At 71.0% G+C, this 105,134-nt stretch carries 87 protein-coding genes and 1 pseudogene; 55 read left to right on the top strand and 33 right to left on the bottom strand.

What is annotated here, in order from left to right; all coding sequences use genetic code 11:
- From ACH34T_RS39465 to ACH34T_RS39440, 6 genes are all read left to right on the top strand, one after another.
- Window positions 1–685 (top strand): molybdopterin cofactor-binding domain-containing protein (locus tag ACH34T_RS39465; protein ID WP_396026114.1); only part of this gene is annotated, 685 nt, incomplete at its 5' end.
- A 102-nt stretch (window positions 686–787) separates the two neighbouring features.
- Window positions 788–2,107: a Rieske 2Fe-2S domain-containing protein gene (locus ACH34T_RS39460; RefSeq protein ID WP_396026113.1), complete on the top strand. Its 1,320-nt coding sequence runs from the start codon at window positions 788–790 to the stop codon at window positions 2,105–2,107.
- Between the two features lie 31 nt (window positions 2,108–2,138).
- Complete coding sequence (locus tag ACH34T_RS39455; protein ID WP_396026112.1) at window positions 2,139–2,387, top strand: type II toxin-antitoxin system HicB family antitoxin; 249 nt, start codon at window positions 2,139–2,141, stop codon at window positions 2,385–2,387.
- Entirely contained in the window at window positions 2,384–4,141 is a 1,758-nt protein-coding gene (locus tag ACH34T_RS39450; RefSeq protein WP_396026111.1) for an ABC transporter permease, read from the top strand. The genes ACH34T_RS39455 and ACH34T_RS39450 overlap by 4 nt, the downstream gene beginning before the upstream one ends.
- Window positions 4,142–4,172: 31 nt before the next feature.
- Window positions 4,173–5,348, top strand: a complete 1,176-nt coding sequence (locus ACH34T_RS39445; protein ID WP_396026110.1) for an ABC transporter ATP-binding protein — start codon at window positions 4,173–4,175, stop codon at window positions 5,346–5,348.
- Window positions 5,345–6,442: an ABC transporter substrate-binding protein gene (locus ACH34T_RS39440; protein ID WP_396026109.1), complete on the top strand. Its 1,098-nt coding sequence runs from the start codon at window positions 5,345–5,347 to the stop codon at window positions 6,440–6,442. The genes ACH34T_RS39445 and ACH34T_RS39440 overlap by 4 nt, the downstream gene beginning before the upstream one ends.
- Before the next feature lie 75 nt (window positions 6,443–6,517).
- Here the strand turns inward: ACH34T_RS39440 and ACH34T_RS39435 are convergent, their stop codons facing one another.
- Complete coding sequence (locus ACH34T_RS39435) at window positions 6,518–7,195, bottom strand: GntR family transcriptional regulator (protein ID WP_396026108.1); 678 nt, start codon at window positions 7,193–7,195, stop codon at window positions 6,518–6,520.
- Window positions 7,196–7,396: 201 nt separating this feature from the next.
- Here ACH34T_RS39435 and ACH34T_RS39430 point away from each other — a divergent pair, with 201 nt between their 5' ends.
- The 9 genes from ACH34T_RS39430 to ACH34T_RS39390 all read left to right on the top strand — a co-directional run bounded on the left by ACH34T_RS39430 (window position 7,397) and on the right by ACH34T_RS39390 (window position 21,961).
- On the top strand, window positions 7,397–9,469 hold the full coding sequence (locus ACH34T_RS39430; RefSeq protein WP_396026107.1) for an acetate--CoA ligase family protein: 2,073 nt from the start codon (window positions 7,397–7,399) through the stop codon (window positions 9,467–9,469).
- Window positions 9,454–10,611, top strand: a complete 1,158-nt coding sequence (locus ACH34T_RS39425; protein ID WP_396026106.1) for an acyl-CoA dehydrogenase family protein — start codon at window positions 9,454–9,456, stop codon at window positions 10,609–10,611. The genes ACH34T_RS39430 and ACH34T_RS39425 overlap by 16 nt, the downstream gene beginning before the upstream one ends.
- Window positions 10,608–11,990: an MmgE/PrpD family protein gene (locus ACH34T_RS39420; RefSeq protein WP_396026105.1), complete on the top strand. Its 1,383-nt coding sequence runs from the start codon at window positions 10,608–10,610 to the stop codon at window positions 11,988–11,990. Before ACH34T_RS39425 ends, ACH34T_RS39420 begins: the two co-directional genes overlap by 4 nt.
- Complete coding sequence (locus ACH34T_RS39415) at window positions 11,987–14,095, top strand: hydantoinase/oxoprolinase family protein (RefSeq protein ID WP_396026104.1); 2,109 nt, start codon at window positions 11,987–11,989, stop codon at window positions 14,093–14,095. The genes ACH34T_RS39420 and ACH34T_RS39415 overlap by 4 nt, the downstream gene beginning before the upstream one ends.
- A 1-nt stretch (window position 14,096) precedes the next feature.
- The gene (locus ACH34T_RS39410) at window positions 14,097–15,806 is read left to right on the top strand and encodes a hydantoinase B/oxoprolinase family protein (protein WP_396026103.1); all 1,710 of its coding nucleotides are present in this window, start codon (window positions 14,097–14,099) and stop codon (window positions 15,804–15,806) included.
- A gap of 2 nt (window positions 15,807–15,808) precedes the next feature.
- Window positions 15,809–17,248, top strand: a complete 1,440-nt coding sequence (locus tag ACH34T_RS39405) for an MmgE/PrpD family protein (RefSeq protein ID WP_396026102.1) — start codon at window positions 15,809–15,811, stop codon at window positions 17,246–17,248.
- A 65-nt stretch (window positions 17,249–17,313) separates the two neighbouring features.
- Entirely contained in the window at window positions 17,314–19,071 is a 1,758-nt protein-coding gene (locus ACH34T_RS39400) for a thiamine pyrophosphate-binding protein (RefSeq protein WP_396026115.1), read from the top strand.
- Window positions 19,071–20,498, top strand: a complete 1,428-nt coding sequence (locus tag ACH34T_RS39395) for an MmgE/PrpD family protein (protein WP_396026101.1) — start codon at window positions 19,071–19,073, stop codon at window positions 20,496–20,498. Before ACH34T_RS39400 ends, ACH34T_RS39395 begins: the two co-directional genes overlap by 1 nt.
- Window positions 20,495–21,961, top strand: coding sequence for an aldehyde dehydrogenase family protein (locus tag ACH34T_RS39390; RefSeq protein ID WP_396026100.1), 1,467 nt, complete (start codon window positions 20,495–20,497; stop codon window positions 21,959–21,961). Before ACH34T_RS39395 ends, ACH34T_RS39390 begins: the two co-directional genes overlap by 4 nt.
- On the opposite strand, the gene ACH34T_RS39385 is transcribed toward ACH34T_RS39390, so the two are convergent.
- The 3 genes from ACH34T_RS39385 to ACH34T_RS39375 are packed head-to-tail and all read right to left on the bottom strand — an operon-like array spanning window position 21,956 to window position 23,063.
- Window positions 21,956–22,375 (bottom strand): hypothetical protein, encoded by a 420-nt coding sequence (locus ACH34T_RS39385; RefSeq protein WP_396026099.1) that lies wholly within the window; start codon window positions 22,373–22,375, stop codon window positions 21,956–21,958. The genes ACH34T_RS39390 and ACH34T_RS39385 overlap by 6 nt on opposite strands.
- The gene (locus ACH34T_RS39380; protein WP_396026098.1) at window positions 22,372–22,770 is read right to left on the bottom strand and encodes an ATP-binding protein; all 399 of its coding nucleotides are present in this window, start codon (window positions 22,768–22,770) and stop codon (window positions 22,372–22,374) included. The genes ACH34T_RS39385 and ACH34T_RS39380 overlap by 4 nt, the downstream gene beginning before the upstream one ends.
- Window positions 22,767–23,063, bottom strand: a complete 297-nt coding sequence (locus tag ACH34T_RS39375; RefSeq protein WP_396026097.1) for a hypothetical protein — start codon at window positions 23,061–23,063, stop codon at window positions 22,767–22,769. Before ACH34T_RS39375 ends, ACH34T_RS39380 begins: the two co-directional genes overlap by 4 nt.
- Before the next feature lie 187 nt (window positions 23,064–23,250).
- On the opposite strand from ACH34T_RS39375, the gene ACH34T_RS39370 reads away from it, so the two are divergent.
- The 4 genes from ACH34T_RS39370 to ACH34T_RS39355 are packed head-to-tail and all read left to right on the top strand — an operon-like array spanning window position 23,251 to window position 24,747.
- Window positions 23,251–24,081 carry a helix-turn-helix domain-containing protein gene (locus tag ACH34T_RS39370; RefSeq protein WP_396026096.1) on the top strand — a complete coding sequence of 277 codons (831 nt, stop codon included), beginning with the start codon at window positions 23,251–23,253 and terminating at the stop codon, window positions 24,079–24,081.
- Window positions 24,082–24,083: 2 nt separating this feature from the next.
- The gene (locus tag ACH34T_RS39365) at window positions 24,084–24,332 is read left to right on the top strand and encodes a DUF397 domain-containing protein (protein WP_396026095.1); all 249 of its coding nucleotides are present in this window, start codon (window positions 24,084–24,086) and stop codon (window positions 24,330–24,332) included.
- Complete coding sequence (locus ACH34T_RS39360) at window positions 24,329–24,538, top strand: DUF397 domain-containing protein (RefSeq protein WP_396026094.1); 210 nt, start codon at window positions 24,329–24,331, stop codon at window positions 24,536–24,538. Before ACH34T_RS39365 ends, ACH34T_RS39360 begins: the two co-directional genes overlap by 4 nt.
- Entirely contained in the window at window positions 24,535–24,747 is a 213-nt protein-coding gene (locus ACH34T_RS39355; protein ID WP_396026093.1) for a DUF397 domain-containing protein, read from the top strand. The genes ACH34T_RS39360 and ACH34T_RS39355 overlap by 4 nt, the downstream gene beginning before the upstream one ends.
- Before the next feature lie 59 nt (window positions 24,748–24,806).
- Here the strand turns inward: ACH34T_RS39355 and ACH34T_RS39350 are convergent, their stop codons facing one another.
- Window positions 24,807–25,523, bottom strand: a complete 717-nt coding sequence (locus ACH34T_RS39350) for a RibD family protein (protein ID WP_396026092.1) — start codon at window positions 25,521–25,523, stop codon at window positions 24,807–24,809.
- Window positions 25,516–26,400: a hypothetical protein gene (locus tag ACH34T_RS39345; RefSeq protein WP_396026091.1), complete on the bottom strand. Its 885-nt coding sequence runs from the start codon at window positions 26,398–26,400 to the stop codon at window positions 25,516–25,518. Before ACH34T_RS39345 ends, ACH34T_RS39350 begins: the two co-directional genes overlap by 8 nt.
- Before the next feature lie 206 nt (window positions 26,401–26,606).
- Here ACH34T_RS39345 and ACH34T_RS39340 point away from each other — a divergent pair, with 206 nt between their 5' ends.
- From ACH34T_RS39340 to ACH34T_RS39330, 3 genes are all read left to right on the top strand, one after another.
- Window positions 26,607–27,140: a hypothetical protein gene (locus ACH34T_RS39340; protein WP_396026090.1), complete on the top strand. Its 534-nt coding sequence runs from the start codon at window positions 26,607–26,609 to the stop codon at window positions 27,138–27,140.
- Window positions 27,141–27,185: 45 nt separating this feature from the next.
- Window positions 27,186–27,974, top strand: coding sequence for a phosphotransferase (locus tag ACH34T_RS39335; RefSeq protein WP_396026089.1), 789 nt, complete (start codon window positions 27,186–27,188; stop codon window positions 27,972–27,974).
- Between the two features lie 76 nt (window positions 27,975–28,050).
- Complete coding sequence (locus tag ACH34T_RS39330; RefSeq protein WP_396026088.1) at window positions 28,051–28,581, top strand: DUF6879 family protein; 531 nt, start codon at window positions 28,051–28,053, stop codon at window positions 28,579–28,581.
- Window positions 28,582–28,639: 58 nt separating this feature from the next.
- Here ACH34T_RS39330 and ACH34T_RS39325 read toward each other — a convergent pair whose 3' ends face one another.
- Both ACH34T_RS39325 and ACH34T_RS39320 read right to left on the bottom strand, forming a co-directional pair.
- The gene (locus tag ACH34T_RS39325; RefSeq protein ID WP_396026087.1) at window positions 28,640–29,125 is read right to left on the bottom strand and encodes a flavin reductase family protein; all 486 of its coding nucleotides are present in this window, start codon (window positions 29,123–29,125) and stop codon (window positions 28,640–28,642) included.
- A complete protein-coding gene (locus tag ACH34T_RS39320; RefSeq protein ID WP_396026086.1) occupies window positions 29,119–30,051 on the bottom strand; it encodes an LLM class oxidoreductase in 933 nt (310 codons plus the stop codon). The genes ACH34T_RS39325 and ACH34T_RS39320 overlap by 7 nt, the downstream gene beginning before the upstream one ends.
- A 128-nt stretch (window positions 30,052–30,179) precedes the next feature.
- Between ACH34T_RS39320 and ACH34T_RS39315 the strand changes: the two genes are divergently transcribed.
- Window positions 30,180–30,773 carry a TetR/AcrR family transcriptional regulator gene (locus tag ACH34T_RS39315; RefSeq protein WP_396026085.1) on the top strand — a complete coding sequence of 198 codons (594 nt, stop codon included), beginning with the start codon at window positions 30,180–30,182 and terminating at the stop codon, window positions 30,771–30,773.
- Window positions 30,774–30,964: 191 nt separating this feature from the next.
- Window positions 30,965–31,144: a hypothetical protein gene (locus ACH34T_RS39310; protein WP_396026084.1), complete on the top strand. Its 180-nt coding sequence runs from the start codon at window positions 30,965–30,967 to the stop codon at window positions 31,142–31,144.
- 63 nt (window positions 31,145–31,207) lie between these two features.
- Here the strand turns inward: ACH34T_RS39310 and ACH34T_RS39305 are convergent, their stop codons facing one another.
- On the bottom strand, window positions 31,208–32,206 hold the full coding sequence (locus ACH34T_RS39305; protein ID WP_396026083.1) for a zinc-binding dehydrogenase: 999 nt from the start codon (window positions 32,204–32,206) through the stop codon (window positions 31,208–31,210).
- A 111-nt stretch (window positions 32,207–32,317) separates the two neighbouring features.
- On the opposite strand from ACH34T_RS39305, the gene ACH34T_RS39300 reads away from it, so the two are divergent.
- Window positions 32,318–32,938, top strand: a complete 621-nt coding sequence (locus ACH34T_RS39300) for a TetR/AcrR family transcriptional regulator (protein WP_396026082.1) — start codon at window positions 32,318–32,320, stop codon at window positions 32,936–32,938.
- Between the two features lie 186 nt (window positions 32,939–33,124).
- On the opposite strand, the gene ACH34T_RS39295 is transcribed toward ACH34T_RS39300, so the two are convergent.
- Window positions 33,125–34,135, bottom strand: a complete 1,011-nt coding sequence (locus tag ACH34T_RS39295; RefSeq protein WP_396026081.1) for an ABC transporter substrate-binding protein — start codon at window positions 34,133–34,135, stop codon at window positions 33,125–33,127.
- Window positions 34,136–34,366: 231 nt separating this feature from the next.
- Between ACH34T_RS39295 and ACH34T_RS39290 the strand changes: the two genes are divergently transcribed.
- Together ACH34T_RS39290 and ACH34T_RS39285 are read left to right on the top strand one after the other, a co-directional pair.
- Window positions 34,367–34,939, top strand: coding sequence for a sigma-70 family RNA polymerase sigma factor (locus tag ACH34T_RS39290; protein WP_396026080.1), 573 nt, complete (start codon window positions 34,367–34,369; stop codon window positions 34,937–34,939).
- Window positions 34,936–35,697, top strand: coding sequence for an anti-sigma factor family protein (locus ACH34T_RS39285; protein ID WP_396026079.1), 762 nt, complete (start codon window positions 34,936–34,938; stop codon window positions 35,695–35,697). Before ACH34T_RS39290 ends, ACH34T_RS39285 begins: the two co-directional genes overlap by 4 nt.
- 80 nt (window positions 35,698–35,777) lie before the next feature.
- Here the strand turns inward: ACH34T_RS39285 and ACH34T_RS39280 are convergent, their stop codons facing one another.
- On the bottom strand, window positions 35,778–36,854 hold the full coding sequence (locus ACH34T_RS39280; protein WP_396026078.1) for a CHRD domain-containing protein: 1,077 nt from the start codon (window positions 36,852–36,854) through the stop codon (window positions 35,778–35,780).
- A gap of 180 nt (window positions 36,855–37,034) precedes the next feature.
- Here ACH34T_RS39280 and ACH34T_RS39275 point away from each other — a divergent pair, with 180 nt between their 5' ends.
- Window positions 37,035–37,511, top strand: coding sequence for a hypothetical protein (locus ACH34T_RS39275; RefSeq protein WP_396026077.1), 477 nt, complete (start codon window positions 37,035–37,037; stop codon window positions 37,509–37,511).
- A 163-nt stretch (window positions 37,512–37,674) separates the two neighbouring features.
- On the opposite strand, the gene ACH34T_RS39270 is transcribed toward ACH34T_RS39275, so the two are convergent.
- The 9 genes from ACH34T_RS39270 to ACH34T_RS39230 all read right to left on the bottom strand — a co-directional run bounded on the left by ACH34T_RS39270 (window position 37,675) and on the right by ACH34T_RS39230 (window position 46,884).
- The gene (locus ACH34T_RS39270) at window positions 37,675–38,412 is read right to left on the bottom strand and encodes an anti-sigma factor family protein (protein ID WP_396026076.1); all 738 of its coding nucleotides are present in this window, start codon (window positions 38,410–38,412) and stop codon (window positions 37,675–37,677) included.
- Window positions 38,409–38,606, bottom strand: a complete 198-nt coding sequence (locus ACH34T_RS39265; protein ID WP_396026075.1) for a sigma factor-like helix-turn-helix DNA-binding protein — start codon at window positions 38,604–38,606, stop codon at window positions 38,409–38,411. Before ACH34T_RS39265 ends, ACH34T_RS39270 begins: the two co-directional genes overlap by 4 nt.
- A gap of 250 nt (window positions 38,607–38,856) precedes the next feature.
- Entirely contained in the window at window positions 38,857–40,068 is a 1,212-nt protein-coding gene (locus tag ACH34T_RS39260) for an alpha-hydroxy acid oxidase (RefSeq protein WP_396026074.1), read from the bottom strand.
- Between the two features lie 7 nt (window positions 40,069–40,075).
- Window positions 40,076–41,785 (bottom strand): thiamine pyrophosphate-requiring protein, encoded by a 1,710-nt coding sequence (locus ACH34T_RS39255; protein ID WP_396026073.1) that lies wholly within the window; start codon window positions 41,783–41,785, stop codon window positions 40,076–40,078.
- A 51-nt stretch (window positions 41,786–41,836) separates the two neighbouring features.
- A complete protein-coding gene (locus tag ACH34T_RS39250; RefSeq protein WP_396026072.1) occupies window positions 41,837–43,060 on the bottom strand; it encodes an amidohydrolase family protein in 1,224 nt (407 codons plus the stop codon).
- A complete protein-coding gene (locus tag ACH34T_RS39245; RefSeq protein ID WP_396026071.1) occupies window positions 43,057–43,407 on the bottom strand; it encodes a hypothetical protein in 351 nt (116 codons plus the stop codon). The genes ACH34T_RS39250 and ACH34T_RS39245 overlap by 4 nt, the downstream gene beginning before the upstream one ends.
- The gene (locus ACH34T_RS39240; RefSeq protein ID WP_396026070.1) at window positions 43,394–43,762 is read right to left on the bottom strand and encodes a Rieske (2Fe-2S) protein; all 369 of its coding nucleotides are present in this window, start codon (window positions 43,760–43,762) and stop codon (window positions 43,394–43,396) included. Before ACH34T_RS39240 ends, ACH34T_RS39245 begins: the two co-directional genes overlap by 14 nt.
- Before the next feature lie 154 nt (window positions 43,763–43,916).
- Window positions 43,917–45,638, bottom strand: coding sequence for a glycoside hydrolase family 9 protein (locus ACH34T_RS39235; protein WP_396026069.1), 1,722 nt, complete (start codon window positions 45,636–45,638; stop codon window positions 43,917–43,919).
- Window positions 45,639–45,849: 211 nt separating this feature from the next.
- A complete protein-coding gene (locus ACH34T_RS39230; RefSeq protein WP_396026068.1) occupies window positions 45,850–46,884 on the bottom strand; it encodes a M64 family metallopeptidase in 1,035 nt (344 codons plus the stop codon).
- Window positions 46,885–47,061: 177 nt separating this feature from the next.
- Between ACH34T_RS39230 and ACH34T_RS39225 the strand changes: the two genes are divergently transcribed.
- On the top strand, window positions 47,062–48,012 hold the full coding sequence (locus tag ACH34T_RS39225) for a LysR family transcriptional regulator (RefSeq protein WP_396026067.1): 951 nt from the start codon (window positions 47,062–47,064) through the stop codon (window positions 48,010–48,012).
- A gap of 7 nt (window positions 48,013–48,019) precedes the next feature.
- Here the strand turns inward: ACH34T_RS39225 and ACH34T_RS39220 are convergent, their stop codons facing one another.
- Window positions 48,020–52,195 (bottom strand): Pls/PosA family non-ribosomal peptide synthetase, encoded by a 4,176-nt coding sequence (locus ACH34T_RS39220; protein ID WP_396026066.1) that lies wholly within the window; start codon window positions 52,193–52,195, stop codon window positions 48,020–48,022.
- 844 nt (window positions 52,196–53,039) lie between these two features.
- On the opposite strand from ACH34T_RS39220, the gene ACH34T_RS39215 reads away from it, so the two are divergent.
- The 3 genes from ACH34T_RS39215 to ACH34T_RS39205 all read left to right on the top strand — a co-directional run bounded on the left by ACH34T_RS39215 (window position 53,040) and on the right by ACH34T_RS39205 (window position 56,368).
- A complete protein-coding gene (locus tag ACH34T_RS39215; protein WP_396026065.1) occupies window positions 53,040–53,990 on the top strand; it encodes a M20/M25/M40 family metallo-hydrolase in 951 nt (316 codons plus the stop codon).
- 13 nt (window positions 53,991–54,003) lie between these two features.
- Window positions 54,004–55,299, top strand: coding sequence for a M14 family metallopeptidase (locus tag ACH34T_RS39210; RefSeq protein ID WP_396026064.1), 1,296 nt, complete (start codon window positions 54,004–54,006; stop codon window positions 55,297–55,299).
- A 220-nt stretch (window positions 55,300–55,519) separates the two neighbouring features.
- Window positions 55,520–56,368: a hypothetical protein gene (locus tag ACH34T_RS39205; protein ID WP_396026063.1), complete on the top strand. Its 849-nt coding sequence runs from the start codon at window positions 55,520–55,522 to the stop codon at window positions 56,366–56,368.
- Between the two features lie 64 nt (window positions 56,369–56,432).
- Here ACH34T_RS39205 and ACH34T_RS39200 read toward each other — a convergent pair whose 3' ends face one another.
- The 3 genes from ACH34T_RS39200 to ACH34T_RS39190 all read right to left on the bottom strand — a co-directional run bounded on the left by ACH34T_RS39200 (window position 56,433) and on the right by ACH34T_RS39190 (window position 58,669).
- On the bottom strand, window positions 56,433–57,794 hold the full coding sequence (locus ACH34T_RS39200; protein WP_396026062.1) for a hypothetical protein: 1,362 nt from the start codon (window positions 57,792–57,794) through the stop codon (window positions 56,433–56,435).
- 44 nt (window positions 57,795–57,838) lie between these two features.
- Window positions 57,839–58,150: a hypothetical protein gene (locus tag ACH34T_RS39195; protein ID WP_396026061.1), complete on the bottom strand. Its 312-nt coding sequence runs from the start codon at window positions 58,148–58,150 to the stop codon at window positions 57,839–57,841.
- Between the two features lie 249 nt (window positions 58,151–58,399).
- Window positions 58,400–58,669: a helix-turn-helix domain-containing protein gene (locus ACH34T_RS39190; protein ID WP_396026060.1), complete on the bottom strand. Its 270-nt coding sequence runs from the start codon at window positions 58,667–58,669 to the stop codon at window positions 58,400–58,402.
- 86 nt (window positions 58,670–58,755) lie between these two features.
- Between ACH34T_RS39190 and map the strand changes: the two genes are divergently transcribed.
- Complete coding sequence (map, locus tag ACH34T_RS39185; protein ID WP_396026059.1) at window positions 58,756–59,580, top strand: type I methionyl aminopeptidase; 825 nt, start codon at window positions 58,756–58,758, stop codon at window positions 59,578–59,580.
- Between the two features lie 113 nt (window positions 59,581–59,693).
- Here the strand turns inward: map and ACH34T_RS39180 are convergent, their stop codons facing one another.
- The 3 genes from ACH34T_RS39180 to ACH34T_RS39170 form a co-directional block, all read right to left on the bottom strand.
- The gene (locus ACH34T_RS39180) at window positions 59,694–60,974 is read right to left on the bottom strand and encodes a sigma factor-like helix-turn-helix DNA-binding protein (RefSeq protein ID WP_396026058.1); all 1,281 of its coding nucleotides are present in this window, start codon (window positions 60,972–60,974) and stop codon (window positions 59,694–59,696) included.
- Between the two features lie 231 nt (window positions 60,975–61,205).
- Window positions 61,206–66,731, bottom strand: coding sequence for a carboxyl transferase domain-containing protein (locus ACH34T_RS39175; RefSeq protein ID WP_396026057.1), 5,526 nt, complete (start codon window positions 66,729–66,731; stop codon window positions 61,206–61,208).
- A gap of 169 nt (window positions 66,732–66,900) precedes the next feature.
- The gene (locus ACH34T_RS39170) at window positions 66,901–68,157 is read right to left on the bottom strand and encodes a cysteine desulfurase-like protein (RefSeq protein ID WP_396026056.1); all 1,257 of its coding nucleotides are present in this window, start codon (window positions 68,155–68,157) and stop codon (window positions 66,901–66,903) included.
- Between the two features lie 84 nt (window positions 68,158–68,241).
- Here ACH34T_RS39170 and ACH34T_RS39165 point away from each other — a divergent pair, with 84 nt between their 5' ends.
- The 11 genes and pseudogenes from ACH34T_RS39165 to ACH34T_RS39115 all read left to right on the top strand — a co-directional run.
- Window positions 68,242–68,562 carry a hypothetical protein gene (locus ACH34T_RS39165; RefSeq protein ID WP_396026055.1) on the top strand — a complete coding sequence of 107 codons (321 nt, stop codon included), beginning with the start codon at window positions 68,242–68,244 and terminating at the stop codon, window positions 68,560–68,562.
- A 187-nt stretch (window positions 68,563–68,749) separates the two neighbouring features.
- Window positions 68,750–70,060, top strand: coding sequence for a CaiB/BaiF CoA transferase family protein (locus ACH34T_RS39160; RefSeq protein ID WP_396026054.1), 1,311 nt, complete (start codon window positions 68,750–68,752; stop codon window positions 70,058–70,060).
- Window positions 70,044–71,066: an alpha/beta hydrolase gene (locus ACH34T_RS39155; protein ID WP_396026053.1), complete on the top strand. Its 1,023-nt coding sequence runs from the start codon at window positions 70,044–70,046 to the stop codon at window positions 71,064–71,066. The genes ACH34T_RS39160 and ACH34T_RS39155 overlap by 17 nt, the downstream gene beginning before the upstream one ends.
- 36 nt (window positions 71,067–71,102) lie before the next feature.
- Complete coding sequence (locus ACH34T_RS39150; protein WP_396026052.1) at window positions 71,103–72,320, top strand: ABC transporter ATP-binding protein; 1,218 nt, start codon at window positions 71,103–71,105, stop codon at window positions 72,318–72,320.
- Complete coding sequence (locus tag ACH34T_RS39145) at window positions 72,317–74,059, top strand: ABC transporter permease (protein WP_396026051.1); 1,743 nt, start codon at window positions 72,317–72,319, stop codon at window positions 74,057–74,059. The genes ACH34T_RS39150 and ACH34T_RS39145 overlap by 4 nt, the downstream gene beginning before the upstream one ends.
- Window positions 74,060–74,064: 5 nt before the next feature.
- Window positions 74,065–75,279, top strand: coding sequence for an ABC transporter substrate-binding protein (locus tag ACH34T_RS39140; RefSeq protein ID WP_396026050.1), 1,215 nt, complete (start codon window positions 74,065–74,067; stop codon window positions 75,277–75,279).
- 76 nt (window positions 75,280–75,355) lie between these two features.
- A complete protein-coding gene (locus ACH34T_RS39135; protein ID WP_396026049.1) occupies window positions 75,356–76,333 on the top strand; it encodes a cyclase family protein in 978 nt (325 codons plus the stop codon).
- A gap of 17 nt (window positions 76,334–76,350) precedes the next feature.
- Window positions 76,351–78,039, top strand: coding sequence for a flavin-containing monooxygenase (locus ACH34T_RS39130; RefSeq protein ID WP_396026048.1), 1,689 nt, complete (start codon window positions 76,351–76,353; stop codon window positions 78,037–78,039).
- A gap of 29 nt (window positions 78,040–78,068) precedes the next feature.
- Entirely contained in the window at window positions 78,069–79,253 is a 1,185-nt protein-coding gene (locus ACH34T_RS39125; protein ID WP_396026047.1) for an acyl-CoA dehydrogenase family protein, read from the top strand.
- A gap of 19 nt (window positions 79,254–79,272) precedes the next feature.
- Complete coding sequence (locus tag ACH34T_RS39120; RefSeq protein WP_396026046.1) at window positions 79,273–79,971, top strand: GntR family transcriptional regulator; 699 nt, start codon at window positions 79,273–79,275, stop codon at window positions 79,969–79,971.
- A 643-nt stretch (window positions 79,972–80,614) separates the two neighbouring features.
- A pseudogene (locus ACH34T_RS39115) lies at window positions 80,615–81,139 on the top strand (response regulator); the annotation flags it as partial.
- Here the strand turns inward: ACH34T_RS39115 and ACH34T_RS39110 are convergent.
- The 4 genes from ACH34T_RS39110 to lanKC all read right to left on the bottom strand — a co-directional run bounded on the left by ACH34T_RS39110 (window position 81,065) and on the right by lanKC (window position 87,712).
- Window positions 81,065–83,032 carry an ATP-binding cassette domain-containing protein gene (locus ACH34T_RS39110; protein WP_396026045.1) on the bottom strand — a complete coding sequence of 656 codons (1,968 nt, stop codon included), beginning with the start codon at window positions 83,030–83,032 and terminating at the stop codon, window positions 81,065–81,067. The pseudogene ACH34T_RS39115 and the gene ACH34T_RS39110 overlap by 75 nt on opposite strands.
- Window positions 83,029–84,876 (bottom strand): ATP-binding cassette domain-containing protein, encoded by a 1,848-nt coding sequence (locus ACH34T_RS39105; RefSeq protein ID WP_396026044.1) that lies wholly within the window; start codon window positions 84,874–84,876, stop codon window positions 83,029–83,031. Before ACH34T_RS39105 ends, ACH34T_RS39110 begins: the two co-directional genes overlap by 4 nt.
- A 105-nt stretch (window positions 84,877–84,981) precedes the next feature.
- Window positions 84,982–85,086, bottom strand: a complete 105-nt coding sequence (locus tag ACH34T_RS39100; protein WP_370671569.1) for a SapB/AmfS family lanthipeptide — start codon at window positions 85,084–85,086, stop codon at window positions 84,982–84,984.
- 25 nt (window positions 85,087–85,111) lie between these two features.
- Window positions 85,112–87,712 carry a class III lanthionine synthetase LanKC gene (gene lanKC, locus ACH34T_RS39095; RefSeq protein WP_396026043.1) on the bottom strand — a complete coding sequence of 867 codons (2,601 nt, stop codon included), beginning with the start codon at window positions 87,710–87,712 and terminating at the stop codon, window positions 85,112–85,114.
- 310 nt (window positions 87,713–88,022) lie between these two features.
- Here lanKC and ACH34T_RS39090 point away from each other — a divergent pair, with 310 nt between their 5' ends.
- A complete protein-coding gene (locus tag ACH34T_RS39090; protein ID WP_396026042.1) occupies window positions 88,023–88,691 on the top strand; it encodes a phosphotransferase in 669 nt (222 codons plus the stop codon).
- 190 nt (window positions 88,692–88,881) lie between these two features.
- On the opposite strand, the gene ACH34T_RS39085 is transcribed toward ACH34T_RS39090, so the two are convergent.
- Window positions 88,882–91,524 (bottom strand): M14 family zinc carboxypeptidase, encoded by a 2,643-nt coding sequence (locus ACH34T_RS39085; RefSeq protein ID WP_396026041.1) that lies wholly within the window; start codon window positions 91,522–91,524, stop codon window positions 88,882–88,884.
- A gap of 634 nt (window positions 91,525–92,158) precedes the next feature.
- Between ACH34T_RS39085 and ACH34T_RS39080 the strand changes: the two genes are divergently transcribed.
- The 10 genes from ACH34T_RS39080 (at window position 92,159) to ispG (ending at window position 104,424) form a co-directional block, all read left to right on the top strand.
- A complete protein-coding gene (locus ACH34T_RS39080) occupies window positions 92,159–92,719 on the top strand; it encodes a cupin domain-containing protein (RefSeq protein WP_396026040.1) in 561 nt (186 codons plus the stop codon).
- Between the two features lie 15 nt (window positions 92,720–92,734).
- Complete coding sequence (locus ACH34T_RS39075) at window positions 92,735–93,877, top strand: DegT/DnrJ/EryC1/StrS family aminotransferase (protein WP_396026039.1); 1,143 nt, start codon at window positions 92,735–92,737, stop codon at window positions 93,875–93,877.
- Window positions 93,878–93,986: 109 nt separating this feature from the next.
- Window positions 93,987–94,559: an isopentenyl-diphosphate Delta-isomerase gene (gene idi / locus ACH34T_RS39070; protein ID WP_396026038.1), complete on the top strand. Its 573-nt coding sequence runs from the start codon at window positions 93,987–93,989 to the stop codon at window positions 94,557–94,559.
- A 75-nt stretch (window positions 94,560–94,634) separates the two neighbouring features.
- The gene (wrbA, locus tag ACH34T_RS39065) at window positions 94,635–95,246 is read left to right on the top strand and encodes an NAD(P)H:quinone oxidoreductase (RefSeq protein WP_396026037.1); all 612 of its coding nucleotides are present in this window, start codon (window positions 94,635–94,637) and stop codon (window positions 95,244–95,246) included.
- A gap of 226 nt (window positions 95,247–95,472) precedes the next feature.
- A complete protein-coding gene (locus ACH34T_RS39060) occupies window positions 95,473–97,059 on the top strand; it encodes a class I adenylate-forming enzyme family protein (protein WP_396026036.1) in 1,587 nt (528 codons plus the stop codon).
- A 47-nt stretch (window positions 97,060–97,106) separates the two neighbouring features.
- Window positions 97,107–98,183, top strand: a complete 1,077-nt coding sequence (locus tag ACH34T_RS39055; protein ID WP_396026035.1) for a methyltransferase — start codon at window positions 97,107–97,109, stop codon at window positions 98,181–98,183.
- Window positions 98,184–98,959: 776 nt separating this feature from the next.
- Window positions 98,960–100,075 carry a type III polyketide synthase gene (locus tag ACH34T_RS39050; protein ID WP_396026034.1) on the top strand — a complete coding sequence of 372 codons (1,116 nt, stop codon included), beginning with the start codon at window positions 98,960–98,962 and terminating at the stop codon, window positions 100,073–100,075.
- A 51-nt stretch (window positions 100,076–100,126) separates the two neighbouring features.
- Complete coding sequence (locus ACH34T_RS39045) at window positions 100,127–101,110, top strand: 4-hydroxy-3-methylbut-2-enyl diphosphate reductase (RefSeq protein WP_396026033.1); 984 nt, start codon at window positions 100,127–100,129, stop codon at window positions 101,108–101,110.
- 210 nt (window positions 101,111–101,320) lie between these two features.
- Complete coding sequence (locus ACH34T_RS39040) at window positions 101,321–103,159, top strand: 1-deoxy-D-xylulose-5-phosphate synthase (RefSeq protein WP_396026032.1); 1,839 nt, start codon at window positions 101,321–101,323, stop codon at window positions 103,157–103,159.
- A gap of 92 nt (window positions 103,160–103,251) precedes the next feature.
- Entirely contained in the window at window positions 103,252–104,424 is a 1,173-nt protein-coding gene (gene ispG / locus ACH34T_RS39035; protein WP_396026031.1) for a flavodoxin-dependent (E)-4-hydroxy-3-methylbut-2-enyl-diphosphate synthase, read from the top strand.
- 222 nt (window positions 104,425–104,646) lie between these two features.
- On the opposite strand, the gene ACH34T_RS39030 is transcribed toward ispG, so the two are convergent.
- The gene (locus ACH34T_RS39030; RefSeq protein ID WP_396026030.1) at window positions 104,647–104,835 is read right to left on the bottom strand and encodes a helix-turn-helix domain-containing protein; all 189 of its coding nucleotides are present in this window, start codon (window positions 104,833–104,835) and stop codon (window positions 104,647–104,649) included.
- Window positions 104,836–105,134: the final 299 nt, after the last annotated feature.

Here is a 105,134-nt window from a genome sequence, read left to right as displayed (position 1 = left end):
CTCCAGGACCGCGCTCGCGCAGATCGCCGCCGGCGCCCTGGACGTCCCGCTGGACGTCGTCGACCTGCGCATCGGCGAAAGCACGCTGCCCGCCGCCGCCCCCGCCGCCGGGTCGATGGGCCTGGGCGGCTGGGGCTCGGCGATCATCGCCGCCGCCCGCGCGTTCCGCGACAAGTACGGCACGGCGCCAGCCGAAGGCGCCGAAGCCGGAGGAAAGGGCGAGGGCGTCCCGGGCGCCGGGAAGGTCGCGCTGCACGCGTTCGGCGCCCAGTTCGCCGAGGTTCGCGTGCACGCGGACACGGGGGAGATCCGCGTGCCCCGGCTGCTCGGCGTCTTCGCGGTCGGCCGGGTCGTCAACCCCCGCACCGCCCGCTCCCAGCTGGTCGGCGGGATGGTGATGGGCCTGTCGGCGGCGCTGCACGAGCACGGCGTCATGGACCCGGGCCCCGGCCAGGTCGTCACCCGCGACCTGGCCGACTACCACATCGCCGCGCACGCGGACGTCCAGGACGTCGACGCGGTCTGGATCGACGAGTCCGACCCGCACTACAACGAACTCGGCGCGAAGGGCGTCGGCGAGATCGGCGTCGTCGGCGTCGCCGCGGCCGTCGCCAACGCGGCGTACCACGCCACCGGCGTCCGCGTTCGCGACCTCCCCCTCACGCCCGACGCGTTCCTGCGCTGACGTGCGGCGGCGCACGGAAGAACCCTTGTTTCGCAAACTCTATATACTGTAGCCTATGGTGCATTGAGTTTCGCGGGGGAGGATTCTGGGAGGGATTCGGCGGTGCTGAGTCACGAGAACAACGACCTGGTCACGCGCGTGGGCCCGGGCACGCCCATGGGCGGCCTGATGCGGGAGTACTGGGTGCCGGCCCTGCTCTCGCGCGAGCTGCCCGAGCCGGACGGCGATCCCGTGCGCGTCCTGCTGCTCGGCGAGAAGCTCATCGCCTTCCGCGACACCTCGGGACGGATCGGCCTGCTGCCCAACAACTGCCCGCACCGCGGCGCCTCGCTGTTCTTCGGACGCAACGAGGCCGACGGCCTGCGCTGCGTCTACCACGGCTGGAAGTTCGACGTCACCGGCGCGTGCATAGACATGCCGAGCGAGCCCCCGGAAAGCGACTTCAAGCGGAAGATCAAGCCCCGCGGCTACCCGTGCGTCGAGCGCGGCGGCATCGTCTGGACGTACATGGGCCCGCGCGAGGAGCCCCCGCCGCTGCCCGATTTCGAGCAGCTCGACGACGACGTGGAGAACCGCGAGTCGTTCGCCAGCTACCGCGACTGCAACTGGCTCCAGGTCCTCGAAGGCGACCTGGACACCTCGCACGTCGGCTTCCTGCACACCGGCCACGGCTCACCCGACGAGGTCGGCGAGGGAACGTTCCTGCAATTCGCCCTGCAGGACCAGGCGCCCCGCTACAAGGTGCTCGACACCGACTTCGGCACGACGTACGGCGCGTACCGTCCGGCCGGGAACGACGACGACTACTACTGGCGCATCGGCCACTTCCTCTTCCCCTTCTACACGATGACCCCGACCGGGGTGCTCGGCCTGCGCGTCGGCGTCCGCGCGTGGGTCCCGATGGACGACCACCACACGCTCCAGTTCAGCGTCGGGATCAAGCGCACCTACCTCGCGCCCCCCGGCCAGCGTGTCGGGATCACCGGGAAGCTGCCGCCGCAGAAGCCCAACACGTCCGGCTGGCTCGGCCGCTTCCGGCTTGAGCAGGACGCCGACAACGACTACCTCATCGACCGCGACGCCCAGCGCCGCGGCGACAGCTACACCGGGATCGAGTACATCTCCACCCAGGACGTCGCCGTCACGGAGAGCATGGGCGCGATCTACGACCGGACGCAGGAGAGGCTCGGCAGCTCCGACATGATGATCATCCGGGTCAGGCGGCGGCTGATCGCGGCCGCGAAGGCGCTGGCGGAGCAGGGCGTCACGCCGCCCGGCGTGGACGACCCCGAGGTGTACCAGCAGCGCTCCGGCGGCATCGTCCTGCCGAAGGACGCCGACTGGGTCGAGCGCACCAGCAACCTGCGCCGCGCCAGGGTCGAGCACCCCGAGCTCGACCCGTCCGTCGCGGGCGGCATCTGAGCGGCGCGCGGCGAGAGAAGGCGGTCCCGTGATGAACGTGGACGATTATCTGGCCATCCCCTACATCCTGGACGTCGTCGCCGTGGAGGGCCCGGACGGCGAATGGGTCTGCCGCCTGGAGTACGAGGAGCTTCCCGGCTGCGTGGCCGAGGCGAGGTCGCCGTTCGACGCCCTGGACAGGCTCGAAGAACTCCGCGAGGAGTACATCCGGAAGCTGGTCAGGGAGGGCCGCCCCGTCCCCACCCCGCGCGCGGCCCTCCGTCCGGGGGCCCGCCCGTGACGGCCCGGACGCTGCCCGGCGGCTCCATGCCCGCCCGCGCCGGACGGATCGTCCGGCTGCGGCGCCGGTTCCTGCCCGCGGACACGCTGGTCGTGCTCGTCCTGGTCCTGGTGGTGGGGTTCCTGTTCATCTACCCCTTCCTGATGCTCGTCTTCGGGGCGTTCCGCACCGCCGCGCCGGGCCTGCCGGGCGACTTCTCCGCCGACGGCGTCACCGGCGCCTACAAGGACTCGAAGGTCTGGACGACGCTGAAGAACTCGGCGCTGTACTCCGGCGCCGTCCAGGCGCTGTGCCTGACGATGGGGGCGTTCTTCGCCTGGGTGGTGACCCGCACGACGACGCCGCTGCGGCGGCTCGTCACGCCGATCATGGTGCTGGTCTTCGCCACCCCGACGATCTTCTTCACGATCGGCTGGGGGATGCTGGGCCGCGACCCCGCCGGGCTGATCAACGCGGGCTACCGGCAGCTGCCGCTGCCCGGCGACGCCATCGTCAACGTCGAGTCCTGGTACGGGATCATCGGCGTCACCTCGCTGAAGCTGACCGCGATCGTCTACTTCCTCTTCCTCGGCTCGTTCATGGGCCTCAACCGGAGCCTGGAGGAGGCGTCCAGGGTGGCGGGCGCGGGACGGCTCTCGACCGTCCTGCGCGTCGAGCTGCCCGTGCTGGCCCCGGCGATCACCGGGATCGCGATCCTCGGCTTCACGGCCGGGCTCAGCCTGCTCGACATCCCGCTGCTGCTCGGCCTCCCGGCGGGCATCCACGTCTTCCCGACGGAGATCCTGTCCCACGTCACGGCGGAGACGCCGTCCGACTACGCGGGCGCGAGCGCGCTGTCGATGCTGCTGGTGGCGATCGTCATCGGGCTCGTCCTGGTGCAGCGGAAGCTCCTCGGCCAGCGGTCGTTCGTCACGGTCACCGGCAAGTCGGACGACCGCGCCCGCTGGGACATCGGACGGTGGAAGTACGCGTGCACGGCGGTGATCGTCCTCTACGGCCTGCTCGCGGTGGTGCTGCCGGTCGGCCAGCTCGTCCTCGGCTCGCTCCAGCCGTTCTTCGGCGTCTACAGCAACCTCACCACGGCCAACTACACGGCCGTGCTGGACGACCCGGAGACCACGTCCGCGCTGGTCACGACCCTGATCGTCAGCGGTGTCGCCGGGCTGGCCGGGACGGCGATCGCGGTGGTCGTCACCTATGTCGGCAAGAACAGCAGGTCGCGGTTCCGGAGCGTCCCGGTGATGGGCGTCTGGATCCTGATGGCGCTGCCCGGCATCACCGTCGGCCTCGCCATCCTCTGGGCGTACCTGGCCGTGCCGGGCCTGCGCGAGCTGTACTCCACGATCTGGATCCTGGTGATCGCGCTCGCCGTGCACGCGGTGCCGATCACCAGCCGCGCGACGGAGGGCTCGATCGCGCAGATCGGCACCGAGCTGGAGGAGGCCGCCCGGATCTGCGGGACGTCCGCCACCAGGACCCTCGTCGTGATCACCGGACGGCTGATCCTGCCGAGCTTCCTCGTCGGCTGGTTCGTCGCGGCGGTGCTGTCCGCCGGAAACCTCGACGTCCCGATCCTGCTCGCCTCGCCCGACAACCAGACCCTGCCGGTCAAGGCGTACTCGCTGTACCAGAGCGGCGACGCGGGCCAGGCGGGCGCCGCGTTCTGCGTGATGATGGCGAGCTTCGTCGTCGTCCTCGCCGTCGGCTGGACCGCGAGCCTGCTCCTGCGCCGTCTCGGACGGGGGCCCACATGAACCAGAACCACGCGACGACAGGGGAGGCGACATGGCCGGCATAGGAATCGACGGGCTCGGCAAGCGGTACGGCGCGCTCGCGGCCGTGGACGGCGTCAGCCTGTCGGTGCGGGAGGGCGAGTTCCTCACCCTGCTCGGCCCGAGCGGCTGCGGGAAGACGACCACGCTGCGCTGCCTCGCCGGGCTGGAGAAGCCGGACGCGGGCGAGATCACCATCGGCGGGGACGTGGTGACGTCCGTCCCGGAGCAGATCTTCGTCCCGCCGGAGCGGCGCGACATCGGCATGGTGTTCCAGAGCTACGCGCTGTGGCCGCAGATGAACGTCTTCCAGAACGTCGCCTATCCGCTGCGGCGGCGCCGGGTGAAGCGCCCCGAGGTGCAGCGCCGCGTCGACCAGACCCTCGAACTGGTCGGGCTGGCGGCGCTGGCGGACCGTCCGGTCACCAAGCTCTCCGGCGGCCAGCAGCAGCGGGTCGCGCTGGCCCGCGCGCTGGTCAGCAGGCCGCGGGTGGTGCTGTACGACGAGCCGCTGTCCAACCTGGACGCCAAGCTGCGCGCCACGATGCGGATCGGCATCCGCGACTTCCAGCGCGAGCTCGGCACCACGGCCGTGTACGTGACGCACGACCAGGTCGAGGCGATGTCGCTGTCGGACCGGATCGTGCTGATGAAGGACGGGCACGTCCAGCAGGTGGGCACGCCGCGGGAGATCTACGAGCGTCCGCGCAACTGGTTCGTCGCCGACTTCGTCGGCTACGAGAACTTCTTCGACGCCGACATCGTCGAGCGCGCGGGGGACCGCGCGGTCGCCCGCCTCGACGGAGGCGAGATCGCCCTCCAGTGCTTCGGCGGCCCGGCGGGCCGCGGCCGGGTCCGGCTCTGCGTGCGCAGCACCGCGCTGAGCGTCGCCCCCGCGGACGGCGGTGCCGACGCCGGATCCGCCGACCGGACGAACACGATCAGCGGACGGGTCAAGGACTCGATGTACCTCGGCGGGCAGGTCGAACACCACGTCGAGGTCGCCGGAACGGTGCTGCGGGTGCGCGGCGCCGATCCCGACCCGGCCGGACGGAAGGTGACCCCGGGGGACGCGGTGGAGCTGCGGATCCCGCCGGAGAGCATCGTCGTGCTGGACGCCGACGACGAGGCGCCCGAGCCGACCACCAGGGGGAAACAGGACAATCTCGACAGGGTAGGTTCTCCATGAGAAGCAAACGGCTGCTCAGCGGGCTGGTCGCGGCGGCGCTGCTCGCCACCACCGCCTCCGCCTGCGGCGGAGGCGACGACACCGCCGAGCTGACCCCCGAGGGGCTCGGCGGGACGGCGAACCAGCAGCAGCTGGACGCCCTCTACGAGGCGGCGAAGAAGGCGGGCCACAAGAAGCTCGTCATCTACAGCGAGACGCTGGGCGGCGGCAGCGCCCGCCCCGTCCTCGATCTGTTCGAGAAGCGCTACCCGGACGTCGAGGTGCAGGCGCAGGCCGGCTTCGGCGCCCAGCTCGCGAGCAGGCTCGACCACGAGTTCGCCGCGAACCAGCACGTCGGCGACCTGCTGGAGGTCGCCATCACCGACCTGGAGCGGCACTCGGCCCAGGGCAGGCTGCAGCCGTACGCGCCGCCGACGGCGAAGGGCATGCCGCAGGAGTTCACCTGCGAGCAGGGCCAGGCGCTCGGCAGCGAGCTGTCGGTGCTCGGCATCGGCTACAACACGCAGAAGGTGAAGAAGGACGAGGCCCCGAAGAGCTGGAACGACCTCCTCGACCCGAAGTGGAAGGGAAAGATCGCGCTGAACTCGCCGCTGCAGCCGGGGCACGGGGCGCAGATCGTCCAGTACATGCTGGCGAACGGCTTCACGATGGACTTCGTGAACAAGCTCGCCGCGCAGGACCCGACGCTGGTGCCCGGCACCCGGGCGCTGGTCGACCGGCTGGCGCAGGGGCAGGCGTGGATCGGCGTCCCGTCCGCGACGGACCAGTTCCTCGCGGCCGAGGCGAAGGGCGCGCCGATCGGGATGGTGCTGCCGACGGGCGGCGGCAACCTCAAGCACCTGAACTGCATGGGGATCATCAAGGGCGCGCCGCACGCGGAGGCGGCGAAGCTGTTCTACTCCTGGTGGTACACGCCCGAGGTGCAGAAGGCGATCGCCAAGCACATGTTCAAGGCGTCGGTGGTGCCGGGAGCGGCGCCGCCCAAGGGGATGCCGCCGATGGACCAGTTCAAGTTCTGGCCGGAGATCCCGCCGGCCCAGTACACCAAGGCGCAGCCGGGGCTGATCAAGCAGCTCAACCCGATCTTCCGATAGCGGCCGGCCGAGTCTCCGGGTCGCCGGTCCGGGCCTTCGGGCCGGCGACTCGGGTGCGCGGCCGCGGGAGCGGGATCACTCCGGCGAGCCGGTGTTCTGCCGGAGCCGGGCCGCGTGCAGGATGTGCTCGGCCATGAAGCGGCGCGCGTCGTAGGGGTCGCCGCGGTCGAGCGCGTCGATGATCCGGTCGTGGTCGTCGGACAGGGACTGGGCGTTCTTGGCGTCCTTCCAGATGGTCATCCGGGGCGGGATGAACGCCCACAGAGAGGCGGCCTGAAGTGCCACCAGCGACGAGCCCGCCTCGTAGATGGCGAAATGCAGTGTGCGGTTCAGCACGGAGAGGCGCGACTCGTCGCCGGCCTCGATCGCGGCCAGCAATTCCGCGTGGGCGTCGCGAATGCGGTTCATCGCGGTCTCGTCCATCCGCTCGACGGCGAGGGCGGTGGCGAGGCCCTCGACCTCGGAGCGCAGGAGGTAGAGGTCCTCCACCTCCTGGGGCGACATGTCCTTGACGGTGGCGCCGCGGTGGGACTCGTACTCCAGCGCGCCCTCCGCCTCCAGCAGGCGGAACGCCTCGCGCACGGGCGTCGGGCTGACCCCGTATCGTTTGGCGACGTCGGTCTGCCGCAGGCTCGTGCCGGGCTTGATGACCCCGTCGGCGATCTCGCGGCGCAGCCGTTCGAGGACGTACGCGGTCTTGCTCAGCGGCGGGCCGCTTTCGGCGGCCGACGCCGGTTCGGTCGATCTTGACATGTTGTTTCCTCCGAGGGTCAACCTGGCTATCTAGATAATAGTCTATTGACTGTCCAGGCGAGCCCATTCCCTGGACTCCCCGGAGCGCTCTTCCGATTCCTTTGTGATGAACCCCGCAGAGCTCGGCTCGTTGACGCGGGGCCGGCTCGATCACATAGAATATAGTCTAGATACGACATCGCTCACAGAAGAGGTCCGCGCATGGTCGACTTCTCCGAGCCGGAGATCTTCACGCTGCTGGCTCAGGCCGAGATTCCGGTGGCGGTGTCGCGACTGGCCGCCGACGCCGACGGGGCCGCCCGCGCGGCCGCCGGGCTCGGCGCACCGCTCGTCGTCAAGGCGGGCGGGCTGGAGCACAAGACCGACGACGGCGGGGTCGTCCTCGGTCTTGACGGCCCGGCCGAGGTGCGCGCCGCCGCCGCCGACCTGCTCTCCCGGCTGGGGGACCGGGCCGGGCCGCTGATCGTCCAGCGGCAGCACGCGGGCCACGAGATGCTCGCCGGGCTGCGCCGCGAACCCGGCGTCGGCGCGGTGGTCGTCGTCGGGACGGGCGGCATCCACACCGAGGTCATCGCCGACGCGGTGGACGCGCTCGTGCCCCTCGACCGCGCCGCCGCCGAGGACCTGGTGCGCCGCCATCCGCAGCACCGCGTCCTGGCCGGGCACCGCGGCTCCCCGGCGCTGGACGTCCCCGCCCTGGTCGACCTCCTCGTCGCGCTGTCCGGGCTGGCCGAACGGCGTCCCGACATCGGCGAGCTCGACCTCAACCCGGTGCTGATGGGCCGGCTCGGCGAGGGCGTGATCGCCGTCGACGCCCGGATGGCGACGATCGACGTGCCGCCCGCCCGCCAGGCCCGCGCCGGGCCTCCGGCGAGCCTCGACCCGCTCCTCTGCCCCCGCCACATCGCGGTCGTCGGCGTCTCCGACGACCCCGCCAAGACCGGCGCGCGGATCTACCGCTACCTGACCGAGAAGGGGTTCGCCGGACGCGTCGACGCCGTCCACCCGGCGGGCGGCGAGATCGGCGGGCGGCCCCGCTACCGGAGCCTTTCCGAGGTGCCGGGCGTCCCCGACCTGGTCAGCATCGCCGTCCCGGCCAAGGCCGTGCCCGGCGTCGCCCGCGAGGCCGCGGGCCTGGGCGTCGGCGCCGCGATCGTGCACAGCTCCGGCTTCGCCGAGACGGGCCCGGACGGCGAGCACCTCCAGCGCGAGGTCGCCGCGATCTTCCACGGCGCGGGCATCCCGCTGGCCGGGCCGAACTCCATGGGCGTCGTCGTCCCGGCGACGGGGATGACGGCGTCGCTGTCCGGCGCGCTGGAGGCCGACGCGCTGGCGTCCGGCGGCGTCGCGCTGCTCAGCAGCTCGGGCGCGCTCGGCAGCTGCGTCGCGTCCCGGCTGATGGAGGAGGGCGTCGGGCTGTCGCGCTGGGTGCACCTCGGCAACGAGGCCGACCTGGACGTCGCCGACTACCTGGAATGGCTCGCCCACGACCCGAGGACCGAGGTCGTGGGCATCCTCCTGGAGAACATCACCGACGGCGACCGGCTGATCCGCGCCGGCCGCGAGCTCGCCGCCCGCGGCAAGCCGCTGTTCGCGTTCAACATGGTCCGCAGCCAGGGCGCGCGGGCGGCGACCCGGAGCCACACCGGCGCGCTGGTCGGCTCGCACCGGCTGCGCGCCGCCGTCCTGGACGCCGCGTCCGCCACCCGCGTCCCGACCCTGCGGGTGCTGGAGGACGCGCTGATCCTCGCGGCGTCCGGCGGGCTGCCGCGCGGGAACCGGCTGCTGGCCGTCGCGGCGTCCGGCGGCGCCTGCACGATCATCGCCGACGGGGCCGAGGCCGCCGGGATCGCGCTGCCGCCGTTCCCGGACGGCGTCCGGGAGCGCGTCGCGGGCGTGCTGCCCGACTTCGTCGCGCCCGTCAACCCGCTCGACATGAGCGCGCAGATCATCGGGCGGCCCGAGGTGCTCGGCGAGGTGCTGGAGCACGCCCTGGACGACTCCCGCTACGACGCCGCGCTGGTCCAGCTCACCACCAACGCCGACCCTGGCGCCGAGCTCACCGCGAAGGTGATCGTGGCGGTCCGGCAGCGGATCTCGATCCCGCTGTACGTGGCCCGCTTCGGCGCCGGGTCGCTGGCGCCCGCCGGGATGGCGACGTACGCCGCCGCCGGGATCCCGGTGCTGGACGCCCCGGACCGCACGATGGACGCCCTGGCCGCCGTGGTGCGCGCGGCCGGCAAGCTCACGGAGGGCTCATGGAGTTCACACTGACGCCGGAGCAGCAGGCCCTGCGCGACTCGGCCCGGCGGCTCGCCGAGGACCGCTTCGCCGCGCGGGCGTTCCAGCGCAGCGGATTCGCCTGGGACAGCGCGCGCGAGCTCGCCGCCGCCGGGTTCACCGGGATCATGATCGACGAGGCGGACGGCGGCCAGGGCGGCAGCCTGCTCGACGCCGTCCTCGTCATGGAGGCGGTCAGCAAGGTCTGCCCGCACAGCGGGGACGCGGTGCAGGCCACGAACTTCGGCGCCATCCGGCAGGTCGCCATGCTGGGCTCGGCGAAGCTGAAGGCCGAGTTGCTGCCGCGCCTGCTGGCCGGTGACGCCCTGATCTCGGCCGGGATGAGCGAGCCGGGCGCGGGCTCCGCGCTCACCGAGATGCGCACGACCGCGCGCTACGACGGCGACGACGTGGTGCTCGACGGGCAGAAATGCTGGACGTCGCACGGCCCCGAGGCGACCCATCTCGTGCTGTGGTGCCGGTTCGGGCCGTCCAGCCGGGACATCGGCGCGGTCGTCGTCCCGGCCGACGCGCCGGGCTTCACGCGGGGGGCGACCGAGCACTACATGTCCGGCGAGCCGCACTGCGTCTCGTACCTGGACGGCTGCCGGGTGCCGCGGCACAACGTCCTCGCCGACCACGACGCGCTGCGCCGCCTGATGACGGTCTTCGGGATCGAGCGGGTGGGGAACGCCGTCCGGGCGCTGGCGCTGGCGCAGTCGGCGTTCGAGCGGGCGGTGGAGCACGCCAAGACCCGCGAGCAGTTCGGACGTCCGCTCTGCGAGTTCCAGGGCCTGCAATGGAAGTTCGCGGACATGTACGTCCAGCTCGAAGCCGCCCGCCTGCTGGTCTACCGCGCGGCCGCCGGGGCGGCGGCCGGGCCGCCGGACCCGATGGAGGCGACGACCGCGAAGCTCTACGCCAACGAGGCGGCGTTCCGGGTCGCGAATGACGCGTTGCAGATGCTCGGCGCGTCCGGCTACTCGACGGAGATGCCGCTGGAGTACATGGTCCGCCGGATCCGCGGCTGGATGATCGCCGGCGGAACGGTGGAGATGCTGCGGAACCGGCTCGCCGAAGGCATCTTCGACCGCCGCTTCAGCCAGCGCCCGCCCTCGAAGCAGGTGTCGCCGTGACAGGCCCTCGCGGCGGCACCGAAGGCGCGACCTGGGAGATCGCCCGGTGGGTGGCGGGCGTGGCGGACGCGCCGCTGCCCGCCGAGGTCGCGCATTCGGCGCGGCGGCTCGTGGTGGACTACCTCGCGGCGACCGTCGTCGGCTCCGGCGATCCGGTCGCCCAGACGGTCCGCCGCCATGTGGTGGACGGCTACCCGGGCTCGCAGGCGACGATCGTCGGCGACGGCCCCGCCTCCGCCGCCGGTGCGGCGATGGCCAACGGCACGGCCGCGCACGCACTCGAACTGGACGACGGTTACACGCCGGGCGCGTCCCATCCCAGCTCGTCCACGCTCCCGGCCGTGCTGGCGCTGGCCGAGCAGGAGCGGTCCGAGCCCGCCAGGACGCTCGCGGCGGTCGCCGTCGCCGTCGAGGTGGCGTGCCGGGTGGCCGCCGCCGCGCACCCGGCGACCTGGCGGCGCGGGTTCCACAACACGCCGCTGGCCGGGGTCTTCGGCGCGGCGGCTGGCTGCTCGGTGTTGCTGCGGTTGCCCGCGTCCGACGTCGCCAGCGCCTTCGGCCTGGCCGGTTCGCACGCCGGTGGCCTGTCGGAGTTCCTGCTGCACGGCTCGCCGGTCAAGCGGCTGCACGCGGGGATGGCGGCCCGCGACGGCCTGCTGTCCGCGCTCCTCGCGGCCGAGGGGCTGGCGGGCCCGCCGACGGTCCTCGAAGGCCCGCAGGGCTACTTCGCCGCGTTCGCCCAGCACGAATGGGACCCGGACGTGCTGCTCGGCGGGCTCGGCGAGCGGTGGGCGATGCGTCGGACGTCCGTCAAGCCGTATCCGTGCTGCCGCCACGTCCACGGCGCCGTGGACGCCGTGCTGAAGCTGCGCGCCGACCATGATCTGCGGCCGGAGACCGTCACGGCCGTCGAGGTGGAGACGTACGCGGTCGCCGCGACCTACGACGGCGCCGACGCCGGGACGCTGCTCGGCGCGCAGATGAGCATGCCGTACACGGTCGCCGCCGCGCTGTGCGACGGCGAGATGGGCCTCGCGCAGTTCACGGCCGAGCGGCGCGCCGCGCCCGACGTGACCCGGCTGATGGCGGCCGTCAGCGTCCGGGCGGACAAGGATCTCGACCGGCTGTACCCCGGGCAGCGTCCGGCCGTGGTGCGCATCGTCCGGAATGGAGGTCCGGAGCTGTGCCTCCGCGTCGACCAGCCGTACGGTGAGCCGTCCAACCCCCTGGACGACGACGCCCTGGCGGCGAAGTTCCACGCCCTCTGCGGGCCCGTGCTGGGACCGGCCAGGGCCGAGGAGGTGCTGCGCGCAGCGTGGGCGTTCACCGACCTCGGCCCCCTGACCCACGGCCTCGGCTCCTTCGGAGGACCTGAATGACCGGCACCCCGCCCCGCGGCGATCTCCGCATCGGCACCGACATCGGCGGCACCTTCACCGACTTCGTCGTCCTGGACGCCGCAACCGGCCGGATCACGCTGGAGAAGCGCCTCACCACGCCGGACGACCCGTCCCGCGCCGTGGTCGACGGCCTCGACGTCCTCCGCGCCGCGCGTCCCGGCCTGCTGGAGCGGACGGAGATCCTCACCCACGGCACCACCCTCGTGATCAACGCGCTGATCGAGCGCACCGGCGGCACGACCGCGCTCCTCACCACCGAGGGCTTCGAGGACGTGCTGGAGATCCGCCGGGAGGTCCGCTACGACGCCTACGACCTGGAGCTGGCGTTCCCGCGTCCGCTGGTGCCGCGGCGGCTGCGGCACGGCGTCCGGGAGCGGCTGCACGCGAGCGGCCGGGAACTGGTCCCGGTCGACGCCGACCAGGTCCGCGCGATCGTGGACGGCCTCGCCGCCGACGACGTCGAGTCGGTCGCGATCTGCCTGCTGCACTCCTACGCGGACGGCGACCATGAGCGGGAGGTGGCGCGGATCGTCCGGGAGCGGCGTCCTGACCTGTGGGTCTCGCTGTCGTCCGAGGTGCTCCCCGAGGTGCGCGAGTACGAGCGGACGAGCACGACGGTCGCGAACGCCTACGTCCAGCCGCTGCTGGCGGGCTACCTGCGGCGGCTCCGGTCGGCGCTGGACGAGCGCGGCTTCGCCGGGAACTTCTACGTCATGCAGTCCACCGGCGGGGTCATCCCGCTGGAGGTCGCGAGGACGTTCCCGGTGCGCGTCGTCGAGTCGGGCCCGGCGGGCGGCGTGATGGCGGCGGCGAGGATCGGCGCGCGGGCCGGGATCAGCGATCTGCTCGCCTTCGACATGGGCGGCACCACGGCGAAGGTCGCGGCGGTCGTCGACGGCCAGGCCGCGCTGACCCACGACTACGAGGTGGCGCGAACGGCGCATTTCCGTCCGGGTTCCGGCATCCCGGTCTGCACCCCGGTCCTCGACCTCCTGGAGATCGGCACCGGCGGCGGCAGCATCGCCCACATCGACAGCCTCGGCCTCATCAAGGTCGGCCCGCGTTCGGCGGGCTCCGTTCCCGGACCGGCCGCGTACGGGCGCGGCGGCGACCAGCCGACCGTGACGGACGCCGACCTCGTCCTCGGCCACCTCGACCCCGATCATTTCCTCGGCGGCGAGATGCCGCTGCGCGCCGACCTGGCCACGGCGGCGATCGCCGCGCTCGGCGAGCCGCTCGGGCTGGACGCCGTCGCGACCGCGCACGCGATCCGCGAGGCCGCGGAGGAGTCGATGGTGGCCGCGGCCCGCGTCCACCTGGCGGAGATGGGCGTGGAGCCGTCGCGGCTGCCGGTCGTCGCCTACGGCGGGGCCGGGCCCGTGCACGCGGTCGGGCTGGCGCGGAAGCTGGGCAGCCCCCGCGTGCTGATCCCACCGGCTGCCGGCGTGATGTCGGCGCTCGGCCTCATCCTCGCGCCCGCCACCTTCGAGACGTCGCAGACCTACAAGGTGAAGACGGACCGGCTCGACCTGGACCTCATGGACGACCTGTACCGCCAGATGGAGAAGTCCGCCGCCCAGCTCCTGCCCGACCGGGACGGCGGCGGACGCGTCACCTACACCCGCTGGGCCGACATGCGCTACGTGGGCCAGGGGTTCGAGGTCAGCGTCGGGCTGCCGGGCGGCGACGACTGGCGCGCCCTGTCAGCGGACGAGGTCACCGCCCAGTTCAAGGCCGCGTACGAGAGCCGCTACCGCCGCTCGTACGACGACGTGGCCGTCGAGACGATGAACCTGCGCCTGCGCGCCACCCTCTCCGGCGACGAGGACGGCGCCCTCCGCCTCCCGACGCCGCCGTCCACCGGACGTCCCGTCGAGGAAGCGCTGAAAGGCCATCGCGACGTGCACCTCCCGGACGGAACGGCCCGCTGCCCCGTCTACGACCGGTCGCTGCTGGAGCCCGGAATGACGGTGGCCGGGCCCGCTCTCGTCGAGGAGCGCGAGACGACCACCGTGCTCGACGCGGGCGCCGTCGCCACGATCGGCGACCTAGGGATCATCAGCATCGACGTGAGGGCGGAATGACATGAGCGTTCCCGATCCGGTCCGCGTGGAGACGTCGTGGCGGCGGCTGCAGAGCATCACCGACGAGGCCGCGACGGCGCTGGTGCGCGCGTCGTTCTCCAGCGTCATCCGCGATTTCCTCGACTACGCCTGCGTCGTGTTCGACAGCGAGGGGACGATGCTCGTCCATTCGTCGCGGTCGACGCCCGGCCTGCTGGGCGTGCTGCCGTTCGTGGTGCCGAACGCGATGGCCGAGTACCCGATGGAGACGCTGCGTCCCGGCGACGTCCTGATCCTGAACGACCCGTGGACGGGCAGCGGCCACCTCATCGACATCACCGTCCTCGCGCCGATCTTCCACCGGGACCGGCTGGCCGGGTACGTCGCGTGCTCGGCGCACCACCTCAACGTCGGCGGGCGGCACGCCACGATCGAGAGCCGCGACCTGTACGAGGAGGGCCTGAAGATCCCGCTGACCCTCCTCTACGAGCGGGGCGAGCCGACGATGGTGTTCGACTTCCTCCGCGTCAACGTCCGCGAGCCGGACAAGGTCATCGGCGACCTGCGCGCCCAGGTCTCCGCGAACGCGCTGATGGTGGAGCGGGTCGCCGCGTTCATGGCGGAGCACGACCTGGCGGCGCTGGAGCCGCTCAGCGCGGAGATCACGGGCCGCTCCGAGGCCAGCATGCGCGCCGCGATCAGCGCCCTCCCGGACGGCGAGGCGACGTCCGAGATCTCGCTGGACATCCCCGGCCTGACCGACCCGGTGCGCGTCGCGCTACGGCTCACCATCTCGGGCGACGAGCTGATCCTCGACTACTCCGGCACGACCGGCCAGGTGCCGAGGGCGGTCAACGTCACGCTCAACATGACCCGCTCGTACTCCTTCTACATCCTCAAATGCCTGCTGGACCCGCTCGTGCCCAACAATGGCGGCTCGCTGCGCCCGGTCAGGATCGTGGCGCCCGAGGGCAGCGTCCTGAACCCGTACCGCCCCGCCGCGACCTGGGGCCGGACGATGATCGCGCACATGCTGCCCGAGCTGATCATGGAGGCGCTCAGCGGGATCGTCCCGGACCCGTTTCCTGGTGGGGGGACGACCCCCCACACCCCCCGGGAACCACTTCCGATCCTCGCCCCGTCCGGCGCCACCCCGCTCGCCTACTGCAACCTGGTGGGGGAGCGCGCCGACGGCGGCACGTTCTTCACCATCGTCACCATGCACGGCGGCATGGGCGCGCTCGCCACTCAGGACGGCCTGAGCTGCATCTCGTTCCCCGCCAACTGCGCGAACATCCCGGTCGAGATCATCGAGAGCGACGCGCCGCTGCTGATCCGCCGCAAGTCCCTGCTGCCCGGCTCCGGCGGACGCGGCAAGTACCGCGGGGGGCTTGGCCAGCGCGTCGAGATCGAGGTCCTCGGCGGCGACCTCGGCCCGCGCGGGACGGTCCTGGCCGGGCTGCGCGGCGGACGGCTCGGCGTCCCGGTGCGCGGCGCGCTCGGCGGCGAGGGCAGCTTCGCGGCGCGGGTCGAGCTGAACGGGACGCAGATCGGCATCGGCCGCCAGGTCACCCTGAGCCCCGGCGACGTCCTGGCGTTCGAGCTCCCCGGAGGCGGCGGCTACGGCGACCCGGACGAGCGAGACCCGCGCCTCATCGCCGAAGACCTGGCCGACGGCCTCGTCGCCCCAGACGATCTCGGCGCGACCGACGGTCTCGTCCCGACGGAGTGACCATGGCTTCGACGACATCGGCATCGACCGGCGCGCTGGTCGCCTGGGCGCGCGACCCGGCGACGGCGCCCCCGCCGCAGGTCATGGACCGGATGCGGCTCGCCCTCCTCGACACCCTCGCCGCGCAGACCGCCGGGCTGACCGCCGACGGCGCGCGGCAGGTCGCCGACCTGGTGACCCACTGGGGCGGACGTCCGGAGGCGACCGTCCACGCCACCGGGGCGCGCGTCCCGCTCCACCACGCCGCGCTCGCCAACGCCACCTGCGCCCGCGCGTGGGACCTCGACGACGTCCTCGAACACGCCTTCTGCCACGTCAGCGGGAGCGTCGTGCCCGCCGCGCTGGCCGTCACGGAGGCGGTGGAGGCGACCGGCCGCCGGACGGTCAGCGGCCGCGAGTTCCTGACCGCCGTCGCCGTGGGCGCGGAGGCGGTGTGCCGGATGGCCCTCGCGCCGCGCGAGTCGTTCAGCGTCACCGGCGCGTCCAGGACGTACGAATGCGGCACGTTCGGCGCCGCCCTCACGGCGTCAAGGCTGATGGGGCTCTCCGAGGAGCGGACGCGCCACGCGATGGGCATCGCGCTGTCGATGCTCTGCGGGAAACAGCAGGCGTTCCTCTCCGGCGCGCACACGGTGAGCCTGGGCCAGGGCCTGTCCGCGCAGGCCGGTGTGCTGGCGGCGGTCATGGCCGAGCGCGGCGTCACCGGAGCCGCGCCCGGCATCGACGTCCTGGAGGGCAGGTTCGGCTACTACTTCACCAACCACCGGGGCCAGTACGACCCGGACGAGCTCACCACGGCCCTGGGGGTCGACTGGCGCGTCCTGGAGTCGAGCATCAAGCCGCTGTACCCGTGCTGCAAGTTCACGCACACGTCCATCGCGGCCACGCTCGACGCCGTCCGTGACCTCGACGGCAAGCCCGACCGGATCGCGGCGATCGAGGTGGCGGTCACCGACCGGGAGGCGTACGACCTCGCGTGCGCGCCCGCCGACGCCAAGCGCCGCCCGGCCACGCAGGCCGCGGCCCAGTTCAGCATGCCGTACGCGGTGGCGGTGGCCGCCGTGCACGGCCGCGTCGGCCCCGAGCACTTCGTCCCCGCGTCGCTCGACGACCCGCGCGTCCTGGCCGTCGCCGACCGCGTGACCATTAAGCCCGACCTGGACGGAGATCGGGCGAAGGACCGGGGCGCACTGCCGATGCCCGCCCACGTAATGCTCAAGCTTCACGACGGCACCACGATCACCAAGCAGACGACCGTCGTGAAAGGACACCCGCAGGCACCCATGGACTTCGCCGACGTGACGGCGAAGTTCCGCGACTGCGCGGCGTTCGCGCTGCCCGCCTGGGACGGCGCGGACGCGGTGGTGGAGATGGTCCGCGCGACGCTGTGGCTGCCGTCGATGAGCGCGCTCACCGGAGTCCTGCCGCGCGGCCCTGTCTAGATCGTTCGATTTTCTATACTATATTCTCTGTTGGCTTCGGGAAACGGAGGTGCGTCGCGGTGCGGATGCAACTGGCCACGGCGATCGCGAAGGCGCTGGAGTCGGCGGGCACGGAGTTCTGCTTCGGCTACAACGGCCACGGCAACTGGAAACTGCTCGACTCGCTCGTCCACGAGACCGAGATCCGCACCATCGCCGCCCGCAGCGAGGACCACGCCGTCCACATGGCGGACTGCTACTGGCGCACCCGACGAGAACCGCCCATGGCGGTCGTCACCACATCGGTCGGTCCGGGCAGCGCCAACATCACGCCCGCCGTCGCCTCCGCGTTCTTCGACTCATCGGCCCTCCTCGTGCTGGCGGGCGGCGGAGCCACGCAGTGGTACGGACGCGGCGGCATCGAGGAGGTCTACCGGTACGGCCCCGAGGAATGGCCGCTCACGCTGAAGCCGCTGACGAAGGCGTCGTTCAGCGTTACGCGTCCGGACAACGCGCTGGAGATGGTGCTCCGCGCCTACAAGACCGCGATCAGCGGACGGCCGGGCCCGGTCGTCGTGCAGCTCCCGTTCGACATCCAGCACACCGAGATCGAGGTGCGCGGCGTCCCCGACCTGTCCCGCTGGACGCGGATCGCCCGTCCGGGCCCCGACCCGCAGGCCCTCGACGAGGCAGCCGCCCTGATCGCGTCCGCCGAGCGGCCGCTCCTCTCGGTCAGCAGCGGCATCCACAACGCGCGCGCCTGGAAGGAACTGGCCGACCTGGCCGAACGCTTCTCCATCCCGGTCGAGACGGCGACACCGGGCAAGGGCGCCATTCCGGAAGACCACCCGCTGTCGCTCGGCTGCGTCGGACGCGCCGGAACCCTCCAGGCCAACCAGGCGGCCCGCGAATGCGACGTCCTCATCGGCGTCGGCACGAGGTTCGGCGACATCGACACCGGCGGCTGGACGCTCCACGACATCCCGGGCTCGACCAAGCTCGTCCATATCGACATCGACGACGGCGAACTGGCCCGCGTGTACCCGACCGACGTGGCCATCGTGTCCGACGCCCGAACCGCCCTGCTCGGCCTGGCCACCGCGCTAGAGCAGTACCCCCAAGCCGACCGCACCGCCTGGCTGGAACACCTCGGCCAGCTGCGCGCCAAATGGGAGGCGGAGGTCGCGCCGCTGCGCACCTCCGACGCCGCCCCGATGGGCTACGCCCGCGTGTTCTCCGACCTGTCGGACGTCGTCGCCGAGCGGGCCCCGGACGCCACCGTCCTGTTCGACACCGGCCACTCGCTCTCCTTCGGCCCGCCGTTCCTCCGCGCGCTGAGCCGCCACTACATCCATTCCGGCTTCTTCCACCGCATGGGCTGGACCCTGCCGGGCGCGGTGGGCGCCGCCCTCGCCCGCCCCGACCAGCCCACCATCGCCATCATCGGCGACGGCTCGTTCACGATGACCGGCTCCGCCCTGCTCACGGCCGTCGAACAGGGCGTCCCCATCGTCGTGGTGGTCCTCAGCAACGGCACGCTCCAGATCGAACGCGAGCAGATGCTGCGTATCTACGGCCGCCATTCGCTGACCGACTACGTCGACACCGGCAGCGGAAAACGCCACGAGATCGACTTCGCGGACTGGGCCCGCGTGATGGGCGCGCAAGGCATCCGCGTCACCGCCCCCGGAGAAATCAAGAACGCCATCCGGACGGCTCTCGACAGCGGCGCCCCCACGGTCATCGACGTGGACATCGACCCGGAGGGCGAGGGCTACCGAGCCGTCCACTACAAATACCCGTCCGACTTCGGTGAGCGCGGCCTCGCGCACCCTCCCGTCTGATGGGCGCCCCCAGGGAACCGACCCTGACCGAGCGGATGCTCGACTTCGCACTCCGCCACCCGTCCGCCGACGTCCCCGACGACCTGCTCGAATGGACGTCGCTCCGCTTCACCGACACCGTCGGAGTGGCCCTGGGCTGCGCCGGACGCGGCCTGGGCGCCGCAGCCGCCCGCCTGACCCTTTCCGAACCCGCACCCGGCCCGGCCTCGATCTGGGGCTCGGGCGGACGACGATCCAGAACCGACGACGCCTGCTTCGCCAACGGCATGCTCGCCCACGGCATGGACTACGACGACACGCACACCGCCTCGATGATCCATCCCAGCGTGGTGATCGTCCCCACCGCCCTGGCGGTCGGCGAGGAGACCGGCGCGTCCGGCCGCGACGTCCTGGCGGCGGCCGCCATCGGCTACGAACTGGACGCCCGACTCGGCACCCTCGCCCCCGGCAAACCGCTCCAGCAGCGCGGCTTCCACCCGACCTCCGTCCTCGGCATCATCCCGGCCACCGCGGTCGCGTCCCGCCTGCTCGGCCTGTCGATGACGGAGGCCGTCAGCGCCGCCGGACTCGCCGGAAGCATGGCCTCGGGCCTGATGGAGTTCTTCTCGGACGGCTCCGACGCCAAGCAGATGCACCCCGGCTGGGCCGCCAAGGGCGCGGTGACGGCCGCGAAACTCGCACGTCACGGCGCCACCGGCCCGGCGTCCGTCCTGGAGGGCCCGTCCGGCCTCCTCAGGTCGTTCGCCGCCGTAGAGATCAAGGACGACGCCGCGTCCGAAACCCTCGCCGACCTGGGCGACCATTGGACGGGAACCGGCGTCTCCACCAAGCCCTATCCAGCAGGACACTGCATCCACGCCACCATCGACGCTTGGCTCGCCCTACGCGACCGCCTAGCCCTCAGCCCCGACGACATCTCCCGCATACACCGCTACACAGCCCTGGTCCCCTCGGCCTACCTGCACCTGGTCTGCGAGCCCCTGGCGGACAAGCACACACCCCGCACCGTCTACGACGCCCGCTTCAGCCTCCCCTTCGCCCTGGCGCTGACGGTCGTCGACGGCTCCCTACGCGTGGACGGCTTCCACCCCGACCGCCTATCCGACCCCGCCGTCCTCGATATCGCCCGCCGCGTCGACTACGAGGTCACGGAGTATGCCGAGTACCCGGCCGCGTTCCCAGGCGGCGTCCGCATCGAACTGGACGACGGAACCCGCCACGAGCAGCACCTCCACCACAACGTGGGCAGCCCCGGCAACCCGATGTCTGCGGACGACATAGCCGCCAAATTCCGCGCCTGCGTCGGCACGGAGGCGGCCGAACCCCTCTTGGACGCCCTCCGCGGCCTGGCAGCGGCCCCGTCCCTCACGCAATTCACTTCGGCCATGTCCGGAGTCGACGCCCTCGCCCCAGGGAGCCCGAGATGAGCGCACCGTCGCAGGCCGTCGTCCACGACCGGCACAGCATGATCATCGCAGGCCGGGCCGTCCCCGCCTGGTCGGGCGAGTGGCTGACCACCTACGACCCGTCCACCGGCGAACCCCTCGCCGAGGTGCCGCGCGGCACCGCGCCCGACGTCGACGCGGCGGTCACCTCCGCGCACCAGGTGTACCGCTCACCGGAATGGTCGCGCCGCAAACCCCACGAGCGCGGCCGCGCCCTCGCCCGCCTGGGGCGCCTCCTGCTGGACGACATCGACCAGCTCGCGATGATGGAGACGCTCGACTCCGGCAAGCCCATCAGCCAGGGCAAACGGGACGTCGAGCTCGCCGCCCGCTACTTCGAGTACTACGCCGGGATCTGCGACAAGATCGAGGGAAGCCACCTCCCGCTCGACGCCGACCACATGGTCGTCACCACCAAGGAGCCGTACGGCGTCGTCGGCGTCATCGTCCCGTGGAACGCGCCACTCAACCAGGCCGCCCGCGCCGCCGCCCCCGCCCTGACGGTCGGAAACGCAGTAGTACTAAAACCCGCCGAAGAGACCCCGCTAACCGCCATCCGCCTGGGCAAACTGGCCCTAGAAGCGGGCCTCCCACCCGGCATCCTGAACGTCGTCACAGGACTCGGCGAAGAAGCGGGCCAAGCCCTGGTCGAGCACCCCCTCATCCGTCGCATCTCGTTCACCGGCTCCGTCGAAACAGGACGCCTCGTCGCCAAGACCGCCGCCGACCGCATCATCCCCGTCGGCCTGGAACTGGGCGGCAAGTCGGCGAACATCGTCTTCCCCGACGCCGACCTGGACGCCGTCACCGCCGCCGTCCTGCGGACCATGACCCACAACGCGGGCCAGATCTGCTCCGCCGCGACCCGCCTGCTCGTCCACTCCGCCGCCCTCGACGACGTCCTGGACCGCGTCGCCACCGCCCTCGCCGACATGACCGTCGGCCCCGGCATGCGCGACCCGATGCTGGGCCCCCTGATCTCCCAGCCCCAGCTGGACCGCGTCCTCGGCTACATCGCCATCGGCGGCCGCGAAGGCGCGTCCAGAGTGACGGGCGGCGCCCGATACACCGACGGCGACCTCGCCCGTGGCTACTTCGTCCAGCCGACGGTCTTCTCGAACGTCCGACCGGACATGCGAATCGCCAACGAGGAGATATTCGGCCCGGTCGTCTGCGTCCTCCCGTTCACCACTGAGGACGAGGCCGTCGACATCGCCAACGGCACCGCCTACGGCCTGGCCGCAGGCGTCTACACCAGCGACATATCCCGGGCCCTAACCCTCGCCCGACGCCTTGAAGCGGGCCAGGTCTTCATCAACGAGTACCAGGCCGGAGGCGTCGAAACCCCGTTCGGCGGCTACAAACAAAGCGGCTGGGGCCGAGAGAAGGGCCTAGCGGCCATAGACCACTACTCCCAGCTAAAAACAACAATCATCCGCCTATAGCCATTCATCCCCAACCTGCCGCTCATACTCCTCCCACAGCTTGAAGGACTCGATCAGCACATCTTCGACCCGTTCGGCCGCCTCCCGGAACGCCTGTGCCCGTCCGGCGCACTTGCCCGCGTCCCACACGCGCCCCTGCCTGGACCACACCCGCGACCGCGCCGCCTCCATCTCCGCGAGCGCCCGCCATACCCGCGTCTCGTCCGGAAACAGCTCGAACGCCCTACGCGCCCCCGGCCCCAGCCCGGCGAACAGGAAGACGGTCTCCGGATACGGCTCGACCAGCAGTTCCTGGACGGCCCGCGCCTCGTCCCGCCGCGTCAGGCCCCGCCAGTCCGCCTCCGTCCCGACCGGCCGCCGCAGCACCGCCAGCGCTCCCCGCAGCACCCGCGACGCCGCCCTCCGCGCCTTCATCGGACGACCTCGAACCACACCGTGTGCCGTCCGTCCCGACCCGCCAGCGTCTCCCACCGATCGGCCAGCCCGTCCACCACCATTAACCCCCGTCCGGACTCCTCCCACCCCGCCCCCTGCTCGGGGATCACCGGACACCCTTCGGCCTCACCGTCGTCCCGAACCTCCACCCGCAGCCGCTCCTCCGCCACCAGCACCCGCACCCACACCCCGCCCTCACTCTTCCCGCTGGCACTGTGCCGGACGGCATTGGTGGCGATCTCACACACCATGAGCTCGACATCGTCCAGATCGAACCCGTCACCGCACCCCACCAACGCCTTCCGAACCCGAGCCCGCACCTCCCGCACATCGGCGCCCATCCGCTCGGCATGCACCTCATCCCAGACGATCACCTCGTCACCCCGGCAATCCGCCGCGCCGCCACCCGAACCGCCCCGACCGGCGTCCGCTGAACGGCGTCCCACAGATAAGCCCACCCACCCCGCTCCTGCACGACGACCACCGCCACCGACCGCCGCCGCGAAACAACCGGCACCGCCAACACCGGCTCCGCCCGCCCGTCCAGATACAACACCGACCCCCGCTCCAGCTCCCGCAAGGCCCACATCAGCCGCACTAGCAGGTCGAACCGTTCGCAGGTCATCTGCGTCCTGTGCTCTGGCCCCGCGTTCTCCAGTGTGATCACTGGCCTCTCCCTTCGCGATCAACGGGCCGGAGTCGGCATACCGATCACCCGGCGTGGGACGTTCGGCTGCGCACGCTCCGCTACCGGTGGCATGCTTTGGGTTGCATCGAACTCTGCATCAGTAAATTACAGATGCAAACTACTGATCACAAGAGGTGAGTGAATGATTGCAAGGAGTACTCCCACGGTGAAGCGCCGCCGCCTCGCAGGCGAGCTGCGCCGACTTCGGGACGCGTCCGGGCTCACCCTCGATCACGTAGCCGAACAGTTGGAGTGGTCGAACGCCAAGGTCAGCCGCATCGAGAACGCCCGTGTCAGCGTCCTCCCGCGCGACGTCAAATACCTGCTGAACGTGTACGGGATCGAGGGCGAAGCACGAGAGGTCCTGCTCGCGCTGGCCCGCGAAGCCAGACAGAAAGGCTGGTGGCACAGCTACGGCGAAGCGATCCCAGCGTGGTTCGAGGTCTACGTCGGCCTTGAATCCGATGCTGTGACCATGGACAAGTACGAGTCCGAGCACGTCCCCGGTCTGCTCCAGACGGCCGACTACGCCCGCGCCGTCTTCCAGTCGTTTCCTCTCGACGACGAAGCCGAGATCGACAAGCGCGTCGAGCTCCGCATGGCCCGCACCGAGCGCCTCACCACGCCAGGCGCCCCAAAGTTCTGGGCCGTCCTCAACGAGGCGGTGATCCATCGCCGTGTGGGCGGCGCCCCCACAATGCAGGCGCAGCTCGCGCACCTGAGCAACATGGCCAAACTGCCCAACATCACCCTCCAAGTGCTGCCGTTTGATGCGGGTGCCCACCCCGCGATGAGCGGTGCCTTCACCATTCTCGGCTTCCCTGAGCCCTCGGACCCGAAGGTGGTCTTCATGGAGGAGCAGACAGGTGGGCTCTACCTGGAGAAGCCCCACGAGATCGAGCGCTATAGCATGGCATTTGACCACTTGCGTGCGGCAGCCCTCCGGCCAAGTGACTCGCAGGCGCTCATCGCCCGCATAGCCGACAACATGACGTGAACATGCGACAACCGAAGCAAGGGAGGTGCGGGATCATGCGAACCTCAGACGTAACCCGCGCCGTATGGCGCAAGAGCACGCGAAGCAATGGTGCTGGCGGTGACTGCGTTGAAGTCGCCGCCCTAGGAGTAGACGTCGGTGTGCGCGACAGCAAGGCCCCGCACGAAGGCCACCTCACCCTCCCTCCGCAGGCGTGGACTGCCTTCATCGCTCAAGCGCGAGCCGGACGCTACGACCAGACTCGCAGATGACAACGCCAGCCCAGCCCCGCGCCGCATGGCGTACGAGCAGCTGGAGTGGCGAAACCAATTGCGTCGAAGTCGCACCCCTTGAGTCGAGCATCGCCATCCGCGACAGCAAGCTGCCAGACGCCGGGCACCTCACTTTCGCGCCAAAGGCATGGGGTGTTTTCGTCACCGAAGCGAAGGCCGGACGCTACGACCAAGGCGCGACATGACAGCGCCGGACCCGGCACACGCGATGTGGCGCAAGAGCAGTCAGAGCAGCGGCAACGGCGAATGCGTCGAAGTCGCCGAGCTGAACTTGAGCGTCGGTGTGCGTGACAGCAAGGCCCCGGATGCCGGGCACCTCGCCTTCACCGCCAGGGCATGGGGCGTTTTCGTCGCCGAGGTGAAGGCCGGACGCCACGACGAGGGCACGCGGTAACGACGCCCGTTCTATCGGCGCACGTGATTGAACGCTGTGCGGGCGGGGCCCGCAGGGCGTCATGTCGCTTGGTCGGGTTGGGCAGAAGGCGTGCCGTCGAAGTTGGTGAGGCGGTAACGGGCGAAGATGACGTCGCCGATCGGGTGGACTTCCTGGAGGGCCATGCGGTTTCCGGGGTGGTGCGGGAACTGGCCTGGGCCGACGAAACGGGGGGCGTGGGCGTCACCGACGAAGAAGGGGGCGACGACGAGTTGGAGTTCGTCGGCGAGTCCGGTGGTGAGGAACTGGGTGTGGACGGCGCCGCCCCCCTCGACCATCAGCCGCTGAACGCCCCGTCCGGCCAGGTCGGCGAGCATGGTGGTCAAGTCGACCGGGTCTCCGGCACTCACGACGGTCGCGGCGCCGCCGAGGCGGTCGCGGCAGCTGTCGACCGCGCCGCTGGAACAATAGACGATCTTCTGAACGTCGCCGGCGGTGAAGAACTTGGCGTCCGGGACCAGGTCACCCGAGCTGGTGAAGGTGACCTTGATGGGGCTTTCGGGCAGGCCACGGGCCACACGGTCTTTGCGGCGTTGCTCGGCACGGACGAGCAAGCGAGGGTTGTCGCGGCGGATGGTGTTGGCGCCGACGAGGATTGCGTCACAACCGGTACGGACTTCGTCGACGCGGTCGAAATCCTCGTCGTTGGACAGCAACAGCCGCTGGTCAGTGGTGTCGTCGATGTAGCCGTCGATGGAGGCCGCGCACGACAGCAGGACATAGGGGCGTTCAGGCACTTGAGGCTCCAAGGTCGTTGTTGATCAGGCCCTCGACGATACGGACGAAGTCCTCACTAGGGTCGGCGCAGGCGCTGAGAGCGGCGAACTGCTCGTCATTGATCGACCCGCGGAGACGTTGGTCGCGGGTCGCCTGCTGATAAAAGCGGCATGCAGTTCCGCCGCTGGCCGGTAGGGCGACGATCGGTGTGCCCATCGAGGCGGCGAGGTCGATCTCGGCTTGCGTGCCGACGCCGCCGCCGATGACGAGGACCAGTTGCGCGTGGGCGATGACATTGCGGTGCCCGAACAGGCCGATCGCTAATGCGAAGTCGGGGGGACGGTACCGGTCGGCGATATGGGTCATGACCTCGATGCCTACGCCGACCGGGCCGTGGCTGACCTTGTATCCCCTACTCATGACTAGGCGTGCCAGGCATGGGACGACGGCGTCGATCACGTCGGCGTCGGTGTCAGGTGCCCGGCTGCCGCAGATAGCCAGGCGCACCGGTACAGGGACGGTCATCGCTTGGTCATCCTGGACGGCCGTGCGTGGCCGGGGAACGACAGGATCAGGATGGAGAGGAAACGAACCGGCTGGGGCGAGGCCGACTAAGAGCCGTGCAGAGTCGGGGATTTGGAGGCCGTCCGCGATCCGGGTGAGGACCTCGATGTCGGACACCCGGCCCTGGCGGGTTCCACGGACCCAGTTGGAGATATCGGAGCGGTCGTGTTGGGTCAGCAGTGCCAGCTGCGTCTGCGTGCATCCGTTGAACTCGGCTAGAAACAACCGGAACAACTGCCCTACGTCGCGTCGAGTGAGTGATCGTTCGATTTCATCGCGTCGCCAGAAAGCGACCGGCACTGTCCCGGGATCGAAGACCCTGCGCCTGGTCACGGCACCACTCGCCCTTGTTCACCGAACCCCCGTCTCAGAGCGTAGCCGGGCGTGGCTCTGCCGCAACGGTGAACGGCGAGACGACTCCGTGGACTCGTCCCACACCCCCAGGCCACGGCCTCGTTCACTGTTCAGCCAGCGTCGTCGGCCGCACGGTGGTGCCCGGACGCACCGCCGACCTAACGGCGGGCAGAAGGGAGAATCCAGTGAACTTCCACAACGACAGCGGCGGGCTGATGGTGGCCGTGGAGGATATCGTGGCGGCGCGCGGACGCGCCTTCCAGCCGTCCGACAGCGTCAAGGACCCGCGCGCACTCGTCCCGGAGGAGGTTTTCAACCTTCTGGTGGACGACATCATCCGGTACAACCATGTCACCCGCGCTTACGCCGAGCGGCTGATGGGGCAGGCACTGGTGTTCCTCAAGGCGCACGCCGACCTCATCAAGGACGCCGCCGAGAATCCCGACGCCTGGGTCAGGATCGTCCCATCGGTCCCTGTCGACGAGGGGTGGCACGCCTTCCTCAAGCGGACCAAGCCGTACCACGAGTTCGGGATGACGCACGCGGGCGCCTATCTCCACCATGTGCCGGTGGTGGATGCCGACATCCTGTCCGGTGCCGCACTCGAGAGGACTGTCCCGATTCTGCGGGCCACGGGCTACCACGTGGACATGGAATTCTGGGAGGCGGGTGTCGGAGCGGGCTGTTGTCCACCGGAATGCAGCACCATCGGCGACTGACGAGGGACGGGCATGCGGGGTGAGTGGTCAGGGCTGCCTACGCGGGTGCGGGAGGCGATCGCTGAACGGACCGGCGTGATCCGCAACGTTCAGGAGGCCCTCGGTGGGAGCAACTCGGATCTGGCCGTCGTGGTCACCGGGGCGTCGGGGCGGACGTTCGTCAAGGCCGCTCCGAAGGTCTCACCGGACGAGGACGGTCGGCAGGTCCGCGCGTTGCGCAGGGAAGTCGCGATCAACCCGTGTGTGCCCGAGTTCGCCCCCCGGTTGCTGTGGACGGTGGAAACCGGGGGGTGGCTTGCCGTGGGTTCTGAATACGTCGAGGGTCGAGAGGCCGACTACTCGCCGGGCAGCCCGGACTTGGCCGCGCTGACGGAGGCGATCCACCACCTCCAGGCGATTCCTTGCCCGGACCCCGTGGTCATGCGGGTTGAGCGACGTTGGGAAGCCCTCGCAGACGATGTGTCGCCCATGGCTGGGAACGCTCTCCTGCACACCGACCTCAACCCGAACAACCTGCTCATTACTGCAGATCAGTGCGTCTATGTAGTGGACTGGGCTTTCGCGTCCCGAGGTGCTCCTTGGGTAGAGGTCGGCCAAGTGATCCCGTGGTTGATCCACGCGGGCCATGCCCCCGCCGAAGCCGAACAGTGGGCCATGCAATTTCCGTCATGGATGGACGCCGACCCTGTGATCATCGACCGGTACGTGTATCTGACGGCCGAACGGTGGGCCCAGATCAGCGCCGCTCGTGCCGCTCCCAACGTTCCGGTCAATCTCTCACTCGCCCGGCGATGGGCCTCTCACCGGCAGGGCCCTCATCAGCCCAACCGCTAACCTCCACAATGGTGGCCGTGCTGGCCGTCCGGCTTCCGCGTGAAGCCGGTGATCCTGAGAGAAATGGAGGCACTCGATGGGTTCGCCGCTGACCAACGAGATGTTCGAAGAGCTTCTCGCCGCTGCCAATCATTCGGCAGTCCACCTGGAGTCGCGTGACGCCTACATGGCGGACACTTCGTTCACGAAGTGGCTTGGAACCGGCATCGTGTCCACCGATGCCGATGATGAGTGGTGGATATCCACAATCGACAAGGCGGTCGCGAGAGGGGTTGAGATCCGCAGAGCACGGATCGTCTCCGAACCGCTCTCCCGCTACAGTCGCTGGCTGTGGGAATGTACAGGTCCGGTCAACCTGGCGGCGGGGGAGCAGGTCCGGTGGTTGCCTCGTCACCTGACCGCCGGGCTTGCGACACCACCCGCGGACTTCTGGGTTTTTGATTCCGCCGTACTTGTCTGGAATCACTTCACCGGTGAGGGCGAATGGGCCGACAACGAGGTGACCGGCGACCGTGCACTCGTCTCGCTGTGCTCCGACGCATTCGCGGCCGTGTGGGAACGGGCGGTCGATCACGAAGACTACCGGCCTTCCTCAAGGATGCGGTAGGTCGTCGCTGGGCAAGTGCTCAAGTGACTCGTTTCGGGTGACGCTTAGCGGGCGGTTATTAGTGGGGGAGGGTGTGGTAGTGGCGGTTTGTGTAGATTAGGGGACCTGTTTTGGTTGGGGGTAGGTGGGTGTGGGTCACGGTGGCGATTATCAGGGAGTGGTCGGCGATTAGTGTCTGTTCGGTTATCAGGCAGTCCAGGGTTGCTAGGGCGCCTTCCAGTACTGGTGCGCCGTTGGGGGAGGGGTGCCAGGCGAGGTCGTTGAATTCCTCGTCGCCTGGTTGGCGGCGTTTGGTGAAGTGGTCGGCGAGGGGGCGTTGGGCGGCGGAGAGGATGTTCACGGTGAAACGGCCCGTCCGCTCCAGGATGCCGTGGGTGCGGCCGTTGCGGGCCAGGACGATCAGGAGGGTGGGCGGGTCGAGTGATACCGAGAGCAGGGCGTTGATCGTCATCCCGTGGGGGCCGTCGGGGCCTTGCATGGTGATCACGGCTACGCCGGATGCCCAGCGGCGCATGACGTCCCGGAATCCGTCGGCGGTTACCATGCGGGCTCCAGCGGCTGGGCGGCCGAGAGTGCGGGGAAGTGGGGCACTACTTCCTCGCCGAGTTGCGCCACCACCTCGGCCGCTGGGCGTCGTCCGTGTTGGACGCCGAGGGCGGCGTGGTTGACGCCCTCGTCCTGCCAGCGGTTCAGGAGTTCGAGGAGCCCCTGCGTGCCGGTGCGCAGCACGAAGCCCCCGCGCAGCGGCGTGGGCGGGTGTGCCGGGTCTTCGGTGAGGTCGATCCATTCGTTGGTGGCGACGGGGCGGAACTGCTGGCCGGGCACCAGGGCGCGCCATTTGGCGATCTTTTGGCCGAGGGCGCGGGGGCCGTCCGGGGTCGCGGTGGGACCCGGGTAGACGAGCCAGCCGTCGGCGTTCTCGGCGATCCACTCGGGCGACTGCTGTGACGAACCGGTGACCAGCAGCGGGACGCGTCCATGCGTCGGCTTGGGGAGGAGGTCCACGCCGCCGCCGGGCTTTGGCTCCAGCAGTTCGCGGAAGGCGTCGACCGTCTCGCGGTACCGCGCGCCGCGCGTCTCGTAGTCGACGCCGTAGGCGGGGAACTCCACCGGGCGGTCGCCCGAGGCGATGCCGAGCACCAGCCGTCCGCCGCTGAGATGGTCCACGGAGGCCGCCTGTTTGGCCAGGTCGATGGGGTGGCGGAGCGTGAAGATGACGCTGCCCGCCGCGAGCGAGATCCGCGAGGTGCGGGCGGCGAGCCAGGTCAGCGCCGACCAGGGGTCGTACACCTGGCCGACGTCGCCGAAGCCGGGATCGGCGAGGGGGACGTCCCGCACCCACGCCCCCGCGAAGCCGGACCGCTCGGCCTCCTCCACCACGGCGCTCTGACCGTGCAGCGCGGCCATGTCCCCCGTGTACGGCCACAGCGGCAGGAACAGCCCCACCGTCAGCTTTCCGGGGGCGAACATGCGCCCGTATCCAGGGTGCCCCGCCCATGAAGCCGTTGTGTTCGTCATCTGCGCACCCCTTTGGTTGGAACGTTCGATCCAGAGCGTAGCAACATTGAAACGAACGTTCCAACCAGTAGGGTGGGGGCATGAGAGCCGGACGCTCGCCCGCCGAGAGCGACACCCGTGACCGCATCGTCCGGGCCGCCGCGGCACTGCTGCAGCGCCAGGGGTACGAGGGCGCCTCGGTCAAGCCCATCGCCCAGGCGGCCGGAGCGTCGGTGAGCTCGGTCTACCACTTCTTCCCCGACGGCAAGCAGCAGCTCGCCATCGAGGCGATGCGGTACGGCGCGGAGGAGTTCAGCCGGGTGCTCGAACGCGGCCTGTCGTCCAGCCCGGACCCTGCCGAGGCCGTCGCCGCCTGCGCCCGTCTTCAGGGCGGCACGCTCAGGGAATCCGGCTGGACGGACGGCTGCCCCGTCGCCGTCACCGCGCTGGAGACCGTCGGCCGCGTCCCCGGAATCCAGCAGGCCGCCATCGAGGCCCTGGCCCATTGGCAGGGCCTGGTCGCGGCCAAGCTGGAGAGCTGCGGCATGGACCCGTCCACGGCCCGGTCCCTGGCGGGGACGGTCATCGCGATCCTGGAGGGCGCCGAGCTGCTGAGCCGCGTCACCGGTGACGACACCCCCCTCAACGACGCCGCCGTCCACCTCGCGCAGCTCGTCCAGGCCGCGCTCAACTGAAAGGCCCGCTCCGCCTCACGGCCGGTCCCGGGCAGGGCGTCATCGGCGGCGCCCGGCGGCCATGCCGCGGTGGGCCAGATGACCCGCGGCGGCCAGCCTCCAGGGCACGGACGCCAGCGGCTGCCGTGCGGACGGCCGGCGGAGCCGTCGAAGCGCTGCCGCCACCGCGGTGCGACGCACCGGGGTGATCAATGGGCCGTGAGGGTCAGGAAGCGGTCGACGGCGGTTTGCGCCTGGCGAACGTCGCCCGCACCGCCGCGTCCACCACCGCACTGGCCTGCCTGCTGCGGGCCCTGATCCTGCACGGCAGAGCAACCCGTCCCAGCCCACGACGCCACGACCCGTCCGGCCGCTCGCCGGTCGCGCCCTGAATCACCTGCCTCAACCCGGCTCCGACGCCTTCCAAGCGGTCTGCCGATTCTGCGGCAGGGCACCTAGGGGAGCAGGGCGAGTTTGCCTGTGGTGGCTCTTGCCTCCAGTTGGGCGAGGGCTTTGGGGCCGTCGGCCAGTTCGTGGGTGGTGGGGCGCGCGGGGGCCAGGACTCCGGCCGCGATGAGCGCGAACACCTGGGACATGACGTCGCCGAAGATGTGCGGCGCGGTCCGGATCAGGGTGCCGATGTTCAGGCCGACGATGTGGAGCTGGTGCCGGTAGACCAGGTCCCAGTTGGTGATCGCGGCTTCGCCGCCGGGCAGGCCGTAGACGATGACGCGGCCGGTGACCCGTTTCGCGGCGGCCAGGCTGGCTTCCAGAGTGGCGCCGCCGGCCGACTCCAGGACCAGGTCGGCGCCTGCGTTGTCGGTCAGGGCCAGGACGTCGGCGGCGATGTCGTCGCCGCGGGAGTCGATGATGTGGTCGGCGCCCAGGGTGCGTACCACGTCGTGCTTTTCGGGGGAAGCGGTGGCGATCACCGTCGCGCCGTAGTGTTTGGCCATTCTCACCGCGGCCTGGCCGGTTCCGCCGGCGGCGGCGTGGATCAGCACGGTCTGGCCGGTGGTGAGGCCGCCCAGGGGTTTGAGCGCCGCCAAGGCGGTCGGCCAGTTCACGAGCAGGCCGAGGGCCTGCTCGCCGGTCCAGCCCGCCGGCACCGGGACGGCGGCGGGTGCGGGCAGGACCATGTACTCGGCGAAGGCACCGCCTCTGACGTCCACGCCGACGACGCGGGCGCCGGGTTCCGGGCAGGTCACGTCCTCGCCCGCGGCGGTGACCTCGCCGGCGGCCTCGATGCCCGCCAGATACGGCGGCCGCGGGCCGTCCGCGAACGTGCCGCGGGCCTGCGAGATGTCGACGTAGTTGACGCCGGCGGCCGTGACACGGATCAGGACCTCGCCAGGGCCCGGGGACGGGACCGGCGCGTCGGTGGTCAGGTGCAGGTCCTGTGGGCCGTTCAGCGACGTCTGCCGCAGGGCGCGCATGGTGGACGGGACGCTCATGGAGGCTCGCCTTCTATTTGTTTATCGAACGGCCAACAAAGCGTGGCATGCAGCCTCCGCTGGGTCAAGGTAAAGTTGATCGAACGACAAAGAAGTTCGGAGGGACGCTCGATGGCCGCTCGCGGCAGGCCGCGCACATTCGACCCGGACACCGCCCTGCGCCAGGCGCTGGACGTGTTCTGGGAACGGGGCTACGAGGGCACCTCGATCAACGACCTGGCCCAGGCCATGGGGATCGCCTCGGCCAGCATCTACGCCTGCTTCGGCAGCAAGCAGGACCTGTTCCGCAAGGTCATGGCGCTCTACGGCAGCACGTCGGGCGAGCCGCCGCGGCGCGCGCTGCGCGAGGAGCCGACCGCGCGCGCCGCGATCCACGCCATGCTGCGCGCCACCGCCGACCAGATCACCCGCTCGGACGCCCCGCACTACTGCATGCTCATCCTGGCCGCGCCCACCGGCGCCGTGGAGAACCACGCGATCCGGGAGTTCCTGGCCGACCGGCGGCGCGGCATGCTCGACACCGTCCGGGAGCGGCTCGCCCGTGGCGTCGCCGACGGCGACCTCACCGTGGCGCCCGACGGACTCGACGCCATGGCCCGCTACTACACCACCGTGGTGCAAGGCCTTTCGCTGCAAGCCCGCGACGGTGCCGACCGCGCCGAGCTGGAGGCGGTCGTCACCTGCGCGATGGCCGCCTGGGACACGCTCACGTCCACGCCGTCACCCCGGTGACCTGGACGGCCATCGACAGCGGCCGGAGGCCGACGCGGCGGTGCTCGTGAGCCTCTACGGCCTGCCCGTGCACGACGCCATGTCCCGCGCGCTCGCCGACCACGGGTACCGCTTCGACGAGGCGGAGGTGAAAGCGCGCGTACCGGAACGCGGCGCAGCTGGAAATGGTCCTGATCGTGGGCGTCGTCAGGTGTCGAGGAGGTCTGGGACGAATACGTCCTCGATGGTGAAGCGTCGCGGGGAGAGTCCCTGTTCGTGCTGGTAGCGCAGGAAAGCGTCGAGCTCTCCGCGGTTCGCCGCGATTCCGTAAGGCCACCAGTCGGCGCCGAGCAGGGCGATGTCCTGCTCCACCAGCGCGCTCATCCACGGGACCATCGTGTGCACCTGGTAGAGCCGCCGGCCCATTCCGAGGTAATGGTCGCGTGCGGTGTTCTTCGCGTCGAGGAAACCCTGGTAGGCGGCGCGGGCGACGCCGGGGCGCGCCGCCAGGACATCGCCGCGGACGACGATCGCGTGCATCAGCGGGAAAAGACCCGTCCGGCGGAACCAGTCGCGCTCGACCTCCGGATAGTCCTCGAACAACCGGCGGACCCGCGGCGACCCGTCGAGGACGCAGCGCGGGACGTTCGCCGAGAAGAGCGCGTCGATCTCGCCGCGGTCGAGCATGTCCGAGAGCGCCCGGTTCCGCTCGTAGGCGACCTCGACCCCGTCGGGCACCACCTGCGGCACGAAATCGAACGGCGCCATCGGCTGGTCGAGCCCGCCGATCACCCAGCGCGACTTCGCCGGGTCGAAGCCGTACTCGTCGGAGAGGATGCCCTTGGCCCATACCCCCGAGTCCTGGGAGTACATGCCGAATTCCCCGATCGTGCGCCCGTGCAGATCGGTGGGGGCCTCGATGCCGCTGCCGGCGTTCACGTAGACGCACGAATGCCGGAAAACGCGGTTAGGGAAGGCCGGAATGGCTCGGAAAGGGCCCGATGCCGGGGCGTCCGGGTCGAGTGTGCGCAGGTAGAAGGTCATGCCGAGTTCGGAGACGTCGAATTCCCGGTCGCGCATCATGCGGGCGAAGACGTCCGGCACCACCGGGCCGGTGCGCAGGTCGACGTCGTAGCCGGGAATGGTGGCGGCGCCCTCGAACAGGGCGGCCGTCGTGTCGTAGCGCATGCATCCGACCGTGAGTCGCGTGTTCGTCATGGGTTCGAGCATCGCACCCGGCTTAAGGCGGCCAAGAGGCGCGGGAGCACGGCTTCGGGAAGGGCGCCGAGGTCGGGAGGGCAGACGGCGCCGGCGGGAGCGGTGCGCCCCTAAGCGGACCTTAAGAAAGTCTCAAAGGCGTTGAACCGGGGGCCGGGCCGGGCTCGTACGTTCTGCTGACCGCCTGTCCCTCTTGGGCCAACCCTCTCAGACCCGGAGACGCACTCGGCCATGGCAGCACCAGGAACCGCCGGCGGGTTGAGAAACCTCATCCGTTTCCCCCGGACCGCGCCCGACACCGATGACGAACGGATCGTCACCGAGCTGTACCGCGACTACCATCGGCCGCTGACGGGCTTCGTCATGCGGCTCACCGCAGGCGACCGGCAATGGGCCGAGGACGTCGTCCAGGAGACCTTCATCAGGGCGTGGAAGGGCGCGGACCGGCTCGACTCCTCGTCCGGCTCCCTGATGCCCTGGCTGGCCACGGTCGCCCGGCGTATCGTGATCGACCATCGGCGGTCCCGGGACATCCGGCCGCCCGAGGTCGGCGACGCGGCGCTGGAGCACCTGCCGATGGCGGACCAGATGGACGGCCTCCTGCGCAAGGTGGTCGTGTCGGAGGCGCTGAACGCGCTTTCGGCTCCCCATCGCGAGGTGCTGACCGAGACCGTGCTGCGCGACCGTACGGTCAACCAGGCGGCGGAGGTGCTGGGAATTCCGGTGGGGACGGTCAAATCCCGCGTCTATTACGCGTTGCGCGCTTTGCGCGTCGCTTTGGAGGAAAGGGGGGTGACGGCATGACCTCGCAGATCGAGCACACCGATATCGGCGCCTACGCCCTCGGCCTGCTTGAGGACGATGACCGTCGCGTCTTCGAAGCGCATCTCGCACGGTGCGCCTCGTGCGCGGCCGAACTCCGCGAGATGAGCGGCGTGGCCGAGGCGCTCTCCGGCATCGGGGAGTTCGCCGAAGCCGTCCACGGTGTCGAGCGCGGGCCCGAAGCCGGTGGGGTCGGCGGTGCGGCGGAGCCCGCCCCGGAGCGGCCCCCGGCCGAGGTCATCGATCTCGTGCGGCGCCGGCGGCGCTCCGAACGCCGCCGCCGGCGCGGGACGTACGTGATCGGCGCGGCGGCCGCCGCAGCGCTGATCGCCACGGGCGTCACCGTCGGCGCGGGCCTCGGCGACGACGGCCTCCCGGCGGACGGGCACCAGCACGGCCCGGCCCAGGCGCTGGTCGTCTCCGGCGAGCGGCACTCCGGCGCCGACGCCAAGACGGGAGTGAGCGGCCTCGTGGGCCTGAGCGCCGTGGGATGGGGCACGCACGTCGGGCTGGAGTTGAAGGGCGTCCGGGGTCCCCTCCGGTGCCGCCTGGAAGCGGTGTCCCGCAGCGGTGAACGGACGGTCGTGACCGGCTGGCGGGTCCCGGTGAAGGGCTACGGCCTGCCCGGTTCGCCGGAGCCGCTGATCACCCATGGCGGGACGGCGATCCCGCGCCAGGACCTCGACCGCTTCGAGGTGAAGGTCGATGGCGGCGGGACCCTGCTCACCATCCCGATCTGATCGGACGCCGGTACGGCAGAGCGCCCGGCACGGTGATCGCACCGTGCCGGGCGCTTCTCTTCGTTTGGGACGGGCGCCGGTCAGTCGTTGAGCTGCCCGCGGACGGCGCCGCCCGGGAACTCGGTGCTGTGGAGGTTCGCGTACCAGTTGCGCGGGTTGGTCCTGATGCCCTGGACGACGTTCGGGTCGACGCCGGTCGCGGTGCCCGACACCGCGAAGATCGTGCTGGGCACTGCGGTGGTGACCAGGTCGACGGTGACGGGGCCGTTGGTCCCGAACCTGCCGCGGTGGAGGTGGGCGAGGCTGGGCGTGACGCCGACCCAGGCCATGGAGAAGCGGATCGAGTCGGCGGCGCCCAGCGAGGGCCGGACGAAGGCGACCGCCCTGCCGTCCGGGTCGCCGACGGCGGGGCCGTCCTTGACCGGCACCTCCTGGTCACCGGACATGAAGGCGCGCTTGCCGCCGGTCTTGAGCAGCTTCAGGATGTCGCTCCTGCCGCCGAGCGGCGCGAGCTGGGCGCGGACGGCGCCCTTCGGGTTCTCCTTGGTGTGCAGGTTCACGTACCAGTTGCCCGGGTTGGCGCGGAGGCCGTCCGCGATCGTGGGGTCCGGGACGGTGACCGCGCCCGCCGCGGAGGTCACGGTCGCCGGCATCGCGCTGGTGAACAGCGGGACCGCGACGTCGCCGTTGACTCCGGCCGCGCCCCGGTGGATGTGGCCGAGCGTCGGGGCGGTGATGCCGCTCCAGTTCAGGGCGAAGGTCACCCGGTTGCCCTGCACGCGGACGAGGGCGGTGCCGCGCCCGTCCGCGTCGCCTTCGGACGCCGGGACCTCGTTGGCGCCCGAGAGCCTGGCCGCCAGGAACACCGCCTTGCCGCGCGTCCGGTTCGTCGCGCCGTTGCTCTGCGCCGGGGTCTCCTGCCCCTGCCCGGTCTGCGGCTGCGAGGACGAGCCCGACGGGTCGGCGGACGGGCCGCCCGACGGATCGGTGGACGGGTCGCCGGACGGTGCGGGCGCGCCGTGACCGCCTCCGTGCCCGTGACCCGGCGCCGGGGTGGCGTTGGGGCCGGGCGTGGGGTGGGCCGCGTGCGCGGGCACCGCCCCCAGCAGTGCCAGCGAGATCGCCGTGATCGGCAACGAGATGAGACTCCTGCGCATTGGTCGAGCCCTTCCAAGGGAGTGAACGTGCGTCTGACTGAGGTGACCCGGTGTACGACGAGATCTTCGAGTCGGGTTCAACAAAAGAAAAAGGAATCCGATTGAACCGGGCCCGCCGAACTCAACGTGTAGCGGGTTAAGTAAGCATCACTCACCCCCCAATGCATAGGGAGTATTCTCATGCGCGCACGCATTGCCGTTCTCGGCGCGATCGCCGTCATCGGACTCGCCGGATGCGGCGGATCTGAGAAGGATCCTGGCCGATCCGGCCAAGGGCCGGCGGTGGAGAAGGCCGGTGAGGCGGCGGGCATAAAGGTCAGCCCGTCCGGCCTCGGGCCGATCATCACCGACCGGTCCGGACGGAGCCTGTACGCGTTCACCAAGGACAAGGCCGGGACGAGCGTCTGCGAAGGCGAGTGCATCGCCACCTGGCCCGCGCTCGCGGGCAAGGCGAAAGCCGCCCTCGGTGAAGGCGTCGACCGGTCGCTGGTAAAGCACTCCCAGCGGTCGGAGGGAACTTTCCAGGCCACGTATGGTGATTGGCCGCTCTACTACTATGCGGGTGACGCGCAGCCGGGCGATCTCGATGGCCAGGGCGTCGACGGAGAATGGTTCGTCGTCGGCGCCAACGGCAAGCTCGTCAAACGCGAGGCGTGATGTTCGCGACGGGCAGATCCGGTGCGTCCGCCGTCCGCGGCGGCGGTCGGCGCGCACGGATCAGCCCGATTTCGTCCGCCATTCTGGACGCGTCCGCAACAGGGTTTCGGCGCCAATTCGGCCGCACCGTGCTCTGGGTGCCGTGCCACCTGACGGGTATTCGTCAGGTGGGGATGGTCAGGAGGTCTCCGACGCCGTCGGCCCGGACGACGAGCCGGTCGAGTTCGCCGCGCGGGATCGCTATCCCGCCGTGCACCTGGAGATGGTCGGACGAGTCGATCGCGCCGTAGCCCCGCACCGGGACGGCCCAGCCGGTCACCTCGCTCTCCGCGCCCGTGGCGGAGACGGCGACGAGGCGGCAGGTGAGCGGCCCCTTCAGGTTGCCGAGGTCGAGGGCCACATGGGTTCCCCAGCCCTTGCTCTGCACCGCCGCGACGGCCTCCAGCCCGGACCGCTCGTCGGTGGCCGACCGGATCTCGCCCCAGCCGTGCAGGTCGGCGGGGATCGGCTCGCCGCCACGGGTCGTCCCGACGAGGACCCCGCCGGCGAAGAGGGCCGCCGCGGCGGCGGCGAGCAAGAGGCGGGTGCGCCGGACGCCGCGTCCGGACTGGCCGGGCCTGCCGATCCCGCCGCGCGGAACGCCTTGTCCGGGCCTGCCGGTTCCGCTGGGGGTGTCGCGGTGCCGTGTGAGGTCGGTGATTTCGCCTTCCGGGGCGGCGTGCGGGGTGTCCTCGACCGGGCCGAGGCCGGTGAGCAGATCCGCCATTCCGGCGAAGTCGCCGAGTTCGCCGGCGCAGCGGCGGCACGCGGCGAGGTGGTCCTCGAAGGCCTTCGCGTCGCCGGGCGTCAGCAGGCCCAGCGCGTAGGCCCCGACATCGGTGTGCTCGACCCCGGCGGTCACGCCGTCACGCCCCGCTCCTCCAAGGCGATCCGCAGTGCCCGGAGCGCGTAGTAGACGCGTGACTTCACCGTTTCGACGGGGAGCGCGAGCACGTCGGCGGCCTCGTTCACGGTGCGCCTGCTCAACACCGTCTCGTTCAGGATCTCGCGGTGGGCCGCGGACAGCGTACGGATGGCCTCCTCGACCACGACCATGCCCCACCGCCTTTCACTTGCCGGACGCGCCGATCCGCGACGCGAACCGTCCGCGACGATACCGCCTGAGGACGCGCCCGTTCCGGTTCCGAGCCGTCCATTTCGGGCGTGGACGAAGCGGCCGAAGAACCGCTCAAGGAAGAAACCGGCAGCTAGAAGTCGGATGATCTCCGGTCGTCACGATCCCTTACGGCGTTGTCGCTGATCGGGAGGGCACGCGATTGTGCCCTTCGCCTTGTCCCGGCGGCGTTCACCGGGCTTCTCCGTGCTCGGTCGCGGCGGACGGCGGGCGCCGGCGCAGCGACGTGGGGTCGAGGGCGTCGACGGACGGGACGCCGAGAAGCACGAGCGTACGCTCGATCTCCGATTTCAGGATGTCGAGAACGCGGATCACGCCGTCCTCGCCGCCGACGGCCAGCCCGTAGACGTACGGGCGGCCGATCAGGACGGCGCGCGCCCCGAGGGCGAGGGCCTTGACGACGTCGGCGCCGCGGCGGACGCCGCAGTCCAGCAGGATCTCGGTGCTCCGGGTTCCGACGGCGGCGACGATCTCCGGGAGGACGTCGAGCGTCGCGGGGGAGAAGTCGAGCTGGCGGCCGCCGTGGTTCGACACGACGATGCCGTCCAGGCCGAGGACGGCGGCCCGGTCCGCGTCCTCGGCGGTCAGGACGCCCTTGAGGTAGAGGCGGCCCGGCCAGCGGTCGCGCAGCCACGCGAGGTCGTCCCAGTCGAGCGTCGCCTGGCTCAGGTGGCGTTCCTGGATCTCCACCGACTCGACCGCCGCCGCGACGCCGCCGCCCTCGACGAGGTTCCGGGCGGAGATCCGGCGGTGCCGGAGCGTCCGGTACGTCCAGACCGGATGGCGGCACATCCGCAGCGCGCGGGCCGGCGTGAGGACGGGCGGCGGGCCCATGCCGGTGCGGCGCTCGCCCTCCCGGTTGCCGCGGACGGGATAGTCGGCGGTCACCATCATCATCCGGTTCCCGGCGTGCCAGGCCCGTTCCATGAGGGCGGACGCCGTCTCGCCCGAGTGCGGGTAGAGCTGGAAGAAGTGGTCCTCGGCGGTGGCGGCGGCGACCTCCTCGATCGTCCAGGACGACGCCGTGCTCAGCACGTGGCGGGTGCCGTGCCGCTCGGCCGCGCGGGCGGCGGCGACGTCGCCCCGCCAGTGGGCGAGGCCGGACAGGCCGACCGGTGCGAGCAGGACGGGCAGGTCGAGGCCGACGCCCGCGACGGTGGTCGCGAGGTCCGGCGCCCGGTGGCCGGTCAGGACGCGGGGACGGAACTCCCAGCGCGCGAAGGACTCCCGGTTCCCGGCGAGCGTGGCGAGGTCGTCCGCGCCGCCGTCGACGTACGCCCGGACCATCGCGGGCAACCGGCGGCGGGCCGCGCGCCGGTAGTCGTCCACGTTCAGCAGCGGCCCGGGGGACCGGGGGCGGAGGTCGAATCCGAACGCTCGCATCGGCGGCTCACACGCAGCGCACGTTGATGACCGCGGGGCGTCCCTCCTCGCGCACCGCGCGCAGCCCGCGCCGCAGCGCCGGGGCCAGCTCGGCACGTTCGGTGACCCGCTCGCCGTGGCCGCCCGAGGCTTCCGCGTACTTCTCGAACGCCGGGACCGGGTCGAGGCGCGCGAACGCGCTGACCTCCCCGGACGACGCGGCGTGGCCATCGGGATACATGGTCAGCGCGGAGTTCTCGACGGCGGCCCAGCGTCCGTTGGCGGCGATGACGGTCAGGACCGGCAGGCCGTGGGCCTGCATGGCGTGGTGGCACGCGGCCGGGTTGGCGAACATGTAGGAGCCGTCGCCGAGCGTCGCGATCACGGTCCGGCCGGGCCTGGCGAGGCGGACGCCGAGCGCCGCGGGCAGTCCCCAGCCGAGGCCGCCGTCGGGCGGCAGGCCGAAATAGCCGCCGGGCTCCAGCCCGCCGAGGAACTCGGGACGCGCCCAGTACTCGTTGACGATCACGCCGTCGTCCGGCCTGACCTGGGCGAGCGCCCAGTTCAGGAACGTCTTGTCGATCGGGCCGGTGGCGCGGGCGGCGGCGTCGAGGGTCGCCTGGCGGCGTGCGCGGCTCCGGCGCGCCGCCTCGGTGATCCGCCGGCGGCGGCCGGGATCGATCGCGCCCGCGCGCTCGTCCAGCGCGGCGAGCAGCGCGGTCAGCAGGCTCCGCGTGGCGGCCGTGATCGACAGGTCGGACCGGTGCCCTCTGATCGGGTACGCGCCGAAATGCGGATCGGGCCCGCACTGGACGACGATCGCCTCGTCCCGCGGCTCCGCCACTCCCGGCGTCCACGGGACGTCCACGTCGAGGAAGCACAGCACGTCCGCCTCGGCGAGGGCTGGGGCGAGGTCGAACCCGAGGTGCAGCGGATGCCCGGACGGGACGTTCACGTACCGCGGCTTGTGTTCGAGCACGCCGATCGAGAAGCGGCGGCACAGGTCGTCCAGGAGCGCCGCCGTCCGCGGATCGGCTCCCGTCGCCGCGGTGACGACGACGGGGTGGCGGGCTCCCGCGAGGTGGTCGGCGAGGCGGCCGACCGCGTCCGGGTCAGGGGACGCGGGGACGGGAGGCGGGGCGGGGCCGTCGCGCACCTCGACGCCGTTCACCGGCCGGGCCAGCGCTTCGCGCGGCAGGGTGAGATACACCGGCCCGGCCGGCTGCGTACGCGCGACGTCGAGCGCCCGGTCCACGACCGTCTCGACCTGCACTCCGTCACGCAGCTCGTAGTCCCATTTCACGAGTTCGCGGAGCATTCCCGCCTGGTCGTACAGCTCCTGCGCCCAGTGGATCCCGGCGTCGCGGGCGCCGGGCGCGCCGTCCTCGAACAGCGGGGTGCGACCCGCCGTGACCAGCAGCGGGACGCGGTTGCGCGCCGCGGTGAGGACGCCGCACACCGCGTTCGCCGTCCCGACGCTCGTGTGCAGCATCACCGCCTGCGGCCGCCCGTCGCCGAGATGCGCGCCGTGCGCCATCGAGACCGCGAGGTTCTCGTGCGCGCAGACCACGACCTCTGGCAGGTCGAGCCCGGATTCCGGACGCCGCGCGTACGCCTCGACGATCGGCGCGAAGTCCGTCCCGGCGTTCACGAAGAGGCGGTCGATCCCGCGGTTCTTCAGCAGCGCGAGGTACGCCTCGGCGACCGTCCCGGCCGCGAACCGCCTCGTCCGCCCCATCAGCCGGCGCTCGCCATCAGACCACCCTGCCCGTCAGACCACCCGGGTCCATCAGCCGACGCCCGGGCCCTCGGTGAGGTTGAACAGCCGCGCGGCGTTCAGGCCGAGGATGTTGCGCTTGGCCTTGGCGTCCAGGAACCGGATGCCGAGGATCGAGCTCGGCAGGTCGAAGTCCCAGTGCGGCCAGTCGGACGCGTACAGCAGCTGCGTCTCGGCGTTGATCGCCTTCATCGTCGCTTCGAGGAGGTCGTGGTCGTCGCACTCCATCGGCTGGGACGTGTAGTACATCTCCCGCATGTACTCGCTCGGCAGCCGGGTCAGCAGCGGCGCCTCCGACGTCCGCTTGAGGTACTCGTGGTCGAGGCGCTGCATCATGAACGGCACCCAGGCCAGGCCGCTCTCCACCCAGATGACCTTCAGCCGCGGGAAGCGCTCGGGCAGCCCGTTGATGATCCAGTTCGTCAGGTGCACCATGTTGCAGTGCACGAACGACAGCGCGTGCACCGAGATGAACCTGTTCATGGTCTTCATCCAGTCGTCGTCCCACGTCGGGCCGGCGTGGAACGCGATCGGCAGCCCCGTCTCCTCGATCGCCGCGTAGAGCTCCATGAACTGGTTGTCGTGGACGGGCGAGTACCGGATGCTCGTCACCAGGAACCCGACGACGCCAGGCCGCCCCGCGAACTCGCGGACGATCCGCAGCGACATCTCCGGGGAGCGCAGCGGCAGGTACGGCATGAACTTGATGCGCGGCTCCTCGGCGCAGAACGCCTCGATCATCCACCGGTTGTAGGCGTACGCGGCCTGCGCCTCGCCCTCGGCGAGCGGGGACATGCCGAGGCCGAGCAGGCTGGTCGGGAAGATGACCTGGACGTTGATGCCGATGGCGTCCATCGCGCGGCGCGACAGCTCGATGTCGCGGTGCCGGGTGACGCCCTCGACCGCCTCGGCCTGCGGGTCCTGGTGGGGCACCCGGCCGAACATCGACTGCGAGCTGACGCCCGACGCGCCAGGGCCCGGGTACGGGACGTACATCATGGTGCCGCGCGCGTCCAGGGTGGCGAGCGAGTTCGACCGCATGACCGGGTTCTCCATGAATTCGAGAACCTCGCGCCAGTGGGCGTTGGGCTCGCGGTGCGAGTCCACGTCGACGACGAAGTAGTCGTCCAGCCCGAACTCGTCCGACTGCTGGCGCGCGTGGTCGAGCATCTCCCGGGTGTCGGTGAAGCGGTCGAACACCGGCGTGAGCGTCTTCACCCGCGGATCGGTCGTCATCTCGGCTCCTGTCCGTCCTGGCCCTGCTCCTGTCGTCTCGCGGCGTCGACGCGGCTGTTGGAGAACCACACCGCGAACTCGAACGGGGTGAGCGACTGGGCGTGCAGCAGGGCCGCGGCGGCGGTGCACGCCTCCGTCGGCGTGAGCTTCAGCTCGGCGAGCGCGGCCGGGGCGTACGGGTTCTCCGAGCACCCGGAGTAGAGCCGGACGGCGAGCGTCAGCAGCGCCCCCAGCTGCACCGGGTCACTGGGCCCGTGGCCGGCCGCGGCGAGGTCGCCCAGCTCCGCGACGAGCCGGTCCAGCGCGGACGCCCGGTCGCCGGACGCCTGGTCGTCAGAGCTCGACAACGATCTCACCGCCCTTTTCGTAGACCTGGTAGCCGCGCAGCCGGACGCGCGGGTCGCCGGGATGCCTGCCGGTGCGCAGGTCGTACTCGTAGCCGTGCCAGGGGCACACGATGTGGACGTCGTCGGAGAACGCGTCCCCGAGGCTGCGCTTCCCGGCGTCGAGCCGTTCCGTCACCCGGTTGATGACCATTCCCTGGCACACCGGGCCGCCCGCGTGCACGCAGTAGTTGCCGTAGGCGTAGAGCACGCCGTCGATGCGGAAGACGCCGATCTCGGTGCCGTCGACGTCGACGACCAGCCGTTCTCCGTCGGCGAGCGCGTCCGAGCGCCCCACCACCACCTGCCCGTGCATCATCTCACCACCTCGGCATCAATATTGTATAGAGCACTCTGCGACGTCAATGTCCCACCGCGATAATTCTATTGAAGATAGGATATCGAGCCGCGGGCCCGGCGATACCGCCTGGTCAGGCGGCACCACCGGGCCTGAGCGGTCGGGGATGCGGGGGTCAGCCGAGGGCGACGGCGTTCAGGTACCAGCTCGTGTGGGGGAGCCACTGCTCGCCCCAGCGCCAGTCGTCGTCCTTGCCCGTCTGGGCGAACCCGTTGTCCCAGAGGATGCCGCTGCCGTTCTCGTTCTTGCCGGTGATCCCGTTGACGATGCCGCCGGGCGTCTGCAGGAACTGCCAGGACCCGAGCCACAGGTACTGCGGGTTGTTGCGTCCTGAGCCGTCGAGCATGCAGACGTCGTACGGGTTGGCGCCGAGGATCCAGTTGAGCTGGTCGGCCGCGTACGCGCGCAGCTTCGCCGCGAACGGCCGGTCGTCGGCGAACTGCCGCGCGGCGAGGCGCGCCGCGGTGGCGAGCGAGGCGATGCGCGCGTTCTCGCCCTGCCACCACTGGTCCCTGGTCCGCGGCGTCACGTTGTGCGGGAAGAAGAACTGGGCGGCCCGGTTGCCGTCCTTGTCCTGGACGAGCTGCCGCGCGTACCCGAACGGATTGCGCACCTCCGCGGTGACCGCCAGCTCCCACCGCATCGACCGGCGGACGGCCTCGACCGCCTGCTCCCTGTCGCGGCCGTCGGCGACGCCCGCGTACGTGAGCAGCGCCACGACCGGGAGCCCGGCGTCGGACGGGTGGAAGTACGGCCGGTCCTTGTCGTCCGCCCGCCAGTAGTCGCGGTGGCCCTGCCAGGACACCAGCCGGGACGCCAGATTCGCCGCGCGCTTGTCCGCGCTCTTTCGGTAGGCGTCGTCCTTGGTCGCGCGATAAAGCTCGACCGCGGCGAGCAGCGCGTTGTAGTCGTCCTGGATGTTCTCCTTGCCGTCATTGGTGAGGCGGACGTTGTTGGCTTCGAGATAGGCGAAGGCCTGCTTGGCGGCGGACAGATATTCGGCGCTCTCGTAGTCGCCCGAGACGTCGTGCGTGCTCGCGATGGCCAGCGCGGCGATCGCCACTCCGCCGCCTTCGCGGAAGTTGACCTGCGCGGTGCCGAGCATGCGTTTGACCGGGTCCTTCGGCGGGCCCGGCTGGTTGACGGTGCTGTAGAAGGACTGCCCGGGGACGTAGACGCGCCGCAGGTAATCCACGCCGAAGAGGCCCTCGTCCTGCAGCCAGGTGCGCAGCTGCGTGAAGTTCTCGTCGTTCCGCGCGGTCAGTTCCCGGTGGGAGATCAGCAGCGACCAGGCGGTGAGCGGAAGCTGGAGCGTGTTGAAGTAGGAAAGGGCGGACAGCTGCGTGAAGTGCTTGCCGAAATCGCCGGTCGCGTCGTACCACCCGCCGTGCGCGTCGAACGTCTTCCCGGTGTTGCCGAGGGGCAGCCGGCGGTCGAATTTGTCGTACTGGCCGGAGCAGCGCCAGCCTTTGAAATGGTGGACGACGTGCGAGAGCGTGTACCGCTCCAGCACCGTCGCCTCGATCTTGAACTGCGCCGACTGAGCGGAGCCGACGGCGAGGTAGTAGTCGCCCGCCCGCTTCACCTGGGAGAAGTCGGCGGTCCAGTAGCGGCGGCCGTCGTCCCAGTCGTCGACGGTGCCCGCGTGGTCGAGCCGTCCGCTGTGGACGGTCTGCCCCGTGTCGGCGTCGACGATCCGGTACCGTCCCGGCGCCCGGCGCGACGTGACCACAGCGCGCTTGGGCCCGGCCGGGTCGAAGCCCACGTTGTTGAGGAGGATCCGCGTCGTCGCGTCGCCGTCGTCCGGCGGCGCCGCGGCCTCGGCGGGCGCCGCCACGACGGAGGGGACCGTGAGTCCCGCCCCGGCCGTGGCCGCGCCAATCAGGAATCGCCGGCGATCGTGTCCTACGGTCATTGCTCGCACCACCCTTGGGTCGCTGAGCCCCCGAACTTCACTGCCGCGCGAAGTTAATTAACGACATTTCGATATTCCGCGATCTTGCGGCGAAGGTCAAGAGGGGACCGGGCGGGGCGGAAACGGCGAGCGTTCAGCCGCTCGCCCCCCTCGCGAAGGGCTTCTCGACGGGCAGGGTCTTCTCGAAGGGCAGGGTCTTCTCGCGGTAGAAGGCGGCGATCATCGCCTCCCTGCCGGGCAGGTTGAACTCGCGGCCCAGCGTGCGCATGATCGAGTTCTGGCTCGGACGGTAGATGCCGCGCAGGTGGTAGTAGGCGCCCTCGAAAGTGTCGATCACGCCGCCGTCGGGGGTGGGCTGCCCGAGGAATCGCGCCCACTTCGCCTGGTTCTGCTGCATCTGCCCCCTGGAGTAGATCGAGACGTTGAGTTCTCTGGGCTCGGGGCCCCGGTAGACGTCGCCCTGGCCGTCGCTGTACTCGTCGGCGAGGCCGCCGATCGAGTGCCCCATCTCGTGGACGGCGACCTCCCCCGACCGCGCGTTGCCGCCGGACGCGGTCGCCACGGCGCCGCCCGCCCCGCCGTAGGTGGTGGAGTTGCCCAGCGCGAGGACCTGGTCGACGTCGCGGGCCGCGGCGGCGTATTGCCGGGCCTTCGTTTCGTTGACGCACAGCAGCCGCTGGATTCCACCGCACCAGAAGCCCATGTCGAGCGCGGTCGCGCGGTCGACCCCCCGGCTGGGGTCATTGTCCACGCCGGATTGCTGGGAGACGACGTTGACCTGCCACACATTGAACTGACTGCGATGCGACCGGAATGGCTCCTTGGCCATGGTCTCCTCGAATTTGCCGCGCACGTGACCGCCGTAGGCGCCCATCTCCGACGCGGTGTAGCCGTCGCCGACGAAGACCAGGTCGAAGTGGTTCTCGCTCGGGCCGTTCACCTCGACCGGGATCACCTCGGCGGCCTCGACCAGGGAGCGGGGGGCCGGCGAGGCATGGATCTCGCGGGTGACGCGGACCCGCCGAATGGTGCCGTCCGGTGAGAACACTTCCCGCCATTCGGTGCGGACCGGCGCGGACTGTGCGGTGGCGGGTTCCGTCACAACGGTCAGTGCCGAGGCGGCTACGCCCACACCGGCCAGATAGGGGAGCAGGGGTCTGATACGCACGGGGGAACCTCCTGTGAGGATCTCCCGAGTATGGGAGAAAAAGGCCGCGCCTCCCCATCTCAGTTCTGCATAATCCCCGGCTTATGGATGGCGGGTATCGCGGATCCAGCGGAACCCGGCGCCCGGCGTCCCCGTCCTCTATATTTCAGAGCCAATGGCGTGGAAAGGCGGTGTGACGTGCAGCTTGAGCTCCGCCATCTCCGGACGCTGTGCGCGATCGCGGACGCCGGCAGCCTGAGCCGCGCGGCCGCGGCGGTCGGCGTCTCCCAGCCCGCCCTGACCGGACGGCTCCACCGGATCGAGACGTCCCTCGGCGGCCAGGTCTTCCGCCGCGGGCGGCAGGGCATCAGCCCGACGCCGTTCGGCCTGTTCGTGCTGAGCCGGGCGCGGTCCGTGCTGGTCACCGTGGACGAGCTGCTCGCCGGCACCGGGACCGAATCCGTCGCGGCGGGCGTGCGCGTCGGCGGCTACGCGACACCCGTCCTCACCGGGCTGCTGCACCGGCTCTTCGAGCTGCCCGGCGCCCGCATCACCGTGCACACCGAATACTCGCCGCGGCTGCTGCTCGATCTCCTGGCGTCCCGGCGGCTCGACGCGGCGACCCTGGTCGACTATCCGGGGCACGAGCTGCCGGCCCGGCCCAGCGTCGGCGTCCGCGTCATCGCCACCGAGCCGATCGCGGTCGCGCTGCCCGCCGGCCACCCGCTCGGCGCCGCCGACGAGGTGCCGCTGGCCCGGCTCGCCGCCGAGGACTGGCTGGTCACGCCCCCGGACGGCGCCGGATGGCCGGAGTACTTCTACACCGCCTGCCAGGAGGCGGGCTTCGCACCCCGCGTCCGGCACATGATGACCGAGCACGACATGATCCGCGCGCTCGTGGCGGAGGGACGCGCGGTCGCCCCCTGCCAGGCGACCCTGACGGTCGGCGCGGACGTCGTCGTCCGCCCCCTGACGAGCCCCACCCTGTGGATGCGGCACCTGCTCGCCTGGCGGCTCGGGGGCCCGCTCGCCGACCGGGCCCCCGAGCTTGCCGCGCTGGCGGCCGAGGCGCACCGGACGGCCGCCGCCGGCGTCCCCGGCCTCGCCGACCGGCTGCTGCCCGGCGGCACCGCCACGACTCGCGCCTAACGCTCGCCTAACGCTCGCCGGGCGCCGCCTCGATGGCCGTCTCGATGCGCTCGCCCGATACCGCATGGATGGGCACGTGAGACTGCCCGGCGGGATTTCCGAGCCAGTGCGCGTCCGGCGGGACCTCCTCGCCCTTCATGAGGAAGGAGTCGGCGGCGAGGACGGCCCCCTCGCCCATCGTCACGTCGTAGTGGACGAACGACTCCACGCCCAGGGTGCAGCGGTCGCCGAGCCGGGTCCGGCCGGATTTGAAGACCCCCTCTTCCAGGGAATGGCACTGGATCACGGTTCCCGCGTTGAGCGTGCACTCGTCCCCGATGGTGACCAATGTCTTCTCCGGAATGGCGCAGCCGTCGTCGAAGACCCGGCGGCCGATGCGCACGCCCATCAGCCGCCAGAGCACGTTCTTGAACGGGGTGCCGCTGAACAGCGCCTGCCCGCCCATCTTCCAGAGCCGCTCGTGGAACCAGAAATAGCGCTCGTAGATCGAGCACAGCTGCGGCTTGAGAGACCGGAAACGCAGGACGGCGCGCTCGACCAGCACGCCGTAGCCGGCGGTGAACAGGAGCGCGGCCAGCACGGCAGCGACGATCCCGGTCACCGGCTGGACGTGCAGCAGATCCTCGACGACCAGCATCAGCACCGTCACCCCGAAGATACGGAACCATCCGACCAGGAGGAAAAGGCCCATGGTGGCGAGGTTGTAGCGGTTCTTGGCCGACAGGCGGCGGCGGAACTCGTCCCCCTTCTCCATTTCGGAGAACGCGTGGTCGCGCTCCACCGAGCGGGGGATCTCGAAGCACGGCGAGCCCAGCAGGCCCGTGTTCTCCCGGACCGGGCCGTCGATCGGCACCGCCACCTTCGTCCCGAGCAGGACGTTGTCGCCGACCGCCGCGTTCGCCGGGAACGCGATGTTGTTGCCGAGGAAGTTGCGCGCCCCGATCTTCACCTCCGACACCGTGAAGGACGTGCTGGAGTAGTCCGCGTTCATGATCCACAGCGCGTCCGAGACCATCGTGCCGCTGCCCACGGTGGTCAGGTAGGGCGAGTGGTGCGACAGCTCGGTGCCGAAGTTGCTGCCCGTCTGCACGATCGGCCGCGCGAAGCGGTACCCGAGGGCGCGCAGGTAGCCGACGACGAAGGAGCTGTCCCCGAACAGGTTGTTGAAGAACGGGAGGTTGGTGACGCGCTTGGTCGTCATGATCGCCCAGAAGCGCAGCCCGAACAGCCGGTAGACCCGGCCGGGCCTGATGAAGAGGCCGAGCAGGCGGGGCAAGGTGAGCACGAACGCCAGGCTCGCGACGGCGCCCCCGAAGAACAGCACGCCCGAGATCAGCACGGCCTCCCCGAGGATCTCCAGGCGTCCGAGGCCCTCCGGCTGCGTCTCCATGATCTCGGCGAGCATCGGGACCTCCGTGAGGAGCGACACCAGCAGGACGATCCCGAGCGGCCCGGTGACCGCGATATGGGTCAGCAGTTGCAGCACGCTGTAGCCGACCCGCCGCACGGTGCCGCACTTCCGCTCGGGAAGCGTCAGGTAGTCGGTGCCGGTCGGGCGGGCCGGGCAGCCGTGCCAGCGCTCGCCCGCGGGCACGGTCTGCCCGGCGTGCAGGGACGACGCGTGCCCGAGCTGGGTGCCGTCCTCCATGACGGTGTCGATGTCCAGGACCGTCTTGTCCCCGACGAACACGCGCTCGCCGAGCGTGATCGCGCCCGTCCGGATCACCCCGTCGTCGGCCCGGTACCCGGCCATCGCGCAGTTCTCCCTGATGACCGTCCCGGCGCCGACGGTGAGCAGGTCGGTGCACACGGGCGTCCTGGCGAAGATCACGGCGCCGCGGCCGATCCGCGCGCCCAGCGTCCGCAGGTAGAAGGAGTAGACCGGCGACCCGGCCAGCAGCGCCATCGGGCTCGACCGGATGAGCGTCTTGACCGTCCAGAAACGCACGTAGTCCAGGCTCCAGACGCGGATCTCCCGCGGTCTCCACCGGCCGATGAGCGTCCATTTCGCCAGGACGGGCAGCGCGCACGAGAACGTGAAGACCGCGCCTCCGGCCAGCAGGCCCCGCAGGTAGAGGTCGGCGGGGCCGGTGGCGTCGCGCGCGAACCTGTAGCCGGCGAGCACGACGCCGGCGGCGGAGTAGGCCGTCGCGATGAACAGCAGCAGCTGCAGGACGCCGCAGACCACGTACTCGCGGGCGCGCTTCCGTTCGGACGGCCGCGCCGGGACGGGATCCCGGGACGCCGCCCGCGCCGACTCCCCGGGCGCGGCGACCTCCGTGCCGGGCGGCGCCGCCCGTTCGGCCAGCACCGCGGCCAGGCCCCTGACCTCCGGGTTCTGGTAGACGTCCAGCATCGACACCGGCAGGCCCGTCCGCTCCCGGAGGGCGGCGCAGAAGCGGGCCATCAGCAGCGAGTCTGCGCCCAGATCGTCGAAGAAATGGCTGTCGGCCGACACCCGGTCCAGCCGCAGCACGTCCGCGAGCGCGGCGGCGATCTCCCGCTCCGTCCCGGTCTCCGGCGCGACGTGGCCGTTGTGCGCGGCCGGGCCTCGCGGCCTGGTCGGCGGGGGCAGCCGCCCGCGGTCGGCCTTGTCGCTGGCGAGCATCGGGATGGCGTCGAGCTCCTCGAAGTACGCCGGCACCATGTAGCTCGGCAGGTGCTGCCTGGCCCGCGCGCGGAGCAGGTCGCGGTCCAGTGGCGCGTCGCGGTTCCGCCGGGTGAAGTAGGCCACGAGCTCGACCACGCCCGGCTCCGGCTCGTGCGTGCCGACCACCACCTGCGCGACCTCGGGCGCCTGCGACAGGACCGACTCGATCTCCGTCAGCTCGATCCGGTACCCGCGGATCTTGACCTGGGTGTCGATGCGGCCGTGGTACTCGATCTCGCCCCAGTCGTTGATCCGGCCCAGGTCGCCGGTGCGGTAGATCCGGCCGGACGGGTTGTTCCCGATGCCGATGAAGTCGCGGACGAACCGGCTCGCGGTGAGGTCGTCCCGGTTGACGTAGCCGCTCGCCAGCCCGACGCCCGCGATGCCGATCTCGCCCAGCTCGCCTCGCGGGAGGGCCCGGTCCTCGTCCGGGTCCAGGACGACGACGGAGTAGGTCGGCAGCGGGACGCCGATCGTCACCGCGCGGTCCGGGTGCAGCGGCGTCCACGTCGCGGTGACGGTCGCCTCGGTCGGCCCGTACACGTTGAGGAACCTGCGGCCTGGACGGTGCCAGCGGGCGACGAGGTCCTGCGGGCACGCCTCGCCCGACACCAGCAGGAAGCGCAGTCCTGGGAGGTCCTCGTCCAGGGTGGCCAGGAGCGTCGGGACGCAGCACAGCGCGGTGACGCGCCGCGCCCGCATGAAGTCCAGCAGGTCGGCGCCGACCAGCACCGCCCCGCCCGGTTTCGGGACGAGCGTCGCGCCCGAGATCAGCGGCACCCAGATCTCCTCGACGGAGAAGTCGAAGGCGATCGTCATGCCCTGGTACATGCGGTCCGCAGGCAGGATCCCGTACACCTCGACGGCGACGCGGACGAAGTTGCAGATGGCGGCGTGCTCGATCGCGACGCCCTTGGGACGGCCCGTCGAGCCGGACGTGTAGACGATGTAGCACAGGTCGTCGGGCGGGAGGCCCTTCTCGGCGTCCGTGAGGCGGTCGCCGGAAAGCGCGCCGACCGCCGCCGCCTCGTCGACGCACAGCACCGCCGCGCCGGCCTGCCGCAGGTGCCCGCGCAGGTGCGACAGGGACAGGACGGTCCGCACGCCCGCGTCCCCCACGATGTAGGACAGCCGGTCCGGCGGGTACCCGGCGTCGAGCGGCACGTACACCGCGTTGATCTTGAGGACGGCCAGCGTCGCCGCGTAGGAGTGGACGGCGTCGTCGAACAGCAGCCCGATCCGGTCTCCGGGGCGGGCGCCCTCCGCCAGCAGGTGCCGGGCGAGCCGGTTGGCGCGCTCGTCCAGCTCGCCGTAGGTGAGGACGAGGTCGCCCGTGTCGACGGCGAGGTGCTCGCCGCGGCCCTCGTCCAGGAACCGGTCGCATTGCTCCTCGAACAGGTGCTCAAGGCGCTCTCCCGGCCGCCAGCGAATGTCCTGCGCGTGCCCCGTCGCGACCAGCACGTGGTCGGGGGTGACATGTCGGGCCGTCTCTCCGGGAACGGCGAGCATGCGGCCGCCCGCTTCTGTCGTCATCTTCACTCCGCCCTGGGTGCAGATAAATTCCCCCGAATCGCATCCGCGGCCGAGTCAGGACCCGCAAGATGAGAAGTCAGGACCGAAAGATGATCCAACCGAACCATTGGTCAGCCATAGACCGTGACCAGAGGCGGTCATGGAACGGCCTGGCAGGCATTCCCATTGACCATGCATTGACATCGCTTTAAACGTTTCATTGACTATGCCGTTCCGGCCCTGGGTGCCGAGAAAATGCCGAGGTCGGCAACGGGCGCCGGCGGACCGCGACCCCCGCCGAGAGTTGTGGATCATGAAATCGGGCAACGCCTTGAAACGTTTCATTTCAACCGCCTTCATTCACATTCAAGAGGCGGGAACGCGCCTTTCTATTAGCTGTAGTGACCGCTGCCGGACGGCGTTCCCGCCCATGACCACCTGAAACGCCGCCCGGAATCACGGCGGGGCCCGAAGTTCGTCACACATTGCTCTTTACGAGGCCAATGCCCGCGCATACTGTTCAGCGTCATCCTCCCTCTGGTGCGCACGCGCCGGAGTCCCCCCGCTGGAGGCAACGACGAATGCGCAGAAGAGCACTGCCGGATGGCGCCCATGCCACCCCGGCGGCGGTACCGGCGTTCCCCCGAACGTCGCGGAACCGTTGAACCGGAACCGGCACCGGCCCGCCGCCCGGCGGGCCGCGGCCACCGCCCGACGACCGCGACCGGCCTTCTAGGCCGACGCCCCCGACACCGCCCCGGCCCTTCGAGGCAGCGGCCCACCGTGGGCTCCCTGCCTGCCCGCCGGACAGTCCCCCCGCACACGCTCCCCCCGGAACACAGATCCGATTGGTCAGGTAACCCCCATGATGAAACGCAAGCGCGTCCTCGGCTCCGCCGCGATCGGCGCCGGCCTGCTCGCCGCGACGCTGGGCCTCCCCGGCACCGGCGCGGTGGCGCAGCCCGCGCCGCCCCCCGCCGCCGTCTCCGTCCAGTCGCCGGACATCCCCGCGGCCAACTCGATGGCGCACGCCCAGCAGTTCCAGACCATCGCCAGTTCCAACGGCGGCAACCGCGCGCACGGCAGGCCCGGCTTCCGCGCCTCCGCCGACTTCGTGAAGGCGAAGCTGGACGCGGCCGGATTCCAGACCACGCTGCAGTCCTTCACCTACCAGGGTGCCACCGGCTGGAACCTGATCGCCGACTGGCCGCAGGGCGACCCCAACCAGGTCGTCTTCCTGGGCGCGCACCTCGACGGCGTGCCCGCCGGCCCCGGTGTCAACGACAACGGCTCCGGCTCCAGCGCCGTCCTGGAGACCGCGCTCGCCGTCGCCCGCGCCAACGCCAAGCCCACCAAGCGGCTCCGGTTCGGCTGGTGGGGCGCCGAGGAGCTCGGCCTGATCGGCTCGAAGTACTACGTCCAGCAGCTGCCCGCCGCGGAGCGGTCGAAGATCAACGCCTACCTCAACTTCGACATGGTGGGCGCGAAGGGCACCCGGACCTGGGGCGTCTACACCGACACCCCGAGCCTGAGCGCGACGTTCACCGAGTACTTCCGCAGCAAGAACCTCCCCACCCAGGGGTTCAACATCGGCGCGCGGTCCGACCACGCCTCGTTCAAGAACGCCGGTATCCAGGTCAGCGGCATCGCCAGCGGCAACGACCCCTGCTACCACGCGCGCTGCGACGACATCAACAACATCGAGTCGTCGGTGATGGGCCACGCCACCAACGCCGCCGCCTACGCGGCGTGGAAGCTCGCGGGCATCCCCGAGGGCGCCGCGCTCCCCGGATCGCCGTACCGGCCGGTCGGCTGAGGAGAACGAACCGATGAGAACACGTAACCTCAAGGCGGCCCTCGTCGCGGTCTGCCTGGGCGCGGCCACCCTGACCGTCGTCGGGACCACCGCGTCCGCCGCCCCGACGACGGTCGCCGGAGCGCCCGCCGCCCCCGCCGAGACCGCGAAGCGCTTCCTCGTCACGGGCCCCGAGACGTCCGCACAGCGGACGCAGGTCGCCCGCACCGGCGCCGCGATCGACCTGGTGCGCCCCGCCGCGGGCGGGCTGGAGGTCAGCGCCATCCCGGCCGAGGTCGCCGCCATCAAGCGGCTCGGCTTCGGCGTCAGCCCGCTCGGCGCCTTCCCCCGGCACGCCGCGTCGGCGCAGTCGTACCACACGCACGCGGAGACGATGGCCGAGCTCGACCAGGTCGTCGCCAACTATCCGCAGATCGCGAAGAAGTTCAGCATCGGCAAGTCCTACGAGGGCCGCGACATCGTCGGCGTCAAGATCAGCGACAACGTGGCGACCGACGAGGCCGAGCCCGAGGTCTTCTACCAGGCCAACATCCACGCCCGCGAGCGCCTCACCAACGAGCAGGCGCTGTACTTCATCGGGATCCTCACCAAGGAGTACAACTCCACGGCGCGGATCACCAAGCTGGTCAACGAGCGGGAGTTCTGGATCATCCCGATCCTCAACCCCGACGGCCAGATCTACGACATGACCAGCGACACCCAGGCCGGCCGCATGTGGCGCAAGAACCGGCAGGGCGTCGACCTCAACCGCAACTACGACTACAAGTGGGGATGCTGCGGCGGCTCGTCCGGCACCCCGTCCAGCGAGACGTACCGGGGCCCGTCGCCGGCGTCGGCGCCCGAGATCCGGGCCGTGCAGAACTTCGTGAAGAGCCGGGTCGTCGGCGGGAAACAGCAGATCGGGATGTTCCTCGACATCCACTCCGTGGCGAACCTCGTGCTGTGGCCGTTCGGCTACACCACCGCCAACACCGTGCCCGGCGCGATGTCGGCCGACGAGGAGGCCGCGCACCGCACCATCGGCGTCGAGGTCGCCCGCTTCAACCGCTACACACCCGAACAGTCGAGCGACCTCTACATCACCGACGGCAGCTCCGACGACTGGCTGTGGGGAGACCAGCGCATCTTCTCCTACACGTTCGAGCTCGGCGGCGGCAGCTTCTACCCGGCGCCCTCGCAGATCGAGTCGCTCACCCAGATCAACCGCGACCCGCTGCTGGTTCTGGCCGAATACGCGGACTGCCCGTACCGCGCCATCAACAAGCAGGACCAGTACTGCGGCGCGGGCCTGCGCGCCAGCCACGGGTGACCGATTCCGTAACCGCCAAGCGGAGCATCGACGAACGCTCGACGTTCCTCCGAGCGCGTAGCCAATGCCCGTGACCCTCTTACCCACCCGGGTTTCTCGGACACCGTCCGAGAAGCCCGGGTGAACCATTTATGGAGCCTCCGGCACTTCGGGCAATGGCCAGCACGAATCGCGATAGCCTGCCGAAGGCATGCTCCCACGGACAGGAGGACGAGCGGCTATGGCCGGTCTTCTGGAGATCTCCCGAGTCGGCGTGGATTCACTCCCGCAGGATCTGCATTATCGGGTGACCGATTCAAACACCGGCGAGACGGTCGCGAACGTCTCCCCGGTCTCGGTCGGAGAGACGCCCCAGGAGAGCGGGTTCAAGAAGATGCGCAAGGCCGCCAAACTGGGTCCGCAGTTGAGCCGCCAGCCTGCCCTTCGCCGCTATGTTCCGCGGATCACCGTGGTGGTCACGGACGCGTGGAATTCGGCGGTCCTGTTCGTCGACAGGGCGGAGAAGATCGTCGGCAATCCGTACGTTCCCCACTGCGCCGTCGTCGAGCCGGGCGGCCGAGTGGCGGGATACCTGACCGATGATCACTACAAGTTCCCGAGGCCGTCAGAAGACGACGTCGACCCGGACGGGATGGGCGTGATCGGCGGAAGGCGCCATTTGCGAGACCAGGCCGGTGAAGCGCTCTGCGATGTCGTGTTCCGGTTCGCGATGCCGTCGATGCCCCAGGAACTGAACCACGACCCGAACGTGGACACGACCCGGTTCATAGGCCAGAACGGTACCGTGTGGGCGCGAAGGCGAGGCGGGAACCCCGTCGTGGAGATCTCCCCGGACGCGCCGCAACCCCTCAGGACGCTGATCCTCGCGGCCGCCATCGCCGAAACGATCGACGAGGACTACCACCGGCCGTGGCCCGACTCGCCCTACACCCCTCCGCCGCCACTCCAGGCCGTGCCCGACCCCTACCCGGGATACGCGGACGTGCATTCCCGCTACATGGAGTACCAGCAAGAATTCGTCGAGTGGTACCGGAAGCATATGACCGGGCGGTTCACTTCATCCCTCTGATGGGTTCAGCCTCTTGGCCTCGGCGCGGGCCGTCGGCGCCGCGCCGGAGCCGAGCGAGGAAGGTTCACAGGTCCTGATCCCATGGGGGCGGCGGGTCTTCCTTCTTCTTCTCGAAGCTGCCGTCGGTCCTGTTGAAGATCGGCGTGTTGACGTTGTACTTGTCGCTGTAGTCGTTCTTCTGATCGAAGGTGCCCTCGTATTCGGCGCCCGAGCCGATTGCCGGATTCTCCGCTCCTACATTGAACGACTTGTTCTTGAGATTCTCGTTCTCATCCCATTCGAGTTTTCCGCCGCCGCCGACGTTGAATCCTCCCGGAACGGCGAACTTCCCCTTGGCCTCAACCTCCTGGCCCTGAAGGTTGCCGTCCTTGATCTTCGCGTGGTAGCCGAGTTCGCCCTCGGCCGCGCCGCCCGGCGTGGTGCCCTTGACGCCGCCTCCGACGTTCCAGGTCTTGTCGATGTCCCGGTCGGCGTCCAGATCGACCCCGGCCAGCGGAAACATCTGCGAACCACTTCTGTTCACGAAATTGAGGCCACTGTTCGCGGCATTCTGCGTGAGGTTGGCGGCGGCGCCGGCCGAACCGGTGACGACCGCCTTCTGGAGAGCGCCGAAGGCGTTCTCGGCACCGTTGTTCTCCTGCGAGTTGGCGGTGAGCAGCGCACCGCCTCCCAGCACCGCCGCGCCGATCATCCCGGCGGCGGCGAGAATGCCGGTCGCCCCGCCGGTGATCGCCAGGGCCGTTCCCGCGAGGCCCATGCACTGGGCATAGACCGGCGCGCCGCCCACCGCGCCGATGCCGGTCGCGGAGGCGGCCAGCGCGGCCGCGGCGGCGACGGCCAGGGCGCTCAGGTACACGGCCATCCCCATCGCGAACACGGAGTAGGTGAACAGCGCCCACGCCACACCCATGATCGAGGAGCCGACGGCGGTGCAGTAGGTGCCCAGGGAGTCGAGCTGCTGCCGGTAGTCCGCGACGTGGCTCTCGTATAGCGGCCGGTCGTCCATGGTCCATGCTTCGCCCGGGATGTCCTGGACCAGTTGGGCGATCTCCTGGGCCGCCTGGTGGAGCTGCTGGGCCGCGTCGGTCCAGGTCCGTGCGCTGACCTCCAGCTTCGTCGTCTTCCCGGTGGACTCCTTGAACAGGAAGGCGACCATGAGTCCCGGCGGCAGGACCAGGCCGGCGGCTCCCGCCATCTCGGTGGCCGCCGCCATCAGGCTCTCTGCCGTTCCCACGATCGAGCCGCCGGTCGCCCCGGCGATGAGCGCTCCGCCGAGGCCGAGGGCACCCGCACCGGCGCCCTGTTTGATCCCCTTGGAGTGCGCGTTGCTTGTCGCCTGGGCGCGGGGTGCGGGCGATTGGCTTTGGGAGCGCGGTGCCGGTGACTGGCTCTGGTTCCCTCCGGGCCGGCCGCTTGGGTCACCCATTTCGCATGCCTTTCGTTGAACCGCCGCTGATGCTCTGCGGAGGGCTAGATCTTGCTCTGGAGATCGGACTGCCGGTAAATTCCCGCTGCCCGCTCGATCTTCTCGGCGTAGTCCTTCGCGGTGGTCATCAGCATCTTGACGTCCTCGAAGGCGAACTGGATCGCGATCGGGTACGCGAGGGCCATCGACGTGCAGGTGATGCTGAAGTCTCCGCCCTCAAGGTTGTAGTTGCCGTCCTTGGTGAGGGTGTCTCCGGCCTTTTTCACCAGGGGAATGACATCGGACCTGATGTCGCCTGCGTGCTGCTTGATCCGCTGCGGGTCCGCCTGCTTCGGCTGACCCCCCGGGTCGCCCATGTTCGCTCCCATTCGGAAGGGGACGCGGTAGGTGAAGTCGGACGCAGGCTAACAGCGCGGGGTTGCGCAGGGCGTCGTCCGGACGGGAATCGGACATCCATAAACCGTGATCACTAAGCCATGATCAGAACAGTTGCATTTGCGGCTGGTCATCGCCGCTGTTGGGGCTGGGTGACGGCAGCCGTCCTGTGTCCAAGCCGACCGTATTTCAGACACACCTAAATGCCGTGGCCCGAGGGGGTTCTGCGGTTAGGAGGCGGCTTCCAGTGGGTGGGGGTTGCCGCGCCAGATGGCCGCCAGGTCCTGCATGGGGACGTTGAGGGCTTCGCCCAGGCAGACGATGGTGCCGAAGCCGGGGGAGGGGAGGCGGCCGGTCTCGATCTTGCGGAGGGTCTCCGGGGAGATGCCGGCGGCGTGGGCGACGTCCGCGAGGTCGCGTTCCGCTCGCGCGTGGCGCAGCAGGGCGCCGAGGCGCCTGCCGGCTTCGATCTGTTCGGGCGTGAGCGGTTGGCGGACCATGCGCCCAGAGTAGGGGTGGTATTTCTATACCGTCAAGCGCTAGAGTTTCGGTATAGAAATACCGGAACCCGTAGGTGAGGATACGCGTGATCGAGCTGAAGACGGCCGCGGAGATCGAGCGCATGCACGTGGCCGGGCGCTTCGTCGCCGGAGTGCTCTCCGAGGTCCGGCGGCGCGCCGCGGTGGGCGTCAACCTCCTGGACCTGGAACACCACGCCCGCGCCATGATCAAGCGGCGCGGCGCGCAGTCGTGCTACTGGGACTACGCGCCGTCCTTCGGCAACGGCCCGTTCCGCAATGTGATCTGCCTGTCGGTCAACGACGCCGTCCTGCACGGGCTGCCGCACGACTACGCGCTGCGGGACGGGGACGTGCTCAGCGCCGACCTCGCGGTAAGCATCGACGGCTGGGTGGCGGACTCGGCCTGCACGGTCATCGTCGGGACCGCCGCACCGGAGGACCTCCGGATCGTCCGCGCCACCGAGGAAGCGCTGGAGGCGGCGATCGAGACGGCCCGTCCGGGCAACCGCCTGGGCGACATCTCGGCGGCGATCTGGGCGGTGGCCCGCGACTACGGCTATCGGGTCAACGACGAGTTCGGCGGCCACGGCCTGGGGCGCACCATGCACGAGCCGCCCCACGTGTCCAACAAGGGCCGGGCCGGGCGCGGCCTCACGCTCCGTCCGGGCCTGACCCTCGCGCTCGAACCCTGGTTCGCGTGCACGACCGACCGGATCGTCTACGACCCCGACGGCTGGACCATCCGCTCGGCCGACGGCTCGCGCACCTCCCACTCCGAGCACACGGTGGCCATCACCGAGGACGGCCCCCTGGTGCTCACGCGGCGCGAATCCGAGCGCCCTGCGACGAGGGTGAAGCCGACCGGCCCTCTCTCCACGGAGAACGCCTGACGTTCCGGCCGTAGGCGCCGAAAAGCCGGGGCCGCGTTCGGAAACGCGGTCCCGGCTGATCGTTCGGGCGTCCGGCGGCCGGTGGCGGTGGACGGTGGCCGGACGGGTCGGCGCTAGCCCGTCAGGCCGCCGAGGATCGGGGACGTGACGCCTCCGATGATGTCGGTGACCGGGTCCAGCGGGCCGTCCGAGTCCGATCCGTCCTCCCGGTCTCCGGGCGGCGGGGACTGCGCGGGCGGGGACGGGCTCTCCTGCGCGGGCGGCGAAGAGGTGGGCGGCGAGGACGGCGTGTCGTCCGCCGGCGGCGTCGTCGGGTCGGTCTCGCCGCCGCCCGGGTCCGAGGGCTTCTCGGTCGCGGGGGTGCGCTTCTCGGTCGACGGGGCCGGGGCGGGGGCGGCGTTCCGCTGGCCGCCGTCCGACGGCGGCTTCGGCGTGCTCGGCTCCTCGGTGACGCCGCCGCCCGGGGCGGGGCCGCCGGGGCTGGTGTTGGTGTCGGGCGGGGGCCCGAGGGCGTTGACCGTGCCGTCGTCGGGGGACGGCCACGTCATCATCAGGCCGACCGCGATCGAGGCGGCCACCCCGGCCACGCCGCCGACGCCCTTGAGTGCGGCTCTGCGGCGGCGGGCGCGATCCGGTCCGCCGAGGTCGGGGAGGTCGGGGAGGGGCTCGGCGCCGGAGCCGATCACGACGAGCGGACGGGTCGGGTCCGGGGGCACCGCGGGCGGGACGGGCACCGACGGCGCGTGGCCGAGCTCGACGTCGCCGTTCAGCAGGTGCTCGCCCAGCGCGTCGTCGTCCAGCGCGTGGGTGTTCGGCTCGTGGCCGTCCAGCGCTTGGTCGCCCAGCACGTAGTCGCGCACCGGGGCGGGCGCGAAGGCGGGCGCGCGGCGGGCCAGGAGGTTCGGGAGCCGCCCCCTCTCGAACGCCGCGATGACGTCCATGTGCTTGGCGGGGTCGGCGGTGCCGCGCATGAGGGCGTCCAGGACGACGCGTTCCAGCGCGGTGCGCGCCTCGTGCAGGCGTTCGCGCACGGCGCCCGTCGAGAGACGCAGGACGCGGGCGATGTCGCGGACCTCCAGCCACTCGCCGGCGGACAGCAGCAGCGCCTCGCGGTGGTCGGCGGGCAGGTTCCGCGCCGCGCTCAGCAGCGGGTCGATGTCGGCCTCGGCGAAGACGGGACGGCTGTGGCGGCTGAACGCTCCGCGCTCGGTGCAGACGGTGCGGGCCAGGTGGTGCAGCCACAGCACCGTCTCGCCGGGCGGAGGGTGCTGTGCGGCTTGGTTCAGTGTGTCCTTGAGCGCGCTGGGCGCGCCCTGGTCGCCGACCAGCGACCAGCAGTGTGCGTACAGGCGATGTGCGTGGGCTTCGTAGAGGTTTTCCAGGTCCCCGTGCATGTGACCTCCTCGTGAGGTGGCCGTGGGAGCAGCCGTCGGAGAGCGGGCAAGGGCGACGAGCCGTCCGCGGCACGCCTGGGCACGGGACTCTAGTGCATATGCGTGACGGATGAGAAGCGAATGACACCTATAAGTAGCAGTTTCGACGCAGAGTAAGGTAATGATTCTGATCTGTTATGATCAGTGAGATTGGCGCGGATTTCCCGCTTATGCAGGTTTGTTTGCAGGTCGTCAGCGTTCGATCGCGGCGATGATGCGCGGGCGGAGTTCCGCGGCGCCGATGACGGCGTCGACGGAACCGACCTCGACCGCGCGCCGGATGTCGTGGACGCGGTCGAACTCCGCGGCCACCTCCCCGACCTTCTCCGCGCGGACCGAGGTGCGCAGCTCGTCGAGTTCGGCGTTCAGCGCGGCGCGCTCCGGGCCCGCCGCGGCGGTCGCCCGGGCCTCCAGGTCCCGGACGCGCGGGTCCGCCGCCGTGCGGGCGTTGACGTCGCCCGCGAACACCACCGCGGCGGCGGGCGCCCCGCCGAGCACCGACGCGAACGAGCCCTCCAGCGCGAGGACGGTCATCTCCGGGTTCAGCGCCTTGGAGAACACCACGAACGCGCCGCCGTGGTACCGCGAGATGACGCAGAACACGATCGGCCCGCGGAAGTTCACGATCGCGCGGCCGATCTCGGCGCCGTACTCCAGCTGCAGCTTCCGCATCGACTCCGGCGAGCCGTCGAAGCCGGACAGGTTCGCCAGCACCACCAGCGGACGGTTGCCGCTGGCCGCGTTGATCGCCCGCGCCGCCTTCTTGGACGACAGCGGGAACAGCGTCCCGGCGGTGTAGGCGTCGGGGCCGTCGGCGGGCGGGAAGCCGCGCCGCGGAACGGCCCGCGACTCGATGCCGAGCAGGCACACCGGCATGCCGCCGAGGTGGACGTCCTGCACCACCGCCGTGTCGGCGTCGGCCATGCCCGCCCAGCGTTCCAGCACCGGGTGGTCCTGGTCGGAGAGGGCGCGCATCACGGTGCGGATGTCGAACGGCTTCTTGCGGTCCGGGTTGGCCTCGGCGGAGAAGATCTCGCCGACGGTGGTGAAGTCGCTGCCCTCCATCGTGTGCGGGTAGTCGGACACGTCGCGGTCGACGGGGTCCGTCGTCGGCGCGCGGCGCGGACCGTCCTCGCCTGGCGCGACGTAGGTGTGGTCGTAGTGCGCCATCAGCACATCCCGGGCGGCGACCAGGTGCGGCGCCCAGTACTGCGCCTGCCCGTTCGGGCCCATGACCCGGTCGTAGCCGCCGATGCCGAAGTTGTCCTCGGCGGACACACCGCCGGAGAAGTCGAGCGCCTGCTTCCCGGTGAGCACCATCGCCGACTCCGGCGTCATCACCAGGATGCCCTTGGTGTGCATGAGCATCGTCGCCTCGGCGTTCCAGTACGGCTGCGCGCCGACGTTGATGCCCGTGACCACGATGTTGATCTCGCCGCCGCGCTGGGTGAACTCGACGATCCGCTTGAGCGCCGCGGCCACCCAGTCCATGTTCTCGGTGCCCGACTTCATGGAGATCCGGGCGCCGGACGACAGCGTGTACCACTCCAGCGGCACCCGCATCCGCTCGGCCAGGTCCAGCGCGGCGATCACGCGGCGGCACTCCGGCTCGGACAGCGCGCCGAGCGACTTCGTCGGGTCGCCGAGCAGCACGACGCGGGTGACGCCCTGCCGGTGCCGCCGGGTCGGCGTGGTGACCACCCCGGCGACGATCGCCGCGGTGTTGCGTCCCTTCGGACGGTCGACCGGCACGAGCGCGTAGTCCCCCTCTTCGGCAGGGGCCAGGTCGTGCTCGACGAAATCGCCGAGAATGCCGGTCAGCTCGTACGGGTACACGGTGTTGCGGCTGCTCGCGCGGAGCACCTTCTGCCGGTAGTCGTCGACGGGCTCGACCGGCTCGTCGGACGGCTCGCCGATGGTCAGCTCCGTGCCCCCGGTCGCGTCGAACGAGACGCGCACGGCGACCTTGCGCAGCTCGCCGGTCGTCCGGTCCCGCCGCCGCGCGATGATCTCCAGCTCCTCCAGCCCGGCGCCCGGCGTCATCGCGAGCAGCCGCCCGGCGATCACCTCCAGCTCCGCGCGGGTGATGCCGCTCGGCGGCCAGACGTAGATCACGATCCGGTTGGTGCTGAGGCGCTTCTTCGACGGCCACCGCGACCGCGCGTTGCGGATCGAGTCGAGGCAGGAGGCGATGGTGTACTCGGCGGTCGGCAGGCTGAGCAGCCTGCCGTCGTGGTCGCGCAGCTCGGTCAGGTCGCGGACCTGCGCGAACGCGACGAGCCGCTCGTCGGACGGGTTCTCCCGCGCCACGCACCGGAACAGGTAGACCTCCTCGTCCGACGACGGCAGCCGGGTGAGGTCGAACTTGTGCAGCCGCTCCATCCGCATCCGCTGCGCGATGTACGGGTGCAGCCCGCGGATCAGCCGCTCCTCCGCCATCCCGTCGCCGGGCGACGGGCTGAACGTGAAGTGGTGGTGCATCACCGCGCCGCCGCTGCCCGCGACGGTGGCGGTGAGCCTGCGGACGCGCTGCGGCAGCGGGTGCGCGTTGACGACCTCGTGCAGCGCGGCCGCCATGGCGTCGAAGTCCTCCGGCTGGCGCTCCCAGGAGAGGTAGATGTCGGCGTCCGTGTGGGCGCCGGGGGCGTCCTCGCCGCTCGCCAGCTCCGCGAGCCCGCGCAGCGCGTCGCCCAGCGTCTCGAAGCTCACCGCGGCGGACACGACGGACGAGCCCGTGCGCTCCGCGACCACGAACGAGCAGCCCGCGACCTCCCGCGTGCGGACGCGGGTGAGGCCCTTGTTTCCGTAGTAGCGCCTGGTCAGCACCTCCAGCATGACCGCGTTGTCGCGGTCCTGGCGGTCCCGGTGGACGATCCGGCGGCCGAGCAGCCGCACCAGCGGCTCGGTGCTGCGCACCATCTCGGCGATGCGGTCGGCGCGGTCCGGCGCTTCGGGGTCGGCGTCCAGGTGCCGCAGGTGCCGGCGGACGTCGGCGTACACGCGGGCGCGGTTGCGGCGCAGCAGCGGCTGCGCGAACCACGCGAACACCACCCCGTAGGCGAGGTCGGCGACGACAGGGAAGCGCACCTGCGTCGCGGCGACCAGCCGTTCCAGCGCGAGGCCCGCGGGCTCGCGGAGCGCCTGCTCCGGCGGCGGCTCCCGCAGCCAGGTCCGCAGCAGCGTCGCGATCACCGTGGTGTCGGCGGACGTGCGCTGCTGGGCGAGGAACACGCGGAACACGGCCGATTCGAGCCCGGGCGAGCGGTCCAGCCCGGTGACGCCGTAGTGCCCGAGCGCCTTGGCGAGCTTGGCCTGGAAACCGTCCGGCAGCCCGGCCCGGTCGACGTCGAGACTCTGCAGGTAGGTGTGGAAGTACTCGCGGGCGCTGTGGACGTGGCTGCCGTCGCCGGTGCCGTCGCCGCCCGCGCCGTCCCCGCCGCCGCCCGGCCGGTTGCGGCTCAGCTCGGCGAGGTCGGTGAACACCTCGACGAGGGCGAGCTCGTCCGCCAGCGGCCGGTGGCCGTTCTCCGCGGCCGTCCGGCGGGCGTCGAGGTAGTCGTCCAGGACGCGGCCGTCGTCGTGCGGGTCGACGTCGAATCCCAGCAGCAGGCTGCGCAGCTCCTCCCGGCCGTGCGCGGCGCGCTCCCGCGCCGAGAACGTCGCGGGCGCGGCGGACAGGTCCAGGTCGACCGTCGCCGTCGACTGCGCGAAGGCCCCGTCCTCGGCGTCGTCGGCGAGCGGCTCCAGCCGCAGCAGCGGCGCCCCGGTCTCCACCTGGCTGCCCACGGACACGACGCATTCCTTCAGCCGCGCCTTGAACGGCGCCCGCAGCACCGTCTCCATCTTCATGCTCTCCAGCACCAGGACCGGAGCGCCCGCCTCGACCTCCGCGCCGACCTTCGCCGGTGTCGCGACGACCAGCGCGGGCGCGGGCGAGCGGACCACGCCGCCCTCGTCGCGGCTGACCCGGTGCGTGACGCCGTCCACCTCGACCAGGTGGACGGGCCCGTGCGTGCCGGTGACCAGCCGGTACCGGACGCGGTCGACGACGATCTGCCCGGTGTGCCGGTCGAAGCGGTCGAGCTCGACGACGGCGGTGCGGACCGTGCCGTCGGAGCCGTCGCCGGCCTCGATGCCGACGCGGAAGCGGTGCGCGCCGACCCGCGCGACGCGCAGCCGGTAGGCGGCGCCGCGGAGCTTGAGGTCCAGCGGCCGGCCGCTCTCGTGCCGCACCTGCGGGCGCCCGCCGGACGCCGTCGCCAGCAGCCGCTGCCGCTCGGCGCGCTCGTCCTCCTCGTATGTCTCGATGGCGGCGGCGATCAGCGCGACGCCGGAGTGCCGGTGCGCGACGAGCCCGCCCTCGCCGCGGACGCGGTCGATCCAGCCCGTGTCGGCGGTGGCGCCGATCACCTCGGGCCGGTCGAGCAGGTCGAGCACGAAGCTCTTGTTCGTCGCGCCGCCCTCGATGATCACGGTGGTCTGCGCCATCGCGCGGCGGAGGCGGCCGAGCGCCTCGTCCCGGTCCCGGCCGTAGGCGATGATCTTCGCGATCATCGAGTCGAAGTCGGCGGGGATGGTGTCGCCCGCGCGGACGCCGGTGTCGACCCGGACGCCGGGCCCGGCGGGCAGGTCGAGGCGGGCGACGCGGCCGGGGGAGGGCGCGAAGTCGCGGTCGGGGTCCTCGGCGTTCAGCCGGGCCTCGATCGCGTGCCCGCGCTCCACCGGCGGGTCCCCTTCGAGACGTCCGCCGGACGCCACCCACAGCTGCGCCCTGACCAGGTCGAACCCGGTCGTCGCCTCGGTGATGGGGTGCTCGACCTGGAGGCGCGTGTTGACTTCGAGGAACGCGAACAGCCGGTCGCCCGGGTGGTAGAGGAACTCGACCGTCGCCGCGCCGCGGTACCCGACCGCGACGGCCAGCCGCTCGGCGGACGCCTTCAGCTCCGCGGCCTGATCGGGGTCGAGCACCGGCGACGCCGACTCCTCGATGACCTTCTGGTTGCGCCGCTGCACCGAGCAGTCGCGGACGCCGAGCGCCCACGCCGTGCCCGCGCCGTCCGCGATCACCTGGACCTCGACGTGCCGGGCGCCGGTGACCAGGCGCTCCAGGAACACGACGCCGCTGCCGAACGCCCGCGCGGCCTCCTGGCTGGTGCGCTCGTAGGCGTCGGCGAGCTCGGCCTCGTCGGTGATCACGCGGATGCCGCGCCCGCCGCCGCCCGCGGTCGCCTTCAGCATCAGCGGGTAGCCGATCTCGGCCGCCGCGCGCTTCGCGGCGTCCAGGGTCTCGACCGCGCCGCGGCTCCAGGGCGCGACCGGCACCCCGACCTCCTCGGCGATCAGCTTCGCGCCGATCTTGTCGCCGAGCTTGCGCATCGCGTCCGGGCTCGGCCCGACGAAGGTCACGCCGATCCGCTCGCACAGCTCCGCGAACGCCGGGTCCTCGGCGACGAAGCCCCAGCCGACCCACGCGGCGTCCGCCCCCGACTCGACGAGGGCGCGCTCCAGCACGTCCAGGTCGAGGTAGGGGCGCGCGGACGCGGGCCCGAGATCGTAGGCCAGGTCCGCCTCGCGGACGAACGTGGCGGTGCGGTCGACGTCGGTGTGCAGCGCGACCGTCTCGATCCGCGTCCCGGTCTCCGCGGCGATGTCCCGTACGGCATGGATGAGGCGCATGGCGGCCTCACCACGATTGACGATGGCGACACGACTGAACAACGGTCCGAGCCCCTCCTATAGACCACGATGTCTGCGCCGGGACACGGGGAACCCCCGACAATGCCTCACCTTTCCGCGTGCGGCTCCGCGGCGCCATGTCGGAGACATCGCATGCTGAGCGGCTCCAGTTGTGGGAAACCTGCAAAGCCGTCCGGACGGCGGCGGAGGGTCAGGAGGGCCGCGCCAGGAATTCGGCCAGGTGGCGGAGGAGGCGGTCCACGTCGCCGGCGTCGCTGTACGGGGCCAGGCCCACGCGCAGGCCTCCGGCGTCTCCCAGGCCCAGCCTGCGGGACGCCTCCAGCGCGTAGAACGACCCGGACGGCGCGGCGACGCCCCGTTCCGCCAGGTAGCGGTGGGCGTCGGCCGTGTCGCGGCCGTCGATGGTCAGCAGGAGGGTCGGGGTGCGGTCGGCCGCCCGCGCGTGCACGGTGACCTGTCCGAAGGCGGCCAGCCCCTCCTCGATCTTGAGCCGGAGGGCGTCCTCGTGGCGCCCGAGGGCGGCGAACGCGGCGACGAGCCGTTCGCGACGCGTCCCCTCGGCGTGCGTCCCCTCGGTGCGCGGGCTGAGCGTGCCTCGGGGGCTCAGCCCGGCGAGGAAGTCGACCGCGGCGCGGGCGCCGGCCAGGAGCTCGTAGGGGAGGGTGCCGAACTCGAACCGCTCGGGGACCACGTCCGTCGACGGCAGCAGTTTGTCCGGCCGCAGGGTCTCCAGGAGCTCGGGACGTCCCGCCAGGACGCCCAGGTGCGGGCCGAGGAACTTGTACGGAGAGCAGGTGAAGAAGTCCGCGCCCAGGCTCTCGACGTCGACGCAGACGTGCGCGGTGTAGTGCACGCCGTCCACGTAGAGGAGCGCTCCCGCGTCGTGCACCGCCTGGGAGATCTCCCTGACGGGCGGACGGGTGCCGATCAGGTTGGACGCCGCGGTGACCGCCACCAGCCGCGTCCGCTCGGACAGCACGGCACGGACGGCGTCCAGGCCCAGCTCGCCGGTCGCCGGATCGAAGTCGGCCCACCGCACCACGGCGCCCGCGCTCTCCGCCGCCTGGACCCACGGGCGGATGTTGGAGTCGTGGTCCAGGCGGGTGACGACGACCTCGTCGCCCGGGGACCACGTCTTGGCGAGGGTGCGCGAGAAGTCGTAGGTCAGCTGCGTGGCGCTGCGCCCGAAGACGATCCCGGACGGCCGCGCGCCGAGGAGGTCCGCCAGGGCGAGCCGGGCGCCCGCGACGATCGCCTCGGCGTTGCGCTCCCCGGGCGTGACCCGCCCCCGGTTCGACAGGGGCCTGGACAGCGCGTCGGCGATGGCGTCGACGACGGGCAGCGGCGTCTGCGTGCCGCCGGGCCCGTCGAAATGGGCCGACCCGGCCTTCAGCGCAGGGAACTGGTCCCGGACGGCGGCGACATCGTAGGCCGATTCGTGTGCCATGGGACTCCTCGTCTATGGGTGGGTGGTCTGTCGGTGGGCGTCAGTAAGGTCGGGGGCATGTCGCGGCGCCGGTTCGATCACGCTATGCAACGTATGCGGGCCGGTGAGCCGCAGGCCCGGGAGGACGCGTTCGACTTCCTGCGCGAGCACGCCGACGCGTACGTCGACGACCTGATCGCGGAGTTCGCCGCCGAGGCCGAGGCCGGCGACGGCGGCCTGCGCGCCTGGCTGCTCGAACTCGTCGCCGAGGCCCGGTCCGCGAAGGCGCTCGGCGTGTTCCGCGACCAGCTGGAGGGCACGGACGAGTCGCTGCGGTTCTGGGCCGTCCGCGGCCTGGAGATGCTCGACAGCCGCGAGGCCGACCAGGTGCTCGACCAGGCGCGCGCCGACGGCTGGATCTCCTGACAGGGTTCCGCGCCCTCCGGCCGTCCCGGCCGCGCGCCCCACGGCGGTTGTGACCCCTGACACAGGGCTGACCGTCCGCCGAAACCCCTCGTAAGCAGGCACGTTGTCGCGGCGGGGCCTTGTGTGCCCCGGTTCTGCATGCGATATTGGCTCCAATATTGGGAACCAATCGCCGCCTGGAGGAACCGTGGCCCTGACGCGGAACGAGCCGAGCCCGCTGGCCGGCGTCCGGGTCGTGGATCTCAGCACCACGTTCATGGGGCCCTACTGCGCGATGATCCTGGCGCAGTGGGGCGCCGACGTGATCAAGGTCGAGGCGCCGGCGGGCGACGTCCTCCGCTATGTCGGCGACGCCAAGGTCCCCGGAATGGGACCGATCTTCCTGAACGCCAACCGCGGCAAGCGCAGCGTGGCGCTCGACCTCAAGGACCGAGCCGCGACGGACGTCTTCGCCCGCCTCGTCGAATCGGCCGACGTGCTGGTGCACAATCTCCGCCCGCGCGCCGCCGCCAATCTCGGCCTGACGCCGGAGCGAATCCTGGCGTTGAACGAGCGGCTCGTCTATTGCGCGTTCTGCGGATTCGGCTCGGGCGGCCCGTACGAGAATCGGCCCGCCTACGACGACGTCATCCAGGGCGCTTCGGGAATGGCGTCCGTGCAGGGCGTGAACGGTGGAAGGCCCGCCTACTGGGGGTCCGCCGCGGCCGACAAGACGATGGGGATATTCGGCGCCGCCGCGGTGCTGGCGGCGCTGCACGGCCGGGCCGTCACCGGTCGCGGCCGCGCGATCGAGGTGCCGATGTTCGAGTCGATGGCGTCGTTCATGCTGCTGGAGCAGCAGGGCGGCTGGATCTTCGACCCGCCGAGCGGCCCGACCGGCTACCCGCGCACGGAGTCGCCGTACCGCAAGCCGTTCCGCACCAAGGACGGCTTTCTCGCCGTCATGGTCTACACCGACGAACAATGGCGGTCGTTCTTCACCGCGATCGGCGAGCCCGCGCTGGCGGACGATCCGCGCTACCGCACCATCGGAACCCGCACCGTGCACATCGACGAGCTGTACTCGTTGATGGACGACCACCTGACCAGGCGCAGCACCGCCGAATGGCAGGAGATATTCGAACGCGCCGATATCGCCTCCAGCAAGGTCAACGCCATTCAGGACCTGTTCGACGACGAGCATCTGGTCGCTACGGGGTTCTTCGAGTCGGTGGAGCACCCGTCCGCGGGACGGCTCCGGATGGCCAGGCCGCCCGTCGACATGGGCGATCGCGCGACGGCGACGCTGCGGCACCCGCCGCGGCTCGGCGAGCACTCCGTCGAGGTGGCGCGCGAGCTCGGCTACGCCGACGCGGCGATCGCCGACCTGGTAGGCCGCGGCGCACTGGTCGACGCCGCGACGCCGAGCCAGGACGCCGCAGCGGTACCGGGACAGGACGCCGCGGCGCCGGGACAGGACGCCGCCCGAGCAGAGGAGGGACATGCCCCACTCCAGTAAGGCCCACTGGCAGTCGCTGTTCCGCGGGGAGCCGGTGCCGGACATCACGCCGCCGCGGTCGGTCGAGGAACTGGTCGGCAGGCGCCGCAAGCCCGTCCCGGCCCCGCTCACCGACGCCGAGGCGGCGCGGGTCCGGCTGCACGAGGACGTCGAGCTGGGCGGCCTCGACGGCGCCCTCACGGCGGAGATCTACCAGCCCCGCCTGCCCGGGCCGCACCCCGTGCTGATGTACGTCCACGGCGGCGGCTGGTACACCGGCTCGCCCGCGATGGACCGGCGGTACTGCGCGTCCATCGCCGCTGAGGGCGTGCTCGTGGTGAGCGTCGGCTACGCGCTCGCGCCCGAGCACCCGTACCCGCGCGGCCTGGAGGACTGCGTGTACGCGACGCGCTGGACCGCGAAGAACGCGGCGGCCTACGACGGCGACCCGGCGCGGATGGCCGTCGCGGGAAGCTCGGCGGGCGCGAACCTCGCCGCCGGGACGGCGCTCGTCCTGCACGATTCCGGCGAGACCGCCACCGTCCCGCGTGATCCCGGCGAGACCGCCACGGTCCTGCGCGGCGGCGACCTTGCGGGCATGCCGGTCTCGCTGAGCGCGCTGCTCCTGCTGTTCGGGCTCCTGGACGCCCACCGCTGGGTCGCGGACCCGAAGTACTACGCGGGCGAGCCGGAGATCACGCTCGCCGCCTACCTCGGGCCGAACTTCACCGGACGGCTCCGCGACCCCCTGGTCAGCCCGGTGCACAGCCCGTCGCTGCACGTCCTGCCGGCCACGTACCTGTCCTGCGGCGACGAGGACGCCCTGCTCGGCCACTCGCTCGCCATGACCGAGCGGCTCGCCGCCGCGGACGTGCCGGTGACGCTGTCGGTCGTGCCGAACGCCGACCACGAGTTCCTCAAGATCCCGGAGCGGGTCGAGGGGGCGCGCGCGGAGAACGAGCGCGTCGTCCGCTGGCTGCGCGACCGCCTCGGGCTGCCCGACCAGGCGATCGGTGGCGCGTCGTGAGCATCGGTGGTGCGTTGTGAGCATTGGTGGTGCGTTGTGAGCATTGTCAGCATCGGCGGCCTGACCAAGCGGTACGGCGACGTCACCGCCGTCGACCGGGTCAGCCTCGACATCGGCGACGGCGAGTTCGTGGCGCTGCTCGGCCCCAGCGGCTGCGGCAAGACGACCACGCTGCGCTGCGTCGCCGGCCTGGAGTCGCCGGACGAGGGCACGATCCGCCTCGGCGCCGGCACCGTCGTAGACCGGTCGCGGGGCTACGAGCTGCCGCCGCACAAGCGCGACATCGGCATGGTCTTCCAGAGCTATGCGCTCTGGCCGCACATGTCGGTGATCCAGAACGTGAGCTACCCGCTGCGCCTGAAGCGGCAGCGCAAGCCGGCCGCCAGGGCCAAGGCGATGGAGGCCCTGGAACTGGTCGGGCTGGCGGGTTACGAGTCCCGATCCGTGTCGGCGCTGTCGGGCGGGCAGCAGCAGCGCGTGGCGCTGGCGCGGGCGCTCGTCCGCGAGCCGAGCGTCCTGCTGCTGGACGAGCCCCTGTCGAACCTCGACGCCGCGCTCAGGACGCAGATGCGCGTCGAGCTTAAGCGCATCCACGAGCAGACCAGGTCGACCATGGTCTACGTCACGCATGACCAGGAGGAAGCGGTCAGCATGTCCGACCGGATCGCGGTCATGCACGACGGGCGCGCCGTGCAGATCGGGTCGCCGCGGGACGTGTTCGACGAGCCGTCCTCGCGCTGGGTGGCGGAGTTCCTCGGCTACGAGAACATCCTGCCGGGCCGGATAGAGAGCGTCGGCGACGCGAGCGCCCGGGTCAGGCCGGACGGCTGGGACACGAGCCTGACCTCCACCCGCACCACGCGGTGTTCGGCGGGCGACCGCGTCTGGATCGCGATCCGGAGCACGGCGATCGCCTTCGACGACGCCCCCGCCGACAGCCAGGACAGGCCGAACCTGCTGGACGCGAAGGTGCTGCGCTCGACCTTCCTGGGCACCGCCTTCGAGCACGAGGTCGCCGCATTCGGCTCGCACCTGGTCGCCAAGCAGATCACGGCCGAGCAGAGCAGTCCGGCCGCGTCGCAGGGCACGGACGCGGTGGTCCGCATCGAGCCGGGCCAGATCGCGCTGATCCCGGCCGCGGACGACCCGGCCGCAGACGAGGCTGGACGGCGTCCTGCAAACGAGGCCGCGACCGGCCCGGCGGCGGACGCCACGGCGGACGAGCCGGTGGCCGGCGGGGGACGTGTCTCGTGACGGTCGCGACCGAGCTGCGAGCGGGCGTCCGGTTCAGGGGGCGCCGCGTCCCGGCGCTGGCCCTGATCGGGTTCGCGACGCTGCTGCTCGGCTGGCCCCTGCTCATGCTGCTCGTCGGCGCGTTCCGCAGCGCACCGCCCGGGCAGAGCGGGTCCTGGACGCTGTCCGCCTTCCCGGAGGTGTTCGGCGACGGGCGCACCTATGACGCGCTGCTGAACTCCGTCCTGTTCGCCGTGGGCTCCACGGCGGTGGCCCTTTTCACCGGCGGATACTTCGCGTTCGTCTCGGCGCGCACGACGGCGCCGGGCCGGAGCCTGATCACGCCGATCATGCTGCTCATGCTCGCGCTGCCGACCCTGCTGTACGCGATCAGCTGGAGCCTGCTCGGCAACCCGGAGGTCGGCCTGCTGAACAAGCCGTTCGAGGCCCTGTTCGGCGCCTCGCCGCTGAACATCTACTCGTGGCCGGGGCTGATCCTCGTCCAGGGCCTGAAGCTCGCGTCGTTCTGCTACTTCCTGCTGCTCGGCCCGATCTCGACGCTGAACAGCAGCTACGAGGAGGCCGCGTTCACCTCCGGCGCGAGCCGCCGCCGGACGCTGTTCTCGATCGACCTGCCCACCCTCGCGCCGACGCTGTTCGGCGTGGGCATCCTCGTCGGCATCTACTGCATGGGCACGTTCGACGTCCCGCAGATCATCGGCGAGAACGCCGGCGTGGACACGCTGTCGACGCGGATCTTCTTCTACATCGCGGCGTCCACCCCGGCCCAGTACGCCGCCGCCAGCGGCATCTCGATGATCATGATGCTGGCGATGGTGGTCCTGATCGCGCTGCAATGGCGGTACACGAGCAGGCGGAGCTTCGCGACCGTGACCGGGAAGGACTACGCGTCCAAGCGGTGGTCGCTGGGGCGCGCCGGATACCTCGCGACCGCGTCCATCGCCGTGCTGCTCCTGGTCGGGGTGCTGCTGCCGGCATCGCAGGTGGTGCTCACGTCCTTCCAGAGCGTGCTGGGCATGTACAGCCGTTTCACCCTGGCGAACTACACGGCGGTGTTCGACGACCCGCAGACGGTCGGCGCCTTCCAGCTCACCCTGTCGCTGTCGGTCGCCGCGGGCCTGGTCACGATGGTGTTCGCGACGCTGCTCGTCTACGCGGGCAACAAGACGAGCCGGCGGTTCGGCCGCTACGTCGACCTGCTGAGCCTGGCGTCGCTCGTCCTGCCGGGCGTCGTGCTGGCGGCGGCGCTGACCTGGGGCTACCTGTCCGTGCCCGGCCTGCGGCAGCTGTACGGGACGACCTGGCTCTGCGTGATCGGCCTGGTGATCCTGCTGGTGCCGGTGGCGAGCCGGGCGGCGTCCGGGGCGCTGGTGCAGATCAGCGCCGACCTGGAGGAGTCGGCCCGCGCGTCGGGGGCGTCCGCGCCCCGGGCGTTCGTGGGGATCGTGCTGCCGCTGATGCTGCGCAGCTTCCTCGCCGGCTGGCTGGTGTGCAGCGTGATCATGGCCGGGGTGCTGGACGTCCCGCTGATGCTCCTCCCGGCGACGCACGCGAACGTCGCCACGCTGTCCTACAGCCTTTTCTACAGCTCGGCCGTGCCGACGCAGGCGTGTGCGCTGCTCGTGCTGCTGACCGCGCTGATCTGTGCCCTCGGGATCGCCTACCTCGTGCTCCGCTACGCGGTGCTCACGGTGACGGCCGGCGCTGCCCGAAGAAACCCGGTGACAAGGTCGAGGTGAGTGCCATGACTGTTTTCGGCTGGAGATCGGCGGAGGGCCCGGACGGCCGCCGCGGGGTCGCCGGTGTCGTCCCATCGGGCGGCCGCCGGAGGGCCGCCGGTGCGCCGCGCCGCCGGAGGGCCGCCGGTGCGGCGGCGGTGGCCGCGCTCGCGCTCACGGCGGCGGCGTGCGGCGGCGGCGTGGGGAAGGCGGAGGCGTCGAAGCAGTGCACCGACAGCGCCTCCGGCGACACGGCGTGGGCGGGCGACGCCGAGAACGCGCGCGCCTTGGCGGACCTCTGCAAGAGCGCCGCGAAGGCCGGCCAGAACCAGGTGGTCGTCTACGGCGCGTACGCCGAGCTGTTCCGGCCGATCTGGCAGGACTTCACGAAGCGGTACCCGTCGATCAAGATCGTCCCGAAGGTGCAGCCGCCGGGCGCGACGGTCAGCGCGGTGCAGTCGGAGGTGTCCAGCGGACGGCAGATCGGCGACGCGCTGATGCTCGGCCTGGAGTCGGTGAGCGTGTCCGCGGACAAGGGCCTGCTGGAGCCGTTCGAACCCGCGACCGTCGACGACCTGCCGAACCGGTACCGCGACTCCAAGCAGCGGTTCTACGTCCCCTACGGCGACGTCTACGGCTTCATGTACAACAAGAACAAGATGTCCGAGGCGGACGTCCCGGCGAGCATGGCGGACCTCGTCTCGGGCAAGCTGAAGGGCTTCGTCCTGGACGACCCCGGCCTCGGCGTGATCAGCGCGCAGTCGCTGATGCCGATCTACAAGGCGAACAAGCTGACGCTCGACCAGCTGCGCGGGCTGAAGCGCAACGGCAAGCTGGTCGACTCCACCCGGCCCTACTACGACCGGCTGGTCACGGGCGAGACGACGATGATGCCCTGGGCGTCGCACATGCGCCATCTGCTGAAGCAGCAGGCCGGCGCCCCGGTCGCCTTCAAGGCCGTGCCCGGGCTGTCGTCGCTGCTGTACGGGTCGGCCGCCGTGATCAAGGGCGCCCCGCACCTGGACGCCGCGAAGCTGTGGGCGTCCTGGATGCTCACGCCCGAGGCGCAGAAGCTGATCGCGTCCAAGGGGCTGAACACGCCGCTGCGGCCGGGCGTCCAGACGCCGCCGTCCTGGCCCGACTACCACGTGCTGGAGAACGCGGTGCCGCAGATCGCGCCGGAGAACTTCAACCGCGTCCTGCAGGAGTTCCTGCAGTGGGCGAAGCCGGTGAACTCGTGAACCGGAGCCGTGTCGCCGTTGCCGTTGCCGTTGCCGTTGCCGTTGCCGTCGTCGTCGTTCGCCGGGAGGCCCGTCCATGACCATGAGCACCAGGCGCGGCGACCTGCGCAAGCGCGAGCACACGCGCGCTTCGGTGGAGGAACTCGCCGCGAAGTACCGCACCTGGGGCGAGTGGGGCCCGGACGACGAACTGGGCGCGCCGAACCGCATCACCCCGGAGAAGGTGCTCGCCGCCGCCGGGGAGGTGCGGAAGGGCGCGGTGTTCTCGCTCGCCGTCCCGCTGGACAGGGCGGGCCCGCAGGGGGCGGGGTCGTTGCGGGCGAATCCGCAGCACCTGATGCTCGTCCTGCCGACCGACCCGTGGCCGGGCGACAGCGAACTGCAACGGTTCAGCGACGACGCCGTGTACATGCCGTTGCAGGCCGGAACGCAGTGGGACGGCCTGTGCCACGCCTTCTACGACGGCCGCACCTACAACGGCCGCGACACGTCGAGCGTGACCGCCGCTCACGGCGCGAAGTTCAACAGCATCACGAACCTGAAGGACCGCGCGGTCGGCCGGGGCGTGCTGCTCGACGTCGCGCGGTGGAGCGGGCACGCGTACCTTCCGGCGGACGCGAGCGTCCAGGCGGAGGACCTCGCCCAGTGTGCGGCCGACCAGGGCGTGGACGTCGGCGAGGGCGACTTCGTCCTGGTCAGGACCGGTGAGCTGGCCCGGGTGCGGGAGGCGGGCGGCTGGGGCCGCTACGCGGGCGGCCCGGCCCCCGGGCTCGGCGTCGGCGCGGCGGATTTCCTGTGCGGGCGCCGGGTGAGCGGCGTCGCCACGGACACCTGGGGCCTGGAGGCCATGCCGTACGAGACGTCCGACCTGATCGCGCCCTTGCATGCGATCCTGCTCGTGAACGCGGGCGTCTACATCGGCGAGATCTGGGACCTCGAAGCGCTCGCCGACGACTGCGCGGCGGACGGCACGTACTCGTTCCTGCTGGCGGCCCAGCCGTTGACGATCACCGGCGCGGTCGGGTCGCCGCTCAACCCGTTGGCGATCAAATGAGCGGCGGAGGTGCGGAGATGACCGATCCCGAGTACGACGTGCTGATCGTCGGCGCCGGCTTCAGCGGGCTGGACGCGCTGCACCGCCTGCGCGGGCGCGGCCTCCGGGCCAGGGTGCTGGAGGCCGGCGACGACGTCGGCGGCACCTGGTACTGGAACCGGTATCCGGGCGCGCGGGTGGACATCGAGAGCGTCGAGTACTCCTACGCGTTCTCCGACGAATTGCAGCAGGAATGGCACTGGCCGGAGCGGTACGCCGCGCAGCATGACGTCCTCCGCTACCTGCGGTGGGTGGCCGAGAAACTGGACCTCCGCCGCGACATCGAGCTCGGCCGCCGCGTCCGCAGCGCGATCTTCGACGACGACACCGGGCTGTGGACGCTCACCGTCGAGAACGAGGGCGAGAACGGCGGCGAGGACGGCGGCGAGGACGGCGGCGAGGACGGCGGCGAGGACGGCGGCGAGCCTGTGCGGCTCCGCAGCCGGTACTGCGTCATGGCGACCGGGTTCCTGTCCGCGCCGAAGCTGCCGGACATCCCCGGCCTCGGCGGGTTCCGCGGCCGGCTGATCCACACCGGCGCGTGGCCGCACGACGGCGTCGACCTCGGCGGACGGGTCGGCGTCATCGGCACCGCCGCGAGCGGCGTCCAGGTCGTCCAGTCGGTCGCCCCGGTCGCGGAGCGGCTGACCGTGTTCCAGCGCAGCGCCAGCTGGGCGGTGCCGCTGCAGAACGAGCCGATGCCCGACGAGTACGAGCGGTTCGTCAAGGAGAACTACGCGGAGATCCGCCGACTGGAGCACACCACCAGGGGGCCGGGCATGGTGCTGGTGGGCAAGCGCGTCATGCTGCCGGAGTCGCGCGGCGCGCTCGAACTCTCCGCCGAGGCCCGCGAGGCGGCCTTCGAGGAGCTGTGGCAGGCCGGCGGCACCCACTGGGGACGGATCTTCCGCGACCTCGCCCGCAACGAGGACGCGAACGCCGCGGTGCGCGCCTTCCTGGAGCGCAAGATACGCGAGGTGGTGAAGGACCCCGACGTCGCCGACCTGCTCATCCCGTCCTACCGTCCGTTCACCCGGCGCCCGCCGGGGGAGTCCGGCTACTACGAGGCGTACAACCGCGACAACGTCGTCCTCGTGGACGTGAGGTCGGACCCGATCGCGGGCTGCGACGCCGACGGCGTGGTGCTGGAGAGCGGCGCCCGGCATCCGCTCGACGTGCTCGTCTGCGCCACCGGGTTCAACGGCGGGGCGGGCGCCGTCCTGCGCATGGACGTCAGGGGCCGCGGCGGCCTGACCCTGCGGGATCACTGGGCCGAGGGCGTCCGCACCCACCTGGGCATGATGACGGCGCGATTCCCGAATTTGTTCTTCATCAACGGCCACCAGAGCCCGTGCGCGCATTTCTCGCCGCCGCTGCTGGCCGATTACCAGTCGGAATTCATCGGAAACCTCATCGAGCACGCGGAAGTCGACGGGACGCCGATCGAGCCGAGGGCCGACGCCGAGGACGCCTGGTCGCGCCACGTGGACTGGGTGTACGAGCAGACGCTGATCCCGAAGACCGACAGCTGGTGGATGTCGCGGATCGCCCCCGGCGCCAAACGGCAGGCGGTGGCCTACGCGGGCGGATTCACCGAGTATCGGAAGTGGTGCGAACGCGCCGTCGCGGGACGTTTCCAGGAATACGAACGACACCCCCGCGCCTAGGCCGGGAGACGAAGGGAGACACGACTCAGATGGCGATCGATCCAGGCGACTTCCTCGCCGTCGACGACCAGCTGGACGCGGACGCGCGCGCCGTCCGCGACACCGTCCGCTCGTACGCGGAGGCGGAACTCGCCCCGAACGTGAGCGAGTGGTACGAGACCGGCGGGCTGCCGATCGAGGTGGCGAAGGGGCTGGGGAAGCTCGGCCTGTTCGGCATGTACCTGACCGGCTACGGCTGCGCGGGGCTGAGCGCGACCGCCTACGGCGTCGCCTGCCGCGAGCTGGAGGCCGTCGACTCCGGGCTGCGCAGCTTCGTGTCGGCGCACGGGTCGCTGGCGATGTCCGCCATCCACCACTGGGGCAGCGAGGAACAGCGGACGAAATGGCTTCCCGGAATGGCGTCAGGTGAGCTGATCGGCTGCTTCGGGCTGACCGAGGTGGAGGCCGGCAGCGACCCGGGCTCGATGCGGACCACCGCCGTCCGCGACGGTGACGCGTGGGTGCTCAACGGGTCCAAGATGTGGATCACCAACGGCACGTTCGCGGACGTCGCGGTCGTGTGGGCCAAGGCCGCCGACCCCGACGGGCCGGACGACGGCCGCATCCGCGGCTTCCTGGTCCCCACGGACACCCCCGGCTTCGCCGCCGCCAAGATCGAGCGGAAGCTGTCGCTGCGCGCGTCGGTCACGGCGGAGCTGTCGCTCGACGGGGTGCGGCTCCCCGCCGACGCCGTGCTGCCCGGCGCCCGCGGCCTGTCCGGCCCGCTGACCTGCCTGAACGAGGCGCGCTTCGGCATCCTGTGGGGCGCCGTCGGAGCGGCCCGGGCGTGCTATCTCGAAGCGCTGCGGCACTGCCTCGTCCGGACGCAGTTCGGACGGCAACTGGCGTCGTTCCAACTCGTGCAGGCGAAACTGGCGGAAATGGTCGTAGCGGTGAACGGAGCGGCGTTGAACGCCGTCCATCTGGGGCGGCTCAAGGACGCCGGCGTGATCGAACCGGAACAGATCAGCTTCGGTAAGCTGGCGAACGTCCGCGCCGCGGCGGCGGTCGCCAGGACCGCGCGGAGCCTCCTCGGCGGCGCCGGCATAACCCTCGACCACACGGTGATGCGGCATATGAACAACCTGGAGACGGTCATGACCTATGAGGGCACGGAGGAAATGCACACGCTCAGCATCGCGCGCTCCGTGACCGGAATCTCGGCGTTCCGGTAACGCGGAGAGCTCCCAGGAAATGGCGAAGTCGAAGTCGGCGTCGGATGCGGGATCCGTCAGGTGGGCGGTGTCGCGCATCCGGGAAATGATCACCGTGATGGAACTCCTGCCGGGTCAGCAGATCCGGCAGGAGGACATGGCGTCGCGGCTGAACGTCAGCCGGGCGCCGATCCGGGAGGCGCTGGGCATCCTGCAAAGCGAGGGTGTGCTGGTGTACCAGCGCAACGTCGGCTACTCGGTGAAACGGCTGACCGTCCAGGATCTGGAGCAGGCGTACCTGATGCGGCGCGTCCTGGAACGCGAGGTCATCAATGCGCTGCCCGAGCTGACCGAGGCGCAGCTCGAAGAGCTTGAGAAGATCAACGACAGAATCAAGCAGGCCGGCGAGGCCGCCGACGTGCTGACCATTCAGCGGCTCAACAACGACTTTCACTTCTTCATCTTCCGGACGTCCGGTCTCGACCTGATCGTGGACGAGCTGCGCCGCATCTGGTCGCTGACCGAGGCGTACCGGTCGGTGTACCTCTACGAGGCCGACGCGCGGGAGCGGATCGTGCACGAGCACGCCTCGATCGTCGACGCGCTGCGCCGCGGCGACCGGGCGGCGGTCGTCGACCTGTCGGACCAGCATCGCAGCAGGGTGCCGAGCCGTCTGGCCGCGGTCTTCCCCGCCGAACGGCGCCCGCCCGACAGCGAGCGCCCCCCGGCCGCAGGCTGACCCCCTCCTGTCGGCGGGCCTCCCCTGTCGGCAGGCCCCCTGTCGGCGGGCCCTGTCGGCGGGCCTCGCCGCGGGCCTCCGCTCCTCCCGCGACCGCCGCCGGGCCCGTGGCATTGCCCGCCGGTGCCGGAACAGGAAAGCCAACCAAATTGATCGGAATATCCCGGTCACTTCGGCGGGGGTTGAATCTGCCCGCCGCCGGAAATGGCTAATAGTTCGGGGTCGTATGACCTGGCGGTTGTTGTATGGCGCGTCCAATGTGCGGGAACGGGAGGAGGCATCCGTTTTACTCGCCATTTACCTTGGCATTGCGGTTCGCCTGCGCCGTGCTCTCAGAACGTTTCAACCGCCGCCTTCCGCGAATTAACCGCGACTTCTAGGGCCGCGTCAAGGGCGGTTCGGCTCCCACCGGGAAAGGTTTTCCGGATCCGGCCACGCCGTTCTACGAAACGGGCTTTTCAAGGACGCGCTTCGGTTCGCCTAGAAAGGGGCTCCCGCGTGCCCGGTCGCGTTGCTGATCAGGACGGTCACGGCCGGGTGCTGTGGAAGATACGTCGCCGCCTCGACGATTCAACCCCGTACATCGAGGTCGAATTGACGCGAGACCGGACAATGGTTCACCCTTTCCGGGTGGAGCCGTGCCATGATTCGCATTTTCATCGCCGAGAGTGTAGGTCTCGTCCGCGGCGGGCTCACCGCCCTCCTCGACGGGGTGCCGGGCCTGAAGGTCGTCGGCACCGTCGATTCCGGTCGGAAGGTGCTGCAGGTCTGCCGGGAGTGCACCCCCGACGTCGCTTTGATCGACATCGATCTGCCGGGCCAGGACGGGTTCACCGTGACGCGGGCCATGCACGATGAGCTTCCCGAATGCGTCGCCGTCCTGATGGTCAACCGGCACCGGCCGGGCGACGTGCGGCGGGCGGTCGAGGCGCGGGCGGCGGGCCTGATGCTCAAGGACACCACGCTGGACGACCTCGTCCGGACGATCCAGCGCGTGGCCGACGGGGAGCGGGTCGTCGACACCGACCTGGTCTTCACCGAGCTGTCCACCGGCCGCAGCCCGCTGACCGAGCGCGAGCTGGAGGTCCTCGACCTAGCCGCCCGCGGGGCCACCGCGGCGCAGATAGCCGCCGCCCTCCGGCTGGAGATCGGGACGGTCCGCAACCACCTGTCCCGCATCAACCGCAAGGTCGGGGCGAGCAACCGGGTCCAGGCCATCCGGATCGCCCAGGAGGAGGGCTGGCTCTGAGCCCGCCTCCCCTATCGCTGCGCCGGGCGTCGCTGGCTGTGAGCCCGCCGTCCAGTGTCCGAGCAGGTCGCGGTAGAGCGGGCTGCGGGCGAGGAGCTCCTCGTGCCCGCCCAGGTCGGCGCGTGAGCCGTCCAGCACCAGGATCCGGCGGGCGCGCAGCGCGGAGCTCATCCGGTGCGCGATGACGATGAGCGTGCCGGGCCGGCGGGCGAACGCCTCCTCCGCCGCGTCCTCGGCGGCCGGGTCCAGATGGCAGCCGGCCTCGTCGAGGACGACCAGCGGCGCGGGCGCCAGGTAGGCGCGGCCCAGCGCGATCAGCTGGCGCTCCCCGGCCGACAGGGCGGACGGGTCGAGCCCGGCGCCGAGGCCGCCCGCCCGCAGCGTCAGCTCCTCCAGGCCGACCGCGATGACGGCCCGCGCGATCGCGGCGGGCGTGGCGTCGGGCGCGAGGTAGGTGAGGTTGTCGCGCAGGGTGCCGTCGAAGACGTACGCCTCCTGCGGGATGAGCACCCGGGTCCGCGGATCGCCCGCGGGACGGCCGTCCACCCGGATCCGTCCGGTGCCGGGGCGCAGCAGCCCGGCGATGAGCGCGGCGAGGGTCGACTTCCCGATGCCGCTCGGGCCGACCACCGCCAGGTGATCGCCGGGCGGGAGCGTCAGGTCCAGGTCCTGGATGACCGGCTCGGCGGCCGGACCGTAGGCGAACGTGACCGCCCGCATCTCCACCGCCGGTCGCGGAACGGAACCGCCGGAAGAGCCGCCGGAAGAGCCGCCGGACGAGACCGCGGACGGGACCGCAGGCGGCCGCGCATCGTCCAACGCGCCATCCTGTTCGCGCTCCGGCGCGCTCGTCTCCAGGATGCGGCCCAGCGTGACGGCCAGCCGCAGCCCGCTGCCGCCCATGCCGCGCACCATGCTCTCCAGCGCGGGGTGCAGCCCGTGCAGGACGTAGGTCAGCGCGCCGATCAGCGTGCCCGCCGTGGCGCCCCGGTGCACGAGCCACGGTGCGGCGCCCAGGATCAGCAGCGCCGGACCCCACCCGCCGATCGCGAGGGCCAGCGCCCGGACCGCCGCCATGCGCGCGACCGCGCGTCCGGCCGCGGCCTGCGCGTCCACCTCCTCGTCCAGGCCGGTTCGCAGGCCGTCCTCGGCGCCGCAGGCCACGACGTCGCGGAGTCCCTCGGCGAGGGCGGTGGTCCGCTCCGCGACGCGCTCCTCGCCGACGATCAGCCGGCGCTGCCGGACGGCCGCCGCGCCGAACACCGCGCCGAACAGCCCGAGCCCCAGCGCCAGCGGCGGGACGACCAGCAGCACGACCTCGGGCATCAGCGTCAGCATCCCGGCCAGCGCCCCCGCCGTCGCGAACAGGAATCCCCGCAGCACGATGAGGATCCCGCCGAAGGTGTCGCGGACGATCTCCACCTGGTGCGTGAGCCGCGCGACCGCGCCCGAGTCGGGCCCGCCGCGGACCGACCGCCGCAGCGCCGCGCCCGCCACCGCCCGCACCAGCTCGTCGCGGAACGGCTCGACGATCTGCGCGAGGGGCCGGTAGAGCCGCCGCGCCCCGACGGCCCCGGCCACGGCGGCGGCGGCCAGCGCGGCGAGCCAGCAGGCCGCGTCCACCGGGCGGCCGGTGCGGAAGGCGTCCACCGCGCGGGCGACGGCCTGCCCGAACACGACCGTCGGGACCGCCTCGGCCAGCGACCAGAACGCGAGCCGCGCCGTCGGCCGCGGCCGTGCCCGCATCGACGCGACCAGCAGCCGCACCAGCAGCCGGACGGTACCCCGCCGCGACGTCATCGCCGCCGTCATCCGCCTCTCACCCCGTTGACCCCGTCCATCTCGCCCACCCCGTTCACACCGCCCATCCCGTTCACGCCGTTCCCCCCGCTCACGCCGCTCGCTCCGAAGACGGCGCGGTAGGCGGGGTCGCGCCACAGGACGCGGTGCGGGCCCTGCGCGCGGACGCGTCCGCCGTCCAGCCAGACCACGAGGTCGGCGCGGGCGGCCGTGCCCGCCCGGTGGGCGATGATCAGCCGGGTCCGGTCGCTCAGCGGGCCGAGCAGCGCCTCGGTGATGCGCAGCTCTGTCGCGGTGTCCAGGCTGGACGTGGCGTCGTCCAGGATCAGCAGGCGCCCGGCGTGCGCGAACGCCCTGGCCAGCCCGAGCCGCTGCCGTTCCCCGCCCGACATCGGCACGTCCGCGAGCGGCGTGCCGTACTCCAGGGGCAGGCGGCGGATGAAGCCGTCCGCGCAGGCGGCCTCGGCGGCGGCCCGCAGCCGCGACTCCGGCGGCCGGTCCGGCCCGAACCCGATCGCGTCCAGGACCGTGTCGCCGAACAGGAACGGGCGGTCGAAGGCGTAGCCGACCGCCCGCCGCAGCGCCGTCCGGCCGAGCCGGGGGAGCGGGACGCCGTCCAGCCGCACCTCGCCCCGGTCCGGGTCGGTGAGCCGTCCGGCCAGCGCGGCCAGCAGCGACTTGCCGGCGCCCGAGCGGCCGACGACCGCGACCGCCGTGCCGCCCGGGATCACGAGGTCCAGATCGTGCAGCACGCCGCCCTTCGCGACCCCGCGGAACTCCAGCAGCCCGCCGCCCGGCCGCGGCTCGGCCGCGCCATGCGCGGGAACGGGCTCGGCGAGGACCTCACTGCCATGCGCGGGGACGGGCTCGGCGAGGACTTCGGCGGCGCGGCGCGTCCCGGCGCGGGCCCGGCCCAGCCGGACCAGGTTCGACAGCACAGGGCCGAACCCCGCGGCGAGCCCCGTGTACTGGACGGCCGCGACCAGCTCGCCGGGACTGATCCGTCCCGCCATGAGCTCCGCGCCCGCCACGCCCACCACCGCCACCTGGAGCAACAGCAGGGTGAGCAGCCCGCGCGCCGCGATCCTGCCCTGGGCGTCCCACGTCTCGTCGCCCTCGGCCCGCAGGTCGGGAAGCGGCGCGAGGACGCGGGCGAGCTCCCGGTCAGTGGTCTTCGCCGCGGCGATGGTCCTGGCGCCGCCGAGCGCCTCGGCAAGCCGGGCGGCGATCGTGCCCTGCAGCGCGAGGTAGCGGTGCACCGTCCGGGTGATGTCGCGGACGAACACGCGCAGCAGCAGCCCGACCAGCGGCAGCGCGACGGCGATGGTCAGCGCGATCCGCCAGTCGACGGCGGCGAGCACGGCCAGCGCCCCGGCCGGCGGCACCGCCGCGACGACCGCCTGCGTCGCCGCCACCGGCGCCACCCCCGCCTCGGCCGCGCCCGTCACGACGCGGCTGGTCACGTCCCCCGGACGGATGCGCAGCGCAGGCCCCGCGGCCAGCACGCGCCCCACGAGCAGCCGCCGCAGCCAGGCCGTCGCGCGGGCCTGGCCGCAGCCGGTCGCCAGCTCGCTGAGCACCTCCGCCGCCGCGGACGCGACGATCAGCGCCCCGCACAGCATCACCGCCGCGGACGCGCCGCCCCCGCTGCTGCCCCCGCCGAGCGCGGTGTCGACCGCCCCGGCCATCGCGATCGGCAGGAACGTGGCCGCCAGCGCGTCGGTCAGCGCCGCCGCGCCGAGCAGCGCGTTCCACCAGCCGCCGGTCCTGGCGGTGCGCAGCAGCAGCCGGTCCGCCTCCGCGAGGCGCGGCCGCCGGTGCGAGGCCGGAGGCCTGGTGACGGCTCTGGATGCCATGACCACTCCAACCGGGCCGCCCCCGCGAACCGGGACGGCCCTCAAAACCAGGGGCGGCCATGGCCCGGGGACCCGGGCCATGGCCGCCGTCTCTAGCGCTGGGCGTCAGCTGTCGCAGATCGTGACACTGGCCCGGCTACCGCAGTGCACGGAGAGGCTGCTGCGGCCAGGGTGATCGCTGTTCTCGACCGTCAGTCCCTGAAGGTCCATGAGCGCCATGTTCATTCACCTCCTTTCAGGCAGGGTTGTCGGGAGGAGCCACCGCGGACGACTCCACGGAAGGCCCCACGGCGGCTCCGGTCGGCCGGTACGACGGCGGACGGTGGAGGAAGGGAAGCCCCACCGGCCGGTCGTGCAGAGCAGAGCCGACGGCGAGCAGCACTCCCGCCGTACCGGTCGCCAGGTCCATGGAGAGCCGGTACAGGTGATCGCCGGGTGTCGCCAACCCGTCCTCATAAGGGAGCGCGTGCCAGGCCAGGTCGCGAATGTGCCGCGCGACCCACGGTTCCGCCCGGTCGTGCCGGGCGAGGTAGAGGATCATTCCGGCGCGGCCGGCGAACAGGCCGGCCTGCGCGTAGTAATGGGACATCGCCGCCAGGCGGATGCCGTCGCGCGCCGCGGCGAACTCCTCGTCCGAGCGGTGCGCCAGGTACTCGTCGACGGCCAGGCCGATGCCGACGCTGCCATGGTCGATGTAGGGCAGGACGCGGTGGCCGTCCTTGACCTGCAGGCCGTACTCGTCCTCGACGCAGCCCGCCAGATCGCGGCGCAGCGCCTCGGCGGCGCGGTCGAGCAGGAGCGGGTCGCCGGTCCGCTCGTACAGCCGGACGAACATCAGCGCCGCGCCCGACGCGCCGTGCAGCAGCCCGGGCCGCGGGGGCGGCGACTGCCCCGGACGGTCGGCGACGATCTCCGCCGCCTTCCACGCCGCCGCGCGCAGCTCCGCCTCGCCGGTGAAGTCCGCGAGGTGGTGGAGCACCAGCGCGTATCCGGGCAGTCCGCCGTAGAGGTCGTCGCCGAGCTTCTCCCAGGTCTCGCCGAGGCAGATCTCCGCCACGTCGAGCGCGGGCTGGACGTGCCCGAACCCGGCCAGGACGTACGCCGCGCCCTGGAGGCCGTCGTAGAGCCCGAGCCCGGTTCCGCGCGGGGGGTCGCAGGCACGCCGGGCGAGCCATTTCTCGTAGTCGGGCCATCGGCCGAGTCCCGTCGCGTCGAGGGTGTAGAGCACTCCGGCCGCGCCGTGCGCGAGGCCGAGCGTCGATCCGAAGAACTGCTCCACGTCGCCGGGGAACAGCCGGTCGTCGCGCTCCGGGGTGGCGGAGGCGAGGACGGCCCGGCTGAGTTCTCCCCGGACCCGAACCCAGCCCTGCCGGTCCGGGGAGAACTCGGGGGCGGCCTTCACCGCCCCCCGCGCCGATGCCGTGGCGGGCCGGGCGCCGCGGGTGATCTCCGCGACGGCCTCGTCCAGGAAGGCGGGGGCGACCGGGAACCACTCCTTGACCACCTCGGCGAGCTGCCGGGCCTTGTCGCGGTGCAGCACGAACAGCGTGGTCATCGGGAGGAACAGCGCGAGCCGCAGGCAGGCCAGGCTGTAGACGTCCACCTGGGCGCCGCGCCGGTCGGGCGGCGCGAGGAAGGCCGGGCTGGCGAGGGTCTGCCGTCCGTTCTCCCCGGCGGGCGCGGCGGTCTCGAAGTCGATCAGCGCGACGGAGTCGTCCGGGCGGACCATCACGTTGAACATGTGCAGGTCGTTGAAGACCACGCCGCGCCGGTGCATCTCGGCGATCACGCGCTCCACCCCGGCGTGGACGTGCAGCGCCCACGCCGTGTACTCGACGATCTTGTCGTGCGCCGGCTCGGGGTCCAGCAGCGGATGCCGTTCGGCGAAGAAGGTGTTGAGCGCCCTGCCCTCGATGAACTCCTGGACGAGGAAGTGGTGCTCGCCGAGCGTGAAGTAGTCGTGCACCATCGGCACGCCCTCGACGCCCGCGAGCCTGGTCAGGACGTCGCGCTCGCGCCGCAGCCGGGTGACCGCGTCCGCGTCGTCGGCGGCCAGGCCCGCATACGGCCGCGCCTCCTTGAGCACGACCTTCTCGCCGGTCCGCGTGTCGATCGCCGCGTACACCCCGCCGCCGTTCGAGAAGTGCAGCGCCTTCTCGATGCGGTAGGGGAGGTCGTGGGTCGTCGTGGCGGTCCTCGCCGCCATGTGCGGTTTCAGGCAGTCCGGGACCTTCACCCAGCCGGGCACGGTGAAGACGGGCTCGCGCCGATCGGGCACCAGCTCGCCCGCGCCGTTCTCCATCGCCGCGACGAGTTCGCCGCGTTCGTCGAGACATCGGCGCTCGGCGAATCCGCCGTAACGCACGTGCAGCGGCCCCTCGCCAATGCGCAGATCGCTGAGAATGTACGGTCCCGGCAGCCCGGAAAGGAGCGGGCCGAGGTCGGCGAGAATGCGTTCCAGCTGGCCCTCGTCCGCAGGGTAAATGGTGACGAGCTTTCCGCTCGAACCGCGCGGCGCGTATTTCGCGTTGCGCATCCGCAGCGTTCCGGGGCCGCGCAGGTGCTTGAACTGGATGCCGCGCGGGACGCAGTACCGCCAGGTGTGGCGGAGTATCTCGTCGGCGCTGTCCGCACACCCTGTCACGTGCACCTTCCAGCCCTGCGGCGGGGTCCGGTCGGCCGGCGGGATGTAGACCGTCCACTCGTCGCCCGACACCAGTTCCCAGCCCTCGGGAAGGGCGCGGTGGGATATTTCGTAATCGGTGTCACGCGTGACCGGAGGGGCGTCATAGAAATACCGGTCGGTGAGGCAGTAAAGCTCGTACTGCTTCCGCATGACCCGCTTCCTCTCGTTCGCTCGAAAGGAAAGATTTCAGCTCAATGGGGTGCAATGCAAGTAATGGAAGTCACAATTGCGCCGTTAAAACCTATCCCGCGGGCCGTGAGTGAAGATCCGTGAACCCCGCACGCCGCCGAGGACCGGCGGCGGGACCGGGCGGCCGCCACCGGAAAACCGGGTGCGCGGGCCGGGCCCATGGGATAGAACGCGGGGGTGGAAGAGCAACGGCTGCCCGGGGGCAGGCACGTGGGCGGGGTCCGCATCGGCGACACCGTCCACCGGCGGGCGAAATCCGTGGACGTCCACCGTGCACGCGCTGTTGCGCCATCTGGAGGACGCCGGGTTCACCGGTGCGCCCCGGGTGCTGGGCTTCGACGAGCAGGGGCGCGAGGTCCTGACCTTCCTGCACGGCGACACCATCGGCGAGCGCCATCCCTGGCCGGCGTGGCCGCATTCGGAGGAGGCGCTGCACCAGGTCGCCGCGTGGATGCGGTGGCTGCACGACCTCACGGCGGCCTACGTCCCGCCGGACGACGCGACCTGGTTCGCCGGAACCTGGCACCCCGGCCTGATCATCGGCCATCACGACGCCTCGCCGTACAACGCGGTGTGGGACGGCGGCGGTCTCGTCGGCTTCGTCGACTGGGACACCGCCGGGCCCTCGCCGCGCGAGTTCGACCTGGCCCACCTGGCACTGACCTGGGTGCCGCTGCACGCCCGGCGCGTCGCCGAGTTCCAGGGGTTCACGGCGTTCGAGGACCGGTCGCGCCGCCTGCACGTCCTGCTGGACGCCTACGGCTACGACGGCGACCGCACCGCCTTCGCCGGGGCCGTCATCGAACGGGCCCGCCGCCAGGCCGAAATCATCCGCAGGATGGTCCAGGGCGGCCAGACGCAGCTGCGTTCCTTCGCCGAAGACCTGGAGCAGGCCGCCACCGAGATCGAGGCCCTCCCGCCCTCGTTCTGGCGCGCCTGAAGCACCGGCCTACGGCCCGGAGTTGCGGCCGCGCTACCGGCTGACGCGGAGGAGGTCCCTGCGGCACGCGACGATCAAATCACCGCCCCGCGAACCCCGCATCGCATGACATCGATTCCAGTGCGGCGGCGCACGGAAGGGTGACCGCGGCCGGCGGGTCGGCGCGTCCCGCCGGCCGCGGTCGAGGGGGTCAGTCCCGCTCGTCCGCCGTGCCGGGGCGGCCCGGCTTCGACGGTCCCTGATAGATGGAGTTGACGATGATCGGCCAGGTCTGCCGCGGCCAGCTCCGGAAGGTGATCTCGCTGCCCGCGACCGTGGCGCTGCCCTCGCCGACCTCGAACGTCGCCACGTTGGCCAGGCCGTTCAGCGTCTCGGTGCCGTCCGCGTACCCGCTGACCAGCAGGTCTCCGCCGCCCGGGTACTTCGACGCCACCTGCCCTTCACCGGTGAGCTTGTACGCCGCGTCCCGGTTGAACCACACCGCGCCGGACTCCGGCATGCCCCAGGCCGCCGGGACCTTCGGGTCGTACGACGCCCGCAGCAGCGCGCCCGGCGCGTTGAGCTTCGCCGGATCGGACGGCGCCGCGTTGTCGATCGGCAGCTTGAGCAGCTGCCGCGCCGTCTCCGACGCGCTGCCGATCGCGACCAGGTTGCCGCCGCCGGACACGTAGTCCGCCAGCTTCGCCCAGCCGTCCTCGCCGACGCCGCGCGCCCACCTGAACTCCGGCGGGTTCTTCGCCGGGTCGAGGCCCTCGACGATGGTCCGCTTGGAGACGCCGTCGGCCAGCACGATCGTGTCGTACTTCCCGGCGAGGTCGCCGTAGTCGTCCGCGGACACCACCCTGTAGTCGATGCCGTTCGTGTCGAGCAGCCACGTCATCCAGCCGCCGGGCATGTTGTTGGCCCCGCGGACCAGCCCGACCTTCGTGCCGGGCTTGAGGGTGAAGCCGTCGACCTCGGGCATCTCGTCCGACCCGTACACCTGCAGGCCGGTGTCCGCCGACACGCCCTGCAGCACCTGCCGGGCCGCCGCCGTCGGCGGGACCACGACCGTGCCCGGTGCGAACGTCCGGCCCGCGGCCTCGAACTCCCCGGCCGACCGGAACGTCGGGACCCCGCCCTTCTGCAGGCGGGAGAGGACGTGCGCGACGCCGTACGACTCCGGCGCCACCAGGTACGCGCCGCGCGGCGCCGCCGGCATCCGCGCCTCCTGCGGCACCACCCGCTGGACCCGCTGCAATGACGCGCCGAACGCCTGCTCGACCGGGTCGACGTCCACGCCGAGCAGCAGCGCGACGTTGTCGGTGGTCTCGCTGTACGGCATGATCAGCGGGCACTGGCCGCACTTGCGCGCCGCCTGCTCCGGATACTTGTCGATCTCCAGGAGCTGGTCGATCCAGCGGCCGAGCGGCTGCCGGGTGCGCAGCACGTAGGAGCCCGCGGCGTACGTCTTGCCGCCCGCCGTGAACGGCGCCTTAGCCTGCTCGATCTCGACCCGCCCGAACTCGAAGATCCGCATCATCTCCAGGACCGCGAACGGGTCGCGCTGCCCCGCCGGGACCACGTACGCGTACGGCGTGCCCGGCTCGACGTCCGGCAGCCCCACCCCGTTGCGCGCCGTCTGGTACAGGTTGTTGAACAGCCACGACTCGGGGTTCTTCGCGACGTTCTCGATGCCCGCGTACGCGGCGGTCTTGCCGTAGGCGACGATCTGCTCCAGCGTCCAGGTGTTCCTGTCGTACGGCTGGAGCATCCGCATGGTCCGGTTCTGCGGGCCGAGCGGCTTGCCGTCGGACGACGTGAACGGGTACGCGAGGTCCTTCGCGCTCGCGATCTCGGTCAGGAACAGCGACGTGCCGAGGAACGTCGAGAACCCCATGACGTCGGCGTTCCAGAAGATGCCGTACGCGTCGTCGGTGCCGACGCCCTTCTTGTTCTCGGCGGTCAGCGCCCGCGCCGCCTGCTGGCCCTGCGTCGTCGCCGACTGGAGCGTGATCGGGTCGACCCCGCCGCCGAGCGGCTCGTCGTACGGGGGCGTCCACAGCCGCGGCCCGGTCGTCCCTGCTTGGTGCATGTAGTGCCCGACGACCGGACGGAACGTCTGCTCCAGCCGCACCCGCGTGCGGATCTCCCGCTGCGTGAACATGAACCAGTCGCGGTTGTCGTCGTGCCCGACGTACTTGTGGTATAGGTCCGGATAGACGCGGTTGTACTCGGTTCCCGCCGTCTTGTTGAAATGGTCGACGACGAGGTGCTGGCCGTCCGGGTTGCCGGACGGGATCACCATCAGCACCGCGTTGTCGAGCACGGTCTCGGTGTAGTCGGAGTCCTCGGTGGCGAACCGGTGCACGATGTCCACCAGCGCCTGCGTGTTGCCGACCTCGGTCGAGTGCAGGGTCCCCTCGATGAGGTAGACCGGCTTGCTCCGCTCGGACAGCCGGCGCGCCTCCTGCTCGGAGATCCCGCGCGGGTCGGCGAGCCGCTGGTTGTCCCGGACGATCTGCCCGAGGTTGCGCAGGTTCCGCGGCGAGCTCACGAACAGGACCGGATAGTCGTTGCCCATCGTCGTCTTGTCGGCGACCTGGTAGTTCACCCGGTCCGACCGGTCGGCGACAAGGCGGAAGTACTGCTTGATCTTGTCGAATCCGGCGAGCTTGCCGGTCGTGCCCATGGCGAACCCGAAGTAGCTCTGGGGCGCTGGAATGTGCTTGCCCTGCGCGTTGCGGCTCACCGAGGAGCCCGCGCCGAAGGCGTCGGCGTGCAGAGGCACGCCGACGACCATGACGAGGGCTACCAGGGCGGCCGCCGCGCGGGATGTGGCCCGCGACAGCATCCGGTCTCCTGATGGATGTGGGGGTACGGACACTGATCGATCAGTTGTGACCAGCGTGAATGGGGTTTGTCGATCAGTCAATGTCTTGATCGTCCCGTGCCGCACCCGTTACGCCGAACGACCGGATCCGGCCGTCGCGGAACGCTCCCGGCGGCCGCGGGACCCGGTCGCCGCGGGACGCCCACCGGTCGCCGAAGGACACTCCCCGGTCGCCGCAGGATGCCACCCGATCGCCGCCGTATGGCCCGGCGGAGGGTTGACAACCGGTCGGCGAAGAACCTATACCTAGACTCGCCTGCCTAGATTCCGCCCACCTTGTGGGTCTTACTCCAGACTCAAATGCAGGGGCGTCTCAATCTCGCAGTATTCCCTGATCCCGCGCCGTGACATGTTGCGATGAACCGCGGACACGACAGCGCCGGATCGGGCCGTGAGTGATCAGCTCCCCATCCTCCTTTTGATCGCCGGTGGCCAGGGACGATAAGACCCCGCACCGGAAGACCGCGCACCAGCCGGACCGCGGCTATTGGCGCCGCGGCCGTATTCGACGCGCCGTCACGGTATTCGCCGCGCAGCGCCGTCACCCCGATCTTGAGCGTGAATTCGCACATCCGACGACCAGGAAGCGAGTCGCATGAGTGGCCTCATAGTCCCGACCGGTCAAGGACGAAAGCTGATCACGAAGGCGCAGGAGATCACCTTCAAGGTCACCGGCGCGGACGGCTCCGCCGTGTCGTGCTTCGAGGTGGTGGTCCCGCCCGGGTTCGACGTGGGGGCGCACGTCCACGAGCGCTCGCAGGAGCTGTTCTACGTCCTGGAAGGCGAGCTCGACCTGCTGGCGTTCGAGCCGGTCGAGCGCATCGGGGAGAACTGGCAGGACTGGGAGTCGTCCGAGGGGGACCGGGTCGTCCGCGCGGGGCCCGGGAGCTGCATGTTCGTTCCGTCCGGCTGCCCGCACGCGTTCAAGAACGCCACCGGCGAACCGGCGCGGATGCTGTTCCAGAGCTATCCGTCACCCGATCACGAGCACTATTTCGAGGAGATCGTGGAGATCTTCTCGGCCGGCCGCTCCGTCGATTCGGGCGCCGTCCAGCGGATGCGTGAGCGATACGACGTCAGTCAGATCACGCCGCTCCGTTATACGCCGCCCGCCGCGCTCGTGAATTCCCATTCGGCAGCGGGACCCGAGGCGTAGCGGGAGATGACTTCGATGGAATCGATTCCCCTGGTGCACGCGAGCCTGGGCGAGCGGGAACTGGCGGCCGTCAAGGAGGTGTTCGCCTCCGAATGGCCGGCCGGTCAGGGGCCGCGGGGAAAGGCACTGGAACGGGAGCTGGCCGGGCATTTCGGGGTCGGCGAGGCGGTCGCGCTGAGCAGCTGCGCCGCCGCGCTGCACCTGAGCCTGCTCGCGCTCGGCGCCGGCCCGGGCGACGAGGTGATCGTCGCCGACTACACGTTCCCGGCCCCCGCCCACGCGGTGCGCTACGTCGACGCGGACCCGATCTTCGCCGACGTGCGCGCCGACACCGGCACGATCGACCCGGAGGCGGTCGCGGACCTGATCGGGCCGCGGACGGCGGGCGTGATCGCGGTCGACACCGTCGGCCTGCCCGCCGACTACGCGGAGCTGAAGTCGATCACCGACCGGCACGGGCTGTTCCTCGTCGAGGACGCCGCCTGCGCCGTCGGCGCGACCTACCAGGGACGCCCGGCGGGCGCGCTGGCGCCGGTCGCCTGCCTGTCCTTCCACGGACGCAAGGGCATCACCAGCGGGGAGGGCGGGGCCCTCCTCACCGGCGATCAGGCGCTGGCCGCGAACGTGCGGCTGCGGTCGTCCTTCGGCATCGGCGGCATCGCCGAACAGGCCCGCGTCATCGGCCTGCCCATCCCGGAGTTCACCGAGACCGGCTACAACTACAAGCTGTCCGACATCGCGGCCGCGATCCTCCAGGTCCAGCTGGGCCGGATCGAGGAACTCCTGGACCGCAGGCGCACGGTCGCGGCGCGCTACGCCGAACTGCTCAAGGACGAAGAGCTCGTCACGCTGCCGCACGTGCCGGACGACCGCACCCACGCCTGGCAGTCCTACATCCTGATGCTGGACCCGGGCGTGGACCGGGCGGCCGTCGCCGCCGACCTGCGGGCCCAAGGCATCGGCTGCGGCCACGGCACCTGGGCGAGCCACCTCCAGCCCGTGTACGAGACGGACCAGAAATGCCCCGTCTCGGCGGATCTCTTCCAGCGCGGCCTCGCGATCCCCATGCACGCCGAACTCACCCCGAACCAGGTCGAGCGGGTCGTGGACGTCCTGCGGGCCGCGCTGCGCGCCCATGCCGGTCCGCACACGGCCTAGGCGTCCGTCCACGAAGGCCGGTCACGGACGCCGGTCCCCGCGGCAGGCGTCCCCGGCCGGACGCCGGCGTGCCCGGGTGCAACCCATCACCGGAGGCGGTTGGCACACCATGGCTACTCGGGAATTGCAACTGGTGGAACTCGTCGACGCGGGCGGCGCCGCCACCGGCTCCTGCACGGTGGCCGAGGCGCACACCGCGCCCGGCCGGCTGCACCGGGCGTACTCGGTGGTCCTGCTGGACGATCTCGGCCGCGTCCTGGTCCAGCAGCGGGCCGCCGTGAAGACCAGGTTCGCGCTGCGCTGGGCCAACGCCTGCTGCGGGCATCCGGGCCCGGGGGAGGCCATGGTCGACGCCGCCGGCCTCCGCCTGACCGAGGAGATCGGGGTGCGCGGGGTGACGCTGCACCAGGCCGGCGTGTACCAGTACCGGGCCGAGGACCCGCGGACCGGCAAGGTCGAGCACGAGTACGACCACGTCCTGGTCGGCCGGGTCGCGGCGGACGCTCCGCTTCGGCCGGACCCCGCCGAGGCGGCCGACGTCCAGTGGCTCGCGCCTGATCGGCTCCGCGCGGACCTGGCCGACCGTCCGGACCGCTTCACGCCCTGGCTGGGCGGCGTCCTCGCGGTGGCGACCGAGGCCGCCGGCCGCCTGCCGGAGGCCGCCGCGCTCGACCTCCCGTAGCCCCGCGGCCCCATCGCGTGGACGGCACCCACCAGCACCAGCAGGCAGAACACGGGAAATGAAGGAAATCCGACCATGGAACCTGTGAACGCCGCGATCATCTACTACAGCTCGACCGGCACCGTGCACGCGCTGGCGGCGGCCGCGGCCGAGGGGGCGGAGAAGGCGGGCGCAAGCGTCCGGCTCCGCAAGGTCCCCGAGCTGGCCCCGCCGGAGGCGATCGCCGCCAACCCCGCCTGGGCCCGGCACATCGAGGACACCGCCGACGTAGCCGAGGCCGCCCTGGACGACCTGGAGTGGGCCGACGCCGTGCTGTTCGGCACCCCCACCCGCTTCGGCAACCCGGCCATGCAGCTCAAGGCGTTCATCGACACGACCGGCGGTCTGTGGCGGCATGGCGGCAAGCTCGCCGGGAAGGTGTACTCGGCCTTCACGTCCACCGGCACCGCCCACGGCGGGCAGGAGTCCACCATCCTGGCGCTGGGGAACGTGTTCTACCACTGGGGCGGCATCATCGTCCCGCCCGGCTACACCGACCCCGTCCAGTTCGAGCTCGGCAATCCCTACGGCACGTCCCACCGGGCCGCCGACGGACCTCCGGGCGACGTGCCGCTGCGGGCCGCCGGCTACCAGGCCCGGCGGGCCGTCGACGTCGCCGCCGCCCTCAAAGCGGGCCGCGCCGCCTAACCCCCCGCCCGCCACCGCACACCGCGCACCGTACGGCGCCGCGCGGCGCATGGTGCTGGGCGCCGCGCGGCGCGCCTTCCACCAGCACACGACCGACCCGCCAGCACACGACCGACACCCGCGCGGGCTCTGCCCGTCGAGCGGTCGCCCTCCCTCGCCCCCCAAGCCGGCGACGATTCGCACGCCAACGGACGCCGCCATCGAGCACCAAGGGAGTCAGTCCCCGATGAACGGTTCCACCGCCTACAAGTCGCTCCAGAAACGCGGACTCCACATCGGCCTCCTGCCGGAGATGGCCGCGGCCGTCAACGCCGCGACGCCGCTCACCCTCGACCACGACCTGGACGCCCTCCCCGAGGCGGGCCGGCACATGACGGTGTCCGACCTCGCCGACCACGTCGGCGACCTCGCCGCCCGGCTGTGGGCGGCCGGCGTCCGGCCCGGTGAACACGTCGTCGTCCACAAGACCGCCAACGCCGACGTCTGGGTGCTCGCCGCCGCGGCGTCCCGCATCGGGGCGGTCCCCGTGATGCTGTCGCCCGCCCTGGACGCCGCGACCGTCGGCACCCTGATCAAGCGGGTCGACCAGCCGAGCCTGCTCACCGACGAGCGCAAGTTCGACGCGCTCGCCGACGTGCCGCTCGCGGAGCTGACCAAGCGGGTGATCATCGTGGCGGGAGAGCGCCCGGGGACGGAGTCGCTCGCCAAGCTCGCCGGCTCGCCGCCGGTCCGGCCGGTGGTCCGGCAGATCGACGAGGCCGCCGTGATCACCCACACCTCGGGCACGACCGGGCTGCCGAAGCTCGTCGTGCACACGCCCCGCACCCAGGCCGTGCGCCTCATCCCGCAGTGGCGGCTCCTCTCCATGCTGCGCAGGAAGGAGACCGTCGCGATCCACATCTCGTTCGTGCACTCCCGGTTCGTCGCGGCGATGGCGCTGGCGCTCCTGAAGGAGATGCCGGTGCTGCTCATGAACGAGTCCGAGCCCGACACCGTCGCGAAGCTGTTCCTCGAACACCGGCCGGGCTTCATCGAGGCGCTGCCCAACTCGCTCATGGAATGGGAGGGCCTGGCCGACGACCTGCGCAAGCCGTTCGCGTCCGTCAAATACTTCAGCAGCACGTTCGACGCCATCCACCCGAGGACGATGAGCCGGCTGCTCAAGTCGTCCGGACGGCGCGGCGCCCTGTTCTTCCAGATCTACGGCCAGAGCGAGGTCGGCCCGGCGGTCGGCCGCGCCTACTTCCGCAACTCCGCCCACAAGGCGAACGGACGCTGCGTCGGCTGGGCGATGCCGCGGGGCTGCGCGAAGATCCGCCTGGTGAGCCGGGACGGCAACCCGGTGTCCGAGCAGAACCCCGGCTACATCGAGGTCGCGTGGCCCGGGCTGGCGAAGACCTACTTCGCCGAGCAGGACCGGTACGACGAGAACCGGTTCGGCGAATGGTGGCGGACCGGGGACGTCGGCTACCGCACCAAGCTCGGCTGCCTGCACATGCTCGACCGCGAGGTCGACATGATCGTCGGAGTCCGCAGTTCCCTGGAGGTCGAGGATCTCCTGCTGGGCAGGCTGAACGAGCTGAGCGAGCTCGTCGTGATCCAGGGCCCGGAGTCCGAGCCGATCCCGGTGCTCTGCACCACCGACGACACGCCGCTGGACCGGGACCGCTGGCGCGCCGCCGTCACCGACTTCCCCCAGCTGGCCGACCCGATCCAGATCCCGCGGGCCGAACTCCCGCGGACCGCGACGCTGAAGGTGCAGCGGATCGCGCTGTCCCACCGCCTCAAGGAACGGCTGGAAGACCGGGCATGACGCGTGCTCGACCGGCGCCGAACACCGAACTCGAAAGGGCCTGTGTGATGACTGCGGATGCCACGCTCGCGCGATTTCGTGAATTCATGGTGGGACCGACGCGGTTCATGACGCTGTTGTCATGTTTCGAGCTCGGTCTGATCGACGCCATCCGGACCCGTCCCGGGCAGAACGCGGCCGAGCTCGGCGCGGCGGTCGGTGTCCGCCCGGACGCGGTGGAGCAGTTGTTGTTCCTGCTGGTCAAGGAGGGCTTCGTCACCCACGACACGGGCACCGGCGGCGGCGGGTATGCGCTGGGCGCGCTGGCCGAGGTCGCCGAGCGGGACCTGAAGCGGGCGTTGACGTACATGAACATGATCAAGGTGGTGGCGTTGCGGCAGTTGTTCTATCTGACCGAGAGCGCCCGTGCTGGGGCGCTGGTGGGGTTGAAGGAGTTCTACGGCGCCGAGGGCACCCTGTACGGGGCGGTGGCCGAACACCAGGACCTGCGTGAGTCGTGGGCCACGCTGATGGACACCGTCACCGCGAACATCGATCCGTGGTTCTTCGGCACCATCGACCTTCCCGCCGGGGCGCGGGTGTTGGATCTGGCCGGTAACACCGGGCTGGGCGCGGTGCACGCGCACCGGTTCAAGCCGGATGCCGGGTTGCGGGTGACCACGTTCGATCTGCCCGACAAGGAGCAGGAGTGCCTGGCGACGTTCCGTGCGCACGGGCTTCAGGAGGTGTGCTCGTTTGTCGGGGGTGATGTCTTCGAGGGTGTCCCGGGCGGGTTCGAGGCGGTGTTGGTCAAGCATTTCCTGGACATGTTCGATCGGGAGGCGGTGTTGCGGATCTTGGCGGGGGTGTACGGGGCGTTGGAGGTAGGTGGTCAGGTTCATGTGCTGGTGCCGGTGTATCCGGAGGATCTGACCGAGGCGGGTAACTACAACGTGGACTTCTTCCCGGCGTTCTTCGTCGGTTGCACGATGGGGCAGGGCGGGCCGCAGAAGTTGTCGACCTATCGGGGCTGGTTGGAGGAGTCGGGGTTCAAGGTGACCAGAGCGGTGACCAAGGACGCGGCCGAGTTGCCCCCGGACGTCATCCCGGTCCCGGCCGTCCTCAGCGCCACCAAAACCGAATGACCAGCCGGTTCTGAAATCCTCCTGACCGGCTGGATAGGAAATCCTCCGAAACGGCGCCCACACGAACGTGCTGCGCTTCGTTCATGATCAGATCAGGCACCGTTCACCGACAACCAGACGGATTCTCACATCTGGAAGGAAGGGCGCCATCTGAATGCATTCAGACGACTCGGGGTCTTGACGACCAGAGGCGAAGAATCCATACTTAGAATGGCAGCCATTGGGGTCCGACCACACGGAGACGGCTCAATGTCGGCAGTCCTCAAGCCGAGGGCGACCATCGTCCGCCGCGCACTCGCGTGGCGCCGGCGATGGACGACGCCGGCGGAAGCCAGGCTGGTCAGCGCCATGACCCCAGCACCAACCCTGCGAGATCCCCTCCCGCGAAAAGGATTTCTCACGCACTAGGGACGCCGTGTCGACACGCCACGGCAAAGAGCGGCGCCGGACCGAGTGACCATTCCCGAACGCGAGCCGTATTCGCCATACCGTCCCCTGGCCGTTCACCACCAAGGGGACGGATCTGACGCCCCAGCGAACGATGCCGTGACCTTAGATGGCGCGCGCATGCGCTGCGGGAGAAAGACACCGACTCGGGTCGCCTTCATCGTCGGCCGACCACGGCCGAGAGCGGCCACCCGAGTCGAGCGATGGCCGCCCGAACCGGCGGCCGAGCCGGACCCTGGAGGCGCCGCGCGGCGGTGCCGCAGCCCGACCTTGCTGTCGCCCAACTGGACGTACAAACGTGTGGGCTTTGAAGAAAGTAGATCCCAGACATGCCAACGCTGTGCAGGCCGTCAGTCAGTGTGCCGGAGTATGTCATCACCATGGAAGAGACTCTGGAATTCGCAAAAAGAGTCCATGGAGGAAAACCGCAGCTTCCGTTGGCGCTTCGACTGATCCAGAACACGGGAGTGCAGAAGCGGCACATCGTACAGCCCATCGAAGAAGCACTCCGCCACCCGGGCTTCGAGGAACGTAACCGCATCTACGAGTCCGAATCCAAGAAGCGCTGCCCCGAGGTCATCGAACAGGCCCTGGCGAACGCCGCGCTGACGGCGCGCGACATCGACGCCATCATCTACGTGTCCTGCACGGGCTTTCTCATGCCGTCGCTCACCGCATGGCTGATCAACAGCATGGGGTTCCGGTTCGACACCCGGCAGATACCCATCGCCCAGCTGGGCTGCGCGGCGGGCGCCGCGGCGATCAACCGCGCCCAGGAGTTCTGCATCGCGCATCCGCAGAGCAACGTCCTGATCGTCTCGTGCGAGCTGTGCTCGCTGTGCTACCAGCCCGAGGACGACATGGTCGGCGCGCTGCTGTCCGACGGGCTGTTCGGTGACGCCGTCGCCGCCGCCGTCGTGCGGGGCACCGGCGGCACCGGCATGACGCTGGAGCGCAACTCCTCGTATCTCATTCCCAACACCGAGGAATGGATCTCCTACGCCGTCCGCGACACCGGCTTCCACTTCCAGCTGGACCGCCGGGTGCCAGGGACGATGAAGCCGCTCGCCCCGGTGCTGCGGGAACTCGCCGCGAGCCACGGCTGGGACGTCCGCAACCTCGACTTCTACCTCATCCACGCCGGCGGCCCGCGCATCCTCGACGACCTCTCCAAGTTCCTCGATCTCGATCGCGGCATGTTCCGTCACAGCTGGTCGACCCTGACCGAGTACGGCAACATCGCCAGCGCCGTGGTGCTCGAAGCGCTGCGCAGGCTGTTCGACGAGGACCTCCTGACGTCGGGCGCCACCGGCATGATCGCGGGCTTCGGTCCCGGCATCACCGCCGAGATGTCGGTGGGCCGCTGGACCGTCGACACATCCGCCGACACGTCCCAGGAGATGGATCGGGGCCGACCCGATGCATTGACGTCCTACCTCCAGTGAGGGCGCCGGGTCCGTGAGTCCAATCTGTACCGACTCTTCTTGAGAGGAATCATGTCGTTTTCGCGAGGTCGGGTTCTGCTGGCCAAGCCGCGTGGGTTTTGCGCGGGGGTGGAGCGGGCGGTCAAGACGGTGGAGGTGTGTCTGGACAAGTACGGGCCTCCGGTCTATGTGCGTAAGCAGATCGTGCACAACCTTCATGTGGTGCGGTCGCTGGAGGAGCGGGGTGTGGTGTTCGTGGAGGAGACCGATGAGGTCCCCGCGGGCGCGATCGTGGTGTTCTCCGCGCACGGTGTCGCGCCGACGGTGCACACCGAGGCGGAGGTGCGGAGTTTGACCACGATCGATGCGACGTGTCCGCTGGTGGGCAAGGTGCATCGGGAGGCGGTCCGGTTCGCCGAGGCGGGTTACGACATTCTGCTGATCGGGCACGAGGGCCACGAGGAGGTCATCGGCACCGTCGGTGAGGCGCCCGACCATATCCATCTGGTCGATGGCCCCGATGATGTGGCCAATGTCGAGGTGCGCGACCCTGACCGGGTGGCGTGGTTGTCGCAGACGACGTTGTCGGTGGATGAGACGTTGGCGACGGTGGCGGCGTTGCGGCGGCGGTTTCCGAATCTGTTGGATCCGCCGTCGGATGATATTTGTTATGCGGCGCAGAATCGGCAGTCGGCGGTGAAGGAGATCGCTGTGGGTTCTGATTTGGTGGTGGTGGTGGGGTCGGCGAATTCGTCGAATTCGGTGCGGTTGGTGGAGGTGGCCAAGGAGCATGGGGCGGCTGCGGCGTATTTGGTGGATCAGGCGCAGGAGATCGAGGAGTCGTGGCTTGTGGGGGTGGGGACGGTCGGGGTGACCAGTGGCGCCTCGGTGCCGGACGAGCCGGTGCAGGGTGTGCTGGACTGGCTGGCCGAGCGCGGGTTCGACGACGTCCAGGACGTTGAGCTGGTCAAGGAGACCATGCACTTCGCGCTGCCCCGCGAACTCCAACTCCACGAATCAGGCACCACCACGACCCCGGCAACGGACCTCCTCTGACAGTCCGCTCCGCCGACTCGCCCACCGCCGACTCGCCCACCGCCGACTCCCGCTCCGCCGACTCCCCCTTCCCCAACGCGACAACGCAGTCGTTCACAACGTCGACGTCCCGACCCGGCCGACCCGGCGCCTGCCTGCTCCCGGAGCGCGCCGTCTGGTTCAAGCCCGGCGCCCCAGGACGGAAGACCGGTACGGAAGAGAGGACCACGAATGGCACTGCTGGACAGCATCAGCGGCCCGGCCGACCTGCACGACCTGCCGGCGGCCGACCTGCCCGCGCTGGCGGAGGAGATCCGCGAGTTCGTCGTGCGGACGGTGTCCCGCACCGGCGGGCACCTGGGCCCCAACCTGGGCATGGTCGAGCTGACGGTCGCGCTGCACCGGGTGTTCACCTCGCCCCGCGACAGGATCGTCTTCGACACCGGGCACCAGGCGTACGTGCACAAGCTGCTCACCGGCCGGGCCGACTTCGACCGGCTCCGCCAGCGCGGCGGCCTGTCCGGGTACCCGTCGCAGGCCGAATCGGCGCACGACCTGGTGGAGAACTCGCACGCGTCCACCGCGCTCGCCTACGCCGACGGCCTGGCCAAGGCCAACCAGCGGCGCGGGTTCGCCGACCGGTCCGTGGTCGCGCTGATCGGAGACGGCGCGCTGACCGGCGGGCTGGCCCTGGAGGGGCTCAACAACCTCGCCGGCGCCCCCGACCGCCCGGTGATCGTCGTCCTCAACGACAACGGCCGCTCGTACGCCCCCACCGTCGGCGGGCTCGGCCACCACCTGCACAAGCTGCGGACGTCGTCCGACTCCTGGCTGGAGTGCTACACCCGCGACGGCCACCCGACCGCCGACAACCTGTTCACGCACCTCGGCTTCGCCTACATCGGTCCCGTCGACGGCCACGACGTCGCCGCCTGCGAGCGGGCGCTCCAGGCGGCCCGCGACCTGCGCCGCCCCGTCGTCGTGCACGCCGTCACCAGCAAGGGCCGCGGATACGCGCCCGCCGAGAACGACCAGGCCGACCACATGCACGGCATCGGCAAGATCGACCCGGCCACCGGAAAGGGCGCCAAGTCGTCCGGCGTCTCCTGGACGAAGGTGTTCTCCGAGGAGCTGTGCGCGATCGGCGGGGAGCGCGAGAACGTCGTCGCCATCACCGCCGCCATGCCCGGGCCCACCGGGCTGAGCGCCTTCGCGAACCGGTTCCCCGGCCGGATGTACGACGTCGGCATCGCCGAACAGCACGCCGCCTGCTCGGCAGCCGGGCTGGCCCTCGGCGGCCTCCATCCCGTCGTCGCGGTCTACTCGACGTTCCTCAACCGCGCCTTCGACCAGGTCATCATGGACATCGCCCTGCATCGCCTGCCGGTGACGTTCGTGCTGGACAGGGCCGGGATCACCGGGCCGGACGGGCCGAGCCACCACGGCATGTGGGACCTGTCCATCCTCGGCGTCGTCCCCGGCCTGCGGGTCGCCGCGCCCCGCGACGCGGCCCGGCTCCGCGACCTCCTCCGGGAAGCCGTCGACGTCACCGACGGGCCGACCGTCCTGCGCTTCCCGAAGGCCACCGCCGGGCCGGACATCGACGCCATCGCCCGGGTCGACGGCATCGACGTGCTGCGCCGCAGCCGGAGCCGTCCCCTCGACGTCCTCATCGTCGCCGTCGGGACGCTCGCCGACGCCTGCCTCCAGGCCGCCGGCATCCTCGAAGACCACGGCGTCGGGGTCACCGTCGTCGATCCGCGCTGGGTGATCCCGGTCAACCCCGCTCTCGCCGGCCTCGCCGCCCGCCACACCCTCGTCGTCACCGCCGAGGACAGCAGCCGCACGGGCGGGACGGGGTCGTTGCTCGCCCAGGCCTGCGCCGACGCCGGGGTGCGAACTCCGGTCCGCAACCTCGGGCTGCCTCGCGCCTTCGTCGAACACGGCGACAGGTCCGACCTTCTGGCCGACGCCGGGCTGTCCGGCGAGCAGATCGCGCGGGCCGTCCGCCGCTACCTCGCCGACCTCAACGATCCCGAGGCGGCCCGTACGGAGCGGAGCCCGCGCTGACCGCCGTTGACGGCACACCCCGGGACGATGCGCCGGCCGCCGCACGTGGCCGGTCCCGGAGCCATACGACCGAACGGAGAGGATGATCACGCATGGTGGACATAGGGATGCCCCAGGTGCCCCCGGCACTCGCCCCGCGCCGGGTGAGCCGGGAGCTGAAACTGGGTCATGACGACCGGGCCGTGCTCGTCGGCGGCGCGGCGCCGGTGAGCGTGCAGTCGATGACCACGACGGTGACGGCGGACGTGAACGCGACGCTCCAGCAGATCGCGGAGCTGACGGCGTCCGGATGCCAGATCGTGCGGGTGGCGGTGCCCTCCGCCGACGACGCCGAGGCGCTGCCGGAGATCGCCCGCAAGTCGCAGATCCCGGTGATAGCCGACATCCACTTCCAGCCGCGGTACGTGTTCGCGGCGATCGACGCCGGGTGCGCCGCGGTGCGCGTCAACCCGGGGAACATCAAGGCCTTCGACGACAAGGTGGCGGAGATCGCGAAGGCCGCGGGCGAGGCGCGGGTGCCGATCCGGATCGGGGTGAACGCGGGGTCGCTGGACAAGCGGCTGCTGGCCAAGTACGGCAGCGCCACCGCGGACGCGCTGGTCGAGTCGGCGCTGTGGGAGTGCTCGCTGTTCGAGGAGTACGGGTTCCGGGACCTGAAGATCTCCGTCAAGCACCACGACCCGGTGGTGATGGTCACGGCGTACCGGAAGCTGGCCGCCGCCTGCGACTACCCGCTGCACCTGGGGGTGACCGAGGCCGGGCCCCAGTTCCAGGGGACGGTGAAGTCGGCGGTCGCGTTCGGGGCCCTGCTGGCGGAGGGGATCGGGGACACGATCCGCGTGTCGCTGTCGGCGCCGCCGGTCGAGGAGGTCAAGGTCGGGACCGCGATTCTGGAGTCGCTCGGGCTGCGGAAGCGCCGCCTGGAGATCGTGTCGTGTCCGTCCTGCGGCCGGGCGCAGGTGGACGTGTACAAGCTCGCCGACGAGGTCACCGCCGGGCTGGACGGGCTGGAGGTGCCGCTGCGGGTCGCGGTGATGGGCTGCGTCGTCAACGGCCCCGGCGAGGCCCGCGAGGCCGACCTCGGCGTCGCCTCCGGCAACGGCAAGGGCCAGATCTTCGTCAAGGGCGAGGTGGTCGCCACCGTCCCCGAGTCCAAGATCGTCGAAACCCTGATCGAGGAGGCCCTGCGGCTGGCCGAAGAGAGCGGCGGCGACGACGGGACGCCGTCCGGCAAGCCAGAGGTCATCACGGTCGGGCCGTCCTGACCCAGAGCGACGCCTAAGACATCCTCCGCACGCGCCCAGACCTGCGAGTGCGCGACCCTGCGGGAGCCCGGAGGCGGAGGTCCTCCGGGACATCCGACAGGTCACCTACCGAACACCTGTATAGAGCTCATTCCGTTTCTGGACGCTTCATCGACGAATATTGCCGAACAAGACGCACACGACTCCGCCACCCGTCGACGATCACCGGAGCACCCGCCCGGCCTATGATCCCTTGGCGGACGGATCGAGGGTGGCCATGACGTCGTCGGGGTGGTAGTAGACACGGCGGTTGTGGGTGTAGCGGCGCCATTTCGACTCGTGGGCGTAACGGTATATTGTGCCTTTGGGAATATTCCAGATGGCGGCGACGTCATCGACGGTCAGGCCGATCTTCTGGTTTTCGCCCTTCACCGTGCAACCCCTCTTTCATGGCCTTGCTACCGAGCATGGGAGACATCGCCCCGAAGGGGCGAAAGCTGGGACACCTGATGTTTCGTCCGGAACCGGGAGGCCCCCGTGCCGGACCGCGCCGAATTCGGGTGGACCACCGATCGCGGGACCGATCGCGGGACCGATCGCGGGACCGATCGCGGGACCGATCGCGGGTCGCACCGACCGCGTCGGTACGCCCCCGCCTCGCGCCGCCGATCTGCCGCCTGGCTGGGAGCACGACATGACCAGCGCTCGCGGTGTCGACGTGCTGACCGAGG

Origin of the sequence: Actinomadura sp. 9N215, from assembly GCF_044326345.1 — a bacterium.
Taxonomy (GTDB): Bacteria; Actinomycetota; Actinomycetes; order Streptosporangiales; family Streptosporangiaceae; genus Spirillospora.
This window is presented reverse-complemented; position numbering and strand designations above follow the sequence as displayed.

What these genes read in the sequence shown, in the direction of transcription:
- ACH34T_RS39455 (WP_396026112.1), top strand. Translation starts at nt 2,139, where the DNA reads ATGAACGTGGACGATTATCTGGCCATCCCCTACATCCTGGACGTCGTC.
- ACH34T_RS39445 (WP_396026110.1), top strand. Translation starts at nt 4,173, where the DNA reads ATGGCCGGCATAGGAATCGACGGGCTCGGCAAGCGGTACGGCGCGCTC.
- ACH34T_RS39440 (WP_396026109.1), top strand. Translation starts at nt 5,345, where the DNA reads ATGAGAAGCAAACGGCTGCTCAGCGGGCTGGTCGCGGCGGCGCTGCTC.
- ACH34T_RS39435 (WP_396026108.1), bottom strand. Translation starts at nt 7,195, where the DNA reads ATGTCAAGATCGACCGAACCGGCGTCGGCCGCCGAAAGCGGCCCGCCG.
- ACH34T_RS39430 (WP_396026107.1), top strand. Translation starts at nt 7,397, where the DNA reads ATGGTCGACTTCTCCGAGCCGGAGATCTTCACGCTGCTGGCTCAGGCC.
- ACH34T_RS39425 (WP_396026106.1), top strand. Translation starts at nt 9,454, where the DNA reads ATGGAGTTCACACTGACGCCGGAGCAGCAGGCCCTGCGCGACTCGGCC.
- ACH34T_RS39415 (WP_396026104.1), top strand. Translation starts at nt 11,987, where the DNA reads ATGACCGGCACCCCGCCCCGCGGCGATCTCCGCATCGGCACCGACATC.
- ACH34T_RS39410 (WP_396026103.1), top strand. Translation starts at nt 14,097, where the DNA reads ATGAGCGTTCCCGATCCGGTCCGCGTGGAGACGTCGTGGCGGCGGCTG.
- ACH34T_RS39405 (WP_396026102.1), top strand. Translation starts at nt 15,809, where the DNA reads ATGGCTTCGACGACATCGGCATCGACCGGCGCGCTGGTCGCCTGGGCG.
- ACH34T_RS39400 (WP_396026115.1), top strand. Translation starts at nt 17,314, where the DNA reads ATGCAACTGGCCACGGCGATCGCGAAGGCGCTGGAGTCGGCGGGCACG.
- ACH34T_RS39395 (WP_396026101.1), top strand. Translation starts at nt 19,071, where the DNA reads ATGGGCGCCCCCAGGGAACCGACCCTGACCGAGCGGATGCTCGACTTC.
- ACH34T_RS39390 (WP_396026100.1), top strand. Translation starts at nt 20,495, where the DNA reads ATGAGCGCACCGTCGCAGGCCGTCGTCCACGACCGGCACAGCATGATC.
- ACH34T_RS39385 (WP_396026099.1), bottom strand. Translation starts at nt 22,375, where the DNA reads ATGAAGGCGCGGAGGGCGGCGTCGCGGGTGCTGCGGGGAGCGCTGGCG.
- ACH34T_RS39365 (WP_396026095.1), top strand. Translation starts at nt 24,084, where the DNA reads ATGCGACAACCGAAGCAAGGGAGGTGCGGGATCATGCGAACCTCAGAC.
- ACH34T_RS39360 (WP_396026094.1), top strand. Translation starts at nt 24,329, where the DNA reads ATGACAACGCCAGCCCAGCCCCGCGCCGCATGGCGTACGAGCAGCTGG.
- ACH34T_RS39355 (WP_396026093.1), top strand. Translation starts at nt 24,535, where the DNA reads ATGACAGCGCCGGACCCGGCACACGCGATGTGGCGCAAGAGCAGTCAG.
- ACH34T_RS39330 (WP_396026088.1), top strand. Translation starts at nt 28,051, where the DNA reads ATGGGTTCGCCGCTGACCAACGAGATGTTCGAAGAGCTTCTCGCCGCT.
- ACH34T_RS39325 (WP_396026087.1), bottom strand. Translation starts at nt 29,125, where the DNA reads ATGGTAACCGCCGACGGATTCCGGGACGTCATGCGCCGCTGGGCATCC.
- ACH34T_RS39320 (WP_396026086.1), bottom strand. Translation starts at nt 30,051, where the DNA reads ATGTTCGCCCCCGGAAAGCTGACGGTGGGGCTGTTCCTGCCGCTGTGG.
- ACH34T_RS39315 (WP_396026085.1), top strand. Translation starts at nt 30,180, where the DNA reads ATGAGAGCCGGACGCTCGCCCGCCGAGAGCGACACCCGTGACCGCATC.
- ACH34T_RS39310 (WP_396026084.1), top strand. Translation starts at nt 30,965, where the DNA reads ATGGGCCGTGAGGGTCAGGAAGCGGTCGACGGCGGTTTGCGCCTGGCG.
- ACH34T_RS39305 (WP_396026083.1), bottom strand. Translation starts at nt 32,206, where the DNA reads ATGAGCGTCCCGTCCACCATGCGCGCCCTGCGGCAGACGTCGCTGAAC.
- ACH34T_RS39300 (WP_396026082.1), top strand. Translation starts at nt 32,318, where the DNA reads ATGGCCGCTCGCGGCAGGCCGCGCACATTCGACCCGGACACCGCCCTG.
- ACH34T_RS39295 (WP_396026081.1), bottom strand. Translation starts at nt 34,135, where the DNA reads ATGACGAACACGCGACTCACGGTCGGATGCATGCGCTACGACACGACG.
- ACH34T_RS39290 (WP_396026080.1), top strand. Translation starts at nt 34,367, where the DNA reads ATGGCAGCACCAGGAACCGCCGGCGGGTTGAGAAACCTCATCCGTTTC.
- ACH34T_RS39285 (WP_396026079.1), top strand. Translation starts at nt 34,936, where the DNA reads ATGACCTCGCAGATCGAGCACACCGATATCGGCGCCTACGCCCTCGGC.
- ACH34T_RS39280 (WP_396026078.1), bottom strand. Translation starts at nt 36,854, where the DNA reads ATGCGCAGGAGTCTCATCTCGTTGCCGATCACGGCGATCTCGCTGGCA.
- ACH34T_RS39275 (WP_396026077.1), top strand. Translation starts at nt 37,035, where the DNA reads ATGCGCGCACGCATTGCCGTTCTCGGCGCGATCGCCGTCATCGGACTC.
- ACH34T_RS39265 (WP_396026075.1), bottom strand. Translation starts at nt 38,606, where the DNA reads ATGGTCGTGGTCGAGGAGGCCATCCGTACGCTGTCCGCGGCCCACCGC.
- ACH34T_RS39260 (WP_396026074.1), bottom strand. Translation starts at nt 40,068, where the DNA reads ATGCGAGCGTTCGGATTCGACCTCCGCCCCCGGTCCCCCGGGCCGCTG.
- ACH34T_RS39255 (WP_396026073.1), bottom strand. Translation starts at nt 41,785, where the DNA reads ATGGGGCGGACGAGGCGGTTCGCGGCCGGGACGGTCGCCGAGGCGTAC.
- ACH34T_RS39250 (WP_396026072.1), bottom strand. Translation starts at nt 43,060, where the DNA reads ATGACGACCGATCCGCGGGTGAAGACGCTCACGCCGGTGTTCGACCGC.
- ACH34T_RS39240 (WP_396026070.1), bottom strand. Translation starts at nt 43,762, where the DNA reads ATGATGCACGGGCAGGTGGTGGTGGGGCGCTCGGACGCGCTCGCCGAC.
- ACH34T_RS39220 (WP_396026066.1), bottom strand. Translation starts at nt 52,195, where the DNA reads ATGACGACAGAAGCGGGCGGCCGCATGCTCGCCGTTCCCGGAGAGACG.
- ACH34T_RS39215 (WP_396026065.1), top strand. Translation starts at nt 53,040, where the DNA reads ATGATGAAACGCAAGCGCGTCCTCGGCTCCGCCGCGATCGGCGCCGGC.
- ACH34T_RS39210 (WP_396026064.1), top strand. Translation starts at nt 54,004, where the DNA reads ATGAGAACACGTAACCTCAAGGCGGCCCTCGTCGCGGTCTGCCTGGGC.
- ACH34T_RS39205 (WP_396026063.1), top strand. Translation starts at nt 55,520, where the DNA reads ATGGCCGGTCTTCTGGAGATCTCCCGAGTCGGCGTGGATTCACTCCCG.
- ACH34T_RS39200 (WP_396026062.1), bottom strand. Translation starts at nt 57,794, where the DNA reads ATGGGTGACCCAAGCGGCCGGCCCGGAGGGAACCAGAGCCAGTCACCG.
- ACH34T_RS39195 (WP_396026061.1), bottom strand. Translation starts at nt 58,150, where the DNA reads ATGGGCGACCCGGGGGGTCAGCCGAAGCAGGCGGACCCGCAGCGGATC.
- ACH34T_RS39190 (WP_396026060.1), bottom strand. Translation starts at nt 58,669, where the DNA reads ATGGTCCGCCAACCGCTCACGCCCGAACAGATCGAAGCCGGCAGGCGC.
- ACH34T_RS39180 (WP_396026058.1), bottom strand. Translation starts at nt 60,974, where the DNA reads ATGCACGGGGACCTGGAAAACCTCTACGAAGCCCACGCACATCGCCTG.
- ACH34T_RS39170 (WP_396026056.1), bottom strand. Translation starts at nt 68,157, where the DNA reads ATGGCACACGAATCGGCCTACGATGTCGCCGCCGTCCGGGACCAGTTC.
- ACH34T_RS39165 (WP_396026055.1), top strand. Translation starts at nt 68,242, where the DNA reads ATGCAACGTATGCGGGCCGGTGAGCCGCAGGCCCGGGAGGACGCGTTC.
- ACH34T_RS39155 (WP_396026053.1), top strand. Translation starts at nt 70,044, where the DNA reads ATGCCCCACTCCAGTAAGGCCCACTGGCAGTCGCTGTTCCGCGGGGAG.
- ACH34T_RS39140 (WP_396026050.1), top strand. Translation starts at nt 74,065, where the DNA reads ATGACTGTTTTCGGCTGGAGATCGGCGGAGGGCCCGGACGGCCGCCGC.
- ACH34T_RS39135 (WP_396026049.1), top strand. Translation starts at nt 75,356, where the DNA reads ATGACCATGAGCACCAGGCGCGGCGACCTGCGCAAGCGCGAGCACACG.
- ACH34T_RS39130 (WP_396026048.1), top strand. Translation starts at nt 76,351, where the DNA reads ATGACCGATCCCGAGTACGACGTGCTGATCGTCGGCGCCGGCTTCAGC.
- ACH34T_RS39125 (WP_396026047.1), top strand. Translation starts at nt 78,069, where the DNA reads ATGGCGATCGATCCAGGCGACTTCCTCGCCGTCGACGACCAGCTGGAC.
- ACH34T_RS39120 (WP_396026046.1), top strand. Translation starts at nt 79,273, where the DNA reads ATGGCGAAGTCGAAGTCGGCGTCGGATGCGGGATCCGTCAGGTGGGCG.
- ACH34T_RS39110 (WP_396026045.1), bottom strand. Translation starts at nt 83,032, where the DNA reads ATGACGGCGGCGATGACGTCGCGGCGGGGTACCGTCCGGCTGCTGGTG.
- ACH34T_RS39105 (WP_396026044.1), bottom strand. Translation starts at nt 84,876, where the DNA reads ATGGCATCCAGAGCCGTCACCAGGCCTCCGGCCTCGCACCGGCGGCCG.
- ACH34T_RS39100 (WP_370671569.1), bottom strand. Translation starts at nt 85,086, where the DNA reads ATGGACCTTCAGGGACTGACGGTCGAGAACAGCGATCACCCTGGCCGC.
- lanKC (WP_396026043.1), bottom strand. Translation starts at nt 87,712, where the DNA reads ATGCGGAAGCAGTACGAGCTTTACTGCCTCACCGACCGGTATTTCTAT.
- ACH34T_RS39085 (WP_396026041.1), bottom strand. Translation starts at nt 91,524, where the DNA reads ATGCTGTCGCGGGCCACATCCCGCGCGGCGGCCGCCCTGGTAGCCCTC.
- ACH34T_RS39080 (WP_396026040.1), top strand. Translation starts at nt 92,159, where the DNA reads ATGAGTGGCCTCATAGTCCCGACCGGTCAAGGACGAAAGCTGATCACG.
- ACH34T_RS39075 (WP_396026039.1), top strand. Translation starts at nt 92,735, where the DNA reads ATGGAATCGATTCCCCTGGTGCACGCGAGCCTGGGCGAGCGGGAACTG.
- idi (WP_396026038.1), top strand. Translation starts at nt 93,987, where the DNA reads ATGGCTACTCGGGAATTGCAACTGGTGGAACTCGTCGACGCGGGCGGC.
- wrbA (WP_396026037.1), top strand. Translation starts at nt 94,635, where the DNA reads ATGGAACCTGTGAACGCCGCGATCATCTACTACAGCTCGACCGGCACC.
- ACH34T_RS39060 (WP_396026036.1), top strand. Translation starts at nt 95,473, where the DNA reads ATGAACGGTTCCACCGCCTACAAGTCGCTCCAGAAACGCGGACTCCAC.
- ACH34T_RS39055 (WP_396026035.1), top strand. Translation starts at nt 97,107, where the DNA reads ATGACTGCGGATGCCACGCTCGCGCGATTTCGTGAATTCATGGTGGGA.
- ACH34T_RS39050 (WP_396026034.1), top strand. Translation starts at nt 98,960, where the DNA reads ATGCCAACGCTGTGCAGGCCGTCAGTCAGTGTGCCGGAGTATGTCATC.
- ACH34T_RS39045 (WP_396026033.1), top strand. Translation starts at nt 100,127, where the DNA reads ATGTCGTTTTCGCGAGGTCGGGTTCTGCTGGCCAAGCCGCGTGGGTTT.
- ACH34T_RS39040 (WP_396026032.1), top strand. Translation starts at nt 101,321, where the DNA reads ATGGCACTGCTGGACAGCATCAGCGGCCCGGCCGACCTGCACGACCTG.
- ispG (WP_396026031.1), top strand. Translation starts at nt 103,252, where the DNA reads ATGGTGGACATAGGGATGCCCCAGGTGCCCCCGGCACTCGCCCCGCGC.